The sequence below is a fragment of the Staphylococcus roterodami genome (assembly GCA_022493055.1).
Lineage (GTDB): Bacteria > Bacillota > Bacilli > Staphylococcales > Staphylococcaceae > Staphylococcus > Staphylococcus singaporensis.
Genome location: CP092781.1, coordinates 1,152,328 through 1,267,670, shown reverse-complemented (window position 1 = coordinate 1,267,670; position 115,343 = coordinate 1,152,328). Strand labels below are relative to the sequence as shown.

The following is a 115,343-nucleotide window of genomic DNA, read 5'->3' as shown; positions in this document are numbered from 1 at the left end:
TCCACTGTAGGGATCTTTAACAAACTTATCTACTTCTATTGGGTTGCTTGAAATCCAATCACTTTTCGTTCTCAAGGGTCTGATTTTTTTGTTAAAAGTATTCGACACTAATTTATTAACCCATTCAACACGTTTGTCAGCTCCATAAATTTTGGTAATTATTTTTAATGTTTTAACAGTTGGTAAACCTTTCCACATTGTATACATCCCTGTCCCACTTAAAACAAGACCATCGACATATTTAGGATATGTTTCTACAAAAAATCTTGCAATTATAGATCCCATTGAGTGTCCAATTATAATATATGGCTTATCAACATTTCCTCTCACAGTTTGTGCCACTTCAAAGGCATCACTGATAACCTGTTTCATATCATCATAATGACCTCTCGTTGATTCATCGATATTGATGCCATGACCACGATGGTTATGGCGAATGACATCAAATCCATGCGCTGAAATTGCAGATGCTAGTTTATCATAACGTTCCATATGCTCAGCCATACCATGAAAAATATGCACAATCCCTTTAGATTCTGCATCTGTGAAATTTACTTTTACTTCGATATTTGTATTATCTTGAACTGTTAGTTTAAATTGTTTTTCAGCCATCGTATCACACCTTTTATAACAATTATTTAAAATCACTTTTTATTATTATCATACATATAGAATTAAATACTTTCAATTGTCCTTTTGAATCGATACAAAAAAACTGATGCCCAATAAAAAGGACACCAGTTTATAATGTTGAAATCAAATTATTCTTTTACAGCAGGTTGATTATTTCCATGTTGAGCTTCTTTAATTGCTTGTTCAACTTCTTCTGTATATGCTTCAATTTGAGCTGGAGAGTAATCAAGCATATCTGCCATAATATCGATGACAGCATCTTTATAATCTAATACATCTTTAATATTGAAATACATTTTACCAGAACGACGAACTAAGAAGTCATTCGGTTTGTAAACCATTTCTTGTTGAATACTATAAACAAGCTCTACATAAATTTCTAAAGGTAATTTGCTATCATGATATTGTGAAGTTTGTGCAATATTAAATAATTCATCAACGTTTGAACCATATTTACTTGCTAATCGACGAGCAACATCTTCATCGATACCAAAACCTTTAGCAACATCAACTTTTTGATCTACAAATGCCTCAAAGTTCTTACTGCCTCCAACATCTCCACCTGAAATTGCAAGGCCTTTCGTATTACATGGACTGAATGATAAACCGTAGTCTTTTTTCAAGCGTTTAGATACTAAATCAACGATGTCTTGAGCCATGTGACGATAGCCCGTTAATTTACCACCTGCAATTGTTAATAAACCAGATTTACCTTCCCAAATTTCGTCTTTGCGAGAGATTTCAGAAGGGTCTTTACCTTCTTCATAAATTAATGGTCGAATTCCAGCCCATGTAGACTCAATATCTTCATCTTTAACATTTACACTTGGGAACATATAATTTATCGCATCAATTAAGTAATCTCTATCTTCTTGAGTTGTCAATGGTGAAGACTTGATATTGTCATAAAATGTATCTGTAGTTCCTACATATGCTTTACCCTCACGTGGAATTGCGAAAATCATACGTCCATCTTTTTCAGTATCAAAGTACACTGCTTGACCTAATGGGAATTTTGATTGATCAATAACAACATGTACGCCTTTAGTTAAACGTAATTTTTTATTATTTCGAGCATAATCGCCACTTCTAACATCATCAACCCAAGGTCCCGCCGCATTAACAACTTTTTTAGCTTTAATTGTGTAATTTTCATTAGTCAACTTATCTATAACTTTAACACCATTTACTTGTTGGTTTTGATCATAAGTAAAATGTTCAGATTTAGTATAGTTTATAATTTCAGCACCTTTTTCAGCTGCACGTTTCATAACTTCAATTGTTAAACGCGCGTCATCCGTACGGTATTCAACATAATAACCGCCACCTTTTAGTCCATCTTTTTTAACTAATGGTTCTTTAGCTAAAGTCTCTTTTTTAGACAACATTTTTTTACGTTCAGATTTTTTAACTCCAGCTAAACGATCATACATACCTAAACCAATTGAAGTTGAAAACTTACCAAATGTACCACCTTTATGCATTGGTAAAAGCATCCACTCAGGCGTTGTAACATGTGGACCATTTTCATAAACAATGGCACGTTCTTTACCTGTTTCAGCTACTACACCAATTTGAAGTTGTTTTAAATAGCGTAAACCACCATGAACTAATTTCGTAGATCTAGAACTAGTACCTTGTGCAAAGTCTTGCATTTCAACTAATGCAACTTTCATACCACGTTCACTTGCGTCCAATGCAATACCTGCCCCTGTAATACCGCCACCGATAATTACTAAATCATATTCTTCATTTCTTAAATTCTTTTTAATATGCTCTCTCTTAAAAGTAGACAATGCCATTCCAAAACGCCTCCTAAAATATATAAAACGAGAGACTTGTCCAACACAAACAATCTTTAAATTGTACATGTACGAACAAATCTCTCGCTTCTCGATTCAAATATTAACTTAAATTTATTGTATCACAATGTTTAACCAAAAGTCTAATCTATAAAATTACTCAGTTTTAAAAACTTGTGTTGCTTCAACAGCTTTTTTCCAACCTCTGTATAATTTATCTCTTTCGTCTTCATCCATTTTTGGATCGAATTTTTCTTCTAACTTCCAATTTTTAGCAATATCATCTTTACTGTCCCAGAATCCAACAGCTAATCCCGCAAGATAAGCAGCACCTAAAGCAGTTGTTTCTTGAATTTCAGGTCTTTCAACTGACGTATTAACAATATCAGCTTGGAATTGCATTATAAAGTTATTTTTAACTGCACCACCATCAACTCGTAAACTTTGAACATCAATTCCTGAGTCTTTAGACATTGCTTCCATAACGTCACGTGTTTGGTAACATAAAGATTCTAAAGTAGCTCTAATGAAATGCTCTTTTTCAGTACCACGCGTTAAGCCAAAAATAGCACCTCTTGCTTCTGAGTCCCAATATGGCGTACCTAAACCTACAAAGGCAGGTACAACATATACACCTTCAGTAGAGTCAACTCTTGTCGCATAACTTTCTGATTGAGGCGCAGAATTAATCATTCTTAAACCATCACGTAACCATTGAATTGCTGAACCGGATACAAAAATCGATCCTTCAAGCGCATAGTTTACTTTACCATCAATACCATATGCAATTGTTGTTAATAATCCACTATCAGACTTAACTGCTTTTTCACCAGTATTCATTAACATGAAGCCACCAGTGCCATATGTGTTTTTCACGTCACCACGTTCAAAGCATGCTTGTCCAAACAATGCTGCTTGTTGGTCTCCAGCTACCCCTGCAATTGGTACTTCTTGACCATAGAAGTGGTAATCAATTGTCTTACCATAAATTTCACTAGAAGGTTTAACTTCTGGCAACATATTTTTAGGAACTGTTAATAATTCTAATAATTCGTCGTCCCATTTTAAATCATGAATGTTAAACATTAACGTACGACTCGCATTTGAATAATCTGTAATATGTGCAGCTTTACCTGATAATTTCCAAACCAACCAAGTATCAATTGTTCCAAACAATAAATCTCCATTTTCTGCTTTTTCACGAGCACCTTCTACATTATCTAAAATCCATTTAACTTTAGTTCCCGCAAAATATGGATCTAACAACAATCCTGTTTTATCTCTAAAAGTTTGTTCATAACCTTGTTGTTTCAACTCTGAACAAATTGATTGCGTTTGACGAGATTGCCATACAATTGCATGATAAATTGGGCGTCCCGTATGTTTATCCCAAACAACCGTAGTTTCACGTTGGTTTGTAATACCAATACCAGCAATTTGATCAGCTCTAACATCATTTTCATTAATAACTTCAGTCATTACTGCTAAAACAGATGTCCAAATTTCATTTGCATCGTGTTCAACCCACCCTGATTGAGGAAAATACTGTTTAAATTCACGCTGTGCTACCCCTGAAATTTCACCTTTTTGATTAAATAAAATTGCTCTTGAACTTGTTGTTCCTTGGTCTATTGATAAAATGTATTTTTCCATTAGTAGTGTCTCCTTTATCATTTAAAATAATCGCTAACCCATTGTACAAAATCTGTTAAATTTTGGCGAAAAAATAGCATAATTCATGAATCAAACATGTTAAATTATGCTATTTACATTTCTTTTTATTTTAGTAAATTGATTCAATATCACCTTTTTTAGATGATTTATTTAAGATGTAACCTAAAATCAAAGTAATAATGACAACGACGATTGCAATTGCACAACCAATATTAAATGTGTGTTTGTAAAATACAGCATAAACAACTGCACCTAGTAAACCACCCGCAATTGGTCCTAAAATTGGAACGATTGCGTAAGACCAGTTTGATCCACCTTTACCTGCAATAGGTAAAATGGCATGTGCAATTCTTGGTCCTAAATCACGAGCTGGGTTAATCGCATAACCTGTTGCGCCACCTAAGCTTAGACCAATCGCTACAATTAATGCACCAACGATTAAAGGATTTAAGCCATCAGCAATTTTGTTTACACCGATAAATAAAATACCTAAAGTTAACGCCATTGTACCAATAATCTCACTCAAAAAGTTTGCAAAATAGTTCTTAATAGCTGGTGCTGTTGAGAATACACCTAATTTTGCGCCTGCTTCTTCAGTTGCTTTCCAATGAGGCAAGTACATCAACCATACAATAGTTGCACCGACAATTGCACCTAACATTTGAGCAACAATATAACCAGGTACTAATGCCCAATCGAAACTTCCATCTAATGCTAAGGCTAATGATACAGCTGGGTTTAAATGTGCACCAGAAAATTGTCCTACTGCAAACACACCCATTGTAACCGCTAATCCCCATCCAGCGGTGATGACAATCCAATCAGCACCATTCGCTGCACTTCGCTTTAAATTGACATTGGCACAAACGCCACCACCAAAAAGAATTAAGATTGCAGTTCCAAGGAATTCTGCTAAATATACATTCATATTAAATGTCCTCCCAAAAGACAAAGAGACTCCTACACTAGCAGTTTGGCTCGTAGAAATCTCCCGTCTCTATTCTATGTATTAACTTGTATTATATTTGTTATGATACTATCGTTATGAAAGCGTTGTCAATAATTTTCGTAAAAATTTTGTCAAATTTAATTTTTTAAGTCTTTATAAAAGTAGTTTAATTATAAAAGTGTAAAAATGACATGCCTTAAAGGAATTTTGTGCATTTTAATTTTTGCATCAACATTTTTTGTAAATCAATACACCTTATTTCCTATATAAAAATAAACATCTCTAAGACGCTTTGGATATAAAACGAATTAGAGATGTATTTTAAAATTTCTCAATGTTTGCGAGTATAAATCTCCGCTATTGAATTTAACAGTCCAATTAGACGGAGCCACTTTTATTTAATTTCAATTGCAACAATCACTATCATAATTTGACCATTCAAATTTGAAAAATAAGATAGTCAACAACCTAACTCAATTGAATTTGTCTTACCAAAGCTTTTCATAACTAGTCGTTACATATTTCGCACCATTTTTTACAGCTTCTTCAACTTCATCAATTGTATCAATTAAACCACCTGCAATAACTTGAGTATTTGTTTCCTTTTGAATATGATGTATTGCCTTACTAGCAACACCAGGTAGTACTTCTACGAAATCAGGTTCAACTTTTTTAATTAAATCAATACTTCGTTTTAATGCTTGGCTATCGATTATAAACACTCTGAAAATAGTTAACGTGTTTAATGACTTAGCCTTTTTGATCACTTTCGATTTAGTTGAAACAATACCTTTGGGCTTATATTGCTGAATAATAAATTCGCTTGCGTATTCATCATGGCTTAAACCTTTAATTAAATCAATGTGAATAAAACACTCAATTTCGTTTTGTTTAAGCAATTCCATTATGCTTTTAATGTGTCCAATATGCATATCAAGCAGCACACACATTTTATGATTTGTTTTAATTAATTTCTCTAAATCTTTAATATTTCTGATAGCAGGTAGTATGCTGTTATTCACTAGATTCATCCTCTCTACATTACACGCTTAAATAATTTTTCTAATTCATATTTTGAAAAATTAATAATAATTGGGCGACCATGCGGACATGTAAATGGATCTTCCGCTTCTCTTAATTGATCAATCAAATCTGACATTTCATTTTTTTGCAAATAATGATTTGCTTTAATTGATTTTTTACAAGACATCATAATTGCTACTTCCTCGCGCAATTTTTTAATATCAACTTTTTTCTCTTCTAAAATTAACTCAATCATATCTTTAATAATTTCTTCAACTTCATCTTTAGGAAACCAAACTGGATAACTGCTTACAATATAATCATGACCTCCAAAATGTTCTAATACAATACCTACACGTTGAAGTTCATTTTTATATTGATCAATAATTAACTGCTCATCTTTGGAAAAATGGAACGTCAATGGAATCAATAAGTCCTGAACTTCATTTGTAACTTCACCAATTTTATCTCGAAAATACTCATATTTAATTCTTTCTTGTGCCGCATGTTGATCAATCATATACATACCAAATTCATTTTGAGCAATGATATAAGTTCCATGTACTTGACCAACAATTTCCATATAAGGTATACGACGTTTGGGATCTTTGCTTTTCGTTCCTTTTATATCGCTTGAATCATAATATTCATCCGATGAACGGTTATCAATATTTTGATGAGAACTTTCTTCTTGTCGCTCGATAGTTTGATCCATTTGCTGTAAAATTTCTTGTTGCTTTTTGAAGTAGTCTTCGTCTTTTTCACGTGTATTATTATAAGAGGCTACTTCATCTTCTTCTATTAAGCTTTCAGATGTTTTAGTTACGAATGGATTGTAATCATCGCTTGAATCTGAAACATGATATTGCGTGTCTTGTTTAACTTGCTCACTATTATTTTTTCCAAACATATCAGACTTCACTTGAGTTTCATTTACTTTTTGTCTTTGTTCGAATTCAATCTTCTGTTGCTCAAATGATTGCAATACTTTATTCTTTTTCGATGCATTATCTAGATTATTTTTAGGAATTAAAATACGATCCTTAAAAGCTTCTTGTATTTTATTAACAATTAATTGGTAAAGTTGTTCTTCTTTTGAAAGACGCACTTCTAATTTAGTAGGGTGTACATTGACATCTACTAAAATTGGATCCATTTCAATATTAATATAACAAATCGGGAACCTACCAATTGTTAATAGTGTATGGTAACCTTCTAAAATTGCTTTATTTAACATGAAATTTTTTATATATCGCCCATTAATAAAAATTGAAATATAGTGCTTATTACTTCTTGAATGTTCAGGTTTAGCGACAAAACCTTCAATATGATAATCACTTGTATCACCAGAAATATGTACTAAATCACGAGCTACTTTCATACCGTAAATTTCTGCCATCACTTCATTAGTACGCCCTGATCCGTTTGTACTTAACATTATTTTTCCATCAGAAACAAGAGATATACGGATATCAGGATGACTCATTGCCATTCTATTAACAATATCAGTAATTTTACCTAATTCTGTATATAAACTTTTGATATATTTTAAACGTGCTGGCGTATTATAAAATAATGACTCAACGAGTATATCTGTGCCTTTTTTGGCTTTGGCAGGCTTATGATTTAAAATTTCACCATTTTCAACATAAATTTCATTTCCATTAGCATTATCAGTACAAGTTTTTAATGTTACTTTTGCAACTGATGAAATACTAGCTAACGCTTCTCCACGAAATCCTAAAGTTCTAATATGGAATAAATCTTCATCTTGGTCTAATTTACTTGTCGCATGTCGATGAAAGACTAGGCCTAAGTCTTCAGCTTCAATGCCACTTCCGTTATCGACAACACGTATAGATTGAACACCCGATTCTTCCACTTCAATACTTATTTCTGTGGCACCAGCATCGATTGCATTTTCTAAAAGCTCTTTAACAACTGAACTAGGTCTCTCAACTACTTCTCCTGCTGCGATTTTATTTGCTAATGAGGTTTGGAGTTCTTTAATTTTCCCCATTTTGCAACACCTCTATTTTAATTGATTTTGTAATTCACTTAATTTCAGCAAAGCTTCAATTGGCGTCATGTTTGATAAATTCAAATTTTTAATTTGTAATTCAATTTCACTTTGTTGCTCGTTTTCGAACAAATCAAATGAAGCTTGTTCAAAGTCTTTTTGTGATATATCTTTAGTATTTGTTTTTGATTCAACTTGTATTATGTCATCTGCATTTTTAGTTAATTCGGGATTTATTTGTTTTTTTCCAGCAGTTTCTTCAAAGTCATTCAAAATAACTTGGGCTCTACTTATAACTTTTTCAGGTAAATCAGCTAATTTGGCAACTTGAATTCCGTAACTATCATCAACAGCTCCATCTTTAACCTTATGCAAGAATATAAGTTCACCTTTATACTCATTTGCAGCAACATGAACATTTTTCAGACTTGGTAATGCTTGATCCAATGTAGTTAATTCATGATAATGCGTAGAGAATAATGTTTTTGCATGAGATGTTTGAGCTACATATTCAATCATAGCTTGTGCTAATGCTAAACCGTCATAAGTTGATGTACCACGCCCAATTTCATCAAAAATAATCAAACTATCTTCAGTTGCATATGTTAACGCTTTTTGAGCTTCTAACATTTCCACCATAAATGTACTCTTACCTGAAACTAAATCATCTGCTGCACCAATCCTCGTGAAAATTTGATCAAATAGTGGTAAAACCGCTTCTTTACACGGAACATAGGCGCCCATTTGTGCCATGATACTAATAATTGCAACTTGTCTCATATACGTTGATTTACCGGACATGTTTGGACCTGTAATAAGATAAATAAATGTCTCGTTATCTAAGCAACAATCGTTAGGAACATAATCATTATAATCCATTACTCTTTCTACAACTGGATGCCTTGATTCAATTAAATTCAAAGTCTTATTATCACTGAATGTTGGTCTTGTATAATTATATTTTTGTGCTATTTCTGCAAAACTTTGTAAACAATCCAGCTCTGAAATAATTTTAGCTTGTTGTTGCAAACGTTCTGTATATTTTTTAACTTCTTCACGTAATTGAACAAACAATTGGTATTCTAGTTCAATCGCTTTATCTTCTGCACCTAAAATAATGTCCTCTTTTTCTTTGAGCTCATCTGTAATAAAACGTTCTGCGTTAGATAAAGTCTGTTTCCTCATATAACCAAAATCACTTGGTTCAAAATTTTGTAAATTCGCACGTGTTATTTCTATAAAATAACCAAACACTTTATTAAAACTTATTTTTAATGATTTGATACCCGTACGTTGTCTTTCTTTTGCTTGTAGCTCTGCTAGCCAAGTTTTACCATTTTTTGACGCTTCAAGATATTCATCTAATTGCTTATTAAATCCAACTTTAAACAATCCACCATCTTTAACAGAAATCGGGGGTTCTTCTACTAAACTTTGTTCTAAAACTTCAAGCAAGTCATCTAGTGGTTCTAGTTGATTTACTTGTTCTAACGTATCTTGATTCATAGAATTTAATAAAGCTTTAATATTCGGAATTTCTGATATTGAATGTTTAAGTTGAATTAAATCTCTCGCATTAACATTACCATAACTTACACGCCCTACAAGTCGCTCAATATCATAAACTTGATTAAGATAATTTCTTAGAGTATCTCTTTCAATAAAATGTTTACTAAACTCATCAACGATATCTAACCTTGATTCTATTTGTTGTTTATTTATCAATGGTCTATCAATCCATTGTTTTAAACGGCGCGCGCCCATTGGCGTTTTTGTTTCATCCATCAACCACAGTAACGTACCTTTTTTCGATTTTAATCTGATACTTTCTGTTAGTTCAAGATTTCTTTTCGCATAAAAATCCATCTTCATATAATCAATTGCTGCATATTGAACAACATCTTCTATGTGTGATAAATCACGTTTTTGTGTATGGTGAATATAATCTAACAATAATTGTGTTGCTTGATACATCAATTGATGCTCAGATTGATTCACACTATATGTCTCTGTTGACAAAGTATCTCTAATTGTAATTGTCTCTGTCACCATATTAATTTGTCTCTTTAAATGCTCTGACAAATTTTCATTAACGACAACTTCATTGGGGTTTATAGTCGTAATTTCATTTAATAAAGTTGCCTCATCATTAAAGTACGTCACCTTTAGTTCCCCAGTAGAAACATCGCAGTAACTAAGCGCAATTTCAGGCTGTTTTATGACAAAACTCAAAATATAGTTATTCTGTTTATCATCAACGCCACCTTGCTCCATAACAGTGCCTGGTGTCACAATTCTTACAACCTCACGTCTAACCATACCCTTTGTTTGCTTAGGATCTTCCATTTGCTCACAAATTGCCACTTTATATCCATTATTAACAAGTGTATCGATATAACTGTCTGCCGAATGATATGGTACTCCACACATTGGAATAGGATTTTCTTTTTTTGCATCTCTTTTAGTTAATGTAATTTCAAGTACTCGTGATGCTTCTTTTGCATCTTCATAAAACATTTCATAGAAATCTCCAAGTCTGAAAAATAATAAACAATCTTGGTATTCTGATTTTATTTTTAAATATTGTTGCATCATTGGTGTAACATTAGACATATTATTTTTTCACAACCCTTGTCTCTTTTTAAAATTTGTCTATATAATTTTTTCATTTATATGCTTTCTAAATATTAATTATTTAACTTGTATATTTTAACATACTTACTTTTACAAACCTATTCATACCATATAACAAGAAAACGCCTCAAACCTTTAATTTGAAGTAAAACATGTATGAAAATTCATTCAAAGCACTAACATGTTTTAAGTATGATAAAGGTAAGGGCGTTCAAAATCAATATGTACTATGATTCGAATCGAAACCATTAAGTATAAAATTATTTTAAAAACTTTTGGAGTATTCCACGTTTTTTTAAAGTTATTAATAAGAAATAACTTACTATTGAACCAATAGCACTTGAGACTATAAATGTAATCATTAAAGGTTTAATAAAGAAGTCTTGAAGTCCGATTATGTATGCTAAAGGTATACACACTAAACTGCCAATAACGCCAGTTCCAAGCACTTCGCCGACCGCTGCCATAAATATGTGCTTGCGATAAATATAAAACATACTTGCCAATAAAACACCAATCATACTTCCTGGAAATGCAAACGCTGTTCCTGTGCCAAAAAGAACTCTTAGAATTGATGATATAAGGGCTTGTGCTAATCCATACCAAGGACCAACTATTACAGCACTTAATACATTAACAAAATGTTGTACTGGTGCTGCTTTAACCGGACCTAATGGAATGATGATAATACTGCTTAATACAACATTTATTGCAATTAAAAGTGCAGTTATAGCCAGTTTTCTTGATTTCATATGATTGTTCTCCTTTTTGTTTGTTATTAATCACTATGTTTGGCTTTATTATGATCATTTAAACGCATTTCCAATGTAGATATAAACAATTGAAGTAATTGATTCGCTTCAAATTGGGAAGTTTGAAATTGCTCAACTATAGGTAGTGTATTTATTTCAGTTTCAATATTATGGATAGTATGTTCTGATTGAGCTAACGCATTTTGCTTTCCATAATTTTGAAAGTTTACAGCTTGCTTTTGTTGCTTTTTTAATGCATCCATTTTTTTCTGTATCTTTTGATTACGATGAATTTGTGCTTCTATTTGCTGATACGTTTTGATAGTTTCCAAATTATTAATTTTATTTGCAATACTATCCGCTTGTTGTAATACATCATTTTTAGTATACATTTATTGAATCACCATTTCTGCACTCACTTCTTTAATAAAGCTACCATTTAATGAATATTGTTTAGCTTCATCTATGTGCACTTCAACTAATTTACCAATCATTTCTTTAGGTGCTTTAAAATTCACAAGTTTATTTTTATCAGTATAACCTGCAAGAACTTGTTCATCTTTTTTACTACTACCTTCACACAATACTGTAACTGTTTGACCTTCGTAATTACTCATAGCCATTTGTGAGTAGTGACCAACTTTTTTATTCAATCGTTGTAATCGTTCCTCTTTAACATCTAAAGGTACATTATCTTTCATTTTTGCTGCTGGTGTACCATCACGCTGAGAATATAAATACGTATATGCATGTTCAAACTTAACTTCATCGTATAACGTTAATGTTTCCTCGAATTGTTCTTCCGATTCATTTGGATATCCTACAATGATATCAGTTGTTAAAGCTACATTTGGAATTCTTTCTTTAATTCGTTTCACTAAGTCCAAATAACTCTCACGTGTATACTTTCTGCCCATAATTTTTAACACTGCATTATTACCAGATTGAACTGGCAAATGTATATGAGGCACAATATTTCCGCCTTCAGCTATTACATCTATCATATGATCAGTAAAATCCCAAGGATGACTCGTGGTAAAACGAACTCTAGGAATAGCTATTTTAGAAATTGCCTCTAAAAGGTCTCCTAAATCATATTGCATATCTTGTAAATCTTTACCATATGAATTAACATTTTGACCTAACAACGTAATCTCTTTGTATCCTTCACGAGCAAGTTCACGAACCTCATCAATAATATCTTCAGGTCTACGACTACGCTCTTTACCTCTTGTAAATGGTACAATGCAATATGTACAAAACTTGTCGCAACCATACATAATATTTACCCATGCTTTAATATTACCTTGTCGTACTTTCGGAAGATTTTCAATAACGTCTCCCTCTTTTGACCATACTTCTACAACCATTGCTTTTGATAAATATGCTTCTTCTAAAATTTCTGGTAAATGATGTATGTTATGTGTACCAAAAATCATATCGACATTCTGATAAGATTTTAAAATCTTATTCACAACCGATTCTTCTTGTGACATACATCCACAAACGCCAATCAATATGTCTGGACGTTCTTTTTTCAAATGTTTTAAATTACCAATTTCACTAAATACTTTATTTTCTGCATTCTCTCTAATTGCACATGTATTAATTAAAATAACATCTGCTGTATTTATATCACTTGTAGCTTGATAACCAAGGGCTTCAAGTATACCTGCAATGACTTCTGTGTCATGCGCATTCATTTGACAACCATACGTTTTAATTAAAAATGTACGATCGTTCCCCATCCCACGATATTTCTCATCAATTTGAAAATCTCTATTATAACGAACTTCTTGTTTACCACGTTTTTTTGCTTCTTTTAAACTCGGCGGTTGGTAAACATGTTCAAAATATTTGCTATAATCTTTTTCAGCTTTCTTGTCTCTTTCAGCTAAAACATCTAAAGAACTTGCTTTTCTTTGCTCTTCGTTCACTTTTCAAAATCCTTTCTATTTGCCCGTATCATTAAATAATTATATTAAATTTAGCTATAAAGTGCAAAAGCAGACAAAATTATTCGTCAATCCGCAAAATCAAATCAAAACTAGTCATATTAATCAATCATATTTTTCAGTTAAAGTTTCGATAGAAATTCCTTCAGGTACGTGATAAAACTTTACTTGACTAATAATACTTGGACATTCAAGTTCTACCATTCGTTCATTTAGAGATTGTATTAAAATCAAACATTCATTCATGTTTCCTTGCACTGTTGTTTCTAATGGTCCGACCCTATAATGCAATCCTGACTCATCAATAATTTTAATCGCTTCATCGACATATGGTATAACATTGTCATTGTTTGGTGTCTTAGGAATAATTTGAATACTCATTAATGTATCTTGCATTTATAAAACCCCTTTAAAATTTTTGATAGTAAAAAAACTGAATAGCATAAATGGATCTATAATAAATTCATTTATACGACTCAGTTTTAATTATTATATAAATTGTTCTGTTAATTTATTGAAAGTATCTTCAGTTATTTGGATATCCCTTTTTGCTAATGGCATATCATCTAACTCTTTAATTTGTGATTCATATGATGGTGTTTCCTTATCTTGATAAACAATTCCAGTAACTAATGATTCGTGTTCTATAACTGTTTTAATTGCCAATTGTTTATCCTCAGAATCGTAATTTTCAATGTCATCAACACTTATTAAATGCTCTTTAAACCAATCGTATGTGTTAATTTTATTATAAGTTACACATGGTGAAAAGACATTTACAAATGAAAAACCATCATGGTTAATCGCATCTTCAATAAGTTTTGTCAATCCTTTAATGTCACTTGAAAATCCTTGTGCTACAAATGTCGCTCCTGAAGATAATGCTAATTCTAGCGGTGCAACATTTTTTTCAATATTCCCTTTAGGCGTTGTCTTTGTAACAAAACCTATTGCTGATGAAGGAGATGTTTGACCTTTTGTTAAACCATAAATTTGGTTATCCATAACAATATAAGTCATATTCATATTTCTTCTTAAAGCATGTATCGTATGGCCCATTCCTATCGCGTAGCCATCTCCATCCCCACCAGAAGCAATTACAGTTAAATCTTTGTTTGCCATTTTCACACCTTGCGCTAAAGGTAGTGCACGTCCGTGAATAGAATGTACCCCATACGAATTAATATATCCCGATAAACGTCCAGAACAACCAATACCGGTGATAATAGCTACTTCTTCTGGCTCTAGACCAATATTTGCTGCTGCTTTTTGAATAGCAGCTTGTACTGAGAAATCACCACATCCCGGACACCAGTTCGGCTTAACATTATTTCTAAAATCTTTAAATGTTGCCATTTATACCATCTCCTTAATTTCCGTAGCAATTTCTTTTCCTTTTTCTTCAATTTCATGTGGTAGGAAAGGTGTACCATCATATTTTGTATAATTTTCCAACTTATTATGAATATTGACATTCATTTTAATAATACTTGCTAATTGACCTTGATAATTATGTTCCACAACAACAACTTTTTTAGCTTTATCAGCAGCTTCTTGGACTACCTTAGTTGGGAATGGATGTAACTGTCTTATTTGCAACGTATTAACTTTTATACCTTGTTGATTTAAACGTTTACTACCTTCATGGATTGCACCTTTTGTTGATATGAAACCAATATATAGAATGTCAGCATCATCATGTTGTATGTCTGCCTCAACTGGTGATTCAATTAATAAATGTTCTGTTTTTTTCATACGTTTATCCATTTGTTGTTTTCTATTTAATGCTGATTCACTTGGTTTCCCTTCTTCGTTGTGTTCGACACCAGTAATATGATGAATTCCCCCTTTTACTCCAGGGATTGGTCGTGGTGAAACACCATTTGTAGTTAATGCATAACGCTTGAAATAACCTTTATCATCTTCATCGCGCTCAACATTAGTTTGAATCAATGACCCGCGTTTAATTTCAATACGATTATAATCTAATTTTTCAACTGTTTGTTTACCTAAAGATAATTGTAAATCACTTAAAACAATTACAGGACATTGATATTCTTCTGCTAAATTAAACGCCTCAATTGTTAAGTAGAATGCATCTTCAGCATCAGTTGGTGCGACTACAATTTTAGGAATATCCCCATGAGTTCCATAAATCATTTGCATTAAATCTGATTGCTCTTGTTTAGTTGGCAAACCAGTAGATGGCCCTCCACGTTGGGTATTAATAATAACTAAAGGTGTTTCAGTCATTCCAGACAATCCTATTGCCTCCATCATCAATGATAAACCTGGGCCAGCACTAGCTGTAAATGCTCTAACACCACCATAATTCGCTCCAATAGCCATTGTTGCAGCAGCTATTTCATCTTCAGTTTGAATAACAGCTCCATTCACTTTAGGTAAATTAGCAATCATATATTCCATTATTTCAGAAGCTGGTGTGATAGGATAAGCAGCCATAAATTGAGAACCAGCAGCTATCGCACCTAACCCGATAGCATCATTTCCAATCATATATAAATGAGGTTCTTCATCAGTTGAATCCAATTCAAAATCACCTGTAATCTCTGGTATGTACGATTGCATTAACTGATAACCTTCGTTCAGTGCTTGTATATTTACTTCAACTACTTTATCACCTTTTTTAGAAAACATGTTTGTAATAAGAGACTCAAAAGTATCTGTATTTAAATTCATCAATGCACTAGTTGCTCCAATTGCAACCATATTTTTCATTAATGCCGTACCTAATTCTTTAGCAGTAGTAGTAAAAGGTAACTCAATAAGTTGAGCAAGACAGCCTTCAGGTTTAACCGGTTTAGCCTTGGCATCAGCTAAAATAATGCTATCTTCTCTCATTTCATGATGGTTAACATCAATTGTTTCTTGATCAAAAGCAATCAATATATCTAAAGTATCACTGATTGCATGAACAGGCGTCGTTGAAACCCTAATTTTATTATTTGTATGTCCACCTTTGATACGACTTGAAAAATGTCTATATCCATATAAATAATACCCTTTTCTATTCATAGCCGTGGCGAAGATTTCACCTGTCGATTCAATACCTTCACCTTGTTGTCCGCCAACTTTCCACGATAATTGTGGTTTCATAGTTATATGCCTCCTACGGATATATTTCATATTAAATGATAACAAAAAGAACCACCGATTTACTATGTAAACAGTGGTACTATATTAAATTCATACTAATGGACGATATATCTCAATTTTATAGATTTAAATCATTTTCGAAACTTAATATAAAATATATTTATTTTAATGGATGATCTTCATTAATTAGTATACGTTCAATATGTTTTGTTTTACCTTCTTTATCTAAATCAATAATTACACCTGATAAAACACTTCTTCCCTCATTTGGAACAACGTGTCTTTGAGGTAAACTTGTTATAAAACGTTCGATAACTTCTGTTTTATTTATTCCTAAAATACCATCGTAAAATCCTGTCATTCCTACATCTGTTATATATCCAGTTCCATTTGGCAAAATACGTTCATCTGCAGTTTGGATATGTGTATGGGTTCCGACAACAGCACTCGCTCTTCCATCTAGATGCCAACCCATTGCATACTTTTCTGAAGTTGTTTCTGCATGAAAATCAACAAATATATATGGTGTAACTGCTTGTGCTTCTTTAATCAATTGATTAGCTTTTTTAAATGGATCATCAATATCAGGCATAAATGCACGCCCTTGCAAATTAATTACAGCTAATTTTATATCATTAATTTGAATAAATCGCATGCCAACTCCTGGAGCTTCTTCAGGAAAATTGGCAGGTCTTACTAAGCGCTTCGCTTCATCTATAAAATCATAAATTTCTCTTTGACCATATGTATGATTACCCATCGTCATGAAATCTACGCCATTTCTTAGTAATTGCTTGTAAATTTTTTCAGTCAAACCTTTTCCATGTGCTGCATTTTCAGCATTAACAATTGTTACGGTCGGTCTATATTTTTGTTTCAGTTGAGGAATATAAGTTTCAATTGCATCTCTTCCAATTTTACCTACGATATCCCCTATAAACATTATTCTCATGTTCAGTTCATCCTCTCATAAATACTAGTTTAATTCATACGTTCTAATATTTAAAGTAAATATTAAATTCTTTGAATTATTTTTTAACTTTTATAAAGGGACATTACTTTGTTGAAAAACCTCAATATGTTAGTATTAAGTCATCAAAATAAATAGGAGTTGTAAATAAATACATGTCTATTAATATTGATCCAGAAAAATTTGCAGAATTAGTCGTTATGGCTAATCCTTCTAAATCTGAAGAAGCAGAAGATATTGCAAAAGATAGTTTAAAGCTATATATTAATGCATATCGATTAGCAGAAAGATATTCTACTATCGCAACAAACTGCTATGATACTGCCGAAGTAATAAAAGAACTAAAGAAAACAGATTTACAATTAAAATAATCCATCAAAGAATCCTTACTGAAAATACAGGAGTGAAGATGCATGTCATCTTCACTTCTTTTTTATGTAAGTACAGAACGCTATAACTATTTAAAGGTTACATAATATAAATATAGTTAATAAATAAGACGGGTATCCTATATAAAAGCGCATTAAAAAGCTCCCTCACTTAAATATGTGAGGGAGACAAAAATTATTTTGCATACTCTACTGCTCTAGTCTCTCGAACAACTGTCACCTTGATATGACCAGGATATTGTAATTCATCTTCAATTTGATTTTTAATATCTCTAGCCAAACGATAAGATTTTAAATCATCAATTTCTTCAGGAGATACAATCACACGGATTTCTCTACCTGCCTGAATCGCAAATGCTTTTTCTACACCATCATAACTTTCTGATAACGTTTCTAAACGTTCTAATCGACGAATATAATTCTCTAATGTTTCTTTTCTTGCACCTGGACGTGCCGCAGATAAAGCATCTGCTGCAGCAACAAGGATAGATATAATAGATGTAGGCTCAACATCACCATGATGAGAATGAATTGCATTAATTACTGTTTCATTTTCACCATATTTTTTAGCTAATTCTACACCAATTTCAACATGACTACCTTCTACTTCATGATCAATTGCTTTACCAACATCATGTAAAAGTCCAGCTCGTTTCGCTAATGTTTCATCTTCACCTAGCTCAGCAGCTAACATACTAGCAAGATGCGCAACTTCGATTGAATGTTTAAGTACATTTTGACCGTAACTTGTACGGTAGTTTAATCGACCTACAATTTTAACTAAGTCAGGATGCATATTATGCGCATTAATTTCAAATGTAGCTTGTTCACCTGCTTCTCTAATGATATCGTCTACTTCTTTTCTTGCTTTTTCAACCATATCCTCGATTCTACCTGGATGGATTCGTCCATCAGATACTAAGTTAACAAGTGCTGTTCTAGCAATTTCTCTTCGTATTGGATCAAAACCAGATAAAATAACTGCTTCTGGTGTATCATCAATAATTAAGTCTATGCCAGTTAAAGTTTCAAGTGTACGGATATTTCGCCCCTCACGTCCAATGATTCGACCTTTCATCTCATCATTTGGCAAGTTAACTACTGATACCGTTGATTCACTTGTGTGATCTGCTGCTAATCTTTGTACTGCTGTAGCTAATAATTCTTTTGCTGTTTTATCAACTTTTTCTTTAGCTTCTTTTTCTTTTTCTTTAACAAGTACTGCAATATCTTGTGACAGTTCTTCCTCAACTCGTTGAAGTTGCTCATTTATAGCTTCTTCTTGAGTGAGACCGGAGATGCGTTCTAATTCTTGTTCATGCTTCATTATTAACGTTTGAACACTACTCTCTTTTGCATCTACTTGTTGTTGTTTTTCTTCAATTTTTGATTCTTTTTGCTCTAAAATCTCATCTTTTTTATCTAATAGATCAGATTTACGCTCTAAGTTTTCTTCTTTTTGAAGAAGTCGGGTTTCTTGTCTTTGAAGTTCACTTCGTCTTTCACGAAGTTCTGCTTCAGTTTGTTCTCTTAGGATTTGGTTTTCTTCTTTTGCCTCAAGTAATTTTTCTTTTTTGATATTGTCAGCTTCTTTATGTGCTTGATTTACAATATCTTCGGCAGTTTGTCTAGCTTGTGTTTGCTTTTGAAGCAACAAATTTCGGGCAACAACATACCCTCCAACAACTCCTAGAATGATCCCCAGCAAAATGAGTAGGAGGCTTAATAAATTCACACAAACACCTCCTTTTTCTAGGGTTTGCTCTGTATATGAAATTCAATATGACTTTATGAAATTATATATAAATCATACAAATTAATTGTACGGTTTATAGGAGATAAGTGTCAAGTTATCAATTTGCACTTTTGCACTATATTGATTGCTATTTCTACTATTTTCTAAAAATTTGAATCATTTTAACAAATCAAGTATCTTCGTATGTACTAATTGCTATATTTATCTTTAATAAATGCCATACAGTTTCAATCTTAATTATATTGATGAAGAATTTAAAAATAAGTTTTTAACAACTTCTGTTAAGCATATTCTCTAAACTATTTATCTATCATAATTGACCTAGAGACTCAAAAAAATTACAAAAAAACCTTATAGATTTGATTTTGTGTGTTAAGAAATAGTATTGGAATTCTACTTTTAGATAACACTTTTTTAATCAAATCTATAAGGGTATGATTTAATACAGCTTTACATATAAAATTGGTTAAATCTATTCTTCATCAAATAAAGATTTTGGCGCGTCTTCAACCTCTTCAACATCACCATCAGAAATTCCAAGTTTTTCTCGTAACTTGCGATCAATTTCTTCTTTAATTTGAGGATTTTCTTTCAAGTACATTTTAACATTTTCTTTACCTTGGCCCATTCTTTCACCATTATATGAGTACCAAGCACCAGACTTATCAACGATGTCATTTTCAACACCTAAATCAATAAGTTCACCTTCTTTAGAGATACCTTGGCCATACATAATATCAACTTCTGCCACTCTAAATGGAGGTGCTACTTTATTTTTAACAACTTTAATCTTCGTTCTATTACCAACGATTTCTTGCCCTTGTTTAAGTTGTTCTGCACGGCGTACTTCTAGTCTAACTGAGCTATAGAATTTCAGTGCACGTCCACCAGGTGTAGTCTCTGGGTTACCGAACATAACGCCGACTTTTTCACGAATTTGGTTAATGAAAATAGCAGTAGTGTTTGACTTGGAAATAGCACCAGATAGTTTACGTAATGCTTGTGACATTAAACGTGCTTGTAAACCGACATGAGTATCTCCCATTTCACCTTCAATTTCAGCCTTAGGTGTCAAAGCAGCAACAGAGTCTACAACTACGATATCTACCGCGCCACTTCTAACAAATGCTTCTGCGATTTCAAGCCCTTGTTCACCATGGTCAGGTTGAGATAAGTATAAATTGTCAATATCTACCCCTAGAGCTTGTGCATATTCAGGATCTAATGCATGTTCGGCATCGATAAATGCAGCAACACCACCATTACTTTGCACTTCTGCAATAGCATGAAGTGCTACTGTTGTCTTACCAGAACTTTCAGGTCCATATATTTCAATAATTCGTCCTTTAGGATAGCCACCCACGCCTAATGCGTTATCAAGTGTAACTGATCCAGTTGATGTTGTAGAAACTCGACGACCTATATTATCGCCTAACTTCATCACGGCACCTTTACCGAAAGATTTCTCCATATTTTTAATTACTGTATCTAAAGCTTTTTGACGATCGTTATCCAAAGCGAGACCTCCTAATTGAAATTGCTATCTTTTAATTATCTTAACAATACTATACAAGTATTCAAACTAAATTACAAGTGTTTTGCGAATATTTGTTCGTGTAATTTGTTGTTTTTAAATCACAAAATCGAACAAACGTACTTATAAATCTTACAAAAACAACATTATTTTTGTGTTCGTTGCCAATTTAATAATCTTATAAGTGCATAATTTTGACTTCTGTTCTTCAATAAATTTCTAGATTTTGACATTTTAAAATGATCAACCTTTAATTGCTGTTTATCAAAGTATGCTAAATATACAGTATTATCATACTCTAGCAAAATAATCGCTGTTGAAACATTGAAAAGTTTCGTAACAAATTGTGATGCGTCATCTAATTGTTGATGTATAGGCTTCTCACTTTCTATAAAGCAGTCAGAATGGTTTATCATACCTTTTAATACCCCATTTGAGTCTGCTTCTTTTAAACGAGAATATAATGCACCATTCGTGATACCATCGTAAATCGCAAAAGGTTGATCAATTACATTCATTACTGCTTCTTCAATTAAAGTATCATCTGAACCATAATAATACGTTCCTATACGATTTAAAATTTCTTTCTTAATTGGTTCGATTAATTTCAACGCTTGCGCTTTAGAATCTGCACTCGCAGTCAATCTAATGTATACTTCATGACTGCCTGCTAAAGGCGCAATCGTAGGATTAGTTTGATTATCAATCAGATCCATTAACAGTGTCTCTACTTTAGATTCACCAATTCCAGCAAATCTCAGTAACTCTGAATGTATAATGCTACTATCATTAATAAAATGAGGCAGTAATTCATTTTTAACCATAGGTTGCATTTCTTTCGGTGGCCCAGGAAGCAATATGATGTGCTTATTTTCATACTTAACCATCATTCCTGGTGCCATACCATGATGATTAGCTAAAACAGTTGCCCCTTCAATCACTAATGCCTGTTGTTTATTATTTGGTGTCATTTCTTGCCCCTGATCTTTAAAATAGCTTTCAATATATTTTAAAGATGGTTCATCAATAACTAATTCTTTTCCTACAACTTTAGCCACAGTATGTTTTGTTAAATCATCTTTAGTAGGTCCTAATCCGCCTGTTAAAATAACAGTGTCATATTTTTCTATTGCTCGACGCACTGTAGATTCTAGACGTTCTTCATTATCACCAATTACAATATGTTCTAATACGTTTTGTCCTATTTCATTAAATACTTTTGATAGGTATTGTCCATTTGTATTCGCAATTTGTCCTAAAAGTAACTCAGAACCCACCGCTATAATTGAAATTGACATTTTTATCCCCCTCGAATATAAAAAATAAAAGTTTACATTGTCTATTTTAAAATTATTAAGATTATGAATGAATCAATTATTTGAGTATTGTAAAATCTTCATTAACATAAGTTTATCTCTTTAATATCTATAGCTGATTTACAATATATTCATTATAAACAATTAAGATTCTAATTTCTAAAAATGAGATTTAAAAAACTAGATTCCATATTAAAACGAAACCTAGTTAGATTATTATATATTTATTTTTGTTTAAAAACATCTCTACCTTTATAAAAGTATTCAATACCAGATAAGATAGTAAATACAACACCAATGTATAATAAAATTTGTCCTAATGGTAAACCAATCCATGTTACAAAAGGATCACCTAACAGTAACCAAGTGATAGCTACCATTGTAACTGCAGTTTTAATCTTACCTAACTGACCAGCAGCACTAACAAAACCTTGCTCAATTTGAAGTAAACGTAAGCCAGTTACTGCAAATTCTCTAGCAATAATAATAATTGCAACAACAGAATTCGTTAAATCAAGTTGAACAAGTACAATTAAAGCACTTGCAACAAGTAATTTGTCTGCTAAAGGATCTAAAAATTTACCCATATTGGTTACTAAATTCCATTTTCTTGCTAAATAGCCATCAACAAAATCACTTAATGACGCAAGAATAAAAATAAAACCACTAATTAATAGTTCGATTCTAATTTCATAGCCACCTAAAAATGACACATCACCAAATCCAAAATCAACTAATGCAAATAAGATAAAAACTGGTATTAATACAACTCTAAAAACCGTTATCTGGTTTGGAATATTCATTATACATCCTCATTTCTCACTAATATATATTTTAAAAAATTAACACTAACAAAATCCATAACATTAAAGTTATTAAAACTGTAATACCCATGATAACTAATAATTGTAATGGCTCTTTAGATTTACTTTTATAATCTAAGTCTTTATTGCTATTGAAAACTGTTATAACCTCATCCCATTCGGCTTGGTTTGATGGAATCTCATCTTGATGAGCTTGAACTAATTGGTTAGGTTCAATATTAACAACGCTGGCATATTTCCTAATAAAACCTTCACTATAGTTTTTATTAGGTAGTTGGTCGAAGTCATTATTTTCGATATGTACTAACATTTCACGTTTTATACCTGTTCGCTGTTCTAATTCTGTTAACGTCATACCTAAGCGCTCACGTCTACCTTTAAGTGCTTCACCGACTGTTTTCAATTCATAGCCTCCTTACAATAACAATTACTCGAAGAAACCAAATCCACCACCAAATGGATCGCCAAAATCTAAATTATTTTTACTTTGAACTGTTTGCTTTTTCATTTCTTCGTAATGTATTTCTTGATTTTCATTTTCTCTCAATTCAATAATATAGTCAAAATCATCCATAGTACATGTACTTGTTTCAACAAATAAATCAGGATGTTCAACAACTTTGATTGATGGCAATGTCATAACTTCGTTAACTAATTCTTGGTGTTTTGGGTTTGACTCTCTTGCAGTAACAGCGCCGTCAATAATATAAACATGGTTCGCGTCATATTCGCCCTTAATAAGTGAGCTACGCACCGTTTGTTTAATTAAAGTAGAACTTATAAATAACCATCTTTTATGCGCACAAACACTTCCAGCTACTATCGATTCTGTTTTACCTACTCTAGGCATACCTCTAATTCCAATTAATTTATGACCTTCTTCTTTAAATAACTCCGCTAAAAAATCTACGAGTAATCCTAAATCTTCACGCTCAAATCTAAACGTTTTCTTATCTTTAGCGTCTTGTTCAATATATCTACCATGTCTAACAGCAAGCCGATCTCTAAGTTCCGGCTTTTTTAACTTTGTAATTTCGATTTCATCAATACTACGAGCTATTTGTTCAAAACGTTCAACTTTTTCAAGATTATCAGTCTTAATTAAAAGGCCTCTTTTACCTTGATCTACACCATTAATTGTAACTATACTTATACCTAACATACCTAATAAACTAGATACATCGCCTAATAGACCAGGTCTGTTAATTTCAATCTCATATTCTAGGTACCATTCTTTTTTTTCTGCAACTGTCATGGTGAACCCCACCCCTTGATTAATTAACTAATTTTGATTCACATTTTGTATTATTCATATTATAACATCAAACATAAAAATATTTGATAATAAAAATAGTTATAATATCAAATATACCAAGCACCGTTTACTTTTTGAATGGTTCCAGTCACACTTTTAGCATCTGGATGATATAAATAAGCACATGTATGCGCAATTTCTCTAGGTAATATCAGACGTTGCTGTGGTAATTCATTTACCATTGCTTGGAGTTCATCTTCACGCCACTCATTAGCCATGTTCCCAGCGACAAATCCAGGAGTTACTGCATTTACAGTCACTGAAGTCAACGCCAATTCTTGACTTAAAGATTTAACAAATCCTAATTGCGCACTTTTCATCGTAGAGTATATTGTTTCCATACTAGCACCCATTTCTCCCCAGATAGAAGAAATAACAATTATTCTGCCATTTTCACTTTGACGTAATAAATCTACAAAATAACGACACAACCTAATTAATTGCAAGACATTTAACTGGTAACAAACATCTATATCGTGATCTGACATATCTTGCAAAACGCCATATAGTGATTGACCACTCGCATAAATTAAACAATCTAATGATTTAATATCACCAAACGTATTTTCAATATCAATCGTTTTAGATAAATCTGCTTTTATAAAGTGTACTTTGTCATCTTTGAATTTAATTGATAATTCATTTATATCGGCACGATAATAATGTATATACACTTCATAACCATCTGTTAATAATCGCTGTACAATCTCAGAACCAATGGAACCAGAACCACCTAATACCAATGCTTTCATTATTTTTTAATCTCCAAACGACTATCAACCTGTTGTTCTAAATTTAAGTACAACGATGACGTTTCATTAATACTATCTAATGTTATATTTTCAACAATATCTAGCATGTCAAATACGCTTACACCTTCAAAATACAACTTTGTATACTGATTTGCGATATATTCAGGCGAATTTAAGCTTGAAATAAATTCACCGATAAACTGCTTTTTCAAGAGTTCAAACGCTTGAGCATCTTGGAAATTACCTTTTTTATCTCTCAATTCATTCATCAATAATTCTTTTAATTTATCTGGTTGTTCAGTAGCACTAGTCACAATTGAAAAACTATACGTTGGTTCTAGCACAAATTGATAACCAAACGTATCGTCGATAAGTCCTTCATTCAACAAATGTTGATAAAAATCTGTCTCTTCTCCAAATATTAATTCAAAGAACAATGACATTTCCAAATCACGTTGAACATATTTTTCAGGTTTTTCTTGCAACGGTTTATTTTTAAATCCAAGCATTAAACGTGGCGACTGAATTTTCATCTCTTCAGATACAAAAGCTTCTTTCACTTCATTAGGCTCATCAACAATACCTCTTTCAATTTTAGGTTGATTGTCTTTATTGCGAGCATTTTCATGATTTTCAACAATTTGGCATATGTAATCAGGATTTACATCTCCAACTACGAATAAAACCATATTTGAAGGATGATAAAACGTATCGTAACATAGATATAAATCGTCTTTAGTTATTTCATAAATACTTTCAACACTTCCGGCAATGTCAACACGTATAGGATGTTGTTGATACATAGCACGTAAAGTATTAAACATCAATTTATATCCAGGTTGTTCTTGATACATCTTAATTTCTTCTGCGATAATTCCTTTCTCTTTATCAACAGTTTCTTTTGTAAAATATGGTGTTTCAACCATCGTCAATAAACGTTTAATATTACTTTCAACATTATCTGTTGCACTGAATAAATAACTTGTACGATCAAAGCTTGTAAATGCATTTGCCTGTGCATTTTCTTCTGCAAATGCAGTAAACAGATCTTCTTCCTCTTTTTCAAATAGTTTATGTTCTAAAAAATGTGCTACGCCATCAGGTACAGTAACAAATTCATCTTGTCCAAAAGGTTTAAATTTATTATCTAAAGAACCAAACTGAGTTGTATAAGTTACAAATGTCTTTTGAAAACCAGGCTTAGGGATAACAAATAGACGTAAGCCATTATCTAACTCTTTTTCAAAAACTCTTTCATCTATTAATTCATAATAGCGTTCTTTCATTATTTACCCCCTCCTTTTGTTAATACATAAATCGTATCTAAATAAGCTTGCTTTGCAACCGATTTAATATCTTCTCGACTTACTTTCTGGATATCATTTATAAATGTTTCTTTACTTTGAGGTTGTTCTAATAGTATTTGGTTGTGCATAATTTCAATGATACTTTTTGGACGATCTTCAGACTCAAAACGATGAGAAATAATTACTTTCTTTGCTAAAGCTAATTTTTCATCTGTAAAATCACCATTTTTTATTTTTTCAAATTCATTGATAATTGTATCTTTTGCTACCTCGTACTTATCACTTGATACACCACTTAAAACAAATAAATATCCATTTTTACCATCAATTTGTGAATGGATTGAATAAGCTAAGCTTTGCTTTTCACGCACTTCGTTGAATAATACGGATGAAGGGTCTCCGCCGAACATCATATTAAAAACGACAAATGCAGCATAGCCAGGTTGACCATATTGAGTTGGAAAACGATATCCCATATTTAACTTAGCCTGATCTACATCATCATATTCAACAATATAGTCAACATCTTCCCCATGTAGATGATGCGTTGAATGTTGGAACTGTTGCTTATCAAACGGGTTTATTGCAAACTTGGCATGAATTTGTTGTTTTACAGTTTCTGGTTCTACATTTCCGACAACATATACAGAACATTGATCATTATTAATCATTGATTGATATGTATGATAAAGTGTTTCAGCAGTAATATGTGGAATTTGTTCTAGTTGTCCTGTAGATAAATATTTATACGCTTCATTTTCAAACATATAGTCTAATAATTTCAAAAATGAATATTGTGCTTTATTATCGACTAATGCTTCAATTTTCTTAGCGAGTAATGTCTTTTCTTGATTTACATAATTTTCATTAAAAGCTTCATTTTCAACTAATGGATTCCAAATCATTTCTTGTAATAAATCTAATCCTTGATTGAATAATGATTCACGATTTCTTAAGTAACGCTCATTTACAATTTCTAATGAAAAAGTAATAACGTGCTGATCTTTAAATTTCGAAATCGAACTGTTTACATAAGCACCATATAATTCAGCTAAATGATTATTAAATGCTTTATCTGTAGGCCATTTCTTCGTAGCACGTACTAATAATTTACTTAAAAGTGATCTTGCTGTAATTGTGTCATATTCTAATGGTGCCATAAATTTAAACACTATCGTAGTTGTTTTAAATTTAGTAGTTGGTGAAACATTTATATGTATATTGGGTTGAGATTGGTAACTCAAATATATAGCCTCCTCAGCAAAATTTTATATCTATATTTTTCTTGTAACTTTAAACTGCACTAAACTATTTTTCATATAATTCAATGAATACAAGATGGGTTCATCTAACTCATTATAATGAGTTATTTTTAGTAAAATTAATCCCTCATGTGGCGATGCGTTTAATACTTCTGAAATTCTCGGTTCATAATTAACCGCTTCAATTTCAGTATCAGCATAACAAATATTATGATTACTCTGTTCTTTGATGGCACTTAACATTGAACCATTGCTCATTTGGTAACCGGTACATGTTAATTCTTTTTTAGCAATTTTATCTAAACAATAAACAACAGGTTGCCCATCAGCCGTTCTCAATCGTTCAATAATTGTAACGGGATGTCCTTCTTCGACAGTTAACAGACTTGCATCTAACATTGTGGCAGGTTGTTCATCAAAATTTAAATATTCCGTGCCACTATCAAATCCTGCATTTTTAATCATCTGCCCTATACTAATCAGTTCATTTAATGGATAAAAGAAAGGGGGCAGTGACTTAACACTTGAGCCCTCTTCAAAATTATCTTTAATGACTTGTTCAGTAATCAATGCCTGAATGGCTTCGTAAACATCATCGGTTTTTACATTTAATTCTCTGGCAATAGATAAATTACTAGGAAGTTGATCACCATGTTCTAATTTTTTCTGATTAATCAAATTTAAAATGTATTACTTAACCTTATATATCGCATTCATTTCTGACATTATTTACACCTCGTCATTATTAAGATCTATTAAAACTTGTCTTGGTTTACTACCTTTTTGTGGTCCAATCACTTGATTACGTTCTAAATCATCCATCAATCTTGAAGCACGATTGTAGCCTATTCTAAATTGTCGTTGCAATAAAGATGTACTTGCTTTTTGTTGCTCAATAACAAACAAATATGCCTCATCATATAAAGCATCTTCACTTTTCATATCTGCTTTATCTACAGGCGCATCTGGTTCCATTTCCTTAACGTAATTTGCCTGCTGTTGCTCTACTACATAATTTACAACATCTTGTACCTCTTGGTCACTTAAAAACGCCCCTTGGATTCGAGTTTGTGATGAATCCCCATTGCCGACGTAGAGCATATCACCTTTACCAAGTAATTTCTCAGCACCACCAGTACCGATAATTGTTCTTGAATCAGTTTGCGAACTCACAGCAAAAGCTATTCTAGAAGGGATATTATTTTTAATGATACCTGTAATAACGTCGACGGACGGTCTTTGTGTAGCAACTATTAAATGTATACCTGCTGCACGAGCCATTTGTGTAATACGTTGAATCGCATTTTCAACCTCTTTACCCGCAACCATCATTAAGTCAGCGAGTTCATCTACAATAACAACAATATATGGAAGTTCTGGCTGTTTCTCATCTAATTCTTGATTTTGTTTACGTATTAACGCATTATAACCTTTAATATTTCGCGTCGAAGAATGTTGGAATAAGTCATAACGACGTTCCATTTCAGCTACTATTTTTTCTAATGCCTGTGCCGCTTTATGCGGATTTGTAACAACTGGTATTAATAAATGTGGAATACCGTTATAAACATTAAGTTCGACCATTTTTGGGTCAATCAACATTAATTTAACTTCATGTGGTTTAGCATTTAATAAAATACTCGTAATAATACCATTAATACATACAGATTTACCACTACCTGTAGAGCCTGCAACTAATAAATGAGGCATTTCATTTAGTTGAACTGTAATTGGATCTCCAGAGATATCTCTTCCCAATCCAACTTCTAATTTATTATTAGACGGAAACTTTTCATCTAAAACTTCTTTTAATGAAACTAGAGAAATTTTATCGTTAGGAACCTCAATACCAACAGCTGAACGACCAGGTATTGGTGCTTCAATTCTAACATCTTTTGCAGCTAAGGCTAATGCAATATCATTATGCAAGTTCACAATTTTACTAACTTTAACACCCTGTGCAGGCTGAATTTCATATTGTGTGACAGCCGGGCCAATTTTAATTTGAGTTACTTTGGCATTAACACCAAAATCTTTCAACGTATTTTCTAATATTTGACCCTTTCGTTGAACTTCAGTCTTAGATGTTGTTTTCTGTTTTGCTGGTTGATTAAGTAAAGTTAGAGGAGGAATAACATAAGATACATTCGTTACTTCCCCAGCTTCTTCTATTGAGTTCTCACTTTCAGTATTATTACTTTGATCTGCCGGTTGTTCTTGATGCTTAATTTTATTATGACTTTCATTGTTGACCCCATTTTGGTCAGCATCAAAAATTCGTTTTTTACGACTCTGTGTCTGTTGATTATTATCCTCATTCTCGTTATGTCCGTAGATTGGAATGTCTCGCTCTTGAGGTACTTCAGGAAAGTCGCTTACATCTTTAATTTGTGGTCTTTCATTTTGACGTGCTTGTTGCTGTTCTTCTTTAAGCCTTGCTTTTTCTTCACGTTTAATTTGTTTTTCTTGATTTCTTTCAGTCATTTTTTCATTAAATGAACTAAACCACGTTTTTATGTTTTCTAAAGCAATTTTCGCAACATCTCTGTGTTGGTGATTAGTTAATAAAATAAAACTTGAACATAGCAGTAGTACTGTAATAATGCACACTCCAAATAATGAAATTAAAGGCACACTTAATTCTAATAAGTAAAATCCTAATACACCACCGCCAAAGTTAGGAAAATGACTGTGTTGATATGATTGATATACATAAGAAAGTACAGGTTCTCTTTCAGCTTTGACACCACTATTAAAATAAAACACTATCTGTGACACAAATAATAATGCAATTTGTAAAATAATCGATCCAGCTGTACGTCTAGTCTTAGGAATACGTTTAGAGTATGTAATAAACCCCGTTGCTAAGAGAACTAAAATATATGTTAAATATCTACTATAACCAAATAAATAATTAAAGAAGCTGTCAATTAGACGACCTATAATTCCTAATTGGAAAACACCCAACACGACTAAGACTACGATTAATATAGCTATGACATAGCGTATCGGATTATCATTTTTCTTTTTCCTTGAATTTGTTCTTTTTTTAGATGTTGTCTTTTTCTTAGCTGTCGATTTCTTTTTTGCTTGTGCCAATTGACGCACCTCCTTATGTTGTCAACATTATAACGCAATTAAAAAATGTAAATTTCCCTATAGTTATAAATTTGAATGTAGAACTTGTAATTGAATTTTCAAACAGACGATGAAAGAGGTTAGAACAGTTTCATCTTTGTATCACTCTACAGAGGTTATTTGAATATAACTTCCCCCTTTAAAATGACCATTTTAAAATATAACTATATTGTCAATGACAATGATTATATTTCAATGAATTGTTCTGACCTCTTTTATGTTAATAACTTTTGATTAAATTTCAGAAATAACTGGAATAATCATAGGACGACGTTTCGTACTTTCGAATAAAAGTTTACTAATTTGATCGCGCATATTTTGCTTAATTTCAGACCATTCAATACGCTTTTCTTGTAAACCTGCTTCTACAATCTCACGAACTTTATCTTCTGCTTCTTGCAATAAATCTTCACTTTCACGTACATATACAAAACCACGAGACTGAATTTCAGGGCCTGCAGCAATGCGTCTATTTTTAGGATCTAACGTTACAACAGCAATAAAGATACCATCTTCCGCTAAAAGATGACGGTCTCGTAAGACAATATTTCCTACATCCCCTATACCTATACCATCAATTAAAATATTACCTGAATTGACCTTTTCATTTAATATCATTTCTTTACCGTTGTAATTAATGACATCTCCTTTTTCAACAAGGAAAATCTTTTCAGGTGCAACACCTGCTTCTGCTGCTAACTTTGCGTGTGCAATTTGCATTTTGAATTCACCTTGTACAGGAATGAAGTATTCAGGTTTCATGATGTTTATCATCATTTTCAATTCTTCCATACAACCATGACTTGATGCATGAATCTTTTTATTATTAGGAATAATATGTGCACCCGCACGAACTAGTTCATTAAGCGTATTTGCAATGATTACTTCCATATTTGCTGATGCTGTAATTGCTAAAAATACAGAATCGCCTTCTTCAATATTCATAATTTTATGTTTGTGTTGCGCCATTTGGCTCAATGCTTCAACTGGCTCTCCTTGCATACCTGTCGCAATGATAATTACTTCGTTTTTAGGATAATTATCAACTTCTGTTATAGGAATAAGCAAATCTTTAGGAATATCGAAGTATCCCATTTTACGCGCAATATTAAATGAACTTTCAAGTGATCTACCTAAAAATGATACTTTTCTATTTAACTTACTTGCAATATTCAATACTTGTTGGATACGTATAAAGTTAGATGCATAACATGACACAATCAAGCGACCACGTACTTTAGCAAAAGCGTCATACATATGATGTTCGATTACATTTTCAGGTGTATTGTATCCAGGTTTCTCAGCTTCTGTAGAATCACTAATTAATACAAATACGCCTTCTTCACCAATTTCAGCCATACGTTTAATATCCGGAGCATAATGTCCATGTAAACTTTGATCGAACTTAAATTCTCCAGTATAAACGATTGCACCATATGAAGTATGGATACATACGCCTAAACTATCAGGAATACTATGTGTTGTATTAAAGAAACTAATATTAACGTTTTTAAATCTCATAATTGAATCGTTATTAACTGTGTAATAGCGAACTTTTTTATCAATGTTACGGGCTTTCATATTTTCTTTAATCAACGCTATAGTTAATTTAGATCCATAAACTGGTGCATCTAATTGTTCAAGAACATAACTCACTGCACCAATTGCATGTTCGTGTCCGTGTGTAAGGAATATACCTTTTAACTTATCTTTATTTTCTAATACATACGAAATATCCGGTATAACTATATCAATACCTAACATTTCATCTTCTGGAAACATAAGTCCAGCATCTAACATAAACATTTCATCGTCTACTTCAACGATATACATATTTTTAGCGATTTCGCCAACACCACCTAGTGGTATAATGCGAATATCTTTATTCTTTTTCTTTATTAAACTCAAAATCTTACCTCCTAAATTTGTTACCCGTCCATATATAAACTCACTATTCATTATAAGTTAAAAAACACTTGATGTACACTATTAATCACTATACGTACAGGATAATTAACAGTTGCACACAAAATAATAAAGTGTTTCAAAATGTCCATTGCAACAAAAATAAATTGAGTTTCTACTTTAAAATGGCATAAAAAAATCACATGACGATGAAATGTCGTCATATGACTTTGATTTTTATTAATTATTCTTCTAATGCTCTGTGTGAAGCGTTCACACGACCTTGCTTATCAATTTCTGTAATCTTAACTTCAATTGTGTCGCCAATTTTTAAAACATCTTCAACTTTTTCAATACGGTCTTTAGAAATTTGTGAAATGTGAAGTAAGGCATCTTTACCTGGGAATAGACCTACAAAAGCACCGTATTTTTCGATACGTTTAACAGTCGCTTGATATGTTTGACCAACTTCCGCTTCACGTGTGATTTCTTCAATGATTTCACGTGCACGGTTTATCATAGCTTGATCCACAGCACCAATAAAGATTGTACCGTCTTGTTCGATATCAAGTTTAACGCCTGTCTCGTCAATAATTTCGTTGATTTTCTTTCCACCTGGTCCGATAACGTCTCTTATTTTATCTGGTTTAATTGTCATTGTAACAACCTTCGGCGCATAAGCACTTAATTCAGCACGTGGTTGATCAATTGTTTGAAGCATATGATCCATAATTTCTAAACGACCACGTCTTGCTTGTTCTAATGCTTCCTCGATAATTTCACGTGTTAAACCGTCAATTTTAATATCCATTTGAATTGCTGTAATACCATCTTTAGTACCAGCAACTTTAAAGTCCATATCACCTAATGCGTCTTCCATGCCTTGGATATCAGTTAAAATTGTATAGCTATCTTCACGTGTAACAAGCCCCATAGCGATACCAGCAACTGGCGCTTTAATCGGTACACCTGCATCCATTAACGCTAATGTTGAACCACAAATTGAAGCTTGAGAAGATGAACCATTTGATTCAAGCACTTCACTTACAATACGAATTGTATATGGGAAGTCTGCTGTATCAGGAATAATATATTTTAAAGCTCTTTCGCCCAACGCACCATGTCCGATTTCACGACGGCCTGGCGCACGTACTGGACCAGTTTCACCTACTGAGAAATTCGGGAAATTATAATGATGCATAAATCGTTTTTCTTCTTCAGGTCCTAAACCATCAATTAATTGATAATCTCCTAAAGCACCTAAAGTTAATACTGAAAGTGCTTGCGTCTGACCACGTGTAAATAAACCTGAACCGTGTGTTCTTGGTAAAATGCCTACCTCAGAATCTAATGGGCGGATTTCATCTGGTTTACGTCCATCTGGTCTAATTTTTTCATCTGCAATTAAACGTCTTACTTCTTCTTTAATTAAGTCATTTAAAATTGCATATACTTCTTTAATTAATAATTCATTTTCAGGATCTTCTTCATCCACAAATTCATTTACGATTTCTTCTTTTAAATTGTCAAGGTTTTCATCACGTTGTTGTTTATCAAATGTTAATACAGTTTCTTTTAGTCCTTTTTCTTCAGTCAATGACTTCACTCGTTCTACTAAAGCTTCATCACGTTCTACAGGAATGAATTCTTGTTTAATAGGTTGAATGTGGTCAATGATTTGTTGTTGGAAATCAACTAAACGTTTGATTTCTTCATGACCAAAGAAGATAGCTTCTAACATTTCTTGTTCAGTTATTTCACTCGCACCAGCTTCAACCATGTTAACTGCGTCTTTATGTCCCGCTACTTCAAGGTCTAGACGAGATACTTCTTTTTCTTCTACAGTTGGATTGATGACATACTTACCATCAATAAAACCAACATTTACACCAGCGATTGGTCCTTGGAATGGAATATCAGAAACGCTAAGCGCCATTGATGAACCAATCATTGCAGCCATTTCTGGTGAACAATCAGGATCAGCACTTAATACCATATTCATAATTTGAACATCGTGTTTATATCCTTTAGGGAATAAAGGTCTAATCGGTCTATCAATTAATCGCGCAGTTAACGTTGCATCATCACCCGGACGACCTTCTCTTTTTTTGAAACCACCAGGAATTTTACCAGCAGCGTACATTTTTTCTTCATAGTTCACTGTCAACGGGAAGAAATCTCCATCACGAGGTTCTTTTGAAGCAGTTGCAGTTGATAATACAACTGTATCACCATAACGAACTAGTACAGCACCATTAGCCTGTTTAGCTAATTGTCCAGTTTCAATCGTTAAAGATCTTCCTGCCCATTCAGTTTTAAAAACTTTCTTTTCTTGAGACATTATAAATCTCCTCTCTTGAATCTAATAGTTATATCATATCATTTATTATCGTATTTTAATATTAGTAATAAAATATTGAATTGGAAAAAAAGAGAGCGGGATAATCATCTATTATGTACAAAATAGACTTATTGTCCCACCCTTATCAGTTTAAATATAAGTGATATTTTAAAAAAATATACTTGTATTTTTAATTTCTTGATTATTTCTCTAGGTGTACTAATATCATCTTTATCTCATTGTAACCTTATTATTCACTCTATATTAGCTTAACATATAATAAATGTTAATATTTGTAAAAACTTTTTAATATAAATTAAGGTTGGAACATAAATATGCCCCAACCTCAAAGACGTTATATTAAGATTAACGACGGATACCAAGTGATTTAATTAATTCACGGTAACGTTGAATATCTTTACTACGTAAGTAGTTTAATAAATGTCTACGACGACCAACCATTTTTAATAATCCACGACGTGAATGGTGGTCTTTTTTGTGTGTACGTAAGTGATCGTTAACTGCGTTGATTTCAGCAGTAAGTACAGCGATTTGTACTTCTGGTGAACCTGTATCAGTTTCGTGTACACGGTATTCTTTAATGATTTCGTTTTTACGTTCTTGTGAAATTGCCATAATCAATTTCCTCCTTAAAATGTTTGAATACTCCTTAATCCGAGTTAGGCGTTGGAGATTCGACCTACTAAGAAAAAGGTGTGGTATAGTCTGTTTATATAACTATACGCAACTTTAAATATTATATGCTACTTCATCACCAAAATCAACCGCTAATAAATATTTAGCACGTGCTTTATCATCATTCATCTGTTTAACTAGTGGATCAATGCCATCAAATTTAATTTCAGGACGTAAGAAATGATGCCAATAGACTGTTACACGTTCTCCATAAATATTTTCTTCAAAGTCAAAAATATTTACCTCTATGACAACTTCCGCTTTACTTGGATCATGAAATGTAGGTTTAACACCTATATTTGCTACACCTCTGTATAATTTGTTTTCCGTACCAATTTCTATACTAACAGCGTATACACCTTTTCTAGGTAATAAATAGTCATCACTTGGTTGAATATTAGCAGTAGGGAACCCAATTGTTCTACCTCTTTTTTCACCTTGTACAACAGTGCCTTTTATTGAATAAATGTACCCCAACGCTTCATTAGCTTTTTGTAATTCACCATTAATTAAATCTTGGCGGATTGAAGTCGTAGAAATTTTTTCGTTTTCAATTTCTTGTTTACTAACTATCGTTGTATTAAATGCATCATATTCTTGTAGCACGGTCATATTACCTTTTCCAAACTTTCCGAAGGTAAAATCAAAACCTGCAATCACTTCTTTAACATGATTTTTAATAATATAATTTTCAACAAAATCTTCGACACTCACGTTTGCAAATCTAGATGAAAAATTAACAACAATACAATAATCAATATCATGTTGACTAATTTTTTCAATTTTATCTGAAAGCGGCGTTAAATATGTTGTGCGCTTTCTTTTAGGATTAAGCACGACTGATGGATGCGGATCAAATGTCATTACCGCTTTTTTCAAATTTCGTGCCTTAGCTGTTTCATTTAAAATATCAAAGACTTTATCATGACCTTTATGCATGCCATCGAAAAATCCGAATGCCATTGCAACATCCTCTTTAATATACTGTTTAGATTGAATAGGATGTGTCACTTCTATGACTTTCATAAATTCTATCTCCTTTAATTAAAGACTTTTTTAGGTTTGATTTCTGATTCTTTAGTAGGATGTGCCATATAAATTGCTAATACTTTTTCTGAATCATCATCAACGAAAACTATTTGGTCCTTAATTTTGTTATCAAATTCATTTTTATTAAATTTCTGCCCATTTAAAATACGTTTCTTTATGTGCGGATTTTTAATTTTAATGCTTGGCAAACCCTTTAATCCATATTCTAAAGGAAACAATTTATTTTGCAATGAATCCTGCTCATGAAGTACAGTTATTTGTTCTAAAGTTAAGCTATCTTGTAATTTAAAGCCACCTGATTCAATTCGTGTTAATTTTGACATATGAGCTGGAAACCCTAATTTCACACCAATATCTGTTGCTAAAGTTCTTATATATGTTCCTTTACCACAAACGACTCGTATTTTAAAATGACATTCATTTCCTTTGAAGTCGAGTTCAGAAATTCTTCCAATATCATTAATATTCACTTTCCGTTTAGGGCGTTCTACTGTTTCATTGTTACGCGCATACTCGTATAATTTTTTACCATTAACTTTTACGGACGAATACATTGGAGGCGTTTGTTCAATAACCCCTTTAAAGTCTTCTAATAATCGATCAACATCATCGTTTGTGATGTGTGCTGAATGAATAGCTTTCACTTCTAATGTATCACCAGTTTGATCTTCAGTAGTAGTACTTCTTCCAATTGAAACAGTAGCTTCATATGCCTTGCCCATATCCATCACATAATCACTTACTCTAGTAGCATTGCCAATACATACTGGTAACACGCCAGCAACTTCCGGATCAAGCGTACCTGTGTGACCAATCTTTTTAGTTTTTAAAATTTTACGTAATTTGAATACGACATCATGACTTGTTAATCCTCGTTCTTTATAAACTGGTAAAATTCCATTATACATCTTGTCACCTTCTTTTATTCATTTATTTATGTAGTGAATTCTTGTCTAAACCTCTTCATAAAAAAACTGGAAAATGTTAAACATTTCTAGACATCTTTTTATTAACTGTTTAATGTTAATATACCGATATTAAGAAATTATCAAACATTTTCCAGATACCTAACACTAAATTATCTATCTTGTTTGTGTAAATCTTGAATCATTCGTTCAATTTTATTACCGTATTCGATTGATTGATCATACTCATAAATTAATTCCGGCATAATACGTAATCGCATTCTAGAACCTAATTCTGACTTAATAAAACCTTTTGCTTTATCAAGGGCTTTAAAAGTATTTTCTACTTCTTTATCATTTCCTAAAACTGTTAAAAACACTTTGGCTTGTGATAAATCGTTTGTTAAAACGACATCAGTTATTGTAATAAAACCAACTCGAGGATCTTTGACTTTATTGTTGATGATATCCATTAATTCTTTTTTCATTTGTTCACCAACACGTTCTGCTCTCATGCTACTCATTATTGTCACCTCTTTATCTTTAAGTTCGATTGTTATTTGCATTTTTGTGTAACAATGCTTAAACAATTTTTTAGCTCACACGTTATTTTAATAAATTAAATCCATAAAATCAAATAAAGTTTGCCGTAAGATAGGCATTTTAACAGAAAATTTCCAATAATAATTGACATTATATTTTGTCATTAAAACAGCTTCTAAATTACCGCAAAATATCATACAAAACCATGGCTATATAACGTAACCTATAATAAACAATCTATTCTAATAAAAAAGCCAAAAGTAAGCGACATCACTATACTTTTGGCATATTATTTTCATGAAAATTAACGTTTAATTTCTACCATTTCAAATGCTTCAATAACGTCGCCTTCTTTAAGATCGTTGTAGTTTTCAATAGTAATACCACACTCATAACCTTTAGCCACTTCTTTTGCATCATCTTTAAAACGTTTAAGTGTATCTAATTCGCCTTCGTACTGAACAATTCCATCACGAATAATACGAACACCTGCATTACGCGTAATTTTACCTTCAGTAACATAACATCCGGCAATCGTACCAACTTTAGAAACTTTGAACGTTTGACGAACTTCTGCTTGTCCAATAACTTGCTCTTCGAATTCTGGATCAAGTAAACCTTTCATCGCTGATTCAATTTCTTCTATTACGTTATAAATAACTCTGTGTAAACGCATATCAACATTTTCAGCTTCTGCAGCACGCTTTGCACCACTATCTGGACGTACATTGAAACCAATAATGATACCGTTAGATGCATTTGCAAGTGTTACGTCTGACTCATTGATCGCACCAACTGCTGTATGAATAATACGAACATTTACACCTTCAACATCTATTTTCATTAATGATGCAGCTAAAGCTTCTACAGAACCTTGAACATCACCTTTAATGATAACATTTAAATCTTTCATTTCACCTTGTTTCATTTGTTCAAACAGGTTATCTAATGAAACATTTTTACTTTCTTGACGTTGTTGAACGATGCTAGCTTCATGTCTTGATTCACCAATACGACGTGCTTGTTTTTCATCACTAAATACAACAAAGCGATCACCCGCTTGAGGCACATCATTAATACCAGTAATTTCAACAGGCGTTGATGGACCAGCTGTTTTAATTCTTTGACCTAAGTCATTAACCATTGCACGGATACGGCCGTAAGTATTACCAACTACAATCGCATCACCAACATTTAATGTACCGTTTTGTACTAATAATGATGCAGAAGGACCACGAGATTTGTCTAATTCCGCTTCAATTACTGTACCAACAGCACGGTTCTTAGGATTTGCTTTAAGTTCTTGTACTTCCGCAACTAATCCAATCATTTCTAATAAATCATCAATACCATCACCACTTAATGCTGAAAGTGGAACAAATATTGTGTCGCCACCCCAATCTTCAGGAATCAAGCCGTACTCAGTTAATTCTTGCATTACTCGGTCAGGATTTGAAGTTGGTTTATCAATTTTGTTTACTGCAACGATAATTGGCACTTCTGCTTCTTTAGCATGGTTAATTGCTTCAATCGTTTGAGGCATTACACCGTCATCAGCTGCTACTACTAAAATTGTGATATCTGTTACTTGTGCACCACGCGCACGCATCGTTGTGAAAGCAGCATGTCCTGGTGTATCAAGGAAAGTAATTTTTTTACCATCATTTTCAATTTGGTATGCACCAATATGTTGTGTAATTCCACCAGCTTCACCAGCAGTTACTTTTGTATGACGAATTGAATCCAACAAAGTTGTTTTACCGTGGTCAACATGTCCCATAATTGTTACAACTGCTGGTCTTTCAATTGCTTCTGGGTCATCTTTTTCATCTTCGAAGTATGTTGAAAGATCTTCTTCATTGATGACAACTTCTTCTTCAACTTCTACACCGTAGTCATCAGCAATCAATTCAATTGTTTCTTGATTTAAAGATTGGTTGATATTAGCAACAATACCAAGTAAGAATAATTTTTTAATAATTTCAGAAGACTCAACGTTTAATTTGTCAGCAAATTCACCAACAGTAATACCTTCTTGGTATGTTACTTTTGATGGTATTTCTTTTGGTTCAACTGGTTGATTTTGCGGCTTATTATTTTTATTGTTCTTTTTATTATTTTTATTATTCTTTTTGTTGTTTTTGTTACCTTTATTATTAGATTGTTGATTCTTTTTGTTATCCTTTTGTTGAGCTTTGTTATTGTTTTGGTTTTTGTTGTTGTTTGATTTTTGGTGATTATTTTGAGCGCTTTGTTTTGAATCATTTTTTTGTTCTTTTTTGAACTTTTTATCTAATGCTTTAATTTGGTCATCTTCCAAAGCTTGCATATGATTTGAAACCTCAATATTCATGCTTTTTAACTCATCTATAATCTCTTTACTCTTTAGATTTAATTCTTTCGCATATTCGTAAATTCTTTGTTTACTCATATAATCACTCCTTATGATATTCATCTATCATTGATAGCAACTTTTTAGCAAAGCCTGGGTCAGTAATCCCTACATTAACACGCTCACCTTTTCCAAGTGCTATTCCCAATTCATTTCGGCTTCCAAATTTCCTAAATGGAACCTTATAACTATTACATTTGTCTGTAATTAATTTAGTTGTATTATTTGATGCATCTTCAGCAACAATAACGAGTTTCAAATTTCCCTTTTTAATATCATTCACAATGACTGATTCACCTGTTTTTACTTTACCAGCTCGCATTGCCAATCCTAAAAAGTTTAATATTTGTTCTATACTCATTTTGGAATCTCTTCTCTATAAATCAATCTAATAATTTCTTTATAAACAGGCTCCAATTGTTCTTTTGTCGCTTTAAAATACTTCTCAAGCAATTCTTTTTGTTGTGCTTTTTCAACCATTGCAACATCTTTAGAAACATATGCGCCACGGCCTTGTTTCTTTCCTGTTACATCCGCAAAAATTTCGCCTTCTTTATTTATGACAACACGAATCATATCTTTTTTTGGATGCATTTCATTTGAAAGAATACATTTTCGCATCGGAATTTTTTTCTTTTTCATAGATACTTCACTCCAACCTATTATTCAGATTCTTTCTCTACGTTAGTATCAACTGTAACTTCAGTTGCCTCTTCTGTTGATTCAGCTATAGCATCATCTTCTGTAGCAACTTCATCGTTAGCTACATTTTCAGTTTCTACTACTGGATAGATACCTGCTTCACGTGCATCTGTTTCTGATTTAATATCGATTTTCCAGCCAGTTAATTTAGCAGCTAATCGTGCATTTTGTCCTCTTTTACCAATTGCTAATGATAATTGGTAATCTGGTACTACGACTATTGTTGATTGATTTGCTTCATCCACAATAACTTCTAATACTTGTGATGGACTTAAAGCATTTTTCACAAATACTTTTGGATCTTCATTCCATTGAACGATATCTATTTTTTCGCCACCTAATTCTTCTACAACCGCTTCAACACGAGCACCTTTAGCACCTACACATGCGCCAACTGCATCGATATCATGATTTTCAGAGAAGACACTGATTTTAGAACGGTCTCCTGCCTCACGAGCAACTGATTTTACGATAACTGTACCATCATAAATTTCTGGCACTTCTTGTTCAAATAAACGTTTTAATAAACCTGGATGACTTCGAGATACATAAATTTGAGGTCCTTTTGTAGTTTGTTCAACTTTATTAACATAAACTTTGATACGTTCATTTGGAATATATTTTTCGTTAGGACTTCTTTCAGCTTCAGATAAAACTGCTTCGATACGTCCTAGGTTAACATAAACATAGCGGTGATCTACACGATCAATCACACCTGTTAAAATGTCTTCTTCTTTATCAATAAACTCTTCAAATAATATTTCACGTTCAGCATCACGAAGTCGTTGCATAACTGCTTGTTTCGCAGCTTGTGCACCAACACGACCAAAGTCTTTTGGTGTTACATCTTCTTCATAAATATCTCCAATTTCATATGCTGGATTTTTAACAAGTGCAGTACTTAAGTCTACTTCATCTCTGTCATCAAAGACTTCTTCAACAACGTCTTTTCTAGCGATTACTTTGAATGTACCTTGATCCATATTTAATTCAACACGGACATTTCTTGCACTATCATAATTCTTTTTGTAAGCAGTAATCAATGCTGCTTCAATTGCATCAATTAACACTGCTCTAGGAATTTTCTTTTCTTTTTCTAAATATTCAGTAGCTAATAATAATTCATTACTTGACACGTTTTTTCCTCCTCATCACGTTAAATCATAACTGCGTGACGTGCTTTTGCTATTTTGTCTCTCGGTATCTCTATATCTTTCGTTCTTGCTTTAATTTTTACCTGTACAACAATTGTTTCATTATTGACTTCTTGTAAAATGCCTAACCATTCTTTTTCACCTTCAATTGCTACATACAACGAAACAAAAATAGGTTTAGTTATTGCATTTTGGAAATCTTGTTCTTTTTTAATAGGGCGTTCCGCACCAGGTGATGCTACGTCTAAATAATACATTTCAGGAATTGGATCATTCGCGTCCATAGCTTCACTTATTTTTTCAGAAGCAAGCGTACAATCATTTAGATCTACGCCACCTTCTTTATCAATAGAGATTCTCAGAAAATGGTCTCTACCTTCTTTGACATATTCAACGTCTACAAGTTCAAAATTCAAGTCTTCCATAATTGGTTGAACAATCGCTTCAACTTGTTCTGTAATTTTACTCATACAGGCCTCCCTTTTTGGCAAATAGAAAAGAGCGGGAATCTCCCACTCTTTTGCCTGAGTTCACTAATTTTTAAGCACTTTAATTATAGCATAAGTTTATTTACTAAACAAATGACTTCACCAATTATCAGTGATTCTTCATAAAATTAGTCTTTCTATAAATTATTTTTCTACTGAATCATAGCGTTAAGTATAACAATCATCTTATAGAAACTCGTCGAATCTGAAATGAGTTTTTCTAAATGAAGACTATTAAATGTTTTAGCGAAATATTTCGATTACATATCAAATATTGATAGCTGAGCTTTATCTGGTAAGTTTGGCAATGAACCTAACTCATCAAGATATTCTATAATTTTTTGTGATAGACCAGCTTTTTTATTCAAGTCTTCTTTTGATAAGAACGGACCATCATCACGTGCTTCAACAATACGTTTTGCAACGTTTTCACCAAGACCCGGCACTGAAATAAATGGTGGAATGAGCGTATCTCCTTCAATGATAAATTCGAATGCCTGACTCTTTTCCAAACTAATCGGTTGCATTCGATAACCACGATGCGCCATTTCATTCATAATTTCTAAAACAGTTAATACATCTTTTTCTTTTTTACCTAAATCCATATAGCGAGAATACATGTCTTTAACTGTATTTCGAATACTAGTTTTATCTTTAATCATCGTAATTAAATCAAAATCTGATGCACGTATTGTAAAGTAAGAAGCATAATAATATAGCGGATGATGCACTTTGAAATATGCAATACGTACTGCCATTAACACATATGCAGCAGCATGCGCTTTCGGGAACATGTACTTAATTTTAAGACATGAATCTAAATACCAATCAGGCACATTATTTTCTTTCATCGTTTCTATCATTTCTTCTGTTAAACCTTTACCTTTACGTACGGATTCCATAATTTTAAAAGCCATTGATGGTTCTAGACCAGCATACATTAAATAAACCATGATGTCGTCACGACAACCAATTACACTTGATAAATCACAAATACCTGATTTAATTAATTCCTGCGCATTGCCTAACCATACATCTGTACCATGAGACAATCCAGAAATTTGGACTAACTCAGAGAATGAAGTTGGCTTTGTGTCTTCCAACATTTGTCGAACGAATCCAGTACCAAATTCCGGAACACCAAATGTGCCTGTTTTACATAATATTTCATCTTCAGTAACACCTAAACTTTCAGGTGTACTAAATATTTGCATAACTTCTTTGTCATCTACAGGTATCGTTTTTGGATCAATACCCGATAAATCCTGAAGCATACGTATCATAGTTGGATCATCGTGACCAAGTATGTCGAGCTTCAACACATTATCATGAATAGAATGGAAATCAAAGTGTGTCGTCATCCATGCTGAATTTTGATCGTCTGCAGGATACTGTATCGGTGTAAAATCATAAATATCCATATAATCAGGTACTACAATAATACCTCCTGGATGTTGACCAGTTGTACGTTTAACACCAGTACACCCTTTTACAAGTCGATCTATTTCGGCACCTCTTTTATGAATACCTTGGTCATTTAAGTAGCCTTTTACATAGCCAAAAGCAGTTTTTTCAGCAACAGTACCAATTGTACCTGCACGGAATACTTTATCCTCACCAAATAATACTTTTGTGTAGTTATGGGCATTCGGTTGATATTCACCACTAAAGTTTAAGTCGATATCAGGAACTTTATCTCCTTTAAATCCTAAAAATGTTTCAAACGGAATATCTTGTCCTTCTTTAATAAGTGGCGCTCCACAAGTTTCACACGTCTTATCAGGTAAATCGAATCCTGATCCTACTGAACCGTCATTGAAAAATTCACTCGTTTTACAGTTCGGACAAATATAGTGTGGCGGTAACGGGTTTACTTCAGTAATCTCAGTCATTGTCGCTACAAAACTAGAACCTACTGAACCACGGGAACCAACTAAGTATCCATCATCTAATGATTTTTTAACTAAACGTTGCGAAATTAAGTAAATTACCGCAAATCCATTCCCAATGATACTTTTTAATTCTTTTTCTAATCTATCAATAACGATTTGAGGTAAATCTTCGCCATACAATTTACGTGCATTTGCATAACTTAGTTCTCTAATCTCCTCATTGGCGCCTTCCATTCGCGGTGTATATAATTCATCTTTAATTGGAACTACACGTTCAATTCGATCTGCCAGTTCGTTTGTATTTTTTACAACAATTTCATGCGCTTTTTCTTCACCTAAAAAATGAAACTCGTTTAACATTTCATCTGTAGTTCTAAAATGTGCTTCGGGTAAAGTTGAACGATTCAGTGGATTTCCAGGTTGTGATGCAATTAAAATTTTACGAGCAATACCATCATGTTCAAATAGATAGTGAGCATTACCTGTCGCAATTACTGGTATACCTGCTGTATCTCCTGCATGCATTAATCGTTGATAAATTTCATGTAATGTTTCTGTATCCCTAATTAACTCTCTATCAATTAAATCTTGATAAAGTGCTGGTGGTTGAATTTCAATGAAATCATAGTATTTAGCGATTTTTTCAACTTCACTTTGATCTTTTTGCATAACGGCTGTGAATAATTCACCTTCATCACAAGCTGTTCCAACCAATAATCCTTCACGATATTCATCTAATAATGAACGCGGTATCCTTGGTGTACGATAGAAATATTTCACCAATGATGCACTTACTATTTTAAATAAATTTTTAAGCCCTTGCTGATTTTGTACAATCAGTGTTACATGACTTGGTCTCGCACGTTTATATGCATCCTCGTTACTTAGCTTTTTATTAATTTCATTATGATTCAATACACCTAATTCTTTCATTTGTTGAACCATTTTAATGAAAATGTAAGCTGTTGCCTCTGTATCATAGATGGCACGGTGATGTTGTGTTAATTCTACGCCATATTTTTTAGCCAAGAAATTCAAACCATGTTTACCATATTCGGTATTGATTGTACGAGATAATTCTAAAGTATCAATAACACCATTGGTAGATGGGCCAAATCCTAGTCGTTCATATCCAGTATCGATGAAGCCCATATCAAACGAAGCATTATGTGCAACGAATATCGCATCGCCAACCCATTCTTTAAATTCCGTTAAAACTTCTTCAATTTCGGGTGCATCAACTAACATATCATCCGTAATATGCGTTAAATTTATAATCGTTTCTGATAATCTTTCATGTGGATTACTAAATCTTTCAAATTTATCGATGATTTCACCGTTATGAACTTTTACAGCTGCGAGCTCGATAATTTTATCATATTGATTAGACAATCCTGTAGTCTCAACGTCAAATACAACATATGTAGCATCTTTTAATACGACATCTTGTGGTTTATATGCAATCGGAACACCATCATCAACTAACATACCTTCCATACCATAAATCATTTTAATGCCGTGCTTTTCAGCTGCTACATGGGCATCTGGGAATGCTTGTACTACGTTATGATCTGTTACAGCGATAGCTGGATGTCCCCAATCTGCAGCTTGTTTAACATATGCACCAATATTTGGTATTCCATCCATTTGACTCATCGCAGTATGCAAATGAAATTCTACACGTTTTTCTTCAGCTTTATCTTTTTTCGTAGCTTTTTTAATTTCTTCAATATCTGACATCATCATTACTAAATCTCTGATAAATGTATCTTCCTCAATTCGACCTTGTGCTCTAACCCATTTACCAACACTTAAAGCTTTGAAATGCTCTAAATCATCTTTATTTTTACGAGTAAACATTTTTAATACTAATGAATCTGTATAGTCAGTAACTTTAATTTCAACGATATGGCGTCCACTTTTTAGTTCTTTTAAATTAATATCAAAAATAACACCTTCAATTGCAACTTTAAACTCTTCTTCAATAATTGATTCAATAGGTTTAATATTTTCAATTTGAATTGGTTTTCCTATTTGACATTTATCAACGGCACTTTCGTTATTATCTTGTTGTTTCGCTTTTTCAGCTTTCATTTTTTCAAGTTTCTCTGTAGCTAGACGTGCACTTTGTTCATCTTCTTCTTGAATATGTGCTTCTAAAGATGCTAAATTTTGTTCTTGATCATTATCATTTGTTTCAAAAACAATTTTATCTAAGTCAAAACCACAATTTCTGAAAGCCTTAACCAGACTTCCATTACACGCTTTATCAAAATGATTTCGTTCTATGTCATTTGACACCATTACTTTTAAAATCTTACCTGACATGATAAGTTTTTTCTGTTTTAATTGTCCTTTAACTTTTGGAGATAAACCTGTTTGATCAATACAATGTCCAAAATATTTTATTGCATGTTCATCTTGATTTGTACCATCTGTTACCGTAAAACGACATGTAACATTGGCAATATCTTTAAATTCTTGCTCTATCGCATTAATAAATAATAAATAATCTTCATGAGCTAAGAATTGTGGTAATGTAATATGAAATTCCCATGTTCTATTTTTATTAGAAACATCTATACGTGTCAGTTTACCTGAGTTTAAAATTTCACTATCTAATTGATTCGAAATTTTAATTTGATCAGCAAGCACTTTAAATTTTTGTTGCTCTGTCATTGCCAAGACAATTACCACCTTAAATAGAAATTACTTTTATACATTTCAATAATAATTAGATTATACCGTTTAACCGAGGTGAAAAATGCTAAAATTTCATCTTCTCCACTTATATCTAATCACATTATTGTTAAAACAAATTTATCATTAATTATACTACGTCTTCAGTCATTTTTCATCGAATAATCATTATACCAAAAATAATAAGAGTAGGACATAAGCATCTGATTTCTTTCAGCTTTATCCTACTCTTTTAAGTTAAATATTATTCATTATTTTAAATTGTCATATTTATTAGAAATGACAGTCATTAAGTCATCAATATGAACTTCTTCACTATCGCCAGTTAAACGTTCTTTAACTTCAACAATTCCTTCTGATGCACGTTTACCAACTACGATTCGCAATGGCAAGCCTATTAAATCTGCATCATTGAATTTAACACCAGCACGTTCTTGACGGTCATCATACAATACATCAAATTTCTCATTAAATTTCGCATAAAGTTGATCTGCAAGTTCACGTTGATCATCTTTCTTAGGATTAATTGAAATTAAATGTACATCAAATGGTGATACTGATTTAGGCCAAATAATACCGTTGTCATCATGGTTTTGTTCAACAATTGCACTTAATGTTCTAGAAATACCAATACCGTAGCATCCCATGATTAAAGGTTGTGCTTTACCTTGGTTATCTAAGAAAGTGGCATTCATTGATTCTGAATATTTAGTACCTAATTTGAATACTTGACCAACTTCTATACCTTCTGCAAAATGCGCAACGCCAGAACCATCACTTAACTTCTCGCCCTCTAAAATAAAACGGAAATCTCCATATTCATCAACATTAAAATCTCTGCCTACATTTACATTAATTAAATGGTATCCATCTTCATTTGCACCAACTACAAGATTATTTAAATCTTGTACAAAATTATCTGCGTAGATTTTAATCTCTTTATCAATTACAGGACCTAATGAACCAGGATTGGCACCAACTAAGTTTACAATTTCAGCTTGTGTTGCTAATTCAATATTATCTGTTTCAAAATATGATTTTAATTTAATGTCATTAATTTCATGATGTCCACGAACTAATACCATAATGTATTCGCCATCAACTTTGAAAATCATTGTTTTAACAATTTCGTCTACTGGTCTTCCTAAAAAGTCTGCTAACTCTTGTGCAGTCTTAACATTTGGTGTTTCTATTTTTTCTAAAGCTTGTTCAGTTGTATGTTTATGATTAGGTTCATAAACCACTTCAGCTTTTTCAATGTTAGCAGCATAATCGCTTTCTTTACTATAAACAATTGTGTCTTCACCAATTGCACTTAATGCCATAAATTCATGTGTATGACTACCACCAATAGCACCTGAATCTGCTACAACTGGTCTTGCATTAATACCAACACGTTCAAAAATACGGCTATATGCATGATACATATCTTGATACGTTTGGTCTAAAGATGCTTCATCTGCATGGAATGAATATGCATCTTTCATAATAAACTCACGCCCACGTAATAAACCAAATCGTGGTCTCTTTTCATCACGGAATTTTGATTGGATTTGGAATAACGTCATTGGCAATTGTTTATATGATTTTAATTCATTTCTCACTAATGATGTTACTAATTCTTCATGTGTTGGACCCAACGCGAATTGTCTTCCATGTCGGTCTTGCAAACGCATTAACTCTGGTCCATAAGCACCCCAACGACCAGATTCTTCCCACAATTCAGCTTGTTGTAAAGCTGGCATCAAAATTTCAACAGAATCAATACGTTCCATTTCTTGACGCACAATTGCAGTAATATTATTTAACACACGAGTTGCTAGCGGTAAATAACTATAAATCCCACTTGTACTTTGTTTAATCAAACCTGATTTCAATAATAAACGATGACTCTGCGCTTCTGCTTCTGATGGCACATCTCGCATCGTCGGTATAAAAACTTTGGATTGTTTCATAATTATTTATCCTCCTAATTTATAAGAAATATCTTCGAATGTCATTCCACGTGACTAATATCATGATAATGACCATGAATATCGCACCTATAGCGATAATTGTTGTTTCTGCTTTTTTATTAACTGGTTTTCTGAAAATCGCTTCATAAATAACGAATAATATACGTCCACCGTCTAGTGCAGGTATAGGAATTAAATTCATAATACCTAAGTTAACACTTAATAACGCAGTGTAACCAATTAAGCTTATGATACCCGCTTTAACTACAGAGTCTACGTTATGATAAATACCAACCGGACCATTCAACATGTCGAATGAGAAACCACCAGTGAAAATACTAGCTATCATACCTACTACAGCTGTGAAAATAAGCGTGCTACCCTTTAAAAAACTTTCAAATCCGTATAAAATTGGTTTGAAAATCGTATGTTCACTACTTGGTTGGAACCCAAGCACATACTTTGTTTCCGAACTCACTTTCGTAAGTTTTTTTTCAGTCTTTTTAGGCGTTAGTTCAACCGATTTTGTTTTACCATTACGTTCAAATTTAACAGTTGTCTTATTATCTTTTACTTTGTCTAAAGCTTTGTCAACATCCGCAAATTCAGATATTTTGTATTTGCCAATTTGAACAATTTTATCACCTTTTTGTAACCCTGCTTGTTGAGCTGGGTACTTATCTGCAACTTGGTCTACAGTAGAAGTTGGTGTACCTTGATAATATGCAAGACCAATAAATAAAACTAAAGCTAAAATAAAGTTAAATAATGGACCTGCAAATAAAGTTAAAAACTTCGGCCATGGCTTTTTATATGCAAATTGTCTGTCTTTTGGCGCAATTTGAACTAAACTACCATTTTCAACAAAGAATGCCTTTCTTGCAATTTTAAAATGATGTCTTTCATTGTCATATGCAGTAATACCTTCGATATATAAGTCATCTTTAAAATCACATTTTTTAACTTCAATCGCTTCAATTTTTTGAAACTTATGATGATCATCTAAAATGATATGAGTAATTTCATTATTTTCATTTAATTTAATTTTGATATTCATTCCAGGTTCAACTGGCGGTTCTTCCAAGCCATCCCCTGCCATACGTACATACCCACCAACAGGTAGTAAACGTATTGTATAAAGTGTTTCATTTTTTCTAAAACTAAATATTTTTGGCCCCATACCTATCGCAAATTCCGGACACATAATCCCTGCTCTTTTCGCAAAAAACATATGTCCATATTCATGAACAGTTACAAGAACACCAAAAACAATAATAAATGCAATTATTGTAATTAAATAGCTCACTCGCTACACCTCTATTGTTTATAAATTTCTTTAAAGTTTAAATATGATTGCTGTATACGTAATATAAGTCATTATAATATGCTAATGAAAATTCACAAAATATAATGGTTAATTTAAATAAATGTTCTACATAATTTTCAAAAGGAGCGCTAAGATAAAACTAAAATATCTCAGCAACTCCTCTTATCATTTAATGATCTGTTCTCAGCATTAAGATTGTATTAACAAAATATTTAATAACGGTAATACAAACATAAAGCTGTCAAATCGGTCTAAAATACCACCATGCCCAGGTAGTATTCGACCTGAATCTTTAACGCCAAAATGACGTTTAAAGCCTGATTCAACTAAATCACCTAACTGGCCAAATAAACTTAATATTAATGTTACACCAAGTAAAATCCAAATATTCATATTAAAATCGACAAAAAATGACATTGCTATTGGTACTAATAAACTACAAAATAGACCGCCAATAAATCCTTCGATTGTTTTATTCGGACTAATCACTGGCCAAAGTTTATGTTTCCCCATCATCTTACCAAATAGATAGGCACCAGTATCAGTAAGCCAAACAATTAAAAATGCATATAATATGTAATGTAACCCTTCAGATCTTGTTTCATAAAAGAACATAAATCCAATGCCAACATACGCAACAGACATTAAACAAAATGCTGCATCCATGAAACTAAAACGGTTCTTAGATAAGACAGTATAACTTAATACAATAAAACTCATCGCAATTAAGCTTTTTAATTGAATAACTTGTACCCATGGCCCTGCATATTGTGGCAACATAATAATGATAAGTGCGACTGCACTAATTAAACCAGGAATTGACACAAATTTAATCATATTCATGTTCAACAATTCTTTTAATGCTATTAATGCTAATAAATTAGCAAAAATCATTAATACAAGGCCACCTTTTAACAGAATAGGCAAAAATACGATTAAGGCAATAATAGCTGTCAGCGTTCTTACTTTCATACTATACTACTCCTCACTCAATCCGCCAAAACGTCTTTGACGCGACTGATAAATTTTAATACATTCAATTAATTCATCTTCGTCAAAGTCAGGCCATAATTTTTGATTAAAGATAAATTCACTATATGAAACTTGCCAAATCAAGAAATTACTTATTCTCTGTTCACCTGATGTACGAATTAATAATTCAGGATCAGGATAATTCTTTGTCATTAAATGATTGTCTATAAACGCTTCATCTATAACGTCACTAGATAAACCTTGTTGTTGAAGCTCTTCAAACATATTTTTAATACTATGAACAATTTCTGCTCTACCACCATAATTGATTGCAAAAATCAACTTCAAACCAGTATTATTCGCTGTCTTTTCCTTTGCATTATTGATGGCTTCAATTGTTGAACTAGGTAATTTTTCAGTAAAACCTATCGTTTCAACTTTAACATTTTTTTCTATTAACTCAGGTAAAAATGTTTTCAAGAAATTGACAGGCAAATTCATAATATAATTAACTTCACTTTCAGGTCTTGACCAATTTTCAGTGGAAAAGGCATATAAAGTTAAGTACTTAACACCGATGTCACTAGCAGCTCTAGTGATTTTCTTTATTGTTTGCATACCTTCATAATGGCCTTTAATTCTCGGCATTTTACGTTTCTTAGCCCATCGCCCATTACCATCCATAATAATCGCGATATGTTCAGGTATATTTGCCGTGTCCAGTTCTTCATTATAATTATTTATAGTGTTCTTTTTATTTATTAGCTTTTTAAACATGGTCTTTCCTCCGAGCCTGATCATCTCTGTCATATAGTATTAGTTACTAAACAATCATTATCATTTTATCATACTCATTTAACGCATTGAATAAGCAAATAAAAAACTGTACCAAAGTCTGACTCGGTACAGTTTACACCATGAATGTGACATACATACTGAGGTTAAAAAATACATAACTTTAATGTGATACTTTATCACATACAAAAGTAAAATGTTAAGTTAACTTGTTTAAATACCATCATAGCTAATGAAAAATAATAATAAACATTCACAGTTCTCCAAACATTCAATGTGATTGCAGATTTTATTTTTACATTATTATCGCTAATTGGCATTTTAATATGTCATTGTATATTGATTTATACTGACATAATATCTTTTTCTTTATCAGCAATCATTTTATCAATTTCTTTTATTGAGTTGTCTGTTGCTTTTTGGACATCTTCAGTACCAGTTCTTAGTTCATCTTCGGTAATTTCACCGTTCTTCTCATCTTTTTTCAATTGATCATTCATATCACGACGAATGTTTCGAACAGATACTTTTGCTTCTTCACCAATTTTCTTAACGTCTTTAACGCGTTCTTTTCTGCGCTCTTCTGTTAAAGCAGGGACTGCGATACGAATTACTTCGCCATCACTTGTAGGATTTACACCTAGGTTCGCTGCAATAATCGCTTTCTCAATATCGGCAACAGAAGTTTTATCATATGGAGAAATTACAAGCAAACGTGCTTCCGGAACATTTATGCTTGCCAATTGTTGTACAGGCGTTGGTGCGCCATAGTAATCAACTGTTACACCATTTAATAAGTTTGAATTAGCACGTCCAGCACTAATATTCGCTAATTCACGAGATAAACTTTCGATTGATTTTTGCATTCTTGATCTAGTTTCACTAATAATGTCGCTCATTATATTACACCTCTAAATTTATTTTGTAATTAACGTACCTATTTTTTCACCCATCACGGCACGTTTGATATTTCCTTCTTCCATAATAGAGAAAACAGTTAATGGGATGTTATTGTCCATGCAGAATGATGATGCTGTTGAATCCATAACTTGTAAACCTTCTTGAAGCATTTGAATATGAGTTAAATGTTCATACTTAACTGCGTCTTTGTTCACTTTAGGATCTGCTGAGTAAACGCCATCCACATTGTTTTTACCCATTAAAATAACATCAGCTTCAACTTCTGCAGCACGTAAAGCTGCCGTTGTATCTGTAGAGAAGTATGGATTACCAATACCTGCAGCAAAAATAACTACACGTTTCTTTTCTAAGTGTCTAATTGCACGACGACGAATGTAAGGTTCTGCAACTTGTTTCATTTCTATAGATGTTAATACTCTTGTATCGCAATCTAATTGTTCTAGACTATCTTGTAATGCTAATGCATTCATAACTGTTGCAAGCATACCCATGTAATCTGCAGTACCACGGTCCATACCTAAGTCACTACCTGTTTTACCTCTCCAAATGTTTCCGCCACCAACAATAACTGCGATTTCACAATCCATTTTAGCAACTTCTGCAACTTGTTCAGCAACACTTTTAATAATTACTGGATTTATGCCAAATCCTTTTTCTCCTGCTAACGCTTCACCACTTAGTTTCAAAACTACACGTTTATATTTAGAAATTTGAGCCATTTTCTTATCCTCTCTATCGTGAATATATGTAACATATACAAGTAAAGAAGACACAGTTGTTGTTTTATTAGAATGATTTACATTTTAATAAAGCAACATTAAAGGTGTCTTCTTCCTTGTTTTACTTTATGACAGATTATTTCATTTGTCCTTTTACTTCATCCGCAAAGTTTTCTTCACGTTTTTCCATACCTTCGCCTACTTCATAACGTACGAAGTCAACAAGTTTTCCACCTTTTGTTTTCAAGAAAGCTTCAACTGTTACATCTGGGTTTTTAACGAAGTCTTGGTCTACAGCACAAATTTCTTGTAAATATTTACGTAAACGTCCTTCCACCATTTTTTCAACGATGTTTTCTGGTTTACCTTCATTTAATGCTTGTTGTTTTAATACTTCTCTTTCATGATTGATTTCTTCTTCGCTTACTTGTTCAGAAGAAACATATTTAGGATTGATTGCAGCAATATGCATTGCAACGTCTCTCGCTGCTTCTTCATCAGTAGAACCTTCAACAACAGTTAATACTCCAATACGACCGCCCATGTGTAAGTATGCACCGAATGAATCGTTATCAGTTTTAGTTCTGATTGCAAAACGACGAACGCTTAATTTTTCACCAATTGTTGAAATTGCTTCTTTAATTCTTTCATCAACTGATTTACCGTTTGGTAAAGTTGTTTCCATTAAAGCTTCTACAGTTTCTGCTTTTGTATCTAATACTTGGTTAGCAATTTCTTTTACTAACTCTTGGAATCCTTCGTTACGAGCAACAAAGTCAGTTTCAGAGTTAATTTCAACGATTACTGCTTCGTTACCTTTAGTTTCAACGTGTACTAAACCTTCAGCCGCAATACGGTCTGCTTTTTTAGCTGCTTTAGCAATACCTTTTTCACGTAAGTAATCAATCGCTTTATCGATATCGCCTTCAGTTTCAGTTAGCGCTTTTTTACAATCCATCATACCTGCGCCAGTTTTTTCACGTAGTTCTTTAACAAGTTTTGCTGAAATAGTTGCCATTCATTATTCCTCCAATAAGTTATCAATTTATATATTATGATTTTAGCATTATTATAGGCAATATTGCCAATACTCTAATTGAATATTTGTAATTTGCCCTAATTTCCTTTTTAAAAAAGGTGATAAGCATTTATATCTTATCACCCATTTAAACTATATCTTAGTCAGATTCAACAGTTGATTATTCTTCAGTTGCTTCTGTTTCTTCTGATTTTTCTTTTTCATCTAAATCGATGTTTTGTTCTGCAGCTACTTCTTCGTTAGAAACGCCTTGTTGACCTTCTAAGATTGCATCTGCCATTTTAGCAGTTAATAATTTAACCGCACGGATAGCATCGTCGTTTGCTGGGATTACGTAGTCAATTTCGTCAGGATCACAGTTAGTGTCAACGATACCTACGATAGGAATATTTAATTTACGAGCTTCAGCAATCGCGTTACGCTCTTTACGTGGGTCAACTACGAATAATGCTTGAGGCATTGATTTCATATCACGAATTCCGCCTAAGAATTTGATTAAACGGTCGTATTCTTTTTTAAGTTCTACAACTTCTTTTTTAGGTAATACTTCGAATAAACCATCTTCTTCCATTTTTTCAATTTCAGAAATACGTTTAATTCGTTTAGAGATTGTTTTATAGTTAGTTAATAATCCACCTAACCATCTTTGGTTAATGTAGAATTGACCAGCACGCTCTGCTTCAGATTTAACTGATTCTTGTGCTTGTTTTTTTGTACCTACGAATAAGACTTGTCCGCCATCTTCTGAAACTTGTTTCAAGAAGTTATAAGCTTCGTCTACTTTTTTCACTGTTTTTTGTAAGTCGATGATATAAATACCATTTCTCTCAGTGAAGATATATTTTTTCATTTTTGGGTTCCAACGACGTGTTTGGTGACCGAAGTGTACACCCGCTTCTAGTAATTGTTTCATTGAAATTACTGCCATTTTAAATTCCTCCTATTGGTTAGTTACCTCCATAACAAACTATTGTAAAGACAATATAAATATATTGCACCCTTTACACAATCACGTTTGATATGTGTGTATTGGCTTTATAGCCGAAAATAAATATAACATAATGCCGTATCTAAAGCAATTGTTTTTCAAGTATTTTTCATATTTTTTCATTATAATATTCTAATTTACGTCGCAAATGATAATTAGAATAAAAATTGCTCAAAAATAAATGACTTCAATATTATCATCGAAGTCATTTCATCAACTTATTTGCTTTTTTCTAACTCGTCTAAGAATTTTTCTTTTTTAACTTTAATGAAAGTACCTTTCATACCTAATGAGCGTGATTCAATAACACCAGCACTTTCTAATTTTCGTAGTGCATTCACGATAACTGATCTTGTAATACCTACTCTATCAGCAACTTTTGAAGCAATCAATAGGCCTTCAGTACCACCTAGCTCATCAAAAATATGTTCAATTGCTTCTTTTTCAGAATAAGATAACGAATTAATTGCCATAGTAATCGCAGCTTTATCACGAGCTTCTTTTTCAACTTCGCTATGCTTTTCACGCAAGATTTCCATACCAATAACTGTAGCTGCATATTCTCCTAATACTAAGTCATTTTCATTAAAATCGTCGTGTACTCGACCAAGCACTAAAGTACCCAATCTTTCTCCTCCACCTAAAATAGGGAAGATAGTTGTACGACTATCAATGAATAATTCTCTGTTTTCAGGTGGGAACACTGTTAATACATTGTCTATATCAATATTTGATTCTGTTTGTTTAACTTCCATTAATTGTTCTGTATATTCACTTGGAATATGTCTTTCTTCCAACATTTGAATAATTCGTTGGCTTTTTAATAATTCGTTAAGACTTGACCCTAAAATTTTACCTCTACGCGACACAATAAATACATTTGTTACAGTTACACTACTAATTGTTTGCGCTACATCTTTAAAATCAACCGCAATACCTTTATGTTTTTGAAGTAACGTGTTTAACTCTCTCGTTTTAGATAATAAGCTCATGAATTTTTCTCCTTTTTTGTATTTTTATAGAATAAATGCACTTAAATCTTTATTAGTTGAAATTGATTTTAATTTATCATCAACATATTGTGGGGTAATATCTACAACTGCATTTGGCATACTTGGCGCTTCAAACGATAAATCTTCTAACATTTTTTCTAATATTGTATGAAGTCTACGTGCACCAATATTATCAGTATCTTGGTTCACTTGGTATGCAATCTCAGCTAATCTTGTAATTGCTTCATCAGTAAAGTTAACAGTAACTTCCTCAGTTTGAAGCAATGCCTCATATTGTTTAATTAATGATAATTTCGGCTCGGTTAAAATTCTCACAAAATCCTCTACCGATAAACTATCAAGTTCAACTCTAATTGGGAAACGACCTTGTAATTCTGGAATTAAATCACTTGGTTTAGATACATGGAACGCACCAGCTCCGATAAACAGCATATGTTCAGTATTCACAGTACCATATTTAGTTTGAATTACGCTACCTTCAAGGATAGGTAAAATATCTCGCTGTACACCCTGTCTAGACACATCTTGACCACTATTATGATTATTCGTTGCCACTTTATCAATCTCATCAATAAATATAATACCCATTTGCTCAGCTAATTCTAGTGCTTCTTGGTTCGCACTCTCTTGATCAATTAATTCATCCGCAAAACCATCAGCTAAGATTTTTCTTGCTGTCTCAACAGCAACTTCTCTTTCAACTTTTTTCTTAGGCATTAACTGATTCATCATCTCTTGCATTTGCTGATTTTGATTTGTTCCTAACATGCCTAAAGCGCCTGGGTCTTGTTCAACTTTAATTCTAACTTTTTCTTTTTCTAACTTACCTTCGTCAAGTTGTCGTTTAATTTCAGAACGTTTCGTTTTAATCTCTTCTGTAGGCGGTTCTTCTTCATCTTCATTATTTTGCCCGAAGTTTGGAATAGCACCACCAAATAGTGACTCTAACGGGTTATTACTTTGAGATGCTTTCTTTTTCATACTTGGAACAAGCAATTTAACAAGTTTTTCATTTGCTTTAGCTGTCGCTTCACCTTGAACTAAAGATTTTTTTTGCGCTTTCACTAATCTTACTGAAACATCAACTAAATCTCTAACCATGCTTTCGACATCTCTACCAACATAACCTACTTCTGTAAACTTAGTTGCTTCAACTTTTATAAATGGTGCACCAACAACTTTAGCCATTCTTCTTGCAATTTCAGTTTTACCAACTCCTGTTGGACCAATCATCAAAATATTTTTAGGTGAGATTTCTTGTTTTGATTCTTCATCTAACAAACTTCTTCTATATCTATTACGTAGGGCAATGGCCACTTTACGTTTAGCATCATTTTGTCCAACGATGTATTCGTTTAATTTAGATACGATTTCTTTTGGAGTTAATTTGATTCCAGTTGTATCCATGTAATTTCATTCCTCCGTCTTTAACTAAAATTAATTACTCGTAACAATGTATCACTTGTAGAGTATTATAGTGTTTCTACAACAATATTATCATTTGTAAAAACACAAATATCCGCGGCTACTTTTAAGCTTTCATATGCCATTTCTTCAGCTGACATTTGAGACGCATGACGTTTCAGTGCACGTCCAGCACTTAATGCATAGTTACCACCTGATCCAATTGCGATTAAATCATCGTCTGGAGCAATAACCTCACCAGTGCCACTGACAACTAAAATAGCATCTTTGTCCATGACAATTAGCATTGCTTCTAATTGACGTAATTGTTTATCGCCTCGCCATTCTTGAGCTAGTTCAACAGCAGCTCTTTCCAAATTACCACTGAATTGCTGTAGTTTAGTTTCAAATTTTTCAAATAATGTAAATGCATCAGCTACACTGCCAGCGAAACCTGCCAACACTTTCCCTTCATATAGACGTCTCACTTTTCTTGCTGTTTGTTTCATGATGACTTGTTGTCCAAGTGTAACTTGGCCATCACCTGCCATCGCTGCTTTCCCATTATGTCTTACGGCATAAATTGTTGTTGCATGTAATGTTGTATTACTCATGATTCATTCTCCTTTTTCGCTCGAGGATGGGCATTTAGATATACTTTTCTTAACTGCTGGTTTGATACATGCGTGTATTTACCAGTTGTTGATAGATTTACATGACCTAATAATGATTGCACCGTACGCAAGTCGGCACCTTGATTCAACAAATGCGTGGCAAAAGTATGTCTAAGTTTATGAGGGTGTATATCACTTACACCCGCAGTCCTTTTAACAATGTCATTCAAAACATATCGCACACCACGTTCTGTAATGGCTTCACCTTTCATATTTACAATTAGAAAATCATGATTACATGACTGAATAGGCTTAAATTGTTCTAAATAAATTTCAATACTTTGCCTACAATAAGCACCAAAAGGCACAAATCTCTCTTTGTTACCTTTCCCTAATACTGTTACACCATTAGCATAGCAATCTATATCTTGTTTTTTTATATTAACTAATTCTGAAACACGAATACCAGTAGCATATAATAACTCAAGAATTAATCGATCACGCAATCCTTTTGTAGCATCCTCTTCTACCGTTTTAAATAATGCCTCCATCTCTTCTTCGTAAAAGAATTGAGGAAGATATTTTTCTTTCTTTGGATGTACCAATTGAACAAATGGATTAACAATATTACCATCTAACGTCATCCAATATTCATAAAAAGTACGTAACGTTGAGATTTTACGAGAAACCGATGTCCTTTTCAAATGATTTGAATATAAATAACTCAAATAATTTCTAGCATCTCTATATTCAAAAGTATTCAACTGTAGATGCTCTTGTTCTAAAAATTGATTAAATTGAATTAAATCATCTCTATATGATTTTAATGTATGTTCCGAAAAATTACGTTCAACTTTTAATGTATTTAAAAATGCTTCTTGAATATGATTCAATACATTTACCCTCCATCAATAAGAATTGTAGCACATACAGCAAAGGGCTTACAGTAATTTGATAATCAATTCTAAATCTTTTGAGAATTAAATAATTGTAAGTAACTTGTGAACCTATAAATCAGAATACTTCTTTTTAAATTTATTTGCTAATTATCATTATTAATAGCTTCACCATTTATTCTATATTTGTCTTTTAAATAATGTTTAATTAAAACTTCCTCTTACATGTTACATCAATCAACTTATTGTGTGTTATTTATTTATATATTTTCTGAAAGCGAATTCCAAATTGTCAGAAATACGTAACAATTCCAAAATTAAAAAGACTAGAATAATATTTTTTCATTTTATAGCCACAAATTAAACAATTATGACTTAAGAATGAATAGCATTTCTAGTCTTTCTAACTATTTTATAAAGTTTTTTTGAAACCTTCTAAGTAATCCAACGCTCTATTAGCTTGCGCTTCATATCGTTCTTTCTTATCTTTAATTCTAGTTTCTAAAGAAGGTAAAAGCCCGAAATTCGCATTCATAGGTTGGAAGTTTTTGTTATTTTTAGCGTGTGAAATGTAATAAGCCATACTACCAATCATAGTTTCTCTTGGGAATACTACTTCACCCTTACCTAGTACTTTGTGTGCAAGATTGATTCCTGCAACTAAGCCACTTGCCGCACTTTCCACATATCCTTCAACACCAGTCATTTGTCCTGCAAATTGAATATTAGGTTGTGAAATTAATTCATATTTTTCATTTAATACGTCAGGAGAATTGATGAATGTATTTCTATGCATCACACCATATCGAACAATATCAACATTTTCTAAACCTGGTATTAATTTAATCACTTCTTTTTGTGCGCCCCATTTTAAATGCGTTTGAAAACCAACAATATTATAAAGTGTGCCAGCAGCATCATCTTGTCTTAATTGCACAACAGCAAATGGACGTTTTCCAGTTTTAGGATCTTCTAAACCAACTGGTTTCATTGGACCAAATAGTAAAGTTTTGCGTCCACGCTCTGCCATTACTTCAAAAGGCATACAACCTTCGAAATATTTTTCTTTTTCAAACGAATTCACAGGTGCAACTTCCGCTTCTAATACTGCTTCATAAAATTTATTAAATTCTTCTTCTGTCATAGGACAATTTAAATAAGCTGCTTCACCTTTATCATATCGAGATTTCAAATATACTTTATCCATATCAATTGAATCTTTTTCAATAATTGGAGCTGCTGCATCATAAAAATAAAGCTGATCTTTACCAGTGATATCTACAATTTCTTGTGCTAAGTTTTCAGTAGTAAGTGGACCTGTTGCAATAATCGTATAACCATCAGGTATCGCATTAATTTCTTCATTAATAACAGTAATATTTTCATGATTTTTAAGGGTATCAGTAATATATCCAGAAAAGTCATGTCTATCAACTGCTAATGCACCTCCAGCTGGAACACGCGCTTTATCAGCTGCTTCAATAATTAATGAATTCAAGCGTCTCATTTCTTCTTTTAAAACACCAACGCCGTTTGTTAATGCATTACCTCGTAAAGAATTCGAACATACTAGTTCAGCAAATTTATCTGTATGGTGAGCTGGTGTTTGCTTTACTGGTCTCATTTCTATTAAATTTACTTTAATTCCTCTTTCAGCTAATTGGTATGCCGCTTCTGAACCAGCTAAACCTGCACCAATTACATTTACAGTTTGAGTCATTTCTATACTCCTTTTATTATCATTTATGTCTATCAATATCGTTGTTATGATTGCTCAAATAAGAAATATACATTTGGAAAATGTACTTCAAACTTTAAAAAATCAATCTAAATATTAATATTACAACAGCAAAATTCATTTAGGCTATCAACATGTTACTTCTGTGCTGCCTCTTTATAATCACAGTTTGAACATACAACTTGTGAAGTCTTGCCTTTTTTATTTTCAACAAGATAATGATTACATTTTGGACAATCTCTACCAATTGGTTTATCCCATGAAATGAAATCACATTCTGGATAATTTGAACATCCATAAAATACACGATTCTTTTTAGATTTTCTTTCTACGACATCGCCATCATTACATTTCGGACATTTAACTCCAATAGATTTAACAATTGCTTTAGTATTGCGACAGTCAGGAAAGTTTGAACAAGCCATGAACTTACCATAACGTCCCATTTTAATTACCATTGGAGATCCACAAACTTCACAATCTTCTCCAGCTGGCTCATCCTTAATTTCGACCTTTTCCATTTCTTCTTCAGCACGCTCTACATCTTGTTTAAAGCTACTATAGAAACCACCAATAACTTTTCTCCAATTGATATCGCCATCAGCAATTTTATCAAGCAATGTTTCCATATTTACTGTGAATTCAACATCAATAATTTCTGGGAAGTATTCTTTCACTTGTTCATGCACAATTTCACCCAACTCTGTTGGAACAAAACGCTTACTTTCTAATTTAACATAATTACGTTTTTGAATCGTATCAATAGTAGGTGCATATGTTGATGGACGACCGATTTTTAGCTCTTCAAGCGTTTTTACTAATCTCGCTTCAGTATATCTAGGAGGTGGTTGTGTATAGTGTTGAGCTGGCTCAATTTGAGTTGCAGTGACTTTATCACCTTGCTCTAATTTAGGCAGTTTATTTTCCTTTTCGCTATCACTATCATCTTTAGTTTCTACATAAAGCGTCATAAATCCTTTAAACTTGATCGTTTGACCATTCGCTCTAAATTTAATGTCACCTTGTGTGATGTCTAATGAGACTGTATCAAGTATTGCTGGAGCCATTTGACTAGCAACAAAACGTTCCCAAATTAATTTGTATAATCGGTATTGGTCTTTTGTTAAAAAAGATTTCATATCATCTGGCGTACGCATAGTACTTGAAGGTCTAATAGCCTCATGGGCATCTTGATCACCTTGTTTCCCTGATGCTTTACGCTTAGAAGTGTAAGATTCACCGTATTTATCACTAATATACTGTTTTGCTTCAGCTTTGGCTGTTTCTGAAATACGTGTTGAGTCAGTACGCATATAAGTAATTAAACCAACTGTACCTTGTTTCTTCAAATCAATACCTTCATATAATTGTTGGGCAACCATCATAGTTTTTCTTGCTTTAAAGTTTAATTTACGCGCTGCTTCTTGTTGTAAAGTAGATGTTGTAAATGGATTTGCTGGATTTCGAGTTTTTTCTTTTTTAGTCACATTCGTAATTTCGAATTGGTCACCATCTAATGCAGCTGTAATTTTTTCAACATCTTTTTTAGTCTTCAATTTATATGGTTTATTTTTATAATGAAGGAATTTAGCATTAAATTTTGATTTTTTGTATCTAAATTCACCTTCAATAGTCCAATATTCTTCTGGCTTAAAGTTTCGAATTTCGTTTTCACGATCAATGACTAATCGAAGTGCCACAGATTGAACTCGACCCGCTGACAATCCTTTTTTTACCTTTTTCCATAGAACTGGCGAAATATTATATCCAACTAATCTATCTAAAATACGACGCGCTTGTTGCGCATCGACTAGATTCATTTCAATTTCTCTAGGATTTTTAAAACTTTCTTTAACAGCATCTTTTGTTATTTCGTTGAAAACAACGCGATTTTCTTTAGAATCTTCAAGTTCTAAAATTTTTGATAAATGCCAAGCAATTGCTTCACCTTCACGGTCGGGGTCACTTGCGAGAAAGACATTTTTCGCTTTTTTTGCATGTTTTTTCAATTCTTTTACAACAGGACCTTTTCCGCGTATTGTTATATATTTTGGTTCGTAGTTATCTTCAGTGTCGACACCCATTTGACTTCTTGGTAAGTCTCTAACATGTCCCATTGAAGCTATAACTTTATATTTCTTACCTAAATACTTTTCAATGGTTTTAGCTTTTGCAGGCGATTCAACAATGACTAAATTATCTGCCAATGTCATTTCCCCCTCGCTAATCTAATTACTAAAGATAAATGATAAACGCTTAATTTTGCTTTTGTCAACGTTTTATATCTAAACAAAGAATTTTCATCGTCTATTTTTTATAGATTTTATTAAAAAAATAAATTGTAAAAGTCAACAAAAGAAATATGAGACAACTCATTATATTTACTTTTAAATATAGTAATCCTCTAATATATCATTAGCATTTAAAACTACCTTAGCACCTTCTTGGATACGTAATAAATTACCTTTTGTCATAGGATTAAACATTGATCCTGGCAAAACATAAACATTTCTATTTTGCTCTAATGCAAAATCTATTGTGATGTGACTACCGCTTTGTTCCTTTGCTTCAGTAATTAAAACCCCTTTTGACAAACCGCTGATAATCCTATTGCGCTCAGGAAATCTATATTTAGCAATTGGTGTATATGGTGGGTATTCGGATATAACTAAACCTTTTTCTTCTATTTTATTTCTTAATGTTAATGTACTTTTGGGATAATGTGTTTGATGGCCAAAGGCTAAAACTGCTATTGTAGGGAGATTGTATTTTAAAGCTGTTTCATGTGCCATTGAATCAGCACCTTGAGCAAGTCCAGAAACGATTGTTAAATATTTGCTTTTTTCATTTGATAATAAAAATTCTAAAGCCTGTAGGGTATAGCTTGTAGAATCTCTTGCACCTACTACTGCCAAATGGTACTTATTATTTATTAATTTAATATTCCCTTTATAGAAAAGAAGTAATGGAAATCTATATATTTCTTTTAACAGTACTGGATATTCAGTATCCATATAGGTCACATAACTCACTTTTAATTTTTGTAGTTCTTTAATAATAACGTTATGATCAAGTTTTATAAAAGTATAGTACTTACGTAATAAATGAACATTTTCTTTCCTTTTCACCCACTCACATAAATATCTATCTTTTTTTCCGCAATCCTCTTTAATTAAATTAGGATATGCCATTAATAATTGATGGATTTGTCTAGTCGAAAAGTTTGCCCAGTATAACTTAAGCAAAAATTGTCTAATCAATAAATCAACTCCTTTTTTTAATCATACAAAATCATATTCTATTTTTGCTTTACATTTCTAATACAAAAACATTCTCGATGTAATGTTATTTTAAGGAGTAAAAATACCGACTTGGAATAAAAACGAAAAGCATGTTGGAAAGATTTTAAATTTTCAAATTCCAACATACTTTAATATCAAACCTTATAAATAAGTTTTGCTAGTTTATATAAAATTGGTCTTACTGGTTTGATGAAATCACCAATTAATTCTTCAACATGTGCATTAAAACCTTTTTTGAACTGCTGTACACCAAAATCATCTGCATCACTACTAAAAATGCCTGTTATTCCGTAAAAATTATACCTATTAATATTATGTGATTTTGCGTATTTTATCATATGCCATTGTAGATAATACGCTCCCATATACTGATTATATTTAGGATTCGATCCACTTGATAGATAATAAACTTCATCATCAGTGCATATAAATAAAGCAGCTGCTAAATCCAAAACAGGCCCATCCTCTAATATTAATTCTTTGTTTTTACTAATTCTATTGATAATACCAGATAATTGGATATTTAGCTGATTTAATTTAGATTTATTCTTTTTAGAATTAGGATTTTCATTTAATGCTTTGTTCACAGTGATAATTTCATTTTCTATTTTCAATAATTTCATTTTCAATTTATCGTGATATTCATTAAGATCTATACAAGCTACCTTTAACATTGCCTTTCCATTATATATTTCTTGCATTCGCTTAAAATAATCTTCATTCATGAAATGAAAACCATGCTTTTCTTCTGCCATTTGAAATAATTTATAAAATCGATTAGTTTCATCAATAGATAAATTTTCAACCTTAACTCCAATCTCAATAGTCTTTTTTATATTCCTTCTAGTTTGGTAATCCATTTCTTTTAAAAGTTGATTCTCATCTTTATCTTTTAAATCCAATACAGAAATCCATCTAATTTGACTTTTATTTGAATATCCTGTTGTATAACCTTGATGCACATACCCAATACTTCCTAACGTCTTTAATACCACTGTATTATTATATTTTTTTGTAATCCTACCATTTGCATCTCTTAAATTCTCTATTAAATACGGATCTACTAGAATAAATAATCCTCTTTTTTTATAAATGAATTTAGATAATTCTTTAAAAAAGTAACAAACTAATTTAGCATCAAAATAATCAAGTATCGGACCTCTATGAGAATAGAAATATTTGTAGAATTTAAAAATACGTGCCTCTGTTAATAAGCATGCAACCTATAACATCATTTTTATCATTCTTCACTCCCACAATATGTGCTTCATGGTTTATTTTATTTCTATAATTATATAATTCTATAGACTGTGTATAATGTTTGAAGTGCTTTTTGGTAAAGTTGGTAAATTCTTCTTCACTTAAAGTTGAAAATTTCATATTTTAATGTCCTGCCTTTGACTTTAGTTATGCCTTTTTAAATGGTCTAATAAAAATCATATCATTTTCATAATTGTGAACAACTTTATGCGCAACCTCTGCTTTACGCCATCCACCATTATTCCAGTTTTGGTCTAAACTTTGGAACTTCATTAATTTTCCATCATAATCGCCATTCAAAACAATAGCTGTATGACCATATCCACCCCCAAATCTTCCGCTAAAAACCACTAAGTCCCCAGGCTCAGCTTTGAAAGTTGGTGTGTTGTGATAAATTTTGGCTTCCCCATTAAAATTATTTGCATATGGTATATCTTTAGCTCCATATCCTTTTAATCCATGACCATAAAGATGATTCCAATATACATTGACTAAATCGAAACATTGCCATCCATAACTACCGTCGAAATCCCACCCTCTATTTTCTAATGTTTTCAAATAATTTAATGTACTGTTATTACTATTACTTTTATTATTTGAAGATACAGTATTTTGTTTTGGTTCTACTAATGGTGTCATTGGCACTTTTAATTTTTGACCAATAAATATTAAGTTAGGATTTGCTATATTATTTGTATTTTGAATATTTGAAACTGTAGTTTTATATTTTAATGCTATAGCACTAAGTGTATCTCCTTTTTTTACAGTATAGATTTGTGTTCTTGGCGCTTCCCTAAAACTATAGTAACCAAAGTAATTATTAGTAACTTTATTCGTTTGCTTCTGATTAGAATTTTGAGCTTCCAAGTTTACAGTTTTAATTTCTTTAGTAGATCCATTGTTATTAACAGCTAGATTATTAGCTTGGATTGAATTTTTCGAAGTATTTGAAATCTTTAAATCTTGATTAATTTCATTTCCTCTTGAAATTGCTGATTTATTGTTTAACACTAAACTTGTGTCCGATGTTTTAACAATACCTTCATTTTTCACTTTGTCTTTTGTCGAATTATTATTAACATCTACCCCTGATTTCATGGATACATTTTGTTCATAACCTGTTGTAAATTCTTTGGATTTATCAATTTCATCTGCATATGCTTTGTTCGAAATACCCAATGCCAAAAACATACCTATTGAGATTGACAAAATTCCAATACTAACTTTTCTAATTGAATAGCGTACTTTACTTTGTTGTTGATTCATGATGAACACTCCTTATTATAATATATAAATATAATAATATAGTGCACTATACATTTCAATAAAAGATTAGCTTTTTTTAGAAAGCTATTGAAAGAGGTAAAATAATCAACATGCCTTTCCAAAATATAAAAAAGTATACCTAAAATTCATCGCACGACAAATAGCCCATTTCCAATACTTTAATAAAGTACGGAATGGGCTATAGCCATTTATATCATTTTTTAACTTTATTTATTAACAGTTAATAATGATTCATAAATACCTGCTTCTTTAGCAACTTCAATTAATGTTGAACCAATTTCTGAAGGTGTTGCTGCTGTTTTCACACCACAACTATTTAATGTTTTAATTTTCTCTTCAGCAGTACCTTTACCACCTGAAATGATTGCACCAGCATGTCCCATACGTTTTCCTGGAGGTGCTGTTTGTCCACCGATAAAGCCTACAACTGGTTTTGTCATATTGGCTTTAATCCATTCAGCTGCTTCTTCTTCAGCTGTACCACCAATTTCACCAATCATAACTACCGCTTTTGTTTCATCATCTTCATTGAATGCCTTTAAAACATCAATAAAGTTAGTACCATTAACTGGGTCACCGCCAATACCGACAGCTGTAGTTTGTCCAATGCCTTCTTCAGTTAATTGATGCACTGCTTCGTACGTCAAAGTACCTGAACGAGATACTACACCTACATGGCCTTTTTTATGAATATATCCTGGCATGATTCCGATTTTACACTCATCTGCTGTAATCACACCTGGACAGTTTGGACCAACTAAACGCGTTTTTCTACCTTGTAAGTAGCGTTTAACTTTAACCATGTCTAATACAGGAATATGTTCAGTAATACAAATAACCATATCTAAGTCTGCATCTGCTGCTTCTAAAATTGAGTCTGCAGCAAACGGTGCTGGAACATAAATGACTGAAACCGTTGCACCAGTTTCATTTTTAGCTTCTTCAACAGTGTTGAAAACAGGAACGCCTTCAACAACTTGACCACCTTTACCAGGTGTCACACCTGCTACTATTTTCGTACCATAATCAAGCATTTGTTTTGTGTGGAAAAGGGCAGTAGACCCTGTAATACCTTGTACCATTACTTTAGTATTCTTATCTATAAATACACTCATCTTAGTGCTCCCATCCTTTCCTTATACTTCTTTAACTAGTTTAACAATTTTTTGTGCACCTTCAGCCATTGTTGCTGCTGGTTCAATTGCTAATCCTGAGTCTTTTAAGATTTTTTTACCTAACTCAACATTTGTACCTTCTAATCGTACAACTAGTGGTAAAGTTAAATCTACTTCTTTTACAGCTTCAACGATACCTTCAGCGATAACATCACACTTCATAATGCCACCGAAAATATTTACAAAAATACCTTTAACATTTTCATCACCTAAAATGATTTTAAATGCTTCAGTTACTTTTTCTCTAGTAGCGCTTCCGCCTGCATCTAAGAAATTGGCTGGGTTTCCACCAAAATGATTGATTGTATCCATTGTTGCCATGGCTAAACCTGCACCATTTACCATGCAACCGATATCTCCATCTAATGCAATGTATGATAAATCGTGCTTAGAAGCTTCGATTTCTTTTGGATCTTCTTCCTCTAAATCACGTAATTCTACAACATCTTTATGTCTGAATAATGCATTATCATCAAAGTTAATTTTCGCATCCAATGCTAAAACATCGCCATCAGCAGTTGTTACTAATGGATTGATTTCTACGATTGAACAATCTTTTTCAATGAAAACGTTATAAAGTGCTAATAAAAACTTAGCAGCTTTGTTAACAGATTCTTTCGGAATATTAATATTAAATGCAATACGTCTTGCTTGGAATGGTGAAAGTCCGATTACTGGATCGATAGTTTCTTTGAAGATCTTTTCAGGAGTCTTCGCAGCAACTTCTTCAATCTCAGTGCCCCCTTCTTCAGACGCCATCAATGTTACTTGGTCAGTCGCACGATCAATAACGAATCCAACGTAATATTCTTTTTGAATAGCACAACCTTCTTCGATATATAAACGCTTAATTTCTTTACCTTCTGGACCAGTTTGATGTGTCACCAAAGTTTTCCCTAATAATTCATTTGCATATGTTTCTACCTCAGATAAAGATTTAGCAATTTTTACTCCGCCTGCTTTACCTCTACCCCCAGCATGAATTTGTGCTTTTACAACATATACATCAGAATTTAATTCTTTTGCTTTCTCCACCGCTTCTTCAGCAGTAAATGCTACTCGTCCTTCTGGAACTGCAACGCCCATTGAACGAAATATTTCTTTACCTTGATACTCGTGGATATTCATCTTCCATCCTCCTGTTACTTAGGTTAAGTTCCCTTACAATTATAAAAAATGTAAGCGCTATTGTAAACTTAAATGCTACTTTTTTATAATTTAATTGAATATTACGCCCTAAAGTAAAGATTTAATTGGTTCAAAGCTTTTTCTATGTTCTTTCATAATCCCGATATCATCAATTGCCATTAGGTGTTGTTTAGTACCATAACCTGCATTTTTTTCGAAACCATACGCAGGATATTCTTTAGATAATTGCGTCATATAATCATCACGAAATACCTTTGCCATGATACTTGCAGCTGCAATAGATACACTTCTCGCATCACCTTTTATTAAAGATTCTTGAGGCAATGCATTGTCAAGTTTCATTGCATCAATCAGCAAATGTGTAGGTTGTACTGATAATCCATCAATAGCTCGCTGCATTGCAATTTGTGTTGCTTTATAAATATTAAATTCATCTATCTCTGTAGCTGTTGCAATACCAAAAGCATATGCAGTTACATTATTTTTCAAAGAATCATTTAATTCTTGACGTTTCGTAACAGGTACTTTTTTCGAGTCATCAAGACCTAGATAATTGTGATTAGGATTTAAAATTGTTGCGCATGCAACAACTGGACCTGCTAATGGCCCTCTTCCAACTTCATCAATACCACAAATAATAGCATTAGGATTTTTTGATAAAATTTCATTTTCAAAATGAGACATGTCAATATATTTTTGTCTTAACGCTTGTTCTTTTTCTAATACTTTTCTACGTCTAGTAATTGCCGTTTGAACACCTTTTCGCTCATCTAAAAAGCATTCATGATTTTCTAATTCTTCTATTGTATTTATCGTATTAATTACTTGCGTTATTTCTTTAATAGTTAGCGTCATTTGCTAATTCCTCGGTCATTTCTTTAAATATATCAAAACAGTAATTTCCTATTTTAGCATTTCGAATATCGTAAATAATCAATTCAATAACTGCCTCGTAATCAATTTCATTACCACGACGAATTAACCCACGCTTTTTCCCTATTGCATCAAACCACGCTAAAATTTCTGCATCTTCTGGAACTTCAATTTTATAATGCGCTTTTAAGCGTTCAATGTCATTTTGAATTAAAAAGTTCAATCCATATATAGCTACTTCATCTAAATGAACAATGCTATCTTTAATTGCACCAGTTAAACTTAACTTTTTACCTACTTCTTCATCTTCAAATTTAGGCCAAAGAATTCCTGGTGTGTCTAATAGTTGCAATGCATTACCAACTTTAATCCATTGTTGTTGTTTGGTCACACCTGGTTTATTACCAGTCTGCGCGATACTACGCTTTGCCAGTTTATTTATTAAAGTTGATTTCCCGACATTTGGTATTCCAACTATCATCGCTCTAATTGCACGTGGTTTAAGCCCTTTTGCTTTTTCTCGTTCGAATTTTTCAGCCGTTGCTTTCATTGCTGCAGCTTCTACTTGCTTTAAATTTTCACCATGTTTAGCATCTACTGCTACAGGATAGTATCCTTTATCAATAAAAAATTGTTCCCATTTGGACATCTCTTTCAAATTTGACATATCTTTTTTATTTAAAATGACAACACGTGGTTTTTGGTTAATAACCTCATCTATCATTGGATTCCTTGAACTATAAGGAATCCTTGCATCTACAAGTTCAAATACTACATCTACTTTTTTTAATTGTTCACTTACTTCTCTTTTGGCCTTCGCCATATGTCCTGGATACCATTGAATAACCATTCAATTCACCTTACTTTCGTCAGTTCTTTTCTTTACCTTCTTAAAATTAATAACTTGTTAATTATAAAGCAATTCTTGAAATTCAACTATATTAATTTTAACATTAACATATTTCACAACAATGCTTTAGAACATGTTAAACTAATCTTTTTACGCTAGATAAACGATGTAAACTTAAAATAGTATTCCTTTTCTAATGTGAAAACTACACATTTGAATCTCCAATACATTTTTATTATTCAATATTTTTGTTTAATGATAAACTAAAAACAATCTAAAGTTTAAAATCATTAAAAGTTAACTGTTCAACCGTCATCATTGTCATCACACATTTTGAACTATTTTAACTTTAATTTCAGTTAAATTTAATTTTAAAATTGAAAGCTGAGGACAATGTCATGTTAAAAAAGATGCTAAATTCAAACGTCAAACAATTCTTGATTATAACTCTCATGAGCGTAATATCGACGCTTATGTTATTTTCTACTTATATTTATGATTATTTTGTTGATGGTATTGTTTTTAGTGGGTCTGGAGATGGATTCCGACAAATGATGCCATTTCAAATGTATTTGTATGAACATCTAAGTAGTTTTACAAGTTTATATGATGCATCATTTGGCTTAGGTGGCGATTATATGAAAGGACTATCATACTATTATTCGCTGTCACCTTTAATGTGGCTAAATTTTCTATTCATTAAAATAGGAGAAACGTTTGGTATTTTTAATCCGACAACAATACATTTTTGGCCGACAAACCAACTTATTATGGCAATGATAAGAGCTATCATTACATTTGTCACGACCTTCTATTTATTTAAAACGTTAAGATTTAAGCGTTTTACAAATGTGATTGCCACAATTTTATATGGAATGTCTACAGTCGTTATTTATTTTAATTTTACTTGGTCATTTTATGGTAATTTACTTTATTTATTACCATTATCGATTCTCGGTTTGGAAAAGTATTTTCAACAACGTAAAATCGGAATTTTCATAATCGCAATTACTCTAACACTATTCAGCAATTTTTATTTTAGTTATTATCAAGCGATCATTATCGGTTGCTACTATTTATATCGCCTCATTTTCACTTACAAACATGACATTGTTTCAAGAAAGCAAAAGCTACTTTGTGTAGTTTCGGCAACAATTTTAAGTGCAATATCAAGCTTATTTGGTTTATACACTGGCGTTTCTGCATTTTTGGAAAACGATAGGCAACAAAATCCCAACGTCAACATACCATTTTTGACACCATTTGATTATCATTATTTTTTCTTTAGTGATGGATTTTACATTACGATTTCAATCGTTACCATCGTTGCATTATTGGCATTCAAACTATATCGTTATTACTTTTATAGACTTTTTGCAATAGTAACATGGATACTATTTATTGGTTCGCTATCGCAGTATTTCGACAGTGCTTTTAATGGATTCTCGTTTCCAGAAAGACGTTGGGTGTATATTTTAGCACTATCATCAAGTGCACTTTGTGGATTGTTCATTCAACATGTTTCAACATTAAATATGAAATATTTTTTAATCAGAGCCATACCAGTAAGCATGATTGCATTACTTTATACGTTATTATCACCGACACATCCACTTGCACTTATAGTAGGTACTACTATTCTAATTGTGCTTGCCTTAATTTTAAAATTTAATTTATGGCGTTATAAAAAAGTCACCGTTACTACTTTAGTATCTATCGTTATAATTCAACAAATCGTAATTATAAATGAAAATAAATCTATAGCCATTAAACCTTATCAACAGACATTATCAGCGATGAAACAACATGATTATCACAGTAGCTATATTAGCCAGCTAATTAAAAATATAAATCATAGTACAAAAGATCCACTTAATCGCATTGATTATATGTCTGATTATGCATTAAACTCGCCATTTATATATCATTATAATGGTATTTCATTATATTCTAGTATTTTTAATGGTGACATTTTAAATTATTATGATAAGACGCTACAAATTAATATGCCAATTGATAAAAATAGTACTTATAGACTACTTGGCAATCGTCAAAATTTAATGTCACTTTGGAATGTTAACGATCGAATTAGAACAAATCGAGATGATAATTTGCCATATGGTTTTCAAATAGTTTCTGAACGTACTGAAAACAAAGCACATTGGATCCACTCTAAAAATACAATTCAATATCCAAGTGCACATATTACAAATAAGGTCTTTTCAAATAAAGAATTAAAATCTCCGTTAGATAAAGAACAAGCAATGTTGCAAGGTATTATTTCAAATAATACTAAAGATGCAAACACACATTTTAAAGCTAATAAAAATCTATTAGCGGATACGACAATCAAAGTAAATGATGCAACATGGCAGTCTTCAACGAAACATTTATTAAAAGTGAAGCAAAAAAATGGTGGGCTAATAGTCCAATTACCAAAGTCAGTTGCAAATAAATATAAAGATTTGTATTTGGAAATGGATTTAGAATTACTTTCGCCAGATAAAGCTCATGATGTTAAAGTGAATGAATATACACAAGAAAGAAACAAACTCACATATAAATACCGTCGTTTCGTCACACCCGTTACGATGCGTATTAAATCTTCAGATACAATCAAATTATCCTTACCTAAAGGTACCTATCGTGTGAATTTAAAAGGGATATATGGTGAAGATTACAGTACGTTGCAGAACGCTTCTAATTCATTAGAGCCTGTAAAAGTTAGTAAAACTAAACAAGGTTACACTATCACTAAAAATAAACATTCTTCTGGCTATATTGTTTTACCAATGGCATACACTAAAGGTATGCATGCTAAATCAGGTAATCAAAAGTTTAAAGTTGAGCAAGTAAATGGTGTTATGACAGGTATTAAAGTACCTAAAAATGTAACAAAAATCCAATTGAGCTATACCCCACCCTACTATTATTTACTAATTATCATTTCTATATTCGGAATTATATGTAGTATTATTTTTACAAGATGGATAAAATGAAAATGATGTTGATACGAATTAATTTAATATATCTACTAAGTCCTTTTACATGGTACTTAGTAGATTTTTGTTTATTTAACCATTTTGACAAAAATCCTTACGAATGGCGAAAAAAGCAATTACATTATCAGCTTTACTTTACCTAAACAGCAAAAAACCACCTACATCACTACATAAAAGTGACCTAGATGGTTTTATCGATTGAGTCGTAATTGACTCATACATAGCTTTGTTTAAATGCTGATTAACGAATTTCTTGGATTCTAGCAGCTTTACCACGTAAACTACGTAAGTAATATAATTTAGCACGACGTACTTTACCACGACGTTTAACTTCGATTTTTTCAATTTTTGGTGTGTGTAATGGGAATGTACGTTCCACGCCAACACCTGATGAAATTTTACGAACTGTAAACGTTTCAGAAACGCCACCGCCACGACGTTTAATTACAACGCCTTCGAATACTTGGATACGCTCACGAGTACCCTCAATGATACGTACATGTACACGTAAAGTATCACCTGGACGGAAACTTGGTAAGTCTGTACGTAATTGTGATTTAGTTACTGCTTCGATTAATTTGTGATTTGTCATTATAAATTCTCCTCTTCAACCTATGTTCTTGCCTCGACAAATATATAGCAGCGGATCATAGTGATTTTTGTGTTTCCACACTCAGATTATGTTAGCATAATGCTAGTCTTTTTTCAATCCTAATTTATATCTTTCTAAAATTTGCTTATCCTCATCAGACAACGGATATTTTTCAATTAAATCCGGTCGTTTGTTATACGTGCGTATTAACTTTTGTTCATGTCGCCATGCTTCTATATTTGCATGATTTCCAGACAATAATACATCTGGTACGGTTAGACCTTTAAATTCGCGAGGACGTGTATATTGTGGAAATTCTAATAATCCATCTGAAAATGAATCGTCTTGATGTGATTGTTGATTTCCTAAAACACCTGGAATAAGTCTAACAATAGCATCAGTCATTGTCATTGCTGGTAACTCACCGCCAGTTAACACATAGTCACCCATTGATATCTCATCAGTAACTAGATGCGTCCGAATACGTTCATCATAGCCCTCATAATGTCCACATATAAATACAATGTGATCAGCTTTACTTAATTCTACAGCTTTCTGATGTGAAAATGGTTCACCTTGCGGACACATTAATATGACGCGTGTTGCTTCTGTGACATCTAAGTCTTCCATTGCATTAAACACAGGTTCTGGTTTTAACACCATGCCCTGACCGCCACCATATGGATAATCATCTACTTGATTATGCTTGTTAATTGCATAATCTCTAAAATTAACCGTATTAACTTGCAACTTATCATTTTCTTGGGCACGCTTCATAATTGAATGATTTAAGACGCCATCAAACATTTCAGGAAATAAAGTTAAATAATCAATTTTCATTATTCTAATAATCCTTCCATCGGTGTAATGATGATTTTTTTATTTTCAACATCAACTTCTTTTACCACGTCAGCAATGTATGGTATTAAATATTCTTTTGCCCCTTTTATTACCCAAACATCATTTGCACCCGTTTCAAAGATGTTGATAACACGACCGATTGGTGTTCCTTCACCATCAAATACGGTGCAACCGATAATATCTGAATAATAAAATTCGTTCTCTTCAAGTTCAATATCTTCATGATCACGTTCTTGATAAATTGAACTTCCTTTTAAATGCTCTATATCATTGATATTATTGATTCCTTCAAATGTCAGCATATGTAGACCTTTGTGCACTCTATGTGATTTAACTGTGTATTCAATATCTTTATTATTATATACAACAGTCAACACTTGACCTGGTTGAAAACGAATATCTGTAAAGTCTGAATTGGATTTCACTTTTATTTCACCTTTAATGCCGTGTGTATTAACAATTTGACCAACTTCAACTCTCATACTATTACCTCCAACTCTATACTTTGAACTCTTCTATTGTAATTGAAATTTATTCAAAGAAAAAGGGTACCATAATGGTACCCCAAAACTTATTATAAAACTAACTAACATCATTTAACTTATCATCAAATGATGACTGTTAATTCAAATGAGTTATTCTTAATATTAGAACACAAAATCGCTAAATTACTTAGCTTTCTTTTGTTCGTCAAATTTTTTCATAATACCTTCTTTTGATAAGATATTGTGAACTGTATCAGTTGGTTTCGCACCATCATTCAACCATTTTAAAGCTAACGCTTCGTCAACTTTAATTTCTGGAGCATTAGCGCTCGTTGGGTTGTAAGTACCGATTTGTTCGATGATACGTCCGTCACGTGGAGAACGTGCATCTGCAACTACGATACGATAGAATGGATTTCTTTTTGAACCTAAACGTGTTAAACGAATTTTAACTGCCATTTATAAAATCTCCTTTAAGTCATGTTTTAATTTTTATTTTCTACAAGAAATAATATTAACAGGTGTATGAATGTTTGTAAAGAGTTTTTTCTTTACCAGGAAAATTATTGAATATTTTATCCCAAAATCTAGAAAAATTAAATTAACTCGATGAAACACTTAATACTTTACCTGAATGCGTTTACTACCAAGTTATACATAATGATATAATTAAACATTATATTCACATGAACGGTACTACTACAACTGTACATGTCCCTCTAAATAACTTTAATTACAATTTTATTAATGCAAAAACACCAACCTTAAGTTGAATAAAGATTGGTGTTTATATTAAACATTAAAATGGTAAGTTCATACCTTTTAACATATTTTGCATTTGATTTCGTTTACCCTTTTTACCTTTACCGCCACCAGTAAATTGTTTCATCATTTTCTTCATATCGTTAAATTGTTTCATTAAACGATTAACTTCTTGTAATGAACGTCCAGAACCTTTAGCAATACGCTTCTTACGCGAAACATTTAGTGTATCTGGATTGTTTCTTTCAGCTGGTGTCATAGACTGGATTATAGCTTTAATATGATCAATTTGTTTTTCGCTCATATTAAGCTTATCCAGTCCTTTCATTTTATTCATACCTGGAATCATTTTCATAATGTCATCCAGTGGACCTAGATTTTTCACTTGATCTAGTTGTTCTAAGAAATCATCTAACGTAAATGATGATTCTCTCATTTTTTTCTCTAAATCTTTCGCTTTTTCTTGATCCACATCTTGTTGGGCTTTTTCAATTAAACTTAAAACATCACCCATACCTAAAATTCGCGATGCCATACGTTCAGGATGGAATAGTTCTAAGCCATCTAATTTCTCACTCATACCTACAAATTTAATTGGTTTTTGAGTTACTGAACGAATAGATAAAGCTGCACCACCACGAGTGTCTCCATCTAATTTTGTCAAAGTCACACCAGTGACATCCAATTGATTGTCAAACGATTCTGCAACGTTAACAGCATCTTGACCGGTCATTGAATCTACAACAAGCATGATTTCATTTGGTTTAGCAATTTCTTTAACTTCTTTCAGTTCGTTCATCAATGCTTCATCAATGTGTAATCGACCTGCTGTATCAATAATAACAAAATCTAAATGTTCATCTTTAGCATGTTGTAATGCATTCGTTACTATTTGTTGTGGTTTAACTTGATCTCCTTCACTATAAACTGGAATATCAATTTGTTTACCAACTGTTTGTAATTGATTAATAGCTGCTGGACGGTAGATATCTGCTGCTACTAACATTGGTTTTTTATTATATTTCTTACGCATTAATAATGCTAATTTACCAGCAGTTGTTGTTTTACCTGCACCTTGTAAACCTACCATCATCACAACGGTTGGTGGTTTATTAGACATATTAATCGACGTGTTTTCTCCACCCATTAACTTTGTTAATTCATCTTGTACAATCTTTATCACTTGTTGTCCTGGTGTTAATGATTGCATAACGTCTGAACCTAAAGCACGCTCTGAAACTGTTTTAATAAATTCTTTTACAACTTTAAAGTTAACGTCAGCCTCAAGTAACGCTAATCTTACTTCACGCATCATAGTCTTAATGTCAGTTTCAGTAAGTTTACCTTTACCACGCATTTTCTGCATCGTTGCTTGCAAGCGTTCTGATAAGCCCTCAAATGCCATATCGTTGTCCTCCCTATATTTAAACTATTCTAAGTCTTCTAATTGTTGAATATAACGTTTTATTTGCTCAGGATCATTTAAATGTTGTTTCATTTGCTCATATATATCACGGCGTTGCTCAAATTTTTGATATAATTCTAGCTTCTTTTCATAATCTTCAACTAAATCGCCAGTTCTTCTTATATTATCATAAACTGCTTGTCTACTCACATTAAAAGTATCGGCAATTTCACTTAATGAATAATCTTCTAAGTAAAACAATTCCAAATAATTGCGTTGTTTATTCGTCAATAATGATTGGTAAAAATCAAACAGATAGTTCATGCGCAATGTTTTAACTAAATCATTTTGACTCATGTTGAACATCCTTTTCGTCTGTTTCACCTTTATTGCCTTCAACTGTTGTAATATCTTCATTTTGCTCAATCATATCCGCAAATAGACCATAAACATAACTTTCTGGGTTAAATGGTTGTAAATCATCTAATTGCTCACCTAAACCTACGTATTTAACAGGAATATGCAATTCATTTCGAATAGCTAAAACAATACCACCTTTTGCAGTACCATCTAACTTTGTTAAAACGATACCAGTAACATCAGTTACTTCTTTAAAGTTTCTAGCTTGAGATAATGCATTTTGACCTGTTGTTGCATCTAAACATAATAATGCTTCGTGTGGTGCATCAGGTACAGCTCGATTGATTACACGTTTAACTTTTTCTAACTCTTGCATTAAGTTCGTTTTGTTTTGTAAACGACCAGCTGTATCGCAAATTAAGATATCAATATTTTTATTTTTAGCTGCATTAATTGCATCGTACATAACAGCCGCTGGATCTGAACCTTCACTTTGACTAATAACGTCCACACCGACGCGTTCGCCCCACACTTTCAACTGGTCAATAGCACCTGCTCTAAATGTATCACCAGCTGCTAACATTACTTTTTTGCCTTCCATTTTATATCGATAAGCTAATTTCCCGATAGTTGTTGTTTTACCAACACCATTTACACCTACCATTAAAATGACATTTAAGCGACCATCTTCTAAATTCATCGCTTCAGAATTATCGTCTTCTTGATGATAAATTTCAACAATTTTCTCGACGATAACTTCACGTAAATCTTCTGTATCTTGAATGTTTCTTCGTTGTGCTTCCATACGCAGTTCTTCAGTTAATGTCATTACAGTATTAAATCCTACATCTGCTGTAATTAACATTTCTTCTAAAGCTTCAAAAAAGTCTTCATCTACTTTACGGTATCTAGCAATTAAATTATTTAATTGTTCCTGGAAGTTTTGACGTGATTTTTCAAGTCCTGCTTTAAATTTAGCGCCCATTTTTTGAGCTTCAATTTCTTCAAAATCTTCAATCGAAATTAAACCATCGTCATCAAAGTCCGCTTCACTTAATTTTCTAGGCTTCTTTTTCACTTCAACTGTTTCTTCGACTTCATTTACATCCTGTGTTGAAACATCCGAACGTGTATCATCTAGTTTATCTTGACTTTTTTCTTCATTTAATGATTTTACTTCTTCATTTTCTTTATTTGTAGCAAATTTATCTTTTAAGCGTTTAAAAAAGCTCATGATTGTTCCTCCTTCAACACATCATCTATTGTATTTAAATTCACACTAACAAGTTTAGTTACACCTGATTCTTGCATTGTTACACCATATAATCTATCTGCAAATTCCATAGTACCTTTACGGTGCGTAATAACTATGAACTGCGTTTCATCTGACAATTCATTTAAATATGTCGCATATCTGATGACGTTAGCTTCATCCAATGCCGCTTCTACTTCATCTAATATGACAAACGGTGCAGATCTAACTTTTAAAATGGCAAATAAAAGGGCTATTGCTGTTAATGCACGTTCTCCACCACTTAATAATGACAAATGCTGTAATTTTTTACCTGGTGGTTGAACTACAATATCAATACCCGCAGTTAAATAATCAGATTCTGTCATTTGTAATTCTGCTTGGCCACCGCCAAAAAGTTGTTTGAAAACAGTAGTAAAGTGTCCTTGAATCGCATGGAATGTCTCTTTAAAACGCTCTGTTACTTCTTGATCCATTTCATTAATGATTTGCTCTAACGTTTCTTTAGCTTTACGAAGATCTGTACGTTGTTCGCTTAAAAATGTAAAGCGTTCATTCAATTCTTCAAATTGTTCAATAGCATTCAAATTGACAGGTCCCAACTCTTCAATAGACATCTTCATTAATTTCACTTTTTTACGCAAAGTATCAATCGACTCTTCACTTACATATTCAGCTTTTGCGCGTTCAACTGTTAATTGATATTCGTCATTTAGATGATCCATTGCATGATGAATCAAGACATCTAGTTTTGATTGTTCAGCTTTAATATCTTGATAGTGATTTTCTATCGATAAAATATCTTGATGACATTCTTGCAACATTGCTTCTTGAGTGTCAATTTGTTCATTCAAGTCAATACGCTGCTGTTTTAATTTGTCTAATTCATCTGATAAACGTGTTCTTGTTTCTTGTTGGCCATTAATTTGATCTTTAATATTTTGAAAAGCTTGTTCACCCATTACTTCATCAGAATTAAAGAATTCAATTTTTTCTTTAACTTCTTTTAATTGATGTTTCGTTTGTTGATGTTGATTATTTAACCGTTCAATTGTTTGTTGTTGTCCTTTAATTCGCTCTTTCACAACAGCTAAATCAGATTGTTTTTGATGCAATGATTGTTGTGTTTTTGAAACACTTTCTTTACCTTCCTTAGAAAGTTTAGTATAGCGTTCAATTTCATCCTCTAAACGTTTTAAAGATGATTTAATATTTTCTAATTGCGCTTCTTTTTCACTTAAAGTTTGACGACTCTTGTCACTGGTATAACCATCATTTTTTTCGAATTCAAACTCTTCATGATCATTTTTTATTTGTGTTTCTTGAGTTGTTAATCGATCAAGTTCCATTTCTAAATGATGGACTTGCTCTTTTAATACATTATGTTTTTGACTTTTTTCAAAGTACTGTTCACTTAATTGGTCGCTTTTTGCTTTTAAATCTTTAAATTGCTGTTCAAATGACTCAGTTTGACGTAAATAATCTTCTAATTGATTCCTCATAGTAGTTAGCTCATCTTTTTGCGACAAGATACTCTTAGATTTTCGAGCTCCACCACCTGTCATAGAACCACCTGGATTTACAATGTCACCTTCAAGCGTGACGATTCGTGTTCGATATTTTATCGCACGAGCTAATTCATTTGCATGCTTTAAGTGATCAACAATAATTGTATTTCCTAATAAATTCCCGATTATATTTTGATATTCAGGAGCTACTTTCACAGCCTCCGAAGCAATACTAATAAATCCATCAGTATTACTCGCTATTGATTTAATTTCAGTGGCAATCACTCTGCTTTGAATTACATTTAATGGTAAAAATGTTGCACGGCCTAAGTTACGCTCTTTTAAAAATTGAATGGCATTACGTCCATCTTTTTCCGAATCGACAATAATATGTTGCAAAGATGCACCTAACGCTGTTTCTATTGCTTGCGTTAATTTTGACGGAACATCAATAATTTCAGCAACTGCACCATGTATACCTTTCAAATCTTTATGCTTAGCTTTTAAAATGTGTTTAACACCATTAAAGAAATACGTATACTCCTCTTCTTGTGTAGCTAAACTATCAATTCGCGTTTTCATTTTTTCAGTATATCGATACGCCTGATATAATTTTTCTTCATATTCATTTTGCGATTTTTTAGTATCAGTTAATGCTTTTTCTATATCTTTAATTTCTTTATCAACGACAGCTAATTCTTTGCTAACTTTCTGATATTCCTTTTTCGTCGTTTCAATTTGACCCTGAATTTCTTTTAATTGTTCAAACACTTCAACTAATCGAGAATCAAGTCGTGATTTTTTAGCTTCATTCTCTTCAATTGTATGTTTTAAAAAGCGAATATCATTGTTAACATCTGATTGTTCAGACATTAGAGTGTAGTATTCGTTTTTAATTTCTTCTAGTTTTTCATCATGAGCTTCATCCGAAATATATAACTGTTCTTCCAATTGACGAATAATACCGTTTAGTTCTTTTTGTTTTGATTTTAAAGTTTCAAGGGCACCTTTAGCCTCTGTCTGTTCATTTATTATATTTTCCAAAAGCTCATTTAAATTTTCTTGTTCTTCTTCATAACGAGCATTTGTTTCAGATTGATTCTTCTTTCTCTCTTCCAAAACATTTAACTGACCTGTATATTTTTCAAAAGCTTCAGTCGCTTTTACTAATTGATAGTTCATCGACTCAACATCGTTATCAATTTGTTGACGTTCACCTTTATATTGTTGAATTTTCTGGCTTAGACTTTGTTTATTCGATTCCTTTGCAGCTTGTTGACCTTTTAAATCATTTAAGCGTTGATCTAATTGTTGATTATCATTAGTATATTGATCGATATCATGCACTGTTACAACAATATCACTATGCTTCATTTGTTGTGAAAGTGTCTTATATTCTTTTGCAACTGCCGCCTCTTCTTTAAGTGGTTCTACACGACCTTCTAAATCGTATAGAATATCTTCAACTCTTGTTAAATTATCCTCAGTTTGATCCAATTTATTTAATGATTCAGCTTTACGCTTTTTGTATTTAAGCACTCCCGCTGACTCTTCAATAATTTGACGTCTATCAATTGGTTTCGCATTAAGTATCTCATCGACTCTACCTTGAGATATAATACTATATGCTTCTTTACCTAATCCAGAATCTAAAAATAAATCAGCAATATCTTTTAACCTTGCACGATCATTATTTAAGTAGTATTCACTTTCGCCGCTACGATATAATCTTCTAGTAACAACAACTTCATTTTCATCAACGCTGAGCTTTTTAGAATGATTATCTAATCTTAATTGTACTTCAGCATAATTTTGAGCCTTACGGTGTTCTGCTCCTGAAAAAATAATGTCTTCCATTTTAGAACCACGTAGCGATTTTGCTGATTGTTCACCCAATACCCATTTAATGGCATCTGTAATATTACTTTTACCACTTCCATTTGGACCAACTATTGCAGTAACACCTTTATCAAATTGTACATTCGTTTGATCTGCAAAAGATTTAAATCCAATAGCGTCTATTGATTTTAAATAAACCATCCTTAACTCCTTATCACTATTTTATAGAACACCTATAAGTTTTAATTCATTTATGTAAAATTTACAGTGCAGTTGTTCAATAAAATATAAAAAATTCTTTCATAAATCCTTTTTAATACTTAGTCACTCATCATTTAATTTGTTTTAATTGTTTATATGCACTTTCAGCAGCACGTTGCTCTGATTCTTTTTTTGTTTTCCCTTTACCTTCAGCTATTGCTTGTCCTTGCAAAATAACTTCAGATGTGAACAATCGATGATGTGCAGGACCTTCTTCTTTAATCAGATTATATGTTACATCACCTTTATTTTGTTGATGTACATATTCTTGAAATTGTGTTTTAAAATCAACAACACCTAATAATTCATTTTGTTCTACATGCGGGAAAATCACTTTCTCAGCAAAGCGCCAAACCACATCTAGTCCTTGATCTAAGTACATGGCACCTATAAATGCTTCAAATGCATCAGAAATCAATGATGGTCGTGTACGTCCACCTGTTTTTTCTTCACCTTTCCCAAGTAAAATCATTTCGTTTAATCCAATTTTATTCGCAAATATTACAAGTGAGGGCTCACATACAATAGTGGCACGCATTTTTGTTAAATTCCCTTCCGGCAAGTTAGGGTGTTTATCAAATAAATATCGTGAAACCGTCAATTCTAATACCGCATCACCCAAAAATTCTAAACGTTCGTTGTGATCTAAGCGATTCATATTAAAATCATTAATAAAACTTGAATGTGAAAATGCTTGTTGGTATAAATCAATATTATGATAAGTAAAGCCTAATTCTGTCATTTTAGTATCAAAACGCTTTCTAAAACGATTAACTATCTCACTTTTCTTTTGTTTAGACATTTCATTATCTCCTTTATGTATTGCTCTCGAATCATCTTTAATTTTACGTTAAAACTATTGATAATTAAAGAAAAAAACTGAGTCGACAATACTGACGACCCAGATGTAAGATTTATTATTTTTCAAGACTGTTAATAAATTTAACAGCATCACCAACAGTGTTGATTTTTTCAGCTTCTTCATCAGGAATTTCAGTACCAAACTCGTCTTCTAATTCCATTACTAATTCAGCGATATCAAGTGAGTCAGCGCCTAAATCATCTTTGAAAGATGCATCTTCAGTTACTTTATCAGCGTCTACACCTAAACGGTCAACGATGATATCTTTTACTTTATCGAAATTTTCCACGTCGATTCACCTCCTTTAAAAATGCCTATACATAGACTACTATATTTTCCCATTTTAAATTCTAAAAAACAAGTAGAAATTTTAGAAACACTTATCATTTTTAATGATTAGTGTTTCTTATGCATGAGCTTTAGCTCAGGTGTTCCTCTAATCTTCTTATCATTTTTAATGATTAGTGTTTCTTATGCATGAGCTTTAGCTCAGGCGTTCCTCTAAATCTACTTATCAATTTATTGATTAGTGTTTCTTAGGGAGAAATTCTGGAGCCTTATCTAGGTTGCTTAGAATTTCCCCCGCAATGTTGACTAGGTCAGGCAATTCTCCATTGGATGACCAGTCAACTACTGCGTCAATGAGCTTTAGCTCAAATATATTACATGAACATACCGCCATTTACATGAATAGTTTGTCCAGTAATATATTTCGCTTTATCTGATGCTAAGAATGCAACAGTGTTGGCAATATCAGTATCTTGCCCGAAACGAGCTAATGGAATTTGTGTAAGCATTTGTTCTTTCAACTCATCACTTAATGCATCAGTCATATCAGAAACAATAAATCCAGGTGCTACAGCGTTAACTGTAATACCACGTGAAGCTAATTCACGCGCTGCAGATTTTGTTAACCCAATTACACCAGCTTTAGTAGCAACATAATTGGCTTGTCCAGGATTACCAACAGCACCAACAACACTTGATAAGTTAATAATTGCACCACTACGTTGTCTTAACATCTGAGGTGTTGCTTTTTGGATACAATTAAATACACCTTTTAAGTTCGTGTCAATTACATCATCCCACTCTTGTTCTTTCATACGCATTAATAAGTTATCACGCGTAATACCCGCATTATTTACTAAAACATCTAAAGAACCAAATTGACTTACCACTTCTTTAATCATTGCTTTCACTTCATCAGCATCAGCAACATTTGCTTGAATTGCAAAACTGTCTACACCTTTAGCTTTAATTTCTTCGACTACTGCTTCAGCCTTCTCTTTGCTGCCTGCATAGTTTACTGCTACATTATATCCTTCTTCTGCTAATTGTAACGCAATACTACGTCCAATCCCTCTTGATGCTCCTGTTACTAAAGCACTTTTAGTCATTTTCATTCCATCCTTTCACATCTTCTAAAGTTTGAATAGATGTTAACTTAACATCTCTATTTATTTTTTTAATTAAGCCAGATAAAACTTTACCAGGACCTATCTCAATAAAATGATCAACACCTTGATCGATTAACCATTCAGTTGATTTAATAAATTGTACTGGTGAATATAGTTGTTTTACCATGTTCAATTTAATTACTTCTTTATCCGTCTCACCTTGAGCGTTTACATTTTGAACTACAGGAAACTTTGCATCGTTCCATTCGAATTGATTAATATAATTTAAAAAGTCCTCTTCAATAACTTTCATTAACGAAGAATGGAATGGCCCTGAAACTGCAAGAGGCATTACACGTTTTGCGCCTAAAGATTTACCTTTTTCAACAAGTTCATCAATTAATTCTTTGTGCCCTGAAACAACAATTTGTCCTGGGCAATTTATATTCGCTGGTTCGATGACCTTATCTTCTGTTGATAACGATTTACATATATCATCCACTTCATTGTAATCTAAGCCCAACACAGCTGCCATGCTACCAACGCCACTTGGAAATGCTTGTGCCATTAATTGACCGCGCTTTCTAACAATTTTAACTGCATCTTCAAATGATAATACATTAGCTGCAACTAAACTTGAATACTCACCTAAACTATGCCCCATAGTATAATCTGGATTCAAATTTTTAAGTGCTGCCAATAATGCAGAACTATGTGTCAACAAAGCTGGTTGCGTGTTTTCAGTTTCACCTAATTTGCCATCTTCATCAGTAAACATTGTCTCTAAAATGTCAAAATCCAATGTATTTGCTGCTGAAGTTAAAATTTCAGTTGCTTGTTCATTGTTGTTATATAAATCTTGTGCCATACCAACTTTTTGGGCACCTTGTCCTGGAAAAATAATTGCTATTTTACTCATTTGATTCACCTACAGTCTCTTTCATTGTTCGAACAATATTTTGTTCTCCAGCGATTTTCGCTTGTCTAATTGCAGAATAAAAAGCTTTCGCATTAGAGCTTCCATGTGCTTTTACTACGGTACCTTCTAATCCTAAAAGTACTGAACCACCATATTCTGAGTAATCCATTTTTTTAGCAAATGCATCTAAATCTTTTTTCAAAATCGCTCCTGCTATTTTATTTTTAGTACTACTCATAATTGTATCTTTCAACATTTTGCCAATTGATTTAGCAGTACCTTCTAAGTTTTTAAGTACCATGTTTCCTGTATAGCCATCTGTAACTACAACATCAGTATCGCCATCCATTAATGTTTTTGCTTCAATGTTTCCAACAAAATTCAATGTGTCTTCTTGATCTAATAGCGAATAAGATTTTTTCGTTAAACTATTACCTTTTGCTGGTTCAGTGCCTATATTTAATAAAGAAATTTTCGGATTATTAATATTTCTAATTTTTTGAGCATAAATATTACCTAATTGAGCATATTGTAATAAATGTTCAGGTTTAGCGTCTGCATTGGCCCCAACATCTAAAAAGACAAAACCTTTACCATCGATTGTCGGCAAAGTTACAACTAATGCCGGTCTTGCGACACCTTTGATACGTCCAACGATGAATAAACCAGCTGACATCAAAGCACCTGTATTACCTGCTGACACACATCCATCTGCTTCTCCTGATTTCACAGCTTCAGCCATTTTCACCATTGAACTATCTTTTTTACGTTTAATCGCTCTAACAGGCTCGTCTTCCATTTCAATCTTTTCAGAACAATGTCTAAATTCGATTCGATCATGGTTCAAAGTATATTTCTCTTTATCACCGAATAATATAATTTCTAAATCTTTGAAATCTTCAACTGCCTTTTGTACCGCTTCTAATACGATATCAGGCGCGTTGTCGCCACCCATCATATCAATTGCTAATTTAACCATTTTTTTATCCTCGCTTATCATAAAACATTTTAAAATTTCCTTTGAAAACTAATTTATGTTTAACATATGACTTTACTTCGACGTAATAATGTTTCGTTGTTTGATTTACAACTTGTGCTTCCGCTCTTACCGTGTCATTTAATTTAACTTTTTCAATAAATTGAATAGTGCTTTCATGTGTCAAAACAGTTGGTTGCTTTATAAGTGCAACACATAATGAATTGGCTTGAGCGAATAATACATGTCCACGCGCAATTCCAGATTTATGAAAAACAGAATCCGATGTAATATCTAATATCGATTGCGCTTTGTCATTTGGATTGACTTGAATCAAATCACCAATAAATTCTTGTTCTTCAATTGAACTTATTTGGTCATAATTTTTTTCAGCAACTAATTTAATGCGCTTCCTTAATTCTGGGATGTTTAAAAAAGTACGATCTAAACGAATTGTTTGAATACTAACATTAAATAAATCGCTTAGTTCATGATCTGTGATGAAGGGATTGCTATCAATTTGCTGTCTGATTGCTTCTCTACGTTTATCTTTCTTCAGTTTCAACGTCTCACCCCTCATTTTTTAGTACCTAGTCTTAAACATTCCTCACATATCATAACACTTTCTAATTAAATCACTCAACAAATAACTGTAATATTTAGTTGTTATTTTAGCTAAAAATTATAAATTAGTAACATTCACTTTGTAGAGTCGCCTGAAACATAAGTCAATGTCCTAAGCTCTACATTGTTATATTGTCAGTTGTTAACTGGAAAAAAGCCCTTGTATCAAGCTTTTTTCAATTCTCGTCAATATTGATACATAAATTTCTAAAAATATAATTAATCAAAACTTCGATGTAATAAATTCTCTTCAATAAAATGACGCAAATGTTGATACGTATTTTCAAAGAATACACCAGAATGAATCAGTTCTGCCGCTTCATCACGAGCGACTTCTAACATGCGATAATCTTCCACTAAATTAGCAACTAAAAAGTCAGGTAAGCCACTTTGTTTAACGCCAAAGAAATCACCTGGTCCTCGCATTTCTAAATCGCGTTCACTCAGCTCAAAACCATCTGTTGTCTGTGTCATGATTGTCATTCTTTCTATACCAGTTTCAGTTTTTGGTGATGCTATTAAAACACAGTAACTTTGTTGATCGCTTCTTCCTACACGACCTCTCAATTGATGCAAAGTAGATAGTCCAAATCGATCAGCATCATAAATCATCATAAAAGTAGCATTTGGTACATTAACACCTACTTCTACTACTGTTGTAGATACTAAAATATCAATCTCATGATTACTAAATTTTTGCATAACATCATCTTTTTCATCTGCAGATAATTTTCCGTGTAATAGACCAACTCGTGACGCTCCATAATATTGTTGTAATGATTCAAATAAAGCTACAACATTTTGGACATCTTCGAGATGCTCCGAACTTTCTATAAGTGGACAAATAACATATGCTTGTCGACCTTTTTTTAATTCAGCAGTCATTTGCATCAAGACTTTATCATATTGTTCATGCTTTGCCCACGTTGTAATAATAGGTTTACGTCCTTTTGGCAGTTGTTTAATTGATGAAACGTCCATTTCACCGAACACTGAAATTGCTAATGTTCTTGGAATAGGTGTAGCAGTCATAAACAAGACATTTGTCATGGCACCTTTTTCTCTTAAAAGTTGGCGTTGGTTCACACCAAAACGATGTTGTTCATCAGTTATAACCAATCCAACATTTTTAAAAATAACATCATCTTGAATAAGCGCATGTGTGCCTATTAAACAATCAATTGTACCGTTTTCTAATTGTTCTAAAAGAATTTTACGCTTCTTACCTTTAACAGAACCAGTAAGTAATGCTACATTCATAGAATCACCAAATAAAGAAATCAAACTTTCAGCGTGTTGTTCAGCTAAAATTTCAGTCGGAACCATTAATGCAGATTGATATCCAGCAGTTTTCAATGCATACATGCAAATTGCTGCAACAACAGTTTTCCCAGAACCCACATCACCTTGTAGTAAACGATGCATGCGTATTGGCGCTTTCAAATCTCTAAATATTTCATTCACACTGTTTTTTTGAGCATCTGTAAGTTCAAAAGGCAATCGTTCTATAAATACTTTCACTTCATTTAAATCATAATCAATTTCAATCGCGTCATCGGATGACTTTTCTAATCTGTTAAGCCATTGCATACGTAATTCAAATAAAAATAATTCAGTAAAAGCATAGGTTCTACGAGCACGTAATAAATCTGACTTATTTTTAGGATGGTGTAATGTATTTAATGTAAAATCTAATGTTTCAAGTTTATATTTCTCTCTCAATTCATCTGTTAACCATTCATGAATCGTTACATCACTTAATGCTTGTCTGATTTGATCTCTTAATTGCTTCTGTTTAATACCTTCTTTAATGCGATAAACCGGTTCAAGTTGAATATCCGAATTTTCAGGAGATTGAACGGATTCCGACTTGAAGAATACTCTGTTACCAGTAATTTCTTGTTTAACTCTATTCCATTTACCTTTAACTGTTATCGTTTGATTTAATTCAATTTTCTTTTTTAAGTACGGCTGATTAAAAAATATACACTTGACCGCTATGTTATTAACCATTAAATGAACGGTTAATTTTGATTTATTTCTTCCAAAAAATGCTATTACTGGCGCAGTATACACTTCCCCTACTATAGTTACAGTTGATTGATCTTCAGCTTCGTTTAAATCAATGACTGTGTTATCTTCATACCTTGTCGGTAAATATAAAACGAGGTCTTCTACTGTATGTATATTTAATTGTTGTAAAACTTCTAACTTTTTAGGTCCTATACCTTTAAGTTCTCTTAGACTATATGGACTTTCTATTAAATTAACTTTTGCCAAAATGAATCACCTATGTTTAGTTTGATTTTCCGTTCACTAAATATGTAATTTATTCTATCATGTCTAAGTTAAACATGATATTTTTATCGTCTCTAAGCTACCTTATTTCATATTAAGGTTATAAAGAATATTAAAAAACTACCAACACTTTTTTATTGTCGGTAGTTTTTTAAATTATTTTTTATTCAACTGAAAAGAAATATTGATAAATTGGTTGTCCACCTTCATGAACTTCTACTTCAACGTCAGGATATTGTTCTTCAATCCAAGTTAGCATTTCATCTGTCACTGCTTTATCCGCATCTTGCCCAATAATGACAGTTAATATCTCACTATCTTCAGCTAACATTGCATTTAATAATTCAGAAATCGTTGTAAATTGATCACTTTGACTGCTTACAATCTTATCTTCAATCAATCCCATGAATGCGTCTTTTTTAATTTCAACACCATCAATTTTCGTATCGCGCACAGCATACGTTAAAGAACCAGATTTAACAGCATTAACCGCTTCAGTCATTTGAACTTTATTGTCTTCAAGAGATGCGTCCACATCGTATTGGAACAATGCACTGATACCTTGAGGAATTGATTTAGTTGGAATCACTACTGCTTCAGCATCTACAATGCTTGCAGCTTGTTCACTTGCCATTAAAATATTTTTATTATTTGGTAAAATAATAGCGCGTTTACATTGTGATTGTTCGATAACTTTGACAATATCTTCAGTAGATGGATTCATTGTTTGCCCACCACTAATAATATGTGTTGCACCCATTGATTTAAATATTTCTGAAATACCTTCACCCATAGAAATAGTAATAATGGCTGTTTCAACTGTTTCCATTTCAGGCTTAGTTGTATGTTGTTCTTTTCTAATTACTTCACGATGTTGTTCTCTCATATTTTCAACTTTAAGTTTAATTAATTCACCATATTGTTGACCATAATTAAACACATCGCCTGGGTGTTCTGTATGCACATGAACTTTTACGATTTCGTCATCATTAATAACTAGTAATGAATCACCAAATTGACTCATATCTTGTCTGAATTCTTGTTCATCAAATGCTTTTTTATTTTTACCGAAACGAACCATCATTTCAGTACAATAACCATAGATGATATCTTCAGTGTTAATCACACCATGGAAGTCATGCTCATCATGTACAAATTCATCTTTATCAAGTTTTTCAACTTTAGCTTCTACTTTTTCACCTTTAAGCGCTTTTAAGAAACCTTCATAAACACATAACAATCCTTTACCACCACTATCAACGACCCCAACTTCTTTAAGTACTGCCAATAAATTTGGTGTGTTTTCAAGAGATTCATTAGCTTTATCAATAATATAAGCCATTAATTCAATGCAGTCTTCAGTGTTTTGTGCTTTTTCAACTGCTGCATGCGCTGCATCTTTAGCGACAGTTAATATCGTCCCTTCAACAGGTTTCATTACTGCTTTATATGCTGTTTCTACACCAGCTTGAAAACTTTCTGCTAATAATTTCGAATTAATCTCAGATTCACTTTCAATATTTTTACAAAAACCTCTGAATAATTGTGACAAGATAACACCAGAGTTACCTCTTGCACCCATTAGTAAACCTTTTGAGAATGTTTTACCTAATTCACCGATATTTTTTGATAAATTATTCTCTACTTCTTCACGACCTGAAGTCATAGTAAGATTCATATTTGTTCCTGTATCACCATCTGGCACTGGATACACATTTAAAGAATCTACGAAATCTGCATTGTTAGATAAATTTTGTGCCCCTTGTATAATCATATCGGCAAATAATTTACCATTAATTTTGCTAATCATTTCAAGTTGTCCTCCTAAATTTTCTTGCCTGTATTATTCACACGTACACCTTGTACATATATATTGATTGAATTTACTGATACATTAAGTGATTTTTCCAAAGTATATTTCACTGTTGATTGAACATTATTGGCAACTTCAGATATTTTCACACCGTAACTAACAATAATGTACATATCTATATCAACTACACCATTATTTTCCGTTACTTTAATACCTTTTGCGTAGTTTTCATGTCCTAATATTTCTGCAATACCATCTCTAACTTGTTGTCTAGATGCCATTCCTACAATACCATAACACTCAACGGCCTTTCCACCTACAACCGAAGCAATAACTTCGTTTGAAATATCAATTTTGCCGTAGTCATTTGAAATCTCTAATGTCATATCTTTGTCCCTCCTAAATTTCAAAGTTGATTTTTCAATTTCCCTAATTCACTTTTAAAATTTTACCACTTAGCGTAGTCATAAATTCTCTAAGTTTCATTGAAAATTCGTCCGTATCATTCCAATGATAGAAACTTAATATAATGACTGACGTTTGGATTGCCTATTTTACGATGATTAAATTCCATCGCATGTTATATGTCCTTAAGCAGTTCTAATTAATAAATGTAGTATCATTAAATAAAAAGTTTAATTGTTACATTCTGTTATTTCTCTAAAATATCATACTACATAACTTCACAGTCTACAATTATATCACAAAAGTCAGTATTTTTGACTTTTATGTGAAAATTATTGATTGTTTTTCATAAGAGTTTATGCTATCTTTATTAAGTATATAAGTAGTTATGTGTATTTATATTTATTAAAGGAGGTACTCATATGGGTAAACAATGTTTCGTAACAGGTCGTAAAGCTTCGACTGGTAACAGACGTTCACACGCTTTAAACTCTACAAAACGTAGATGGAACGCTAACCTTCAAAAAGTTAGAATCCTAGTTGACGGTAAACCTAAAAAAGTTTGGGTTTCTGCACGTGCTTTAAAATCTGGTAAAGTAACTAGAGTTTAATAAATATAATGCACATTAAAAATGTGGCCTTATGTGGAGGACGCATTTACTTGAGGACTGAAAGCTCAACCTTTCAGTTCTTTTTTTATTTGATTTAAATGATAGTCTATGAATAAATCACGCCGTAATCATCTAACATTACAGCGTGATTTTTATTTTCGCATAGCAACTCAATAGCTACTATGAACTATTTCTGAATTTAAATTAAATTCATTTCATTACAAAATACTAATAACTACATCCCTGATACTAATCCTTCAAATCAGTACTTCTAATTTGCAATAATAATCCTTCATGAACATTAATCATTGCTTGCGCATTCTCTACTTCGTTTGAAATTGTTAATGTTGAACCAATATTCAGCATTTGTCTTGTTAAGTTATATTTGAAGCCAGACAATGACAATTCAACATCATCAGTCATCGGAATAAAAGAAATATATGGATAACTAGTGTCTTTTTCAACTTGATATTGTCCCTTAGGCAACAATACAATTTTATTTTGCTGATCCACAAGCATAATGTGAACATCTTTTTTATAATATGCTTTTTTCAACAATAATTGAACCGCTCCAAAAAAGTGATCAAGACGCCCACCAGTTGCACCATAAATTGTAATACTATCAAATCCAAGTGCTACTGCTTTATCTACAGCTAATGCTAAATCGGTATCTGCTTTTTCAGCTTGAACTGGTTTAATTTCTAATTGTTCTGTTAAAAGTTGTCGTTCTTTATTACTAACTGAATCAAAATCACCTACTGAAAAAAATGGTGTAATTTGATGCTTTAGTAAAATCAATGCTCCTCTATCAACACCGCCCCATTTTTCGCCAATATGTTTAACCCAAATATCTTGAGGTAAGTGTCGTTCAGAACATAACAAATTAATATGCATATGCACTCAACCTTTCAATTGTTGTGTGACTTTTTTATAATCATCTTGTTTAAAGAAAAAAGAACCTGTAACTAACATCGTTGCACCGTTATCAATACAAACTTGTGCTGTTTCATTATTAACGCCACCATCAACCTCTATTTCAAAATTTAACTGACGCTCCATTTTAATTGCATTTAGTTGGGCAATTTTATCGACACATTGCGTAATAAATGATTGTCCTCCAAAACCAGGATTTACAGTCATTACCAATACATAATCAACAATATCTAAAATAGGTTCAATTATTGAAACTGGTGTTCCTGGATTAATTACAACGCCTGCTTTTTTATTCAAATGCTTAATCATTTGAATAGCACGGTGGATATGTGGTGTTGATTCTACATGAATTGAAATCATATCAGCACCATGTTCCACAAATGATGCAATATAATTTTCTGGGTTTTCAATCATTAAATGAACATCAATAGGTAATGACGTACCTTTTCTTACAGCATCCAAAACAGGTAGTCCAATCGATATATTTGGTACAAATTGGCCATCCATGACATCAAAGTGAACACCGTCAACGCCTGCTTCTTCAAGTTTGTTCAATTCATGTTGTAGTTCCAAAAAATCAACGGATAATAATGATGGAAATAGTTTTGTCATTTAATATCTAACCTTTCTGTTTGAAATTTCATTAAATAATTGTAAGTAATGGTCGTACCTAAATTGTGCTATGTTACCTTGTTCCAATTGTTCCTTAACATTACAATTAGGTTCTTTAATATGGTTACAATTTCTAAATTTGCACTTTTCCCCGTATCGATTCAATTCAAGAAAGTAATATTTAACATCGTCTTTATCTATATGTTCAAAGTCCAATGCACTGAATCCTGGCGTATCAGCAATATAACCATTCTGACGTTCAAATAATTCAACATGTCTTGTGGTATGCTTTCCTCGGTTTAATGACTTAGAAATATCATTTGTTTCAAGGTTTAGTTCTGGACGATAGTGGTTTAAAAAGGTAGATTTTCCAACACCCGACTGTCCACTTAACACAATAAGTCCAGCAGGCCATGCTTCAACTACCTTTTTACGATCATCATGATTACCAATAAATTCAGTCTCGTAACCGATATTTTCGTATATTTTTAATAATTCACTGATTTCGTGTTGTTTTTCCATTGATGCAATATCTTTTTTAGTAACTAATATTCTTGCATTGAGATGATATGAGTGAGCAATGACTAAAAATCTATCTAATAGTTGTGTTGAAAAATTTGGTTCAACCGCGCTCATTACAATAACTAATGTATCAATATTACTTACAGGTGGTCTTTTTAATTCATTTTGACGTTCATGAACGTGATGAATATAACCTTCATTAACATTCTGTACATCAAAATCTACAATATCTCCAACAACCGGTGAAAATTTCTTCTTTCTAAATAATCCACGTGGTTTTGTATTGAAACGTTCGCCATTAACGTCCACTTGATATACACCACTAATTGATTTCACAATTCGACCTGTCTTCAAAATGGCACCTCTCGATTAAATTTACTGCATTTATTATATCAAAGACTGAAACATTAATATATAAATCATCATTTCAAAAAATATAAATGTTGTGTATGTATCGTTTTATTTCTATTAGTTGACACAGTTTTTCAATATTAATATCTATACTGTATTAAAATAACATCTCATTTTACTACTATTAATTCGACGCACTTGCTATATCATAAATTGTTCAAACATAAGTATACCGGAATTCCTTTTATAGAAATTCCGGTATACTCTATTTAAATATCATCGTAACTGATCTCTTTCTCAGCTACTGTTTTACCATCCACTTTAACTATATAACTTGCTGATTTTCCTTTTTCAATTCGCAATGGAATATCAATTCGTTGATCACTTGTTATATTAAAGCTACCTTTTTCTGTTGAGCCATCATTATCTTTATCTTTGATATAGACTTTTACTTTTTGTGGCTTATCATTTTTACCAGTGTAAGGAACATCAACAGATGCTGTAGTAGATTTCACATCTTCTGAATCATCTTTCTTCCCTTTAGAAACCACAAAGGAGATTGTTGATCCTTCATCAACCGATTTTCCTTTAGGTGATTGTGAAATCACATCACCTTCATCAATATCATCACTATATTCTTCTTTACTTTCAACCTTAAATCCTTTTTCTTCCAAAGCTTTTTTAGCTTTATTAAAGGACTTATGTTCAAAATCGTCGACGTATACTTGTTTAACACCTAATGATTCATACAATTTAATATTTGAGTCATTAATTGCAATTTCAGTGTTTGCAGTTACACTTTGATTAGCAATATAACCTTTAGGCGCCTGATTATTGTAGACTTTTTCAACTGAAACATCCTTAATGCCCAACGATTTTAATTTCTGTAATGCCTCTTCTTTTGGTAAACCAATAACATTCGGCATTTTAACCTTTTCTGGACCTTTAGAAATGACAACATCCACACTATCGCCACGTTCAACTCGCTCACCAGTATTAGGTGTCGTTTTGATAATCTCATTTTCAGGATATTTATCACTATAACTACGAGAAATCTTACCCAGTTTTAGATTGTTCTTATTAAATATTTGCTCTGCTTCTTTTACAGACTTTCCAATAACATCTGGCGTTTCCTCGTATTTATTACCAAACATCGCCATAGCCACAAAAGATACAAGTGCAATCATTAATAATGAAAAAATGAGCGATAGCAACACAATCTTTCTAGTTGATTTCCGCTTTTCTTTAGGCTCATACACAGTACCTTCTGTTTTCTGGAACTGTTGATGATGAGCAGGTCCATTAACTATCGGTACTTGTGTTGTTTCGCGCTTTGGTTGACTAGATTTTTGCTCGCTAATGTGTTTTGCAATATCTTCTTTTTTCAAAGGGACGGCTATCGTTTTCATTTTATCAAGTTCATAAACGTCTTCATTCGCTCTATTTTCATGTAAAACGCTACTTAGATCATCTTTCATTTCTTGAATTGTCTTGTAACGATTGGATTTATCTTTTTCAGTTGCACGTAAAATGACATTACTTAAAGCTTGTGGAATATCTTTACGAACATCAGTCGTTACATTTGGTACAGAATCTTGAATATGTTTAATTGCAATACTCACTGCAGTTTCACCATTGAACGGTGGTTCACCAACAAGCATTTCATATAAAACAATCCCTATTGAATAAATATCAGTACATTCATCTGTCGCTTCACCTTTAGCTTGTTCTGGCGAAAAATACTGGACTGTTCCCAATACATGATTTGTTTGCGTTAATGATGTTTCGCTTAATGCTTTAGCAATACCGAAATCAAATATTTTTAAAGTTTTATTGCTATCAATGAGTATATTTTGTGGTTTGATATCTCTATGTACAATACGCATATCATGCGCATGCTTAATTCCATCTAAAATTTGATTTGTGAAATCAATCGCTGTTTCTACACTTAATGGACCATGACTTTCAATGTATTCAGATAGTGTTGGTCCTTCAATATACTCCATAACTAAGTAATAACAGTCATCTTCTTCATCAACATCAATCATACTTACGATATTTTGATGAGAAAGTTGTGACGAATTATGCACTTCTCTTTCAAAACGTTTTAACGTTTCTTCTTTTTCCCTTGGTGGTATAAAAATCGCCTTAATCGCAACTTTAATATTTAATATAGTATCTTCTGCAAGATACACTGTGCTCATACCACCGCCGCCAAGTTTATCAATTATCTTATATCGTTCATTTATTATTTTACCTATCATACTTTATCACCTTCAATAGCCGCGAGTATGAAAGTAACATTATCTTTCGAATGGTTATCTAATGCAAGTTGCATTAACTGATTACCATGTTCTTCTATTGTACCTTCTTTTACTAACAAACGCTTAATTTCATTGTCTTTAACGTAATCGGTTAATCCATCTGAATTTAATAATAAATAATCGTAAAAATTCATTCGTTTAATAAATAGATCTGGACTGACGCGTTTGTCAGTACCCATTACCTTAGTAATAATATTACGCTGTGGATGCGTAAATGCTTCCTCTTCAGTTATTTGTCCTGTTAATACAAGATGATTAACAAAAGAATGATCACTTGTAATTTGTTCAATTTGTCTACTATTTATAACATATGCTCTGGAATCACCAACGTTTGCTATCACAATTGATTTTTCAAAGACAAGTGCACAAACACATGTCGTACCCATACCTTTATATTCTGCATTTTCTTGTGCATAATGATATAACTGAAAATTTATATCCTTTAAATTTGTACGCAACCAATTTTCAGCTTGATGTTGTTCTATTAGATTTTCCGCTTCAAAACGGGTTTTCAACTCATCAGTTACAAACTTACTTGCAACTTCACCTGCTTTATGGCCGCCCATACCATCACACAGTACTAAAAGTTGTTGATTCGTTTGATTGTAGAATATACCACCCGCATCTTCATTCTTATCTCTATGTTGTCCAGTATCAGTAAAAAATTGTGCCTCTAGCATTTGTCTTTACCTCGTTTCTACTTGTCGTTCCTTCGCTCTTAATTGACCACATGCAGCGTCAATATCTGATCCTTGTTCACGACGTATTGTGGCATTAATTCCTAGTCTCTTTAATTCTTTTTCAAATTTAAAGATATCATTTTTGGCTGTTTTAACATAGTTTCTTTCTGGAACATGATTGACAGGAATTAAGTTAACATGGCAATTTAACCCTTTAATTAAGTGCGCTAAATCTCTTGCATGTTCAAGTTGATCGTTTACGCCACCAAATAGTCCATATTCAAATGTGACACGACGATTTGTTTTTTCTTGATAATACTTTATTGCTTCGATTAACTTTTCAACATTATAAGCACGGTTAATTGGCATCAAGCGAGATCGCACTTCGTCTTTAGCAGCATGTAAACTTACCGCAAAATTGATTTGAATATCTTCATCAGCAAAGTCATATATTCTTGGAATGATACCTGACGTTGATACTGTTATATGACGCGCACCAATATTTAAACTGTTATCATCATTGACAATTCTTAAAAAGTCCATCATTTCATCATAATTTTCAAAAGGTTCACCGATACCCATAATTACAATTTGAGATACTCTTTCTTCTGTAGCATCTAGTGCTTTTTGAACAGTTAATACTTGTGATACAATTTCGCCTGCTTCAAGGTTTCTTTTTAAACCACCTAATGTAGAAGCACAGAATGTACAACCAATACGACAACCAACTTGTGTCGTCACACAAACTGAGTTTCCATAATCATGTCGCATTAAAACTGTTTCAATCGTATAGCCATCTTGCAACTCAAATAAAAATTTAATCGTACCATCTTTACTTTCTTGCTTTACAACTGTTGTTAATGTTGTAACGGTAAAATTATCTTTTAAAAGTTGTCTTAAATCTTTCGACAAATTTGTCATTTCATCAATAGAATCAACTCTTTTTTGATATAACCATTCAAAAATTTGTTTTGCTCTAAACTTTTGTTGACCATGGTCGACGAGCCAATTTTGCATTTCGTCAAAACGCAATGAATATATTGATTGCTTGTCAAAATTTGGAAGAAATTTATTCTTCTTTTTCTTTTCAGCAGTTATCATTCCTAATTGTCCTTTCTTTTTATCTTAGTGATAAAGAATCCATCTGAATTAAAATCTTGCGGCATAATTTGTAATGTTTTGACCATTTCTCCAGTTACAGGATGTTGAAATGGTTCAAATTCAAAGTTTTTGTTATTTTTCAAAAACGTATAAATCACATTTTCATTTTCTAATTGCTCTATTGTACATGTTGAATAGATGATTTCGCCACCTGTTTTTACATTGTTTTTTACATTTTCTAATATTTCCAGCTGTAAATCAACTAACGACGCAATCTGTTCTTTACTCTGTGAATATTTAATTTCAGGTTTATGGCGCATTACACCAAGACCACTACACGGTGCATCAACTAATATTTTATCGTAAATTTGTTCATACGGTTTTGTTGCATCATGTTGAAAAGCACTTATATTCGTCAAACGTAGCTTTTTAATATTAAAATTAATTAAATCAATTTTATGTTCATGAATATCTGATGCATCAACGTGTCCTTCTGGCATTAGAACTTCAGCAATATGACATGCTTTGCCGCCAGGAGCACTACATGCATCTAACACATGATCATGTCTATCAACATTCATAACATGTGCAACAAACATCGAACTCTTATCTTGAATAGATACAAATCCATCTTTAAATGAACGGGAATGTATAACCGGTTGACCAGAAATATGCAAACAATACGGTAAATCGACATCTTTTTTTACTGCAAAACCTTCATTTTTCAATTTAGAAATTATATCTTCTAGTGATGCACGTGTTAAATTGGCACGTACAGTAGTAGATGGAGATTCTAAAAATGATTTCAAGATTGACTCAGTTTTTTCTAAGCCATAATGTGTAACCCAGTGATCAACAATCCATTTGGGCATACTATACTCTATCGCCATGCGTTTCTTTGGATCAGTTATTTCATTATAATCAGGTAATTCACTGCGCATGATTGTGCGTAATATTCCATTTACGACATTACCATTATGAAAACCACCACGTTCTTTTGCAATTTCAACCGCTTCATTAATAATGGCATGATTTGGCACCTTATCTAAATACACATATTGATAAATGCTCATCCACAATAATTGACGTACCCATGCTTTTATTTTTGTTTTTACAAATGGTTTCAAATAAAAGTCTAATGTATATTTACGTTTTACAGTTCCATAAACAATTTCAGTAAATAAACCTTTATCCATAGCATTTAAGTCATTTTCCGATAATACTTCATTGATTCGGAGATTACTGTATGCACCTTCATTTAAAATATCTTGTATCGTATCAAATGCAAGACTTCTCACGTTTTCTATCATATAAGTTTCTTCCCTACTAGTGTGTTTTGTGCACCACTTAAATAGTTGGCAGCTAACATTCTCTTTTTCCCAGCCAATTGCATATCTTTAATCGCAATCGCTTCATTATCATCTGTAGCAACAATAATGGCTTTTTTGTTTGTATCAATAATTGTTCCAGGCTCACTATTCTGATGATTAGGTATGAGCTCCGCATCATATATTTTCAAATTAATATCGTCCATTGTTGTATATGCAACTGGCCAAGGCGATAATCCACGTATTTGATTGAACACTTGTCTACCTGGTTGTTTCCAATTAATACGCTCATCTTCACGTTTAATATTTGAAGCAAACGTTGCGTGCGTATCATCTTGAGGTATACTTTCGTTTGTCCCTTTAATGATAGAAGGCAATGTTTCTTTCAACAAGTCTGCTCCTAATACGCTTAGTTTGTCATGCATTGTACCAACATTGTCACTATCTTCTATTTTAATTGCTTGTTGTGAAATAATATTACCTGCATCCAACTTCTTAACCATATACATAATTGTAATACCTGTTTCTTTTTCACCATCTATAATCGCTTGGTGAATAGGTGCACCACCTCTATATTTAGGTAATAATGATGCATGTACATTGATTGCTCCTAATTTAGGTAATGTAAGCAATGATTCAGGCAATAGCTGTCCGAATGCCGCAGTTACAATTAAATCAACATCTAGCTGAAGTAATTGTTCTAATTCTTTTGATCCGCTAAGTTTTTCCGGCTGATATACAGGCAAATCATATTTCATAGCAACTTGTTTAACTGGTGGTGGTGTCATTACACGTTTACGTCCAACTGGTCGATCCGGTTGAGTTACAACAGCGATGACATCATGTTCCGCAATAAGCATTTCTAATACTGTGGTTGAAAAGTCTGGTGTTCCCATAAAAATAATTTTAGTCATGTGCAAAATATGCCTCCATTTCTTTATCAGTTAAAATTCGATCAGCTCGTTCTGTAAAAGGAATGCCATTTAATTGATCAATGATGTGTAAAATCATTCTAGCTACATCTTCATGTGCAGTAAGTTCAACTTTATTTCCATTAATATCATTACTTTCAACGACAATCATTTTACTTCGTGTCACTTCACCATATACATCTGGCATTGAAATAGAGCCTTCTAAATCTGTGATTGAATCTTTCGATTGACTAATGATTCTCGGATTAATAAGTTGTAGTAAACCTTCCATTTCCATATCAATGATTGCTACTTGGAACGATTGACCAATTTGTGGTGCACATAAGCCGGCTGCTTCTCTAGCATACATTGTATCTTCTAAATCATTTAATAAAGATTTAAGTGTGTTATCAAATTTTGTTACTTCTTGTGCTGTTTTCGTTAAAATTGGGTGCGATGCTGGTACTAATTTTTTAATCGCCATAGCTCTTACTCCTCAATAAAATTCATCAAACCATTATAACGTAAATATATTAAAAATGCGACCTTACATCATAGAATGAAAATTTTCGATATTTATATGTTCAAACAACATCAAGTGTCTTTTCACGTGGGAAAAATTAAAAAAGCAAAAGAAGTGTGTAGGTATAATATTTTTCTTAGAAACGAATATCTAAAAGATATAAAATTAGGAATGCTCTAATTAGAATATTCAAATTAAAAGTGGGTATAATAAAAGAGGAATTATATATATTAAAAGCAACTCAACTGGAGGGAAAGAAATGCAAGTAAATAAAGTCATTTATATTTTATTAGCGCTCTTCTTAGGTAGTTTTGGTATTCATAAGTTTTATGCCGGCAAAAACATGCAAGGTTTCTTACACTTAATATTCTTTTGGACAGTCATCCCACATATATTAGCAATTATTAGTGCAATAATTACTGTTTTCAAACCAGCTGACGAACATGGTAATGTCACATTATAAATTAACGAAAATAAATCCCGATGACAATCTATTATTAATTGCGACTCAAAGAGTTATAGACTTTACGAACTCTAAATGATAAGTTGCAATACTGATTGTTTATCGGGATTATTGTTTAAATTGTTTATTATAGTACACTAATTATTTTCAACAAAGTAAAGACTATTTTAAAGAATCATCTGACGATGTTTCATAGTTTGATTCGTACTCTTTAATATATTTACTTAGAACAACAAAATGTGCGTTACCAAAATCACTAGATGCATTTAAGAAATCCATACCTACTAAATTTAAAACTTTTGGATCTGGATTAGACTTGTCTTCATAATTTTTTGGTGAAAAAGTAAAATATGCCAATGTCGGCATCACTTCATCTTTAGGATTCTTTGACCCATGCGCCATAAATGAAACGCTTGTTAAAGGTACTCCGAAAGATTTGATTTGTGCTACGCTATATGGAACTGGTTTTGGATGATCAAGTTTAGTTAGTTGACTTAATTTTTTCAACTTAGAATAATCGTCATATTTAATTGCATCATCTTTATGAATTACATAAGATCCTGGTTCGACTGATGCATAAACTAACTTTCCATCTTTATATTTAGTCATAATTTCTGCGTAAAAAACAGGTGTGTTTGAATTACCGATTTTCTTTCCATCCGGATCTACATACCAATAATCAACTTGTTTTACATCATCATGCGTTTCAATCACTTTCCTTTTTACACCTTTTTTATCTTTAAAAAATGCATCAACATCTTTTATAGACGATCCTTTTGAATCTTTTGTAAATCTATAATCTGCAAGCTCCACTTTACCCATTAATTCTTTGTAATCTTTCCATCCTTGAATCCCTTTACTATTTGTAAACGACTTTTCTGTCATTAATGGATCCAACTTATCAAGAGTTGGTGCGTCTTTAATTCCTTTCATTTTTTTCTCTATTTCTTCAAATTTCTCTAAATCAGGATCTTTCTCTTCTTCCGATTCTTTTTCTTTTTTTACAGTTTCTTGTTTTGATTCTTCTGATTTTTTTGACGATGATTTATGAAATCCACCAAATGAACAACCTGCTACAACTAAAAGCATAACTAAAAGTAAACATCCCAGTATCTTTTTCATAAACTTTCTCCTCTTGTGTTTTTTGTTTGAATCAACTAAGCCTACATAAATTAAAAAACTTATTTATATTGTTATTTTACATTAACTAACTATATTTTTAAATACTTTAATTGATAATTCAGGAAAATTGTTTTGTCTTATAATTCAAATAGTTAAAATATCAATATATACAAAACAGTTTATAACCATTTATTAGCGTGTATAAAATTTGTAGTATTCAAATCTGTCAATTTAAAATAGTATATAATTACTTATCCAACACAAAAGATAAAGAACTAATAAATCTTTTAACAATAATCTGTTTGAAATAAAGTCAACAAAATTAAAAATAGTATAAACAAAGCAAAAAATCGAACTTATGAATAAGCAAAAACTTTTCATAAGTCCGATTTAAAATAAAACTTTCTATTGAAGAAGAATTGAAAACTGATTATTAACCATCAATAATTCGCCTTTTTTCTGCCCTTAAAGTAAAAACAAGACCTTTCAAACTCTTAGGAAACATTGGTATTAAAGTATTTCCACCAAAATTTACATCATCATCTGAGGATTAATATCTATCTTCAATGCTAATTTTTCCTTTATAAATTTTTCATGATAATAATCATCTAAGAACTGAATTGCCTGTAATAATCCAGGTTCACTTTTATATTTAACTAAAATTTGGAAGCGAAATTCATTGTTAATTCTCGCAAGTGCCGCTGGTGATGGTCCTAGTACAAGTGCTTTTTCAGTTAAATGTTGTAGCAATATTTTATGAACATGCTGCGATGCTTCCATAACTTTTTTCATTTCCTTATGGGAAATTGTAAAATTAATTAAATAATAGTACGGAGGATATTTACCTAATTTACGATATTCCATTTCTTGATGATAAAAAGTTAAATAGTCATTTTTTTGAACATCCAAAATCGAATAATGATCCGGATTATATGTTTGAATAATAACTTGTCCAGCTTTTTCATGACGTCCTGCTCTACCAGCCACTTGTGTTAATAATTGATACGTACGTTCACTTGCTCTAAAATCAGGTAAATTTAGCATTGTATCAGCATTTAATACACCAACTAAAGTAATATTCGGATAATCTAATCCTTTAGCAATCATCTGAGTACCAAGTAAGATGTCACCATTACCTTTCTCAAATTCCGTTAACAATTTCTCATGTGCACCTTTTTTAGAAGTTGTATCTACGTCCATTCTTATAATACGAGCGCCTTCAAATTCTTGTTGCAACAACTCTTCAACTTTCTGAGTACCTGTACCTACTTGACGAATATGCTCGCTTTCACAGTTTGGACATTTATTAGGAGGCGTCTCTTGGTAACCACAATAGTGACATTTTAATAAATCTGTCGTTTTATGATACGTTAAGGAAATATCACAATTAGGGCATTGTGGCACATAACCACAATCTCGGCAAAGCATAAATGATGCATAACCACGTCTATTTAAAAATAATACAACTTGTTCCTGACGATCTAATCTTAATTGTATTGCTTCGCGTAAATCTTTTGAAAACATAGAGCGATTACCTTCACTCAATTCAGTACGCATATCCACAATATCAATATCAGGTAAAGCCTGTTGATTAACTCTATTTGGTAATGATAATAAATGATAAACGCCTTTTTCAGCCCGCGCATAACTTTCAAGACATGGTGTTGCACTACCTAGAATAACCGGACAATGATGATACTCACTTCGCCACTGTGCAATTTCTCTAGCATGATATCTAGGATAATCTTCTTGCTTATATGTAGACTCATGCTCTTCATCAATAATAATTAAACCCAAATTTTTAAATGGCGCAAACACACTAGATCTTGCACCAACACTTACCTGTGCCCGACCGTCTCTAATTTTTTGCCATTCATCATAACGTTCACCATTAGATAAACCAGAGTGTAATACGGCAACGTCATCGCCAAATCGACGTTTAAATCTTAAAACCATTTGTGGCGTTAGTGCAATTTCAGGTACCAACATCATCGCTTGTTTGCCTTGATTCAATACATCTTCTATAGTTTGAAGATATACTTCCGTTTTACCTGATCCAGTAACTCCGTGAAGCAAGAACGTTGCTTGCTCTTGATTTACTATTTTTTCATTAATTGCTGCATACGCTCGCTGTTGGTCTGTCGTAAGCTGTCTCTTTGATTCTTGTTCAAAAACACGATCTTTAAATGGATCTCTTTCAACGATAGCGTCATATTTTTCTACATATCCTTTTTTAACCAATCCATCTAAACTAGACTTTGAAAAGCCCATATCTTCAATGTCTGATAAAAATATAGTTTTATGTTGTTCTTCAGTCAAAAACGCATACAAATCATATTGTTTAATAACTTTTTCCAGCTTAGCTAATACTTCATCAGTATTAAATCCATCAATGATTCGAACTGCCCGCTTCGTTTTTTTAGTAACATTTTGGGAAAGAATGGTTTTCTCTTCAATGATTCCAGCTTGTAATAACGACATAAGTGTTGCTATATCATTATTTTTTTGTGCATCTTTGTAAAAATAGAAACCATTTTTATCGAATCGTTCTACTATTTCTGAAGTTAATTCTGTATCATCTTTAAGCATGAAAGCCTTTTTATATTTAGCTTTAATCGCGCTTGGCAACATAACTTCTAACATTGAAATACGTTTAATAACATGCGTCGTACTCATCCACTCACTTAATGCAATTAATTCTGGTGTTAGCTCTGGCTTAATATCTTTCACTTCAATAATACTTTTCAATTTTGATATATCAAGTTGTGAATCAGGTTGTGTCGTAACTTCCATTACATATCCTTGAATTGTTCTAGGTCCAAATGGTACAACAACACGGATGCCTGGTTGTATCACAGATACTAATCGTTCTGGAATTAAATAATCAAATTTATAGTCAACGCTCTTCGATGCTACATCGACAATGACTTTCGCTATCATTATTGCCACCTAGTTTCTAATTCATCTAAAATTTGAGCAGCTAATGCCACTTTTTTCCCTTTCTTAATATTTACTTTTTCTTTATTTTTAAAATGCATCGTTAATTCGTTATCATCAGAATTAAATCCAATAGACATGTCACCGACGTTATTGGAAATAATTACATCTGCATTTTTCTTACGTAATTTTTGTTCTGCATAATTTTCAATATCTTCCGTTTCCGCTGCAAAACCTACTAAGTATTGAGATGTTTTATGTTCACCTAAATATTTTAAAATGTCTTTTGTACGCTTAAAAGATACTGACAAATCTCCATCTTGCTTTTTCATTTTATGTTCAAGCACATCAACTGGCGTATAATCTGAAACAGCTGCTGCTTTTATAACTATATCTTGTAATTTAAATCGTGATGTGACTTGCTCAAACATTTCTTCAGCACTCTGTACATGAATCACTTCGATATTTTCAGGATCTTCTAAATTTGTTGGCCCAGAAACTAACGTAACAATTGCGCCACGATCTCGCAATGCTTCAGCAATTGCATATCCCATCTTTCCTGATGAACGATTGGATACAAATCTAACGGGATCTATAACTTCGACTGTCGGACCTGCAGTCACTAAGGCATGTTTGCCGTTAAATGAACTATTAGCTATACGTGAATCATTTTGAAAATAATCCTTTAATACTGTAACAATTTGAAGCGGTTCTTCCATACGACCTTTGGCAACATATCCACATGCTAAAAATCCACTACCAGGTTCAATGAAATGATAGCCATCTTCCTTTAAAACATTCATATTACGCTGCGTGCGCTTATTTTCATACATATGCACATTCATCGCAGGTGCAATAAATTTAGGTGTTTCTGTTGCTAATAATGTTGATGTCACTATATCATCAGCTATTCCTACGCTCAATTTTGCAATTATATTTGCCGTTGCCGGTGCAACAACAATTGCATCTGCCCAATCTCCTAATGCAATATGTTGGATTTCGTCAGGTTTTTCCTCAATAAATGTATCTGTATATACTGCATTACGACTAATTGCTTGAAATGCCAATGGTGTAACAAATTTTTGAGCATGCTCTGTTAACATAACGCGTACATCGTATCCTGATTGTGTTAACTTACTTGTTAAATCAATCGCTTTATATGCTGCGATACCACCAGTTACGGCTAACAAAATTTTCTTCATATTCATTCTCCCTTAAATATCACTAGCTTTTTAGTACAAGTTGAAGTTGAAACATAAAGTTTTTGTGCTCTGGGAAACCGATTTACGGTGTCCCAAAAGCAGGATTTTCGGCAGAAACTCTCACGATTCGACAAAATTTGGAAAACAATTTTACTCATCATTCGGTTCTGCTCAAATCCTAAACGCTTTTGTCCCGACCTCTTTTTGCCATCTCAAAATCACAAATTTAGTTTAATTATAACATCAATCTTTGAATAAACTAAAAAAACACACCTCCTCAGGTGCGTTTAATTATTATGTCTGATGACATATTTAATATGATAAATTCTAAATTATTAATATAATCGGTACTACTCTTTACCGTAATAATCACTTGAAATTATTGGACGAATTTTACCGTCTGCAATTTCTTCTAACGCTCTACCAACTGGTTTGTATGAGTGATATTCACTTAATAATTCCGTTTCAGGATGTTCATCAATTTCACGAGCTCTTTTAGCTGCTGTTGTTGCAATTAAATATTTTGATTTAATTTGTGCTGTTAATTGGTTTAATGGTGGATTTAACATTATTTTTTTGCCTCCAAAATCATTTTTCGATACTTAGCTTCTACGCGCTCTCTTTTTAAGTGCTCAGCTTCTACAATACATTGAATTCTATTTTTCGCAAGTTCAACTTCATCATTAACTACAACGTAATCATATAGGTTCATCATTTCAACTTCTTTACGTGCTTCGTTAATACGACTTTGAATTTTTTCGTCAGACTCTGTGCCTCTTCCTACTAATCGCTCTCTCAAGTGTTCTAAACTTGGAGGTGCTAAGAATATAAATAACGCATCAGGAAATTTCTTTCTAACTTGCTTTGCACCCTCTACTTCAATTTCTAAAAATACATCATGTCCTTCGTCCATAGTATCTTTAACATATTGAACTGGCGTACCATAATAGTTGCCAACATACTCGGCATATTCTATAAATTGGTCATCTTTAATTAAAGCTTCAAACGCATCCCTTGTTTTAAAAAAGTAATCTACGCCATCAACTTCACCCTCGCGCATTTGGCGTGTTGTCATTGAAATAGAATACTTATATGATGTAGTTGGATCTTCAAATATTCGTTTTCTAACAGTACCTTTACCGACTCCAGATGGCCCTGATAAAACGATTAACAATCCTTTTTCATTATCCATGCCTTACGACCTCTCTAAGCTAATCTTCTATTATTTAAATATGATATCACATTGTTCTTTATATTGTATAGCATATTTGAAGTTGCATGCCATAATTTCTCTTAGGTCTAACAATTTCGTTATGTTGCATGATAATTTTTATAAACATAAATTGAATTGCAACCACTTTGGTCTTTTAAAATGATAATCTCATAATAAACTGAATAATTATGCCGAAAAGTTATAGTCATGTTAAAATGAAACGAATGATATAAAGAAGGTGGAAGATACATTATGGCTTATGACGGCTTATTTACAAAGAAGATGATCGAATCTTTACAATTTTTAACAACAGGACGTATTCACAAAATCAATCAACCTGAAAATGATACTATTCTTATGGTTGTACGTCAAAATAGACAAAACCACCAATTATTGTTGTCAATTCACTCTAACTTTTCAAGATTACAATTGACTACAAAAAAATACGATAATCCTTTTAATCCACCTATGTTCGCTCGTGTGTTCAGGAAACATCTTGAAGGTGGCATCATTGAATCTATTAAACAAATCGGTAATGATCGCCGCGTCGAAATTGATATTAAAAGTAAAGATGAAATCGGTGATACGATTCATCGAACTGTTATTCTTGAAATTATGGGTAAACATAGTAATTTAATTTTAGTGGATGACAATCGTAAAATCATAGAAGGTTTTAAACACTTAACACCGAATACGAATCAATATCGAACTGTAATGCCTGGATTTAATTATGAAGCACCACCAACACAACATAAAAAAAATCCATATGAAGTATCAGGTGCGGACGTTTTAAAATATATAGATTTTAATTCAGGTAACATTGCAAAACAACTACTAAATCAATTCGAAGGTTTTAGCCCTTTAATCGCAAATGAAATTGTTAGTCGACGTCAGTTTATGACATCAACTTCACTACCAGAAGTATTTGATGAAGTGATGGCTGAAACTAAATTACCACCAACGCCTGCCTTTCATAAAAATCATGAAACTGGAAAAGAAGATTTTTATTTTATGAAGTTAAAACAATTTCATGATGATATGGTCACTTATGATTCATTAAATGATTTACTTGATCGATTTTATGATGCACGTGGTGAACGTGAACGTGTAAAACAAAGAGCAAACGACTTAGTGCGATTCGTTCAGCAACAATTACACAAATACCAAAATAAATTGGCAAAGTTGATTAAAGAGTATGAACAAGCTAAAAATAAAGATACTGAGCAGTTATATGGTGAATTAATTACAGCAAACATTTACCGAATTAAGCAAGGTGATAAAGAACTAAAAGCACTAAATTATTATACAAATGAAGAAGTCTTAATACCTTTAAATCCTACGAAATCGCCTTCTGCAAATGCCCAGTATTACTATAAGCAATATAATCGTATGAAAACGAGAGAACATGAATTAGAACATCAAATTCAATTAACGAAAGATAATATTGAATACTTTTTAACGATTGAACAGCAATTACAACATATTTCTGTACAGGATATTGATGAAATAAGAGATGAATTATCTGAACAAGGTTTTATGAAACAGCGTAAAAACCAAAATAAAAAGAAAAAAGACCAGATTCAATTGCAACATTATATTTCAACTGACGGTGATGATATTTTTGTCGGTAAAAATAATAAACAAAATGATTATTTAACTAATAAAAAAGCAAGAAAAACTTACACATGGTTGCATACAAAAGATATCCCAGGTTCACACGTCGTTATATTTAACGAAGAACCAAGTGAAAATACCATTAAAGAAGCGGCGATGTTAGCAGGATATTTTTCAAAAGCAGGTAACTCTGGACAAATACCAGTTGACTATACATTAATTAAAAATGTGCACAAACCATCTGGTGCAAAGCCAGGTTTTGTAACGTATGATAATCAAAAAACATTATATGCAACACCCGATTATGAACATATTCAACGAATGAAACAATAAAAATTATAAATACTATATAAGAAACACCTCACAATAAGATGGCAACATCTTTTATCATGAGGTGTTTCGTTTTGGTTATTTGATCTAAAAAACTATTTACATTAGTTGTCCCATAAATCATCATTATATTTTGAATCATTTCCTTTTAAATATCGGCATACTATTAATATTAAACTCCAAATATAATTGACTCAAAATTTCAATAAAAATATTATTCGGGTAATGCTAATTGAAAACTAACACCAAATTTGTCTTGAACCCAAGCAAATTCACGATAAGGTGGCATATTTGTTTTAGGCATTAATATAGCGCCCTCATCTTTTAAGCCATTAAACAGTCTTTCCATTTCTAATGTATCTTTTACAGTAACGAATAATGAAATTGCAGGATTCATTGGTAATTCTGTACCACTATTTGCGTCAATTGCCATAAACACTTGTCCATTTAAAGTAAATATTGAATGTTGTACAGTTCCTGGATCTCCAGGACCATCTTCACCATATTTAGCCATCGTAATAATTTCACTGTCTTCAAATAGACTTGTATATAATTTAACGGCTTCTTCAGCTTGATTATTGAACATTAAAAACGTTGTAATTTTTGGGATATTCATGGTTTGCCTCCTTAAGATTCACCTTACATATATAACTATATTAACATACTCAAAACATTAAAACTGTAATTGAATTTGTGAGCATAGAAGCAGTTTTTTTACACACTTACCTTAAATTTTTTCGTTTAGCCCTATGATTTTAAAACACCATCGAATGCAACTTAACATCATTGTATTAAATAGATATTAATGTTTTGACTTATTGACAAATTTGATTACAATTAATATTAAGTTAAAGGAGGGACGTTATGTTACATTATGTGATTCCAGTACTAGTCCTATTACTTGTATTTTTAATTGGTTGGATTTTAATAAAATTAATTATCCGCTAAGTAATAACTATATAACAAAAGCTATAGTGTTTTTATGTTAGAAGTCAATTATACTTTCCTAACATTTAACACTATAGCTTTTATTTTTTATATTTGTCCTTGTTTGCGTAATATATTTTTCACATGTTTGAATAAATCATCATTTTGATTTATTTCAGATTCATTTTTTATATGCTCGCTCGAAGTGTTTTCAGTTTCATGGTCATCAAATTGATTGGAATGATTAGAATCATTGATAAACTCATTACAATGTTTTATTTTTCCATATAAATCATTAGATGTGTTGTCATTCATTTGCTGAATTCCCCCTTCTAATGACTATCTTATGCTAAGTTGTCTCTCCATTCAACTAATGTTTGAATATCTTCTTTAGAAATTTTGCCTTCATCTTTAGCAACTTCAATAAGTTCATTGTAATCACTTAATGTATAAAATGGAAGTTCGATATTTTTAAATGTTTCATCAGCTTTTTTCAAACCATAAGTAAAAATAGCTACAACACCTAATACTTCTGCGCCGGCTTGTTTTAACGCTTCAACTGCTGTTACTGAAGAACCACCTGTTGAAATTAAATCTTCTATAACAACGACTTTTTTACCTTCACTTCTAGCGCCTTCAATTTGGTTCTGTTTGCCATGACTCTTACTTGAAGATCGTACATAATTCATTGGCAGCTTTAACTTTTCAGCAATGAATGCTGCATGCGGAATTCCTGCAGTAGCCGTACCTGAAATAATTTCAACATCAGGAAAATGTTCCTTAATTAAATTAATTAGTCCATCTCGAATTGCACCACGAACTAATGGATAACCTAGTGTAATTCGGTTATCACAATATATAGGTGATTTAATACCTGAACTCCATGTATATAAATCATTTGGTGATAGAGTTACAGCTTCAATATCTAATAATGATTTTGCAATTTCTTTTGCCATTATGCTAACCAACTTTCTTTTATTTTATGATAACTTTCAACAGGATTGTCACTTTGTGTAATAGGTCTACCAACAACGATATGTGTCGAACCTAATTGCCTTGCTTCTTCCGGCGTTGTAATTCGATGCTGATCATCTTGAGATACACCTTTAGGTCTAATGCCTGGAGTGACTTTCAAAAATGATTCCCCTAATTCCTCAGTTAACATGCGACTTTCGAGTGGCGAACAAACAACTCCGTCTAAACCAGCATTTTTGGCTAATGTCGCATAATTTAATACCGCTTCTTCAATTGTTGATTGTATATTTTGTTCTTGATGTAACATGTCTTCAGTTGTCGATGTAAGCTGTGTTACCGCAATAATTTTTGTATGTTGATTATGTTTTCTTAACCCCTTTATTGCTTCAGACATCATCTTAGTGCCACCAGCTGCATGCACATTTACTAAATCAACATTTAATTTCGCTAATCCTTCCATAGCTTTTCCAACTGTATTAGGAATGTCATGTAACTTTAAATCTAAAAACACATCATGACCTCGACCTTTAATTTCATTTATTAATTGCGGTCCTTCTTGATAAAAAAGTTCCATACCTACTTTTACAAACAATGCTTCATCAAACAAATCTAGAAATTGATTTACTTTATCTTTTGATTCAAAATCTAATGCAATAATTGGCAAATCCTTCATCTTACACTTCTCCCTTTATTTCAAGAAATTCATTTAAAAGATTGAGATTGTAATTATACATTTGAAATAAAATGATTCATTACAATCCCAACATTTCAGTCATAACAACTTTTACATTTGACGCATAGTAAATGTCATGCTCTCAATTACGTTTGTTAAAGCATTTGCTGTATCAAGTGAAGTTAAACATGGAATACCATTTT

At 32.3% G+C, this 115,343-nt stretch carries 99 protein-coding genes and 1 pseudogene (2 of these 100 only partly in view); 5 read left to right on the top strand and 95 right to left on the bottom strand.

The features are described from left to right. From ML436_06195 to ML436_06130, 14 genes are all read right to left on the bottom strand, one after another. A protein-coding gene (locus ML436_06195; protein ID UMT79319.1) for an alpha/beta hydrolase crosses the window boundary here: on the bottom strand, positions 1-612 show its 5' portion. Its footprint begins 303 nt before the window's first position; the window shows 612 of its 915 coding nt (coding positions 1-612); the start codon lies at positions 610-612; the stop codon falls past the left edge of the window. A 149-nt stretch (positions 613-761) separates the two neighbouring features. Continuing rightward, a complete protein-coding gene (locus ML436_06190) occupies positions 762-2,435 on the bottom strand; it encodes a glycerol-3-phosphate dehydrogenase/oxidase (protein UMT79318.1) in 1,674 nt (557 codons plus the stop codon). 156 nt (positions 2,436-2,591) lie between these two features. Then, entirely contained in the window at positions 2,592-4,088 is a 1,497-nt protein-coding gene (gene glpK / locus ML436_06185; GenBank protein ID UMT79317.1) for a glycerol kinase GlpK, read from the bottom strand. A 130-nt stretch (positions 4,089-4,218) separates the two neighbouring features. Next, on the bottom strand, positions 4,219-5,037 hold the full coding sequence (locus ML436_06180) for an aquaporin family protein (protein UMT79316.1): 819 nt from the start codon (positions 5,035-5,037) through the stop codon (positions 4,219-4,221). A 509-nt stretch (positions 5,038-5,546) separates the two neighbouring features. Next, positions 5,547-6,089, bottom strand: a complete 543-nt coding sequence (locus tag ML436_06175; GenBank protein ID UMT79315.1) for a glycerol-3-phosphate responsive antiterminator — start codon at positions 6,087-6,089, stop codon at positions 5,547-5,549. Positions 6,090-6,094: 5 nt separating this feature from the next. After that, positions 6,095-8,101 (bottom strand): DNA mismatch repair endonuclease MutL, encoded by a 2,007-nt coding sequence (gene mutL / locus ML436_06170; GenBank protein ID UMT79314.1) that lies wholly within the window; start codon positions 8,099-8,101, stop codon positions 6,095-6,097. A gap of 12 nt (positions 8,102-8,113) precedes the next feature. Next, positions 8,114-10,714 (bottom strand): DNA mismatch repair protein MutS, encoded by a 2,601-nt coding sequence (mutS, locus tag ML436_06165; protein UMT79313.1) that lies wholly within the window; start codon positions 10,712-10,714, stop codon positions 8,114-8,116. 281 nt (positions 10,715-10,995) lie between these two features. Beyond that, complete coding sequence (gene thiW, locus ML436_06160; GenBank protein UMT79312.1) at positions 10,996-11,487, bottom strand: energy coupling factor transporter S component ThiW; 492 nt, start codon at positions 11,485-11,487, stop codon at positions 10,996-10,998. Positions 11,488-11,513: 26 nt separating this feature from the next. Then, positions 11,514-11,879 carry a RicAFT regulatory complex protein RicA family protein gene (locus tag ML436_06155; GenBank protein UMT79311.1) on the bottom strand — a complete coding sequence of 122 codons (366 nt, stop codon included), beginning with the start codon at positions 11,877-11,879 and terminating at the stop codon, positions 11,514-11,516. Continuing rightward, complete coding sequence (gene miaB, locus ML436_06150) at positions 11,880-13,424, bottom strand: tRNA (N6-isopentenyl adenosine(37)-C2)-methylthiotransferase MiaB (GenBank protein UMT79310.1); 1,545 nt, start codon at positions 13,422-13,424, stop codon at positions 11,880-11,882. A gap of 123 nt (positions 13,425-13,547) precedes the next feature. Next, positions 13,548-13,838, bottom strand: a complete 291-nt coding sequence (locus ML436_06145) for an MTH1187 family thiamine-binding protein (GenBank protein ID UMT79309.1) — start codon at positions 13,836-13,838, stop codon at positions 13,548-13,550. Between the two features lie 93 nt (positions 13,839-13,931). After that, entirely contained in the window at positions 13,932-14,798 is an 867-nt protein-coding gene (locus tag ML436_06140) for a 2-oxoacid:ferredoxin oxidoreductase subunit beta (GenBank protein ID UMT79308.1), read from the bottom strand. Further along, positions 14,799-16,559 carry a 2-oxoacid:acceptor oxidoreductase subunit alpha gene (locus tag ML436_06135; GenBank protein ID UMT79307.1) on the bottom strand — a complete coding sequence of 587 codons (1,761 nt, stop codon included), beginning with the start codon at positions 16,557-16,559 and terminating at the stop codon, positions 14,799-14,801. A gap of 160 nt (positions 16,560-16,719) precedes the next feature. Continuing rightward, a complete protein-coding gene (locus ML436_06130) occupies positions 16,720-17,511 on the bottom strand; it encodes a TIGR00282 family metallophosphoesterase (GenBank protein ID UMT79306.1) in 792 nt (263 codons plus the stop codon). 173 nt (positions 17,512-17,684) lie between these two features. Between ML436_06130 and ML436_06125 the strand changes: the two genes are divergently transcribed. Next, positions 17,685-17,900, top strand: coding sequence for a hypothetical protein (locus ML436_06125; protein UMT79305.1), 216 nt, complete (start codon positions 17,685-17,687; stop codon positions 17,898-17,900). A 193-nt stretch (positions 17,901-18,093) separates the two neighbouring features. Here ML436_06125 and rny read toward each other — a convergent pair whose 3' ends face one another. From rny to ylqF, 45 genes and pseudogenes are all read right to left on the bottom strand, one after another. After that, positions 18,094-19,653 carry a ribonuclease Y gene (gene rny, locus ML436_06120; protein UMT79304.1) on the bottom strand — a complete coding sequence of 520 codons (1,560 nt, stop codon included), beginning with the start codon at positions 19,651-19,653 and terminating at the stop codon, positions 18,094-18,096. A 493-nt stretch (positions 19,654-20,146) separates the two neighbouring features. Continuing rightward, positions 20,147-21,190, bottom strand: coding sequence for a recombinase RecA (recA, locus tag ML436_06115; protein ID UMT79303.1), 1,044 nt, complete (start codon positions 21,188-21,190; stop codon positions 20,147-20,149). 164 nt (positions 21,191-21,354) lie between these two features. After that, entirely contained in the window at positions 21,355-22,506 is a 1,152-nt protein-coding gene (locus ML436_06110; protein ID UMT79302.1) for a CinA family nicotinamide mononucleotide deamidase-related protein, read from the bottom strand. A 242-nt stretch (positions 22,507-22,748) separates the two neighbouring features. Next, positions 22,749-23,327, bottom strand: a complete 579-nt coding sequence (gene pgsA, locus ML436_06105) for a CDP-diacylglycerol--glycerol-3-phosphate 3-phosphatidyltransferase (GenBank protein UMT79301.1) — start codon at positions 23,325-23,327, stop codon at positions 22,749-22,751. Between the two features lie 31 nt (positions 23,328-23,358). Further along, entirely contained in the window at positions 23,359-23,751 is a 393-nt protein-coding gene (locus tag ML436_06100) for a helix-turn-helix domain-containing protein (protein UMT79300.1), read from the bottom strand. Between the two features lie 24 nt (positions 23,752-23,775). Beyond that, positions 23,776-24,603: a YmfK family protein gene (locus ML436_06095; protein UMT79299.1), complete on the bottom strand. Its 828-nt coding sequence runs from the start codon at positions 24,601-24,603 to the stop codon at positions 23,776-23,778. Between the two features lie 107 nt (positions 24,604-24,710). Further along, on the bottom strand, positions 24,711-25,415 hold the full coding sequence (locus ML436_06090; protein ID UMT79298.1) for an SDR family NAD(P)-dependent oxidoreductase: 705 nt from the start codon (positions 25,413-25,415) through the stop codon (positions 24,711-24,713). After that, the gene (locus ML436_06085) at positions 25,415-26,701 is read right to left on the bottom strand and encodes an insulinase family protein (GenBank protein UMT79297.1); all 1,287 of its coding nucleotides are present in this window, start codon (positions 26,699-26,701) and stop codon (positions 25,415-25,417) included. The genes ML436_06090 and ML436_06085 overlap by 1 nt, the downstream gene beginning before the upstream one ends. After that, positions 26,701-27,966 (bottom strand): insulinase family protein, encoded by a 1,266-nt coding sequence (locus tag ML436_06080; protein UMT79296.1) that lies wholly within the window; start codon positions 27,964-27,966, stop codon positions 26,701-26,703. Before ML436_06080 ends, ML436_06085 begins: the two co-directional genes overlap by 1 nt. 30 nt (positions 27,967-27,996) lie before the next feature. Further along, positions 27,997-28,671 carry a GntR family transcriptional regulator gene (locus ML436_06075; GenBank protein UMT79492.1) on the bottom strand — a complete coding sequence of 225 codons (675 nt, stop codon included), beginning with the start codon at positions 28,669-28,671 and terminating at the stop codon, positions 27,997-27,999. A 42-nt stretch (positions 28,672-28,713) separates the two neighbouring features. Beyond that, positions 28,714-31,083 (bottom strand): DNA translocase FtsK, encoded by a 2,370-nt coding sequence (locus tag ML436_06070; GenBank protein ID UMT79295.1) that lies wholly within the window; start codon positions 31,081-31,083, stop codon positions 28,714-28,716. 273 nt (positions 31,084-31,356) lie between these two features. Further along, entirely contained in the window at positions 31,357-33,030 is a 1,674-nt protein-coding gene (locus tag ML436_06065) for a ribonuclease J (GenBank protein UMT79294.1), read from the bottom strand. A gap of 241 nt (positions 33,031-33,271) precedes the next feature. Further along, complete coding sequence (gene pnp, locus ML436_06060) at positions 33,272-35,368, bottom strand: polyribonucleotide nucleotidyltransferase (protein ID UMT79293.1); 2,097 nt, start codon at positions 35,366-35,368, stop codon at positions 33,272-33,274. Between the two features lie 366 nt (positions 35,369-35,734). Continuing rightward, entirely contained in the window at positions 35,735-36,004 is a 270-nt protein-coding gene (gene rpsO, locus ML436_06055) for a 30S ribosomal protein S15 (GenBank protein UMT79292.1), read from the bottom strand. Positions 36,005-36,118: 114 nt separating this feature from the next. Continuing rightward, positions 36,119-37,090 (bottom strand): riboflavin biosynthesis protein RibF, encoded by a 972-nt coding sequence (gene ribF / locus ML436_06050; GenBank protein ID UMT79291.1) that lies wholly within the window; start codon positions 37,088-37,090, stop codon positions 36,119-36,121. 14 nt (positions 37,091-37,104) lie between these two features. Continuing rightward, the gene (gene truB / locus ML436_06045; protein ID UMT79290.1) at positions 37,105-38,022 is read right to left on the bottom strand and encodes a tRNA pseudouridine(55) synthase TruB; all 918 of its coding nucleotides are present in this window, start codon (positions 38,020-38,022) and stop codon (positions 37,105-37,107) included. Positions 38,023-38,192: 170 nt separating this feature from the next. Then, a complete protein-coding gene (rbfA, locus tag ML436_06040; protein UMT79289.1) occupies positions 38,193-38,543 on the bottom strand; it encodes a 30S ribosome-binding factor RbfA in 351 nt (116 codons plus the stop codon). A gap of 323 nt (positions 38,544-38,866) precedes the next feature. Beyond that, positions 38,867-40,993 carry a translation initiation factor IF-2 gene (gene infB, locus ML436_06035; GenBank protein UMT79288.1) on the bottom strand — a complete coding sequence of 709 codons (2,127 nt, stop codon included), beginning with the start codon at positions 40,991-40,993 and terminating at the stop codon, positions 38,867-38,869. Between the two features lie 4 nt (positions 40,994-40,997). Beyond that, positions 40,998-41,315: a YlxQ family RNA-binding protein gene (locus ML436_06030; protein UMT79287.1), complete on the bottom strand. Its 318-nt coding sequence runs from the start codon at positions 41,313-41,315 to the stop codon at positions 40,998-41,000. Then, on the bottom strand, positions 41,312-41,596 hold the full coding sequence (locus ML436_06025) for a YlxR family protein (GenBank protein UMT79286.1): 285 nt from the start codon (positions 41,594-41,596) through the stop codon (positions 41,312-41,314). The genes ML436_06030 and ML436_06025 overlap by 4 nt, the downstream gene beginning before the upstream one ends. 20 nt (positions 41,597-41,616) lie before the next feature. Further along, positions 41,617-42,792 carry a transcription termination factor NusA gene (nusA, locus tag ML436_06020; GenBank protein UMT79285.1) on the bottom strand — a complete coding sequence of 392 codons (1,176 nt, stop codon included), beginning with the start codon at positions 42,790-42,792 and terminating at the stop codon, positions 41,617-41,619. Between the two features lie 20 nt (positions 42,793-42,812). Next, the gene (rimP, locus tag ML436_06015) at positions 42,813-43,280 is read right to left on the bottom strand and encodes a ribosome maturation factor RimP (GenBank protein ID UMT79284.1); all 468 of its coding nucleotides are present in this window, start codon (positions 43,278-43,280) and stop codon (positions 42,813-42,815) included. A gap of 278 nt (positions 43,281-43,558) precedes the next feature. Then, entirely contained in the window at positions 43,559-47,869 is a 4,311-nt protein-coding gene (locus ML436_06010; protein UMT79491.1) for a PolC-type DNA polymerase III, read from the bottom strand. A gap of 272 nt (positions 47,870-48,141) precedes the next feature. Beyond that, positions 48,142-49,845, bottom strand: a complete 1,704-nt coding sequence (locus ML436_06005) for a proline--tRNA ligase (protein ID UMT79283.1) — start codon at positions 49,843-49,845, stop codon at positions 48,142-48,144. A gap of 19 nt (positions 49,846-49,864) precedes the next feature. Then, positions 49,865-51,151, bottom strand: coding sequence for an RIP metalloprotease RseP (rseP, locus tag ML436_06000; protein UMT79282.1), 1,287 nt, complete (start codon positions 51,149-51,151; stop codon positions 49,865-49,867). A 210-nt stretch (positions 51,152-51,361) separates the two neighbouring features. Next, a complete protein-coding gene (locus ML436_05995) occupies positions 51,362-52,144 on the bottom strand; it encodes a phosphatidate cytidylyltransferase (protein ID UMT79281.1) in 783 nt (260 codons plus the stop codon). 6 nt (positions 52,145-52,150) lie between these two features. After that, a complete protein-coding gene (locus tag ML436_05990; protein UMT79280.1) occupies positions 52,151-52,921 on the bottom strand; it encodes an isoprenyl transferase in 771 nt (256 codons plus the stop codon). A gap of 362 nt (positions 52,922-53,283) precedes the next feature. Continuing rightward, entirely contained in the window at positions 53,284-53,838 is a 555-nt protein-coding gene (gene frr / locus ML436_05985) for a ribosome recycling factor (protein ID UMT79279.1), read from the bottom strand. A gap of 18 nt (positions 53,839-53,856) precedes the next feature. Further along, entirely contained in the window at positions 53,857-54,579 is a 723-nt protein-coding gene (pyrH, locus tag ML436_05980; GenBank protein ID UMT79278.1) for a UMP kinase, read from the bottom strand. Between the two features lie 136 nt (positions 54,580-54,715). Continuing rightward, positions 54,716-55,597 carry a translation elongation factor Ts gene (tsf, locus tag ML436_05975; protein UMT79277.1) on the bottom strand — a complete coding sequence of 294 codons (882 nt, stop codon included), beginning with the start codon at positions 55,595-55,597 and terminating at the stop codon, positions 54,716-54,718. 34 nt (positions 55,598-55,631) lie between these two features. Next, a complete protein-coding gene (locus ML436_05970; GenBank protein UMT79276.1) occupies positions 55,632-55,727 on the bottom strand; it encodes a hypothetical protein in 96 nt (31 codons plus the stop codon). A gap of 51 nt (positions 55,728-55,778) precedes the next feature. After that, positions 55,779-56,546 (bottom strand): 30S ribosomal protein S2, encoded by a 768-nt coding sequence (rpsB, locus tag ML436_05965; GenBank protein ID UMT79275.1) that lies wholly within the window; start codon positions 56,544-56,546, stop codon positions 55,779-55,781. Between the two features lie 278 nt (positions 56,547-56,824). Further along, entirely contained in the window at positions 56,825-57,598 is a 774-nt protein-coding gene (gene codY, locus ML436_05960) for a GTP-sensing pleiotropic transcriptional regulator CodY (GenBank protein UMT79274.1), read from the bottom strand. A 24-nt stretch (positions 57,599-57,622) separates the two neighbouring features. Further along, positions 57,623-59,026 (bottom strand): ATP-dependent protease ATPase subunit HslU, encoded by a 1,404-nt coding sequence (gene hslU, locus ML436_05955; protein UMT79273.1) that lies wholly within the window; start codon positions 59,024-59,026, stop codon positions 57,623-57,625. Between the two features lie 65 nt (positions 59,027-59,091). Further along, the gene (gene hslV / locus ML436_05950) at positions 59,092-59,637 is read right to left on the bottom strand and encodes an ATP-dependent protease subunit HslV (protein UMT79272.1); all 546 of its coding nucleotides are present in this window, start codon (positions 59,635-59,637) and stop codon (positions 59,092-59,094) included. Beyond that, positions 59,634-60,530 carry a tyrosine recombinase XerC gene (gene xerC / locus ML436_05945; protein ID UMT79271.1) on the bottom strand — a complete coding sequence of 299 codons (897 nt, stop codon included), beginning with the start codon at positions 60,528-60,530 and terminating at the stop codon, positions 59,634-59,636. The genes hslV and xerC overlap by 4 nt, the downstream gene beginning before the upstream one ends. Before the next feature lie 415 nt (positions 60,531-60,945). Next, on the bottom strand, positions 60,946-62,253 hold the full coding sequence (gene trmFO / locus ML436_05940; protein UMT79270.1) for an FADH(2)-oxidizing methylenetetrahydrofolate--tRNA-(uracil(54)-C(5))-methyltransferase TrmFO: 1,308 nt from the start codon (positions 62,251-62,253) through the stop codon (positions 60,946-60,948). Positions 62,254-62,408: 155 nt separating this feature from the next. Then, positions 62,409-64,484, bottom strand: a complete 2,076-nt coding sequence (gene topA / locus ML436_05935; GenBank protein ID UMT79269.1) for a type I DNA topoisomerase — start codon at positions 64,482-64,484, stop codon at positions 62,409-62,411. A 174-nt stretch (positions 64,485-64,658) separates the two neighbouring features. Next, positions 64,659-65,531 carry a DNA-processing protein DprA gene (gene dprA, locus ML436_05930; protein ID UMT79268.1) on the bottom strand — a complete coding sequence of 291 codons (873 nt, stop codon included), beginning with the start codon at positions 65,529-65,531 and terminating at the stop codon, positions 64,659-64,661. Between the two features lie 176 nt (positions 65,532-65,707). After that, a pseudogene (locus tag ML436_05925) lies at positions 65,708-66,953 on the bottom strand (aminoacyltransferase). Between the two features lie 27 nt (positions 66,954-66,980). Then, positions 66,981-68,099, bottom strand: coding sequence for a LysM peptidoglycan-binding domain-containing protein (locus ML436_05920; GenBank protein ID UMT79267.1), 1,119 nt, complete (start codon positions 68,097-68,099; stop codon positions 66,981-66,983). 227 nt (positions 68,100-68,326) lie between these two features. Then, positions 68,327-69,235 (bottom strand): succinate--CoA ligase subunit alpha, encoded by a 909-nt coding sequence (gene sucD, locus ML436_05915; protein UMT79266.1) that lies wholly within the window; start codon positions 69,233-69,235, stop codon positions 68,327-68,329. 21 nt (positions 69,236-69,256) lie between these two features. Continuing rightward, entirely contained in the window at positions 69,257-70,423 is a 1,167-nt protein-coding gene (gene sucC, locus ML436_05910) for an ADP-forming succinate--CoA ligase subunit beta (GenBank protein UMT79265.1), read from the bottom strand. 108 nt (positions 70,424-70,531) lie between these two features. After that, complete coding sequence (locus ML436_05905; GenBank protein ID UMT79264.1) at positions 70,532-71,299, bottom strand: ribonuclease HII; 768 nt, start codon at positions 71,297-71,299, stop codon at positions 70,532-70,534. After that, entirely contained in the window at positions 71,283-72,167 is an 885-nt protein-coding gene (ylqF, locus tag ML436_05900; GenBank protein ID UMT79263.1) for a ribosome biogenesis GTPase YlqF, read from the bottom strand. Before ylqF ends, ML436_05905 begins: the two co-directional genes overlap by 17 nt. 398 nt (positions 72,168-72,565) lie before the next feature. Here ylqF and ML436_05895 point away from each other — a divergent pair, with 398 nt between their 5' ends. Continuing rightward, positions 72,566-75,166 carry a YfhO family protein gene (locus tag ML436_05895; protein UMT79262.1) on the top strand — a complete coding sequence of 867 codons (2,601 nt, stop codon included), beginning with the start codon at positions 72,566-72,568 and terminating at the stop codon, positions 75,164-75,166. A 244-nt stretch (positions 75,167-75,410) separates the two neighbouring features. On the opposite strand, the gene rplS is transcribed toward ML436_05895, so the two are convergent. From rplS to ML436_05810, 17 genes are all read right to left on the bottom strand, one after another. Beyond that, the gene (gene rplS, locus ML436_05890) at positions 75,411-75,761 is read right to left on the bottom strand and encodes a 50S ribosomal protein L19 (GenBank protein UMT79261.1); all 351 of its coding nucleotides are present in this window, start codon (positions 75,759-75,761) and stop codon (positions 75,411-75,413) included. Positions 75,762-75,863: 102 nt separating this feature from the next. Continuing rightward, a complete protein-coding gene (gene trmD / locus ML436_05885; GenBank protein ID UMT79260.1) occupies positions 75,864-76,601 on the bottom strand; it encodes a tRNA (guanosine(37)-N1)-methyltransferase TrmD in 738 nt (245 codons plus the stop codon). Continuing rightward, positions 76,601-77,104: a ribosome maturation factor RimM gene (rimM, locus tag ML436_05880; GenBank protein ID UMT79259.1), complete on the bottom strand. Its 504-nt coding sequence runs from the start codon at positions 77,102-77,104 to the stop codon at positions 76,601-76,603. The genes trmD and rimM overlap by 1 nt, the downstream gene beginning before the upstream one ends. A gap of 186 nt (positions 77,105-77,290) precedes the next feature. Beyond that, a complete protein-coding gene (gene rpsP, locus ML436_05875) occupies positions 77,291-77,566 on the bottom strand; it encodes a 30S ribosomal protein S16 (protein ID UMT79258.1) in 276 nt (91 codons plus the stop codon). Positions 77,567-77,906: 340 nt separating this feature from the next. Continuing rightward, positions 77,907-79,274: a signal recognition particle protein gene (gene ffh / locus ML436_05870; GenBank protein ID UMT79257.1), complete on the bottom strand. Its 1,368-nt coding sequence runs from the start codon at positions 79,272-79,274 to the stop codon at positions 77,907-77,909. 24 nt (positions 79,275-79,298) lie between these two features. After that, positions 79,299-79,631: a putative DNA-binding protein gene (locus ML436_05865; GenBank protein UMT79256.1), complete on the bottom strand. Its 333-nt coding sequence runs from the start codon at positions 79,629-79,631 to the stop codon at positions 79,299-79,301. Continuing rightward, positions 79,618-80,868 (bottom strand): signal recognition particle-docking protein FtsY, encoded by a 1,251-nt coding sequence (ftsY, locus tag ML436_05860; GenBank protein ID UMT79255.1) that lies wholly within the window; start codon positions 80,866-80,868, stop codon positions 79,618-79,620. Before ftsY ends, ML436_05865 begins: the two co-directional genes overlap by 14 nt. Next, positions 80,865-84,434 carry a chromosome segregation protein SMC gene (gene smc, locus ML436_05855; GenBank protein ID UMT79254.1) on the bottom strand — a complete coding sequence of 1,190 codons (3,570 nt, stop codon included), beginning with the start codon at positions 84,432-84,434 and terminating at the stop codon, positions 80,865-80,867. Before smc ends, ftsY begins: the two co-directional genes overlap by 4 nt. 130 nt (positions 84,435-84,564) lie before the next feature. Further along, on the bottom strand, positions 84,565-85,296 hold the full coding sequence (gene rnc / locus ML436_05850; protein ID UMT79253.1) for a ribonuclease III: 732 nt from the start codon (positions 85,294-85,296) through the stop codon (positions 84,565-84,567). A gap of 115 nt (positions 85,297-85,411) precedes the next feature. Further along, complete coding sequence (locus tag ML436_05845; GenBank protein UMT79252.1) at positions 85,412-85,645, bottom strand: acyl carrier protein; 234 nt, start codon at positions 85,643-85,645, stop codon at positions 85,412-85,414. Between the two features lie 373 nt (positions 85,646-86,018). After that, positions 86,019-86,753, bottom strand: coding sequence for a 3-oxoacyl-[acyl-carrier-protein] reductase (fabG, locus tag ML436_05840; GenBank protein UMT79251.1), 735 nt, complete (start codon positions 86,751-86,753; stop codon positions 86,019-86,021). Continuing rightward, entirely contained in the window at positions 86,746-87,672 is a 927-nt protein-coding gene (gene fabD / locus ML436_05835) for an ACP S-malonyltransferase (protein ID UMT79250.1), read from the bottom strand. The genes fabG and fabD overlap by 8 nt, the downstream gene beginning before the upstream one ends. Further along, positions 87,665-88,651, bottom strand: a complete 987-nt coding sequence (plsX, locus tag ML436_05830; protein UMT79249.1) for a phosphate acyltransferase PlsX — start codon at positions 88,649-88,651, stop codon at positions 87,665-87,667. The genes fabD and plsX overlap by 8 nt, the downstream gene beginning before the upstream one ends. Before the next feature lie 4 nt (positions 88,652-88,655). Continuing rightward, positions 88,656-89,228: a transcription factor FapR gene (gene fapR, locus ML436_05825; protein ID UMT79248.1), complete on the bottom strand. Its 573-nt coding sequence runs from the start codon at positions 89,226-89,228 to the stop codon at positions 88,656-88,658. Positions 89,229-89,491: 263 nt separating this feature from the next. Next, entirely contained in the window at positions 89,492-91,552 is a 2,061-nt protein-coding gene (gene recG, locus ML436_05820; GenBank protein ID UMT79247.1) for an ATP-dependent DNA helicase RecG, read from the bottom strand. A gap of 181 nt (positions 91,553-91,733) precedes the next feature. Continuing rightward, on the bottom strand, positions 91,734-93,380 hold the full coding sequence (gene fakA, locus ML436_05815) for a fatty acid kinase catalytic subunit FakA (protein UMT79246.1): 1,647 nt from the start codon (positions 93,378-93,380) through the stop codon (positions 91,734-91,736). A gap of 14 nt (positions 93,381-93,394) precedes the next feature. Beyond that, on the bottom strand, positions 93,395-93,769 hold the full coding sequence (locus ML436_05810; GenBank protein UMT79245.1) for an Asp23/Gls24 family envelope stress response protein: 375 nt from the start codon (positions 93,767-93,769) through the stop codon (positions 93,395-93,397). A gap of 441 nt (positions 93,770-94,210) precedes the next feature. On the opposite strand from ML436_05810, the gene rpmB reads away from it, so the two are divergent. Next, positions 94,211-94,399, top strand: a complete 189-nt coding sequence (gene rpmB / locus ML436_05805) for a 50S ribosomal protein L28 (GenBank protein ID UMT79244.1) — start codon at positions 94,211-94,213, stop codon at positions 94,397-94,399. Between the two features lie 249 nt (positions 94,400-94,648). Here rpmB and ML436_05800 read toward each other — a convergent pair whose 3' ends face one another. From ML436_05800 to ML436_05760, 9 genes are all read right to left on the bottom strand, one after another. Further along, positions 94,649-95,293, bottom strand: coding sequence for a thiamine diphosphokinase (locus tag ML436_05800; GenBank protein UMT79243.1), 645 nt, complete (start codon positions 95,291-95,293; stop codon positions 94,649-94,651). 6 nt (positions 95,294-95,299) lie between these two features. Then, on the bottom strand, positions 95,300-95,944 hold the full coding sequence (gene rpe, locus ML436_05795; protein ID UMT79242.1) for a ribulose-phosphate 3-epimerase: 645 nt from the start codon (positions 95,942-95,944) through the stop codon (positions 95,300-95,302). Next, a complete protein-coding gene (rsgA, locus tag ML436_05790; protein ID UMT79241.1) occupies positions 95,945-96,820 on the bottom strand; it encodes a ribosome small subunit-dependent GTPase A in 876 nt (291 codons plus the stop codon). It abuts the gene before it with no gap. 266 nt (positions 96,821-97,086) lie between these two features. Continuing rightward, entirely contained in the window at positions 97,087-99,081 is a 1,995-nt protein-coding gene (gene pknB / locus ML436_05785) for a serine/threonine protein kinase Stk1 (GenBank protein ID UMT79240.1), read from the bottom strand. Next, complete coding sequence (locus tag ML436_05780) at positions 99,078-99,821, bottom strand: protein-serine/threonine phosphatase Stp1 (GenBank protein ID UMT79239.1); 744 nt, start codon at positions 99,819-99,821, stop codon at positions 99,078-99,080. The genes pknB and ML436_05780 overlap by 4 nt, the downstream gene beginning before the upstream one ends. Positions 99,822-99,827: 6 nt before the next feature. Beyond that, positions 99,828-100,922 (bottom strand): 23S rRNA (adenine(2503)-C(2))-methyltransferase RlmN, encoded by a 1,095-nt coding sequence (rlmN, locus tag ML436_05775; GenBank protein ID UMT79238.1) that lies wholly within the window; start codon positions 100,920-100,922, stop codon positions 99,828-99,830. Positions 100,923-100,924: 2 nt separating this feature from the next. Continuing rightward, positions 100,925-102,232, bottom strand: coding sequence for a 16S rRNA (cytosine(967)-C(5))-methyltransferase RsmB (rsmB, locus tag ML436_05770; protein ID UMT79237.1), 1,308 nt, complete (start codon positions 102,230-102,232; stop codon positions 100,925-100,927). Beyond that, entirely contained in the window at positions 102,229-103,164 is a 936-nt protein-coding gene (gene fmt / locus ML436_05765; GenBank protein ID UMT79236.1) for a methionyl-tRNA formyltransferase, read from the bottom strand. Before fmt ends, rsmB begins: the two co-directional genes overlap by 4 nt. Next, positions 103,157-103,645 (bottom strand): peptide deformylase, encoded by a 489-nt coding sequence (locus ML436_05760; GenBank protein ID UMT79235.1) that lies wholly within the window; start codon positions 103,643-103,645, stop codon positions 103,157-103,159. The genes fmt and ML436_05760 overlap by 8 nt, the downstream gene beginning before the upstream one ends. Positions 103,646-103,943: 298 nt before the next feature. Between ML436_05760 and ML436_05755 the strand changes: the two genes are divergently transcribed. Continuing rightward, positions 103,944-104,147 (top strand): TM2 domain-containing protein, encoded by a 204-nt coding sequence (locus ML436_05755; protein ID UMT79234.1) that lies wholly within the window; start codon positions 103,944-103,946, stop codon positions 104,145-104,147. Between the two features lie 162 nt (positions 104,148-104,309). Here ML436_05755 and ML436_05750 read toward each other — a convergent pair whose 3' ends face one another. From ML436_05750 to gmk, 5 genes are all read right to left on the bottom strand, one after another. Next, positions 104,310-105,269 carry a hypothetical protein gene (locus tag ML436_05750; protein ID UMT79233.1) on the bottom strand — a complete coding sequence of 320 codons (960 nt, stop codon included), beginning with the start codon at positions 105,267-105,269 and terminating at the stop codon, positions 104,310-104,312. A gap of 531 nt (positions 105,270-105,800) precedes the next feature. Then, on the bottom strand, positions 105,801-108,209 hold the full coding sequence (gene priA, locus ML436_05745) for a primosomal protein N' (GenBank protein ID UMT79232.1): 2,409 nt from the start codon (positions 108,207-108,209) through the stop codon (positions 105,801-105,803). Then, entirely contained in the window at positions 108,209-109,408 is a 1,200-nt protein-coding gene (gene coaBC / locus ML436_05740) for a bifunctional phosphopantothenoylcysteine decarboxylase/phosphopantothenate--cysteine ligase CoaBC (GenBank protein ID UMT79231.1), read from the bottom strand. Before coaBC ends, priA begins: the two co-directional genes overlap by 1 nt. Before the next feature lie 350 nt (positions 109,409-109,758). After that, the gene (rpoZ, locus tag ML436_05735) at positions 109,759-109,977 is read right to left on the bottom strand and encodes a DNA-directed RNA polymerase subunit omega (GenBank protein UMT79230.1); all 219 of its coding nucleotides are present in this window, start codon (positions 109,975-109,977) and stop codon (positions 109,759-109,761) included. Then, positions 109,977-110,600: a guanylate kinase gene (gene gmk / locus ML436_05730; protein ID UMT79229.1), complete on the bottom strand. Its 624-nt coding sequence runs from the start codon at positions 110,598-110,600 to the stop codon at positions 109,977-109,979. The genes rpoZ and gmk overlap by 1 nt, the downstream gene beginning before the upstream one ends. A gap of 273 nt (positions 110,601-110,873) precedes the next feature. On the opposite strand from gmk, the gene ML436_05725 reads away from it, so the two are divergent. Then, the gene (locus ML436_05725; GenBank protein ID UMT79228.1) at positions 110,874-112,568 is read left to right on the top strand and encodes an NFACT family protein; all 1,695 of its coding nucleotides are present in this window, start codon (positions 110,874-110,876) and stop codon (positions 112,566-112,568) included. Between the two features lie 211 nt (positions 112,569-112,779). Here ML436_05725 and ML436_05720 read toward each other — a convergent pair whose 3' ends face one another. The 5 genes from ML436_05720 to carB form a co-directional block, all read right to left on the bottom strand. Then, positions 112,780-113,181 (bottom strand): VOC family protein, encoded by a 402-nt coding sequence (locus ML436_05720; GenBank protein ID UMT79227.1) that lies wholly within the window; start codon positions 113,179-113,181, stop codon positions 112,780-112,782. 419 nt (positions 113,182-113,600) lie between these two features. Further along, positions 113,601-113,807 (bottom strand): hypothetical protein, encoded by a 207-nt coding sequence (locus ML436_05715; protein ID UMT79226.1) that lies wholly within the window; start codon positions 113,805-113,807, stop codon positions 113,601-113,603. Between the two features lie 29 nt (positions 113,808-113,836). Next, entirely contained in the window at positions 113,837-114,448 is a 612-nt protein-coding gene (gene pyrE, locus ML436_05710) for an orotate phosphoribosyltransferase (protein ID UMT79225.1), read from the bottom strand. After that, the gene (gene pyrF / locus ML436_05705; protein ID UMT79224.1) at positions 114,448-115,140 is read right to left on the bottom strand and encodes an orotidine-5'-phosphate decarboxylase; all 693 of its coding nucleotides are present in this window, start codon (positions 115,138-115,140) and stop codon (positions 114,448-114,450) included. The genes pyrE and pyrF overlap by 1 nt, the downstream gene beginning before the upstream one ends. A gap of 111 nt (positions 115,141-115,251) precedes the next feature. Beyond that, on the bottom strand, positions 115,252-115,343 hold the 3' end of the coding sequence (gene carB, locus ML436_05700) for a carbamoyl-phosphate synthase large subunit (protein ID UMT79223.1). 3,082 nt of this gene lie beyond the right edge of the window; only the last 92 of its 3,174 coding nucleotides appear in the window; its start codon lies beyond the right edge, outside the window; the stop codon is at positions 115,252-115,254.

Bases quoted from the DNA above. Each gene is read 5' to 3' on its own strand.
- ML436_06190 (UMT79318.1), bottom strand. From the start codon at position 2,435: ATGGCATTGTCTACTTTTAAGAGAGAGCATATTAAAAAGAATTTAAGA.
- pnp (UMT79293.1), bottom strand. From the start codon at position 35,368: ATGTCTCAAGAAAAGAAAGTTTTTAAAACTGAATGGGCAGGAAGATCT.
- glpK (UMT79317.1), bottom strand. From the start codon at position 4,088: ATGGAAAAATACATTTTATCAATAGACCAAGGAACAACAAGTTCAAGA.
- frr (UMT79279.1), bottom strand. From the start codon at position 53,838: ATGAGCGACATTATTAGTGAAACTAGATCAAGAATGCAAAAATCAATC.
- ML436_05800 (UMT79243.1), bottom strand. From the start codon at position 95,293: ATGCATATTAATTTGTTATGTTCTGAACGACACTTACCTCAAGATATT.
- rpoZ (UMT79230.1), bottom strand. From the start codon at position 109,977: ATGTTAAATCCACCATTAAACCAATTAACAGCACAAATTAAATCAAAA.
- ML436_06155 (UMT79311.1), bottom strand. From the start codon at position 11,879: ATGTATACTAAAAATGATGTATTACAACAAGCGGATAGTATTGCAAAT.
- pyrE (UMT79225.1), bottom strand. From the start codon at position 114,448: ATGGCAAAAGAAATTGCAAAATCATTATTAGATATTGAAGCTGTAACT.
- ML436_05895 (UMT79262.1), top strand. From the start codon at position 72,566: ATGTTAAAAAAGATGCTAAATTCAAACGTCAAACAATTCTTGATTATA.
- ML436_05920 (UMT79267.1), bottom strand. From the start codon at position 68,099: ATGAATCAACAACAAAGTAAAGTACGCTATTCAATTAGAAAAGTTAGT.
- ML436_05905 (UMT79264.1), bottom strand. From the start codon at position 71,299: ATGACGCTAACTATTAAAGAAATAACGCAAGTAATTAATACGATAAAT.
- sucC (UMT79265.1), bottom strand. From the start codon at position 70,423: ATGAATATCCACGAGTATCAAGGTAAAGAAATATTTCGTTCAATGGGC.
- ML436_05755 (UMT79234.1), top strand. From the start codon at position 103,944: ATGCAAGTAAATAAAGTCATTTATATTTTATTAGCGCTCTTCTTAGGT.
- ML436_05725 (UMT79228.1), top strand. From the start codon at position 110,874: ATGGCTTATGACGGCTTATTTACAAAGAAGATGATCGAATCTTTACAA.
- ML436_06140 (UMT79308.1), bottom strand. From the start codon at position 14,798: ATGGCAACATTTAAAGATTTTAGAAATAATGTTAAGCCGAACTGGTGT.
- ML436_05865 (UMT79256.1), bottom strand. From the start codon at position 79,631: ATGAGTCAAAATGATTTAGTTAAAACATTGCGCATGAACTATCTGTTT.
- topA (UMT79269.1), bottom strand. From the start codon at position 64,484: ATGACATTGGCAGATAATTTAGTCATTGTTGAATCGCCTGCAAAAGCT.
- ML436_06180 (UMT79316.1), bottom strand. From the start codon at position 5,037: ATGAATGTATATTTAGCAGAATTCCTTGGAACTGCAATCTTAATTCTT.
- ML436_05715 (UMT79226.1), bottom strand. From the start codon at position 113,807: ATGAATGACAACACATCTAATGATTTATATGGAAAAATAAAACATTGT.
- ML436_05720 (UMT79227.1), bottom strand. From the start codon at position 113,181: ATGAATATCCCAAAAATTACAACGTTTTTAATGTTCAATAATCAAGCT.
- coaBC (UMT79231.1), bottom strand. From the start codon at position 109,408: ATGAAGAAAATTTTGTTAGCCGTAACTGGTGGTATCGCAGCATATAAA.
- ML436_05750 (UMT79233.1), bottom strand. From the start codon at position 105,269: ATGAAAAAGATACTGGGATGTTTACTTTTAGTTATGCTTTTAGTTGTA.
- pyrH (UMT79278.1), bottom strand. From the start codon at position 54,579: ATGGCTCAAATTTCTAAATATAAACGTGTAGTTTTGAAACTAAGTGGT.
- truB (UMT79290.1), bottom strand. From the start codon at position 38,022: ATGTATAATGGAATTTTACCAGTTTATAAAGAACGAGGATTAACAAGT.
- tsf (UMT79277.1), bottom strand. From the start codon at position 55,597: ATGGCAACTATTTCAGCAAAACTTGTTAAAGAACTACGTGAAAAAACT.
- rlmN (UMT79238.1), bottom strand. From the start codon at position 100,922: ATGATAACTGCTGAAAAGAAAAAGAAGAATAAATTTCTTCCAAATTTT.
- hslV (UMT79272.1), bottom strand. From the start codon at position 59,637: ATGAGTAATACAACATTACATGCAACAACAATTTATGCCGTAAGACAT.
- ML436_06125 (UMT79305.1), top strand. From the start codon at position 17,685: ATGTCTATTAATATTGATCCAGAAAAATTTGCAGAATTAGTCGTTATG.
- trmD (UMT79260.1), bottom strand. From the start codon at position 76,601: ATGAAAATTGATTATTTAACTTTATTTCCTGAAATGTTTGATGGCGTC.
- fapR (UMT79248.1), bottom strand. From the start codon at position 89,228: ATGAGGGGTGAGACGTTGAAACTGAAGAAAGATAAACGTAGAGAAGCA.
- thiW (UMT79312.1), bottom strand. From the start codon at position 11,487: ATGAAATCAAGAAAACTGGCTATAACTGCACTTTTAATTGCAATAAAT.
- sucD (UMT79266.1), bottom strand. From the start codon at position 69,235: ATGAGTGTATTTATAGATAAGAATACTAAAGTAATGGTACAAGGTATT.
- fabD (UMT79250.1), bottom strand. From the start codon at position 87,672: ATGAGTAAAATAGCAATTATTTTTCCAGGACAAGGTGCCCAAAAAGTT.
- rpsO (UMT79292.1), bottom strand. From the start codon at position 36,004: ATGGCAATTTCACAAGAACGTAAAAACGAAATCATTAAAGAATACCGT.
- codY (UMT79274.1), bottom strand. From the start codon at position 57,598: ATGAGCTTATTATCTAAAACGAGAGAGTTAAACACGTTACTTCAAAAA.
- ribF (UMT79291.1), bottom strand. From the start codon at position 37,090: ATGAAAGTCATAGAAGTGACACATCCTATTCAATCTAAACAGTATATT.
- ML436_06135 (UMT79307.1), bottom strand. From the start codon at position 16,559: ATGAAACCACAATTATCGTGGAAAGTTGGCGGACAACAAGGTGAAGGT.
- ML436_06095 (UMT79299.1), bottom strand. From the start codon at position 24,603: ATGACAGTTGCAGAAAAAAAAGAATGGTACCTAGAATATGAGATTGAA.
- fakA (UMT79246.1), bottom strand. From the start codon at position 93,380: ATGATTAGCAAAATTAATGGTAAATTATTTGCCGATATGATTATACAA.
- gmk (UMT79229.1), bottom strand. From the start codon at position 110,600: ATGGATAATGAAAAAGGATTGTTAATCGTTTTATCAGGGCCATCTGGA.
- fmt (UMT79236.1), bottom strand. From the start codon at position 103,164: ATGACTAAAATTATTTTTATGGGAACACCAGACTTTTCAACCACAGTA.
- plsX (UMT79249.1), bottom strand. From the start codon at position 88,651: ATGGTTAAATTAGCAATTGATATGATGGGTGGCGACAACGCGCCTGAT.
- ML436_06090 (UMT79298.1), bottom strand. From the start codon at position 25,415: ATGAAAGCATTGGTATTAGGTGGTTCTGGTTCCATTGGTTCTGAGATT.
- smc (UMT79254.1), bottom strand. From the start codon at position 84,434: ATGGTTTATTTAAAATCAATAGACGCTATTGGATTTAAATCTTTTGCA.
- ML436_06025 (UMT79286.1), bottom strand. From the start codon at position 41,596: ATGAAAAAGAAAAAAATTCCGATGCGAAAATGTATTCTTTCAAATGAA.
- rpsB (UMT79275.1), bottom strand. From the start codon at position 56,546: ATGGCAGTAATTTCAATGAAACAATTACTAGAAGCGGGTGTACACTTC.
- ylqF (UMT79263.1), bottom strand. From the start codon at position 72,167: ATGGTTATTCAATGGTATCCAGGACATATGGCGAAGGCCAAAAGAGAA.
- ML436_06130 (UMT79306.1), bottom strand. From the start codon at position 17,511: ATGAGAATAATGTTTATAGGGGATATCGTAGGTAAAATTGGAAGAGAT.
- rplS (UMT79261.1), bottom strand. From the start codon at position 75,761: ATGACAAATCACAAATTAATCGAAGCAGTAACTAAATCACAATTACGT.
- ML436_05810 (UMT79245.1), bottom strand. From the start codon at position 93,769: ATGACATTAGAGATTTCAAATGACTACGGCAAAATTGATATTTCAAAC.
- ML436_05760 (UMT79235.1), bottom strand. From the start codon at position 103,645: ATGGCGATTAAAAAATTAGTACCAGCATCGCACCCAATTTTAACGAAA.
- rbfA (UMT79289.1), bottom strand. From the start codon at position 38,543: ATGAGTAGCATGAGAGCAGAACGTGTTGGTGAACAAATGAAAAAAGAA.
- infB (UMT79288.1), bottom strand. From the start codon at position 40,993: ATGAGTAAACAAAGAATTTACGAATATGCGAAAGAATTAAATCTAAAG.
- ML436_06145 (UMT79309.1), bottom strand. From the start codon at position 13,838: ATGCAAGATACATTAATGAGTATTCAAATTATTCCTAAGACACCAAAC.
- ffh (UMT79257.1), bottom strand. From the start codon at position 79,274: ATGGCATTTGAGGGCTTATCAGAACGCTTGCAAGCAACGATGCAGAAA.
- pyrF (UMT79224.1), bottom strand. From the start codon at position 115,140: ATGAAGGATTTGCCAATTATTGCATTAGATTTTGAATCAAAAGATAAA.
- rsmB (UMT79237.1), bottom strand. From the start codon at position 102,232: ATGATAGAAAACGTGAGAAGTCTTGCATTTGATACGATACAAGATATT.
- ML436_05780 (UMT79239.1), bottom strand. From the start codon at position 99,821: ATGCTAGAGGCACAATTTTTTACTGATACTGGACAACATAGAGATAAG.
- mutL (UMT79314.1), bottom strand. From the start codon at position 8,101: ATGGGGAAAATTAAAGAACTCCAAACCTCATTAGCAAATAAAATCGCA.
- rnc (UMT79253.1), bottom strand. From the start codon at position 85,296: ATGTCTAAACAAAAGAAAAGTGAGATAGTTAATCGTTTTAGAAAGCGT.
- fabG (UMT79251.1), bottom strand. From the start codon at position 86,753: ATGACTAAAAGTGCTTTAGTAACAGGAGCATCAAGAGGGATTGGACGT.
- ML436_06005 (UMT79283.1), bottom strand. From the start codon at position 49,845: ATGAAACAATCCAAAGTTTTTATACCGACGATGCGAGATGTGCCATCA.
- ML436_05990 (UMT79280.1), bottom strand. From the start codon at position 52,921: ATGTTTAAAAAGCTAATAAATAAAAAGAACACTATAAATAATTATAAT.
- ML436_06085 (UMT79297.1), bottom strand. From the start codon at position 26,701: ATGAAAGAACGCTATTATGAATTAATAGATGAAAGAGTTTTTGAAAAA.
- rpsP (UMT79258.1), bottom strand. From the start codon at position 77,566: ATGGCAGTTAAAATTCGTTTAACACGTTTAGGTTCAAAAAGAAATCCA.
- ftsY (UMT79255.1), bottom strand. From the start codon at position 80,868: ATGAGCTTTTTTAAACGCTTAAAAGATAAATTTGCTACAAATAAAGAA.
- priA (UMT79232.1), bottom strand. From the start codon at position 108,209: ATGATAGCGAAAGTCATTGTCGATGTAGCATCGAAGAGCGTTGACTAT.
- trmFO (UMT79270.1), bottom strand. From the start codon at position 62,253: ATGACTCAAACTGTAAATGTAATTGGTGCAGGTTTAGCTGGTTCAGAA.
- ML436_06030 (UMT79287.1), bottom strand. From the start codon at position 41,315: ATGAGTATAGAACAAATATTAAACTTTTTAGGATTGGCAATGCGAGCT.
- pknB (UMT79240.1), bottom strand. From the start codon at position 99,081: ATGATAGGTAAAATAATAAATGAACGATATAAGATAATTGATAAACTT.
- rimP (UMT79284.1), bottom strand. From the start codon at position 43,280: ATGAGTAAAATTACAGAACAAGTTGAAGCGATTGTTCAACCAATTATG.
- ML436_05995 (UMT79281.1), bottom strand. From the start codon at position 52,144: ATGAAAGTAAGAACGCTGACAGCTATTATTGCCTTAATCGTATTTTTG.
- ML436_05970 (UMT79276.1), bottom strand. From the start codon at position 55,727: ATGCTTATCACCTTTTTTAAAAAGGAAATTAGGGCAAATTACAAATAT.
- ML436_06175 (UMT79315.1), bottom strand. From the start codon at position 6,089: ATGAATCTAGTGAATAACAGCATACTACCTGCTATCAGAAATATTAAA.
- pgsA (UMT79301.1), bottom strand. From the start codon at position 23,327: ATGAATATTCCAAACCAGATAACGGTTTTTAGAGTTGTATTAATACCA.
- hslU (UMT79273.1), bottom strand. From the start codon at position 59,026: ATGGATACAACTGGAATCAAATTAACTCCAAAAGAAATCGTATCTAAA.
- rpe (UMT79242.1), bottom strand. From the start codon at position 95,944: ATGACAAAACTATTTCCATCATTATTATCCGTTGATTTTTTGGAACTA.
- ML436_06110 (UMT79302.1), bottom strand. From the start codon at position 22,506: ATGTCAATTTCAATTATAGCGGTGGGTTCTGAGTTACTTTTAGGACAA.
- ML436_06010 (UMT79491.1), bottom strand. From the start codon at position 47,869: ATGACAGAGCAACAAAAATTTAAAGTGCTTGCTGATCAAATTAAAATT.
- mutS (UMT79313.1), bottom strand. From the start codon at position 10,714: ATGTCTAATGTTACACCAATGATGCAACAATATTTAAAAATAAAATCA.
- rimM (UMT79259.1), bottom strand. From the start codon at position 77,104: ATGAGAGTTGAAGTTGGTCAAATTGTTAATACACACGGCATTAAAGGT.
- rpmB (UMT79244.1), top strand. From the start codon at position 94,211: ATGGGTAAACAATGTTTCGTAACAGGTCGTAAAGCTTCGACTGGTAAC.